Raw genomic sequence first — 115,343 nt, 5'->3', positions numbered from 1 at the left:
GCATTCGAGGCTGCGGGTGTCGATCAATAGCATGGTGTTGGTGTCGGCTAAACTCGACGCCATTTGATCCATGATGCCACAGTTCAAGCCGGCATACCGGATTTCGACTTGCTGTCCGATTTGAGCGAGGCGCACGTCGTCTAGGGGGAGGTTCAGCAGCGCGCGCAGTCCTCTGAGGGTTGCTATTTCTAAAGCGGCGCTGCTGGACAAACCGGCTCCGATCGGCACAGTCGAGGTAATGTAGAGGTTTATTGGCGGTATTTTGTATCCTTCTTTTTCTAAAAGTCTCAGGCAGCCACAGATATAACTGACGAATTTTTGCGGTATGGTATCGTCGTCTGAATAATTTATGAGTTCGTCATATTCTGCTGAATAAAAATGGTGTCGATCGTCACTGCTGAAGCCTATTTGTACTGTGGTGCGCTGGGGAATCGCAGTTGGAAGTACAAATCCATCGTTGTAGTCTGTGTGTTCGCCCAGCAGGTTTACTCTGCCGGGGGCGCTGGCTGTGGTTTTGGGTAATGTACCAAATACTCGTTGGAATTTCATTGTTGGGGAAATTGGTAATTGGTTCTTGGTTATTTGTTATTGGTTATTTGGAAAAACAGCTATCCGTGTATCCGTGCCTTCCCTGTTGTGCTGTTGGTAATGGGAAAGAAATAAATTTATTTTTTATCGTTTGTCCTTATTATAGTGCCCAAGTTTTGTGGTTAATTCAACCCCAGTTAACAAAAATAAACATGACCCTAGGTTAGGAAAAAATATAGAGCTGTGATAAAATGACAGCCTAAGATTTCTCCAAAAATTCAAAAAATGCGATCGACCAGACCCCGGAAACAGTTTGCTCAACATTGGCTCAAAAGCGAGAAAGCCTTAGATAAGATTGTGAAAGCGGCTTCTTTGGATCGCGATCGCGTCCTAGAAATTGGGCCGGGTACGGGGATTTTGACTCGGCGTTTGCTGCCTGCGGCTGAGTCTGTTGTTGCTGTGGAGATCGATCGAGATTTGTGTCTCAAGCTAGCCAAACAACTCGGCAAAACAGACAATTTTTTACTGCTGCAAGGCGACTTTTTGGAAATGGACTTAGAGGCGGAATTAACGGCTTTTCCCAAATTCCAAAATCCCAATAAAGTTGTTGCCAATATTCCTTATAATATCACCGGCCCGATTCTGCAAAAACTGCTGGGAACGATATCTGTTCCTGCGGCTAAACCCTTCGATGCGATCGTGCTGTTAGTGCAGAAAGAAGTGGCCCAAAGGCTTTACGCTAAACCGGGTTCGACAGCTTTTGGCGCGCTGTCGGTGCGGGTGCAGTATTTAGCAGAATGCGAGTTAATTTGCGATGTGCCGTCTAAAGACTTTTTTCCGCCACCAAAAGTCGATTCCGCCGTGGTGCGGCTGCTTCCCAGACAGATAGAAACTGCGGCGGTTAATCCGCGCTATTTGGAGACTTTAGTTAAGTTGGGATTTGGTAGCAAGCGCAAGATGCTGCGAAATAATTTGAAAGGGGCTGTGGATTTAGATAAACTCGTTCAATTGTTAGAAGAGTTACAGATAAATCCTCAATCTCGCGCTGAAGATTTAAGCGTGGAGCAATGGGTAAAGTTGAGTAATAATATTATGTGCGATGTTTGAAGTTCAGGATGGGGTTAGATACCCGAATTATTTAATAATTCGGCTATCGTGGTATTTGTTTAATAAGGAGTTTTCGGTGTGAATACTAAAAGTTTAATTTAGGTTTGATGGGGATTCTTAAAGGTTTCTTGCAGGCTAATCGGAATTTTAATAAGAAATTCTGCACCTTTCCTAGGTGCAGAAATACAGTGCAATTCGCCTTTATGTCTTACTGTGATAATTTGATAGCCAATCGATAAACCTAATCCCGTGCCTTTACCTACTGGTTTAGTGGTAAAAAATGGATTAAATAACTGGTTCATCACCGATTCTGTTATTTCTGGCCCGTTGTTGCTAATTCGGATTTCTACCACTTCAGTGTCTGAAAGTTTGGTAGAAATTTTAATCAAGCGGGGATTTGTTTCATTGCCTGCAATCGACTCGCTGTGGTTGTCCTCTTCTAAAGCATCAATAGCATTAGCGATGATATTCATAAACACTTGATTTAGCTGTCCCGGGTAGCACTCTATTTGGGGTAAATTGCCATATTCTTTGATAACTTGAATATTCGCCAAACCGGGCTTAGCATTCAATCTGCTTTGCAAAATCATCAGTGTGCTGTCAATTCCTTCGTGAACGTCGGCTAATTTCATTTCTGCTTCGTCATGGCGCGAAAAAATTCGCAGCGACTTGACAATACCGAGAATGCGCTCGGCCCCGTTTTTCATAGAAATTAATATTTTTGGTAGGTCATAGATAATAAAATCTAAATCTACCGACTGCAGTTTTTCTTTAAGTGTGGGTAGGGGATTCGGATATTGCTCTTGATAGATATTCACCAAATCTAGCAAACTATCGGCATACTCGCGAGCGTGAGTAACATTCGCGTAAATAAAGTTAATCGGATTGTTGATTTCATGAGCAACGCCAGCCACCAATTGCCCCAAAGACGACATTTTTTCGCTGTGAATTAGCTTTGATTGAGCCTGCTTCAATTCAGACAAGGCTTGTTCGAGCTGTTGAGTTTGAGACTTTAACTCTGCGGTGCGTTCTTCAACTCGAATTTCTAATTCTTCTTTAGCTTTTTTTAGTGCTGCTTCGGCTAATTGGCGATCGACAATTTCCGATGCTAGGAGTCGGTTTGCCAATTCTAACTGTTGAGTTTGAGACTTTAACTCTGCGGTGCGTTCCTCAACTCGAATTTCTAATTCTTCTTTGGCTTTTTTTAGTGCTGCTTCTGCTAATTGGCGCTCGACAATTTCAGCTTCTAGGAGTCGGTTGGCGGATTCTAACTGTGCGGGACTGGGAAGTGCTAGGGCTTGAGGGATTAAGTCTACCAAAAGTATGGCTGTAGCAAATGAAATAATGGCAGTAATTGCTTTCATTGTTCCTGAAAGCCAATAGGTAGGATGCCAAAGCGTCCAGACTTCAAATATGTGAGTGATGCCACAGGCGACGATAAAGCCTCCAAACATGGTAAAGATCCAGTCAAAGGGCAAATCTTCGCGTTTGGAAATAAAATAAATCAGTGTAATCGGGATAGAGAAATATGCTAGTGCAATGATCGAATCTGAGGCCAGGTGAAGCCAGACTAACGGGGTCTGCCAGAGATAGCAGTGACCGTGAGGAATAAATGACCCGGAACTAAAAAAAGTTTTCCACATTTCCTGCATAATATTTCCTTTGAGTTGTGAGAAAATGGACGGGGACTGGTGTCAATTAATTTCAACCAGGGGTTTCTTTCACCTGCGGCTTAATCACCTATGCGTTCATATTCTCTGTTAGCTTCAGCAAAAATCAATCTGTATTTGGAAATCATAGGCGATCGCCCCGACGGATATCACGAACTGGCGATGGTACTTCAAAGCATAGATTTAGCCGATCGAATTGACTTGCGCGCGATCGGTACGGACACGATTCGCGTGCGCTGCGATCACCCGCAAGTCCCTCCTGATAAGAATAACCTCGCTTACCGGGCGGCGGATTTGTTGGCGAAGCAATTCCCCGATGCTTTGGCGAAATACGGCGGAGTCGAGATTGCCATTCACAAGCAGATTCCAGTGGCGGCGGGGCTTGCCGGCGGTTCGGCCAATGCGGCTGCGGTTTTAGTTGGGATGGATTTGCTGTGGCAATTGGGACTTACTCAATCGGAGTTGCAAGAGTTGGGGGGAACTTTGGGTTCGGATGTGCCTTTTTGTATTGCGGGAGGTACCGCTTTGGCAACGGGTCGCGGGGATAAACTGTCGCCGCTGCCTGACTTGGCGGGCTTTTATCTGGTTTTGGCGAAGTACCGGAATCTAAGTATTTCTACGGCATGGGCGTATCAAACTTATCGCCAGCAGTTCAGTAGTTCCTATTGTGCAGCGGAAGATTTGGGGTGCCGCCGGGAACGGCTGCATTCGGGCCCGATGGTGGGGGCGATCGCCCAAAAAGATCGATCGAAAATTGGTCAATTGCTGCATAACGATTTAGAAAAAGTTGCTTTGCCCGTGTACCCGCAGGTGTTGCAGTTGCGGCAGGCTTTTGAGTCGGCGGGGGTTTTGGGAACGATGATGTCGGGTTCCGGGCCGAGTGTGTTTGCGCTGGCGGAGTCTCCAGAGCAGGCTCAGCAGGTTATGGAACGGGTTAAAATTGCGATCGCTTCTCCAGATTTGGATTTTTGGGTAGCAAAGTTTAGCAATACTGGAATTCAGATTTTTTCGGAGGGAAACGAGACGAAACCGCCGATTTCGAGGGTGTAACTTCAAGAGGGTGCGATCGCGATCGGCCGTTAAACCTGTCTAACAGCCGAGGGTCAAGATGAATCTAACTTTTCGCAGAGTCGATTGAGATCGAAGAACTGATAATATGTCATGCAACACCGATTTTAGTTTTGGTAAATTAACCAGAAATCTAAAATCTAAAATCTACAATCTACAATCGCCATGACTGATTTAACTAATCCAAATTCTACTTCTAAACCTCTGAGTTCGGTTGGAGATGCAACCTCTGCATCTTCCACGCCGCCGACGATTTTGCGGTGCGTGATGGGTTCGCTGATCGCGGGTGGCTTTGCGGCGGCTTTGTACGCGCTAACTTTGTCGATCGTCCAAACTTTTGCAAATTCCCCCATTCATTCTGACAATGTGACTGCGATTAATATTGGCGCGGCTGTGCGAACTTTAGTAATGGGAATTGTGGCTTTGGGTGCGGGTGTTTTTGCTTTTGCATCTTTGGGTTTGATGCTGCTGGCTGTGCAACTTGTCATTCAAAAGTTGCTAAAGAAACCTACAGCTTGAAGTCTACCAATTGCCAAAATTGGGCTGCACAAACTTTCATCCGCAAGGCAAAGACTGCATAGTAATATCGAAGCAATGGAATTATTTACGATCGGACACTCCAATCTAAGTATTGAAGCGTTTGTTTTGCTGCTGCAACAACACGAAATTACGGCGGTTGCGGACGTGCGATCGCATCCGTTTAGCCGCTATTTACCTCATTTTAATAAATCCGAAATTAAAGCTTCTCTGTCAAGTGTCGGCATTCAATATGTTTTTTTAGGCAAAGAGTTGGGCGCGAGACCAGAGGATTTAAGCTGTTACGATACTAGCGGTAAAGCTTTATACGATCGCATAGCAGCAACTCCTCTATTTTTCGCAGGAATTCAGCGCTTGCTAAAAGGCGCCGCCAATTATAAAATCAGTTTAATGTGTGCGGAAAAAGACCCGATTACTTGTCATCGCACTATTTTAGTTTGCCACAAGTTGAAAGATTTTAACTTGCAGATTAATCATATTCTGTCAGATGGCAATTTAGAAGCGCACCAGCATTTAGAAGAAAGACTTTTGAGCAAGTTTAACAAAGGCCAAAAAAATAATGAGCCAATTCAGCTAAGCTTGTTTGAGTTAGAGCCTCAAGTTAAACAGGAAATAGTTGATTTAGAAACCGCTTATTATCGTCACGGATTGGAAATCGCTTATGTCACAAAAGAAAGCAATTAATTTATTTACAATTGGTTTCACTCAAAAAAGTGCGGAGGAGTTTTTTGGGATTTTGATGAAAGCCGGAGTCCGCAGGGTAATCGATACACGGCTGAATAATGTATCACAGTTAGCAGGTTTTGCTAAGCGGAAAGATTTAGAATATTTTCTGCGAACCATTGGTAATATTGAGTATGTTCATGTGGTGGATTTAGCGCCGACTCAAGATATTTTGGATGACTATAAAAAGAAAAAGGGAGATTGGGGTGTTTATGAACAAAAGTTTTTGGAGTTGATGGGCGATCGACAAATTGAACACAAGGTTTCCTCGGATATTTTAGACGGCGGGTGTCTGCTTTGTAGCGAACCAAAACCTCATAATTGTCACCGCCGCTTAGTTGCTGAATATCTCAGCGAGAAGTGGAAAAATGTGACAATTAATCATCTTTGATTTAGGGAAAATATTAGATAATTGTGGGATGAATCTAAAATCTAAAATCTAAAATCTAAAATCGAATGACTCGGATAATTTGTCTCGCTAATTCCTGGAAACGCGGCGACAGGTGCATCGCCGGAATTAATGAACTTCAAGGTAAGTGGGTGCGTCCTGTTTCCGACTTACCAGATGGCCAAATTCCTAAAGAAATGCGGCAGATAAATAGACTTGAACCCGGGTTGTTAGATGTTCTAGAAATTCCTCTGGCAAAGACGGGCCCGGACTTTGGCTTCGAGTGTGAAAATCTTTCTGTTTTACCGGGAAAATGGCGGCAAGTTGGGAAAGTTCCGCCAGCATATTTGCTCAAATATTGCCAGAGTCAAGAATATATTTTACACAACGATTTGCGATATGTTACGGTGGAATATATGCAGTCTTTGCCAATGTGCGATCGCCTAACTTTGCAATTACTCAAAGCAGTAAGATTTACGGTAAAAAAGCTAAGTCAAAGATTTGAAGGTGGTAATAAATGGGAAGGATCTATTGTCACGCCGCATGGTCAAAGATTGACTGCAACCATTACCGATCCGGTGTTTATTAGAAAGTTAGAATTGGGGTATCGACCGCAAAAACCTTGTTTGGTAACAGTGAGTTTGAGTATGCCTTGGCGACCGGATGATTGGGAGGGAGATGACCCTTGTTGGAAGTTGATTGCCGGTGTGATAGAGTTGCCGGAAGGTCTGGTTCATGATGAAGTTTTGTTTTGACCAAAATGGGCGATCGCTTATTTATTTCTTTTTATTTACCGCAAAAACTCTGTTCGTGCTATAATTCTGCGGGACTATAGCAGAAAGGGGTGCTTTTTGATGAAAGCAGAATTTTATTTTGACTGTCACAAATATATTTGCAGTTTAGTTCAAGTAGATTTTGTCAAAGAATTAAAAATAAAAAATCATCAAGGTTTTGTTTTGGCTGTTAAGCAAGGACAAAAGATTGGACTATTGGGAAAAAGTCGCCATAATGCTAAACAAGTTGATGTATCTAAGCCGCATTTTTATAATGTAATTAAAGCGGCTATGAGCGCTTTGGAATTAGAAACTAAAAATGAGGTGATATTAGATAGAAATCGAACTCTTGCTGATGCCGAAGAAATGATTCAGCAACAAAACCGAGAAATTCGCGTTCTCAACGAACAGATTAGAATGCTTGGGACTAAGGTTGAGGAATTGTCAAGGGAAAACCAGCAGTTATCTATGCAGCTAGTAGAGAAGGAAATTAGAAAAACTGAAATTAGTGAAGAACTTGATAACTTTCATGCTACCGAGGAGGAAATTGAGCATCGGATTGGAGAAGTTGAAATTAATAAAGAAATCGCACAATTGCCAGTTCACCCTTCTCGGTTAGCCGTGGAGTTAATCGCAACTCAACAGAATTCACAGGAGATTGAGGGAGAAATCAGCATGGGCGAGATTGACATTGTTGATTTAGAAATTATAGAAGAAGTAGAAGAAAATCTAGAAAAAGTAGAAGTTCAAGGAGGCGAAATTGAAATTAAGCGACTGCCTAAAAGAGCTTCTAACAAAAGGATGAGAAAAAAATCTTAATGCTTTAGTTATATAGCAACCTCGCATCATTTGTGAATTTCTTACGGAGTCGCTGTGGGTTAGGGGAGGGTTGGGGTGGGGTAAAAATCTACGACTCCTGCAAGGATTTTTATATAACTCGTTTAACTATCTCGATCGCATTTTGGCCAAATTCCTCAACAGTTAAGCGAAAAAATCCCTGACAACTCGCCCGTTTTTCCCCCCGCAGCCTCACCCACAACAGAATTTTGACAATTATCCAGGGCGATCGCTAAAATTACAGGTACGATCGAACTATTGTCAGCAGCATTAAATCCTTCAGTAATTAGTCGTTTGCCAACAGTCACATAATTGTTGACAATATTGCACAATAGATAAAATTGTAAATATATAGCACCTGCGTTTTTTTTACCGCTTATGAATAGCAGATTCCTCGATCGCCTCCACCACCCCTCACGCCCCGTCATCGTCTTCGACGGCGCAATGGGAACCAACCTGCAAGTCCAAAACCTCACCGCAGAAGACTTTGGCGGCAAAGAATACGAAGGTTGCAACGAATATCTCGTCCACACGAAACCGGAAGCCGTCGCCAACGTGCACCGGGGATTCCTCGAAGCAGGGGCTGATGTCATCGAAACAGACACCTTTGGCGGCGCTTCCATCGTACTCGCCGAATACGATTTAGCAGACAAAGCATATTATCTCAACAAAACTGCCGCCGAACTCGCCAAGGGTATCGCCGCCGAATTTGACACGCCAGAAAAACCTCGATTTGTCGCAGGATCGATCGGGCCAGGCACCAAATTGCCAACATTAGGACACATTGATTTTGACACACTCACCACCGCTTTTACCGAACAAGCAGAAGGACTTTATGACGGCGGCGTTGACTTATTTATTGTCGAAACTTGTCAAGATGTGCTGCAAATTAAATCAGCATTAAATGCCATTGAAGAAGTATTTAAGAAAAAAGGTGCGCGAATTCCGTTAATGGTATCAGTCACAATGGAAGCCACCGGCACAATGTTAGTCGGTTCCGACATCAGCGCCGCCCTAGCCATTTTGCAGCCCTACCCGATCGACATTTTAGGCCTCAACTGCGCCACCGGGCCCGATCGCATGGCCGAACACGTCAAATACCTTTCCGAACATTCGCCCTTCGTCGTTTCCTGCGTTCCCAACGCCGGTTTACCCGAAAACATCGGCGGCCACGCGCACTACAAACTCACGCCAATAGAATTAAAAATGGCCTTGATGCGCTTTGTCGAAGACTTAGGCGTGCAAGTCATCGGTGGCTGCTGCGGCACCCGCTACGATCACATCCGCGAACTATCAGAAATTGGCAAAACTCTTACACCCAAAATCCGCGAAATTACTTGGGAACCTTCCGCCGCTTCAATTTATAGCGCCCAACCCTACGAACAAGATAATTCCTTCTTAATTGTCGGCGAAAGACTCAACGCCAGCGGTTCCAAAAAATGCCGAGATTTGCTAAACGCCGAAGACTGGGACGGTTTAGTCGCAATGGCCAGGGAACAAGTCCGAGAAGGCGCGCACATTCTCGATGTTAACGTTGATTATGTCGGTCGCGACGGCGTGCGAGACATGAAAGAATTAGTTTCCCGCGTGGTGACTAATGCAACTCTTCCTTTAATGCTGGATTCCACCGAATGGGAAAAGATGGAAGCCGGCTTAAAAGTTGCGGGCGGCAAATGTTTGCTGAATTCCACTAACTACGAAGACGGAGAACCGCGTTTTTATCAAGTTTTGGAGTTGGCGAAAAAATACGGCGCGGGCATAGTTATCGGTACAATTGACGAAGATGGAATGGCCAGAACCGCAGAGAAAAAATTTGCGATCGCCCAGCGCGCATATAACGCCGCCGTCGCCTACGGAATTCCCCCCGAGGAAATCTTTTTTGACACCCTAGCTTTGCCAATTTCTACCGGGATAGAAGAAGACAGAAAAAACGGCAAAGCTACTATCGAATCCATCCGCCGCATTCGCCAAGAATTGCCCGGTTGTCACGTAATTTTAGGAGTTTCTAACATTTCCTTCGGTTTGAATCCGGCGGCGCGGCAAGTCTTGAATTCCATGTTTTTGCACGAAGCGATGCAAGCCGGGATGGACTCGGCAATTGTCAGCGCTAATAAGATTTTGCCCCTCGCCAAAATCGACCCCAAACACCAAGAAATCTGCCGTAAACTGATTTACGATGAACGGGAGTTTGACGGCGAAATTTGCGTTTACGACCCCTTGGGCGACCTGACAACGGTGTTTGCGGGCAAAACTACCAAGCGCGATCGGACAGAAGACGCAAGCCTTCCGGTAGAAGAACGTCTCAAGCAGCACATCATCGACGGCGAACGCATTGGGCTAGATATCCAACTCGCCAAAGCATTAGAAACCTATCCGCCCCTCCACATTATCAATACCTTCTTGCTAGACGGGATGAAAGTAGTCGGAGAATTGTTCGGTTCGGGACAAATGCAACTGCCCTTTGTTTTGCAGTCAGCAGAAACCATGAAAGCGGCAGTTGCCTATTTAGAACCGCACATGGAAAAGTCCGAATCTGGGGACAATGCCAAAGGCACATTCATCATCGCTACTGTCAAAGGCGACGTTCACGACATTGGCAAAAACTTGGTTGATATTATCCTATCAAACAACGGCTACCGAGTAATTAACTTGGGTATTAAACAGTCGGTTGACAATATCATCGAAGCCTACGAGAAGCACAAAGCCGACTGTATAGCGATGAGTGGCTTGCTGGTAAAATCCACCGCGTTCATGAAAGAAAATCTGGAAGTATTTAACCAGAAAGGAATCACGGTTCCCGTGATTTTGGGCGGCGCAGCTTTGACTCCCAAGTTTGTACATGAAGACTGCCAAAATACTTACAAAGGTAAAGTTATTTACGGCAAAGATGCGTTTTCAGACTTGCACTTTATGGACAAACTAATGCCAGCAAAATCTGCTGGTAAATGGGAAGACTTGCAAGGATTTTTAGATGAAATTGAAAACGGCAATGGCGCGGTTAAAGAAGCTAAAGCGGCGCCAGAAACGTCTGTAGAAGATGCCAAGAAAGCAGACACTCCTGTGGTAATAGATACCAGGCGATCCGAAGCAGTTGCTGCAGATATCGATCGCCCGACTCCTCCTTTCTGGGGCACGAAACTGTTGCAGGCAGAAGAAATCCCCTTTGAGGAGATTTTCTGGCACTTAGATTTGCAAGCCTTAGTTGCCGGTCAGTGGCAGTTCCGCAAGCCGAAAGACCAATCGCGGGAAGAATACGATGCTTTCTTAGCTGAGAAAGTTTATCCTATCTTGGAAGAGTGGAAACACAAAATTATCACCGAAAATTTACTGCAGCCGCAAGCAATTTACGGGTATTTTCCCTGTCAAGCTGAAGGCAATTCTTTGTATTTGTACGACCCGGAAATTATGAAGGGCGGGCAAGATGTATCGATACCCGCTGTAACATTCACATTTCCCCGGCAAAAATCGGCGCGCAGGCTGTGCATTGCTGACTTCTTCGCCCCCAAAGAATCCGGTAAAATCGATGTATTTCCGATGCAAGTAGCGACAGTGGGAGAAATTGCTACAGAGTACGCGCAAAAGCTGTTTGCTAACAATCAATATACCGACTATCTCTACTTTCACGGGTTAGCGGTACAGACAGCGGAAGCAATAGCAGAATGGACTCACGCGCGAATTCGCCGGGAATTGGGATTTGGTAGCGAGGAACCGGACAACATTCGCGATATGCTGGCACAAAGATATCGCGGTTCGCGGTACAGTTTCGGCTATCCTGCTTGTCCGAATATGGCGGATCAGTACAAGCAACTGGAATTGTTAAAGTGCGATCGTATCAACCTCTATATGGATGAAAGCGAACAACTGTATCCCGAACAATCAACAACGGCAATTATCACCTATCACCCAGCCGCCAAATACTTCAGCGCTTAATTTATAGGGTGCGCCGGGTCGCGCAATTTTTTCTAGTAGGGTGCGCAGTGCGCACCGGTGGGCACTGCGCACCCTACATATAGAGCGCTTGCTATAGGTTTGTAGTGAGGAATTTAGTCCGAGCGAGTTTTATAAAGAGTAAAGTCCTCACTACAAACCAATTTTACGATATAGAATTAAACCAACAAAAAAGCACCTTAAAAAAAGTGCTTTTCTGAAGATGAACTTTCCGTGTCTGACGAAACTTTTATGAGTAATTCCGGGGAGTGCGCGCGCCGGCAGATGCTCCTACCATCGCAGCAACTAAACCCAATAGTGAGCCGAACAAGAACGACCAACCAGCTTTGGCAGCATTAGCAGCAATATTGCGAGTATCCTGAGCAGTTACGTTAGGCGCTTGGTTCGGCAAATCGACCCCGCTCTGCTGTGCTTGATTAATTGCTTCTCCCGCATTCGCAGCTATGACGCCAAAAGTACCGGCCACGCCATTTGCTAACAGCCAAGAGCCAATTGTTAAGGTCGTTGCCCACAAAATTGCTCCGTTTAAAAGTGCTGTGTTGCGGTTCATCGGGCCGCAAGCGCGAGCAGTTACCCAACCGCCAACTGCTAAGCTAATTAACAAACTGATAATTGACCAAATTCCGACGCCGGCACCCACGTCTCCTGAAATAGTGCGCGGAGCTCCTGAACCAGCAATGCTGCTCAACCCGATCGCAGCACCCAATGCACTTAACACCAGTTGTGTGCCGATCGCAATTACCAAACCAGAAAAAATCGGGCCCCAACGTACTCGATCGTGGTATTCCATCACTGAATTTACTACCACAGGTTCGGTACCCACGTTATCTACAGGTCTATTTACGTATGACATAGGTTTTTCTTTCCTCTTAGAGTTGCTTTAATTTTTAACAATCTTTCACCTAAGTATTGATTGTGGCTGAGATTGATAAAAACTATATCTGCCTGGGGAAATAACCAGTATCTATGTCTGAAGAAAGAAACGAAAAAGTCATCCGCCCCCAGCCACCCGCTATTAGCTAATGACTGATGACTGATGACTGATGACTATTTTATCCCGTTAGAAAAGTTCCCGGATGTATACAGGAAATGCGGACGTATACAGAAAATACAGCTTAACGCAATCTTACAGCCGTTCCAACGGCAGTAATCAGCAGCAAAGCCCCGCTCGAGTCTACATTAATCGTGCCGGTGTCCACTTCCACCCCGATTACGGCATTGGCGCCCAGGCGCTGGGCTCGTTTTTCCAGTTCCGCGAGGGCATCTCGCTGTCCTTTGAGAAACACTTCCTCGTAACTGCCGGTGCGCCCGCCGATGATGTCGCGAATGCCCGCGAAGAAATCTCGCAGGGCATTGGTGCCGTAGACAACCTCAGCAGTTACTATTCCCAGGTAAGATTGAATTTCTGCTCCTTGGATGATATCAGTTGTTGTTACAATCATCAGTTGGCCTCAGTCGCGAAAATTTTGAGTGGGTCTTGTTCTGTAGATTTACTACATCTCGCCGCTCAAAGATTCCTGGTAAACCCTAAGCTGTCAGCTTAACAAGGTGACAGCCACTCGCTCTTTCATTCCACACACTCTTTGAAACAAATGGCCGTGTACAAACAAAGTCTCTTGGTATTCAGTACGTTGCTAGTAGCAGGATTCGCTGTCGCAGCGCCGCTTCGGGCGCTCTCAGCAGAAACAGTCGTTCAAGTCAACCCTCAAAATGATTCAAATTTAGATGCTCTGCTGCGACAAGGGCGCGAGTTGGTAGATTTAGGAGACTACAGTAAGGCGATCGCCATTTATCAGGAAGCGGCACGTTTAGATACGGAAAATCCGCGCATTTTTTCTGGTATTGGCTATTTAGAAGCGCGTCAAGGCAACTATCAAGCCTCAGTAGAATTTTACCAACAAGCGATCGGTCTGGAACCCAACAATGCTGACTTCCAATACGCATTAGGATATGCTATGGCGAATTTACAAAACTATCCTGCAGCAGCCACAGCTTATCGCCGCGCCGCTCAGCTCGATCGCAAAAATGTCAATGCCCGGATCGGTCTGGGAGTGGTACTCTTTCAGCAAAAAGATTACAGCGGTTCTTTTAAAGCATACCAAGAGGCGATCGCCCTCGATCCGAAAAATTGGCAAGCTTATTCTTCAATGGGTTTAGTATTGATCCAGCAGGGAAGTTTTGCCAGTGCTGTCACCGTACTCCAAGAAGCAGCCGAACTCGCTCCCAAACAAGCAGGTGTCCAGTTAAAATTAGGCACTGCTTTGCTGCGTGCCGGCTATACTTCCGAAGGGCTAGCAGCTTTTGAAGAAGCTGCCAAATTGGAGCCCCGGAATCCAGAAGTGCAGCTAGAAATTGGCGAACTTCTCCAGGCTCAAAACGACTTCGACGGAGCGCTGGTAGCTTATCAGCGGGCTATTGCGGTGCGACCGAATTTAGTGGAAGCACACGCAGGAATCGGGAAAATTCAACTGGAAAAACAAGATTTTTTAGGAGCGATTACCACTTTTGGGCGAGTGATTAAGCTTGATCCAAACAGGGCCGAAGCTTATTACAATATGGGTACGGCACTCAAAGCGCGCGATCGCAAATCCGAAGCAATTGAAGCTTTTCAACAAGCCCTCAACACTTACCGCCAGCAAGGCAACAATGATGGTGCACAAAAAGCTGAGGCAGCATTGCGGGAACTGAAGTAATATTTCTCAATTTACTAATTGGTAATTGGCTATTGGCAATTGGCTATTAGCAATTGGTAATTTGCTAGCAGTTTTGAGTGTTGAGTAAGTAATTTTCGTAAGGCTTAACTCCTGACAATCGCAGCCTTGCGAGAAAAGAAGCAATCTCAAAACTGTTTCTATTCCCTATTCCCTATTCCCTATTCCCTCTTTCCTCTTCCTTCGTCTAGTTAATTTTTTAATTTGTCGCAGAGCAACGCGGCTAAATGCAGTATAATCTTGGCGCGATTCGAGAACGGCGATCGCTCTGTAAGTTTAAGAAGAAATAAGGGCGATCGCACAGTAGCATTTGGTAAAAGCTCCATCTTTTGTAAGATGTTAAAACAGCTTCCTGAATGGGAATCTATTTCTATTGATAGAGACTGCCAACTTGTTAACATTTGTAAAATAAGCAAAATATCCCATCCCCAGAGCTTCATCTATGCAAACGTATGACGTGATTATCATCGGCGCAGGTCACAACGGACTGGTATGTGCGTCTTATCTCCTCAAAGCTGGATATACCGTCCTTTTGTTAGAAAAACGTTCGGTTCCCGGCGGCGCGGCAACTACCGAAGCTGCGATTCCCGAATTGCCGGATTTTAAATTCAATATGTGCGCGATCGACCACGAATTTATCCATTTAGGCCCAGTTGTAGAAGAATTAGAACTGGAAAAACACGGTTTAGAATATCTTTTCTGCGATCCAGTTGCCTTTTGTCCGCATCCCGACGGCAAATATTTCTTAGCGCACAAATCTGTAGAAAAAACTTGTGCTGAAATTGCCCGCTACAACGAGCGCGATGCTAAAAAATATGCCGAATATACAGACTTTTGGCAGCGGGCTTTAGGTGCAATGGTTCCGATGTTTAATGCGCCACCAAAATCCATCATAGATATTCTGGGCAACTACGATATTGCCAAGATCAAAGATTTATTGTCAGTCATCGGTTCCCCCGACAAAACGCTGGACTTTATTCGCACGATGCTCACCAGCGCCGAAGACATTGTAAACGAGTGGTTTGACGAGGAATTTATCAAAGCACCACTGGCAAGATTCGCCTCAGAACTCGGCGCCCCTCCTTCCCAAAAAACCCTGGCTGTAGGCGCAATTATGCTGGCAATGAGGCACAATCCCGGCATGGCAAGACCTCGCGGGGGGACGGGTGCATTAGTGCAAGCGCTGCTTAATGTAGTGAAAAAATACTCGGGTGTGGTACTTACCGACCAGCACGTAGAGAAAATATTAGTTGATGATGGTCGCGCTGTGGGAGTTCGAGTTGCCGGCGGCACGGAATACCGCGCTACAAAAGGTGTCATTTCTAATATTGATGCTAAGCGCTTGTTTCTACATTTAATGGATGACAGCGATGTCGATGCTGCTGACCCTGATTTGCGGGAAAGATTGGAGCGCAAAATTGTTAATAATAACGAGACTATTCTCAAAATAGACTTAGCTCTCAATGAAATGCCCAAGTTTGAGCGCTGGAACCATCGGGACGAATTTTTAATCGGTTCTGTATTGATTGCAGACTCCGTGAGACACGTTGAAATCGCTCACAGCGACCCTTCTATCGGCCGAATCCCCGACTCCGACCCATCGATGTATGTAGTGTTTCCGACGGTACTAGACCCGTCAATGGCTCCCCCCGGACATCATACGGCTTGGATTGAATTTTTTGCTCCTTACATGATCGAAAATGCTGAAGGAACCGGCCAACACGGTACGGGTTGGACGGATGAGCTGAAAAACAAAGTTGCCGATCGCTGCATTGATAAATTAGCAGAATACGCCCCCAATATCAAAAATGCAATTATCGGCCGCCACGTGGAAAGTCCGGCGGAATTGGGAGAGCGTTTGGGCGCTTTGAAGGGAAATTATTATCACGTTGATATGACGCTGGATCAGATGATATTTTTCCGTCCTTTGCCGGAGTTGGCGAATTACAAAACGCCGATCGACGGTTTGTATCTCACGGGGGCGGGAACGCATCCGGGTGGCTCAATTTCGGGGATGCCGGGACGCAATACCGCTCGCGTTTTCATGCACTCGCAGCAGCCTTTCGCGCAGACTTTAGCAGATGCGGCTAATACTCTGAAAGCGAAGGGTAAGTCGGTATTTCGGAGTAATGAGAAGTAAGATTTTTAGCAACCGCAGATGAGGGCAGATTAACGCAGATGTGATTCATCTGCGTTTGTTTGTATTGATTTATCAGTGCGCAAGTGCGAGAATTTTTTCGGGTTGATTTCCTGTGAAGAGAAAACGATTTGCGATCGCCCTCAATACCCTTTCTAAATCTTGTGCATCTTTCGCTATCGGTGGCGACGGTTTGCGTTTCATCAAATATGTTTAAATATTTTGTCATCATAGAGCATATTCCATCGATAAAATTCTCAATATTAGAAGAACAAGTTAACGCTGAAGGCATTTTTGAACTTAGTATCGCAGCCAAACCTCTAATGACAGCAGAACAGGCAAGTCGCGGGTAGAAGTCGCTCCCCATCTGCGAATCGGGGCGATCGCCGCCGATCCCCCAGCATCTCGCATTCTCCTCAATTCATACTTTATGCGGATGAAAACGCTGGCCCCAAGTTGAGAAACTGAGAAGTGGCGTTACCCTTTTTTTAGCGATGGCAAACCGAGTTTTGATTGTCGGCGGGCGGGGACGAATTGGCAGCAGCGTTGCCGAAGACCTTGTTACCCACACCGACGCGGAAATTACTGTTACCGGACGCAACTCTGAAGCCTCTATTGGGCCGGGATTGCCGCCGGATAGGGTGCAGTATCAAACTTTAGATTTAGCAGACAGTGCAGCGCTGCGCCAAGCGGTTTCATCCTCTAATCTTGTCGTTCACTGTGCGGGGCCTTTTCACTACCGAGACGCTAGTGTACTGAAAACTTGCATAGAAGCAGGTGTTAATTATACTGATGTCAGCGACAGCCGCAGTTTTACTCGCAGGGCTTTAGAATTGCGCGAAACCGCTGAAAATGCTGGGATTACTGCTATTATTAATACGGGAATTTTCCCCGGTGTTTCTAACAGCATGGTGCGCCGAGATATGGAACAATTAGATGAAGCAGAACACATTCATTTGAGTTATGTTGTCGGAGGTTCGGGCGGTGCTGGCGTTACCGTCATGAGAACCACTTTTTTAGGTTTGCAAACTCCTTTTGAGGTTTGGGAAGATCGCAAGTGGCAGCAAGTACAACCCTACAGCGATCGCGAAACAATTGAATTTCCCGCACCCTATGGGAACACAGGAGTTTACTGGTTCGATATGCCGGAAGCAATCACTTTGCCCGAAACTTTCCCCGTCAAATCAGTTGTGACTAAATTCGGTACGTCTCCCGACCTTTACAATCACCTTACCTGGTTTGTTGCTAAGTATTGGCCGGCTAGCTGGCTCAAAAATAACTCCGTGATTGAATTTCTCTCCTACGTCAGTTATGGGATGACCAGTGTTACTAATAGTTTTAGTGGGGTAGGCGTGGCAGTGCGATCGCAAGTGACCGGTCTCAAAAACGGTCAACCCGCTAAAGTTTGCTCGACAGCAGTACACCCAAATGCTGCCACCGCTACTGGCATAGGTACTGGCAGTATCGCTCAATTAATGTTAGAAGGAAAACTGGAAAAACCGGGCGTTTGGTCGGTAGAACAAGCTCTTTCTACTGAGCTATTTGAACGAGCTATGCAGAACAGAAACCTAGACATAGAGCAGGTTGTTTTGTAGTTACTTAGGTTATTTATAGCACTTTAAAATGTTTGGCAATGGAATTTTTGCCCGAACTGCGAAGACGCGAAAGACGCGCCGCAAGAGAAGAGTCAGGGGCTTCGTAATTGATGGGAAAACCCCTAGATTGGGTTACTCGCAGGAATTGCGATCGCCCCTGATAGGAGATGAGTTCCGCTTGTATAACTAATCTATCTTTTGGTAGAAGTAATAATAACAAGCAGGCGCTTAAGATATGGGATGTCACGGGAAACATCCCTTTTGGCTCGCTCTAGATGCGGTAGCTGCGACAAAGATTGCGCTTGAACCAAGGTTGTCAATGTGCGATCGCAGTGAAGAAGCGACAAACACCATAATTTTTGCGGAAAAATACGAGGAGAAGTTGATATGAAGCGGGTTTTAAAATCTCTCGGAAAAACATTGAGCCAAAGCATTTTGCTGGTCTGTACCCTGGCTTTCATTGGTCTGCTAAGTCTAGCGGTAGTACCCAGTCAGGCTGCTTACGCAGGTCAAGACAGAACTCAGGCGCCGCCGGAAGCTAAAATGACTGACCCCGCAGAAAGTTTCGAGGATCTCAATCCCCAAGCAGCTTACGATGAAATAGTCAAAACTGCTCAAAATCCTGCAAAGGTCGAGAAAGTTTACGACGAAAGCTTAAAGGAGTACAAGGGAGAACACCCGCAAGAAGGCATAGTTCAAAAAGCTGAAGATTTGCTCGAAAAGGTCACAGGCAACTAATAAATCAAGAGATTTATATCTAACTCAAGTGGTTGGTAAGTACACAGATTCTGTGAGTACACAATTGATACGAGAGCAGAAGTCACTTGAACCTAATTATGTAGGGTGCGCAATGCGCACCTTACCGCGTTATAGCAGGGTGTTAATGCACTTTTGGGGTGGACAAAGGCTTGGTCATTCCACTTATTTTTAAGCTAGCAGATTCATCCTCAAGGCAGATGAATAGATATGAATTTAAAAGGTAAATTTAATCATAGTTACAGTTAGATAAAAGGAAAAAATATCATGAGCGATGACAAAAAAAAGGTACATGAACCTGATGCTAACCTCGACCCGATTTCCGGGGAAAAAGGCGCTCATCCAGTAGAAACCGGTATTGGCGCCGCGAGTGCGGGTGCTGCGGGTGCTGCGATCGGCGGTGCAGTTGGCGGGCCTGTAGGAGCAGTTGTCGGCGCTGTTGTGGGTGCGTTTGGCGGCGGTTTGGTGGGCAAAGGTGTGGGCGAGGCGATCGACCCCACGGTAGAAGATGCTTACTGGCAAAGCAACTACAGTTCCCGTCCTTACGCCGACACGAGCGTGACTTACGAAGATTATCAGCCTGCATACCGCACTGGTTATGAGGGATACAGCCGCTATGGCGCTACTGGTAAGAAATACCACGAGATCGAACCGGATTTGCAGCGCGACTACGAAACAAATCGCGGTAAGTCTAATGTGACTTGGGACAAAGCGAAGTACGCCACGCGCGACGCTTGGGATCGGGTGGAACGGGCTGTTCCTGGCGACAGTGACAAACACGGCCGCTAAGGGCTGACGCCAAGTATTTATCAGTCTTGGATGCACACAAACTCAAGCGTTCCGGTCATTTTTAGCCGGGTACCGGAATGGAGCGAAGTGTTCGATCAAAAAAAAAACCCGGCTGCAGCGCCTTGGACTGTTGTTGATAGATGGCACAGTTTTTAACGCGAGTTTAGCAAAGTTTTTGGGGATTTTCAGCCCCTCTCTACATCGGAGAGGGTATTTTTATGCTCCTTTGAAATCGCATTTTTCATCAGAATTTTTATTTTACAGGACTGTTCGCTGTGAGAACTCCCTAGAGACGTAGAGGTTTTGCTGTGCGGGACGATCGCACTCGTAATAAACGCTTTTTACCAAATCGGGATGCTTCGGTTTGAGATTAACATTTTTTTTTGACTATTAGCCTTAAAATTAAACTTATTCAGGACTGAGACATCGAGCACGATGGGCTTTCTTCAATCGCAGCCGGATCGTAAAGCGTCGGTGGCTTTAAGTCCGATAATTGTTAATCTAAATCCTCTCATTCAAAATTGGTATTACTTGTGGATGAAATCTTGGAAAGAGCTTGGACACTCAAGCAAAATTTAATTGATTTTGTGCTGGATGCTGAGGGAGAGTTGGCGGTAGCTTTGGAAGCTTATGCTGCCGCTCGATCGACCGGCGAGCGCTACGATATTGCTCAGCAAAATCAAGTGATTGACAGTTTTACCATCGAAGGTAAAGTCGGAGAGAAAACCCCGATCGACCTATTTGTCGAAAGTCAGCCGGATTTAACCGAGAGCGATCGTAGCTTGCTCGAAAGTTGGGAGCACAGAAGCTTCACTGGCTTATTTGAAATCACTCAACTTTCCCCGGACAGGTTTGAACTGATGAACTGGCTGACGGCTAAGCACTACGTTGTCAAGCCCAACAGTCCTAATTTTCTGGCAGAAATGTCTCGCTTTAAGTTAGGAGAAATCTTGCTGGCTCGGATTTCTCCCCTTACCGATGACTGGTGGATACTTTCGAGCTCTCCCATTATGAAGGGGAAATTGGGTAAGCCGAAGTTGGCGGTGGCGATCGGCAATTTCAAGCAAAATCACAACAAGAACCTGTACAGCGATGCCCCGGAATTGTTAGAGCAAGCTTGGCAGTCGGTAGAACACTACCATGAAGATTTTACCGAATTTTTTGGTAGTGAGGAAGTAACGCTATCGGGATATCACCTGAATAAACAGTTGGCTGAATTTCAGGAATTTATCACTAAAAAACGCCTAGCTGATATGGGCGTTGATGGCAGTAAATCTCTGGCGGATATCGTTGAAGATGCCGGAGTCGATCGAGAAGAAGTCAAAGCAGCGGCAATCGCGGCTGCAGGTGCCGATGCTAAAGCAGTTGAGGTAATGCTCGACAGCAATGCTAGTTCAAAAATGGTAATGCCGAAAGTCGAATTGCCCGATCGCTTCAAGAAAGCCGAACAGGTGACAGCGCTTTCTCATCCTCGCTGGGGACAAACCTTTTTGTCTACCTACGCTCAATTTACTGCACTGCTAGCAGCCGAAGACTTTTCAACTGTTCCCGGTTACGAAAAGCTGGTGCGTAACTATCTAGAAGATCCTGGAATTAATGTCTGGATTTGGCAGCGGTTAGCTAAAGTTAATCCAGCGAAATTAGAACAAATTTTGCAAATTGTATTGCAGCGGACTAATTTTCAGATCGATCGCGATTTAGATGCCCTGCTGCAAGAGTTTAAAAAACCCTTAGAACCCGAACTCCCGGAAATTGCCAGCGTTCCCTTGCACCTGCACAACTTATTTCAGGAAGCTTTAGGCGAAGTTAATAAGTCAAAGTCTAAACCGCAGGAGAAAAAGAAAAGCTCTAAAGGCTTTAAATCCTAAGCAACCGAGTTCGTGACAGAATCACAGCTAACTGTGAGTTTATTGCCCGGTAATCTAACTCAAATAGCTTTGCAGTCAGGACTTTAGTTTTTCTTCAGCGCGATCGAAAGAACTGAAGTCCTCACTACAAACACTTTTTTTTAATCTTCAACTTGTCGGACAGCCATGCGTTGCAGCGGCAGGCTGAGTATGCTAGAAGCAGTCAACAAGTAAGAAAGAACCGTAGTCAGCTTCAAACTGAGCAATAACCAGCTATCTTCTGGTAGGTGAAGTTTCAGCCCGAAAAAAGAGATGCAGTACACTATCCAGTAAGTAAAGCTCATCTTGATTAGGATTTCTTCGCTCAAAGTGCGATCGTCCGTTGGCGGCGAGTTGGGATTATCACCCAGCAGGACTAGACCCGCAATAGAAGCCACAAAAGAAACCATAACGAGATAGTCATGCCAGTTAAGCTCAACCATTTCTAAACTCCCGCTTTTATCCGAATTTTTGGAATCAGACATCAGTCTAAAGGATAAGTTTTCCCGGTCAAAGCAATAGTTACAAATTGAAACAGCCACAGTTACAAATCGCAATGAAAAGCAACCGCAACCGCCCGCAACAGGCTCGTTTAGTCAGCCGCCAAGGACAATTCCCCTTAAATATTGTCAAGCTGGGAGTACCTCGCCTGCATTTTGCCGACCTCTACCACAGGCTGCTAACTCTTTCTTGGCCGCGATTTTTCATGCTGATTTGTCTGTCGTATACAGTCGCGAATTCTTTATTTGCCTTAGCATACTTGGCGGGAGGAGATTGCATTGCTAACGCGCGGCCGGGCTCTTTCCAAGATGCCTTTTATTTCAGCGTGCAAACAATGGCGACGATCGGCTACGGTGCTATGTATCCGCGCACGGATTACGCTAATACTATAGTTGCGATCGAAGCGCTTTTTGGTTTGTGGGGAGTGGCGATGGTGACGGGACTGGCTTTTTCGAGATTTTCTCGACCAACAGCTAGAGTTATCTTCAGCCGGGTAGCTGCGATCGCTCCTTTCAACGGCGTTCCGACGCTGATGTACCGCACTGCAAATCAGCGTTTCAACCAAATTTTAGAAGCGCAGCAGCGAGCTACTTTGATCCGCAACGAGGTAACAGCGGAAGGAGAATTTATGCGGCGTTTTTACGATTTGCAATTAGTGCGAAGTCACTCTCCGGTTTTTGCCTTAACTTGGACGGTTATGCACGCAATTGAGGAGAGCAGTCCTTTGTACCAACTTACTGCCGAAGACTTGATGGAACAGCAAGCGGAAATTGTAATTACTTTAACAGGAATTGACGAAACAGTGTCGCAAACTATTCATGCGCGACATTCTTTTGTGGCCTCGGAAATTATGTGGAATATGCGGTTTGTAGATATTCTTTTGAAATCGGCGACGGGAGGGCGGGTGGTTGATTATACTCGGTTTCACGATGTGCAGCCTGTGGAATGAATGTTTGAATTCAGCCAGTGCTAGAATACCTGTATGGCAAAACGAGTTAATATTTATGAACTCAATAACTGCGAACATGACACTGAAAGAATTGCAACCACAACTCTTGGCTTTAACTCCCGAAGAGAAGGCTCAAGCTATAGAATTACTAGCCCAAAGTTTAAGAAAATTTTGGTCGGGGATTCAAAAGACTCCTGGCGTGTGCGGCGGCGATGCTTGCATCAGAGAAACGCGAATTCCTGTTTGGGTGCTGGTGAATGCTCGCCGTTTAGGTATTTCTGAAGCTGAACTCCTAGAAGACTATCCGACTCTGCGTGCCACAGATTTGGCGAATGCTTGGGCTTATACTGAGGCATATCCTGATGAGATTGAAACAGCAATTATAGAAAATGAGGAAGATTGAAAAGTGGCGCGTTTCTATGCAGATGAACAATTTCCGAAGCGGGTTGTGGAATTGTTGAGGGCTTTAGGTCACGATGTCCTTACCGTACAGGAAGCAGGAAATGCTAATCAAAAAATTCCTGATGAAGAAGTGTTAGCTTTTGCAGTCAGTATTGACCGCGCTATTTTAACGCTCAATCGCCGTCATTTTATCAGGCTGCATACATTACAACCAGACCATGCTGGTATCATTGTTTGTAAAGATGATTCAAATAGGGAACTGTTGGCTTTACGCATTAATGAAGCTGTTGCTAATCGAGAAACAGTGAGAAGTTTACTGATTCGAGTTAACCGTCCTTCGGAGTGAGTATAAGTGATAGAATACCTCGGGTATGGAATTCAAAAGACTCCCGCTGTCATGGGCGGTAAAGCCTGTATTCGTAAAACGCGGATTCCTGTTTGGCTGTTAATAAGTTATCGCCGTCAAGATGCCACCGATGCTCATATTTTAGAAGGTCATCCCGATCTTAGTGCAGCAGATTTAGTGAGTGCTTTTAGTTATGCGGAGGCATATCCTGATGAGATTGAAACAGCAATTCAAGAAAATGAGGAAGATTAAAAAGTTACAGGTTTCTCTTAAAATAAACAAAATACTCTTCGTACTATGCGAATAATTCATACTGCTGACTGGCATTTAGGGCGACGTTTTCGAGGAATCGATCGCACTTTTGAAATTGCGATCGCCCTCGAACAGATTTTGAAGCAAGCAAAAGCCTTGGATGTCGATGCTGTGCTCGTTGCCGGTGACATTTTCGACGTGCCCAACCCACCCGCTTACGCCGAACGCATTGCTTATAACTTTTTCTGCGAACTCCAAGCCGCAGGAATTCCCGCAATTGCGATCGCCGGCAATCACGATTCAGCATCCCGCATCGACAGCATCGCGCAATTGCTTTCTCTCGCCGGTGTTCGCGCTTTAGGCAAACCCAGGCGTTCCGCAGACGGCGGCACAATTACTCTTAATACAAAAAGCGGTAAACTTTGCGTGGGAGCGATGCCTTTTGCTTCCGAACAAAGACTGTTAGATGCTAATTCTCTCTGGCAGTCGGGCGATGCCGAGCGCCGAAAAGACTACCGCGAAATCGTAGCATATTTACTCGAAGATTTAAGCAGGGATTTTAGAGACAATACTGTCAATATTCTCATGGGACACATGAGCATTGACGGCGCTCGATTGGCAAAATCCGAAGTCGCTTATTACACGCGAGAAAAATACCTGCTTTCATCGCAAACTCTGCCGCCGGATGCTCAGTATGTTGCCCTCGGACACATCCACATTCACCAGCGGATTTCTGAGACTTCTCCCGCTTATTATTCTGGTTCTTTGATTCAGTTAGATTTTGGAGAAGCGGAACAGGAAAAAGGATTTTGCTTGATAGAAGTTGAGCCGGGAAGTCAGGCAAAGATGGAATTTAAGCCTGTAGCTTGCCACAAGCCGTTAAAAGTGCTTAAATGTCATAACGACAATCTCGATGAAACTTTACAAGCTCATCAGTATCATCCGGGTTTCTTGAAAGTAATTGTCGAACTGGACAGTCCGCAAATCGGACTTGCCGATCGAGTGCGCCAAATTTGTTCTCAAGCGCTGTTAATTGAACCGCGCTATCCAGATGCAGCGCTAGAAGCAACAGAAATAACTAATATCGATCCCAATAATTTCGATCCGGCAGCCGAGTTTTGCAACTATTATCAAAACCGATTGGGAACGACACCGAAACCGGCAGTATTGGAGGAATTTAAAAATTTGTACAAGAAGTTTAAGGAAACAGTTAACAATTAAATGGGTAAAAAGATACAATCCTAAATCCAAAATCTCAAATTTCAAATTGTTTTAAGACTGAAACCCACCCTCAATGTCGCTTGTAGTCGAGTCTAGATCCCCCTAAATCCCCCTGGTTGTTGGGGGACTTTGATAATACTCTTGTCCCCCCCTTTTTAAGGGGGGTTAGGGGGGATCGGGAAGACTGTAGACCTGAATATAACAATCTAAAACCCCAAATCCTAAAACTAAAATCAGTATGCGTCCACTCGAACTTATTCTCGAAGGATTTACCAGCTTCCACCGCGAACAGCGTTTAGATTTTTCTCAACTCGATTTGTTTGCAATTACTGGTGCTACAGGTGCAGGCAAATCTTCACTCCTAGATGCCATGACTTACGCTCTTTTTGGCACTACTACTCGCAGTGGCAAACAAGTCGGTGATTTGGCAAGTCAAGGCAGCGAAAATTTAAAAGTGCAGTTGCGTTTTGCTGTGGGTTCGGCACAGTATCGGGTGACGCGAAGGTGGCGTTTCCGTCCCAAATCTCCCGAAAATAAGGTGATTTTGGACAACTGGCAAAATGGTCAATGGGAAACTTTGGGGACGAGTATCGTTGCTGTTCAAAATACCATTGAACAGATTTTAGGAATGGATTTTGATACTTTTACGCGAGCAATTGTTCTGCCTCAAGGCAAGTTTGATGAGTTTATTAAAGGGGATACATCAAAACGCCGGGAAATTTTGCGGCAGCTAGCGGGATTTGAGATTTTTGAACAGATGCGGAAGGAAACCAATGAACTCGCAAAGTTGCTGAAACAGGAACGGGAAATGGTGGAAAGGCAGCTAGCGGATTTGAGTGCACCGACGGCTGAGGAGGTGGCTCAAAAACGATCGCAACTTGTGATTTTAGAGCAGCAGTTGCCCCAGTTCGATCGCGCTGTGATGAAAGCTCAGAAGGATCTAGATGAAGAGGAACAGCTATTTTCGCAAATCGCTCGCTGGCAAGAGTTACAACAACAACTGATCCAATTAAATGCTAATTCTGCTGAGGTTGCAATTTTAGCACAGCGTTTAGAAAGAGCGCAAGCTGCCAATCATTTACAGGGAGATTGGGCTTTAGTGCGATCGGCTCGCAGTCAGTATGAAACTGCCGAAAGTGCCTCGGTGGCAGCGCGAAAGCAGTTAATTAAAGCTCGCTCTGAGCTAGCAGTAGAGCAGCAGCAACTTGACGTGGCAAAAGCGAAAGAAGAGGTGCTAGCGCCACAAATTAAGGCTCGCGAAGATGCTCTAGCTGCTGCTAAAGTATATGAAGAACAGCGCGCTCAATTAGAAAAAGAAGTTGCGCTGGCCCAAAAAATTCAACAGGAAAAACTCCGCTTTTTTATGGTAGCAGATAAAGACTTGCAAGCTGCTAACACTAAAATTCAAGGTGCGGGTTTTCGAGTTACTCAAGCAGCGGCACAGCTCGAACAGTATGCGCCGGGAGGAAAGCGTTTAGAGCAATTGCAGCAAATTGCACCCTTATTGATGGAATTGCAGCTAATTACCAAGCAGCAAAAGACTCAGCAAGAACAGTTGGAGAAATCTATTGCAGAGAAGGAAAGCGCTCAACAAAATTATGTGCAGGTTGCAACTAATTTAGAAGCAGCCGAAATCCGACTAAAAGAGTGCGATCGCGAGTTAGAAGCGGCCCAAACTGCTAATGCGGAAGCGGCACGTTTAGAGAGTGTTGCTGCTGTCAGAATGTCGCTGAATTCTGGCGATACTTGCCCGGTGTGTGGGGGGGTGCATCCTGAGAGCGATCGGCTCCCTCCTTTGCCCGATTCTAATATTGTCGATGTCGCTGGTTTGCGGCGGAAATTGGCTGCTGCAAATCAGGTTTTTCAAGATGCTCAAAGGTTGGCTGCTGAGGGAAAAAGTGCAGTTTCATCCTGCCTGCAAAAAGAGTCGGAAATTGCTCAAATGTTGGAATTAACTGCGAATAAAGTTGCTCAATTGCAGCAGGAAATCACTCATGTGCTGGAAAATCCTCAGTGGGAAAGCTTGGGGTTGCAGCAGGAGTTGGCACTTCTTAAAGAGAGCGATCGCCAATACCGCCAAACTGAACAGCAATTCCAACTCGCATCATTGGAATATGATAATTTTCAACAAAAATTTAATTTTGCTGTGGCGACTCAAGCAGCTAAACAGCAGGAATATCAAGATGCGATCGCCGAATCAGACCGCCGCCAGCAGCAGTTGCAAAGTTGTGTCAATGCGCTTTATCAAATTACCGAATATCAACCTTATGCTAATTTAGCAAAAGTCTTAGAACAAGACAAGCAAGACTTGGCAAATCTGCTGAAAGTTGCCGAAAAATCCTATCAAACTGCTCAAAATAAGGTTATTCAAGCAGCAGAGAGAGAGCAACAAGCTGGAGAAGCTTTTGGACAAGCGCAGGCTCACAAACAGCAGTTAAACCTGGATTGGTCAGCAAAATTAACAGCGGCTGATTTCACAGAAGAGACATTTTTAGCAGCGGTGGCGACAGTTAAGGAACAATCAGAATGGGAAAATGCTATTCGCTCTCACCGCGAATCAAAAATTCAGTTAGAAACGCGGGCGAAAGATTTGAGCGAGGATCTCGCAGGCAGAACCACCGATGAGAATACTTTAGCACAAGTGCGATCGGCAAAACAAACAGCCCAAGAAAACCTCAAACAAGCCAACAACAACCGCGCCGAACTCTTAGCTTGGATTCAAGTAGCAGCCCAAAATCTCGAACAAGCCGAAAGACTGTCACAGCAAATCACAAATTTCACTGAACAAGAGCAAACTTATCACACCTTAACGCAGAATCTCAAATCCAACGAATTTCAGTCCTACATTTTAGAACATTTAGAAGCAGAATTAGTCGGCAGCGCCACCTTAATTTTGCAAGAATTAACCGAAAATCGCTACAAACTAAGAAACCAAGACGGCGAATACTGGGTAGCAGATAATTGGAACGGCGGCGAAGCTAGACGAGTGCGTACTCTTTCCGGTGGCGAAACCTTTGCCACTTCCTTATCAATGGCTTTAGCTTTGTCAGAAAAACTGTCTCAAGGAACTCACTTGGGGAGCTTATTTCTAGATGAAGGATTTGGTACTTTAGATACTGAAACTCTCGAAAGCGTTACTCAAATTTTAGAATCTTTGCGGCAGCGAGACAGGCTGATTGGAGTGATTACCCACGTTCGAGAATTGGGCGAAAGATTACCCGCACAAGTTAAAGTTTCTAAATCCCCCCAAGGTTCTACAATAGAAGTTGAGAGAGTTTAATTATAATATAATAAGACTTATGTAAAAAGTAGTTCGGCTCGCTATTTATAGCGCTCTCGGTGCGCCGTCCACATCCGACAAACTATATATGTAGGGTGTGTACTACGCACCTGTTAAGTAAGCTCTTTTTGGATCTAGTAAAACACTTTTTTAAATCATGTCAGCCAAAGATATCTTTCACAACACAGTACGTTCGGCTTTGGAGAAAGATGGATGGACAATTACTCACGATCCTCTGTTTCTAAAAGTAACTTCTCAAGTAAAAATGCAGATAGATTTGGGAGGAGAAAAATTACTTTCTGCCGAAAAGGGGCTGGAAAAAATAGCAGTAGAAGTAAAAAGTTTTGTGGGCTTGTCGGCGCTGTCAGAATTCCATATGGCTGTTGGTCAATTTCTTAATTATCGAGTAGCATTGGAAAAATTGGAATCAGAACGAGTGCTGTATTTGGCAGTGCCTACAGATATCTATCAAGATTTTTTTACAGACTCGTTTGTTCAAAATGTGTTAGAACGATATCAAATAAAGATGCTGGTTTTTCATGTGAAGGGACAGGAGATAACATTATGGAAAGATTAGATTATCGCCAGTTAGTTCAGAAAGTCATACATCAACACGCGAAAGAGCAGTCTGAGCAAGATTTAGAAACCACTGAAATTGTTTTCGATACGGAACACGATCGCTATTTATTGTTGTATGTGGGATGGCGGGATGAAGAACGAATTCATGGATGTCCGATTCATGTTGATATCAAAGATGGAAAGATTTGGATTCAGCGCGATTTTACGGAAGCAGGAATTGCCAATCAATTTCTAGAATTGGGAGTCCCTAAAACAGATATTGTGTTGGGATTTAGAGCGCCTTATGTACGGCAATTTACTGGATTTGCGATAGCGTAAATCCTTAAATAATCTCCCAAACAACCAAATCCCCACAACCGCGGCTTACCCAATGATTCGGAGGTCTAATCTGTAAGTTATGTCAATTTACTTAACGCCCCAAGAAACAAATATTATATGAAAAATCACCCGACTCGAATGCAATCGGTACAGTCGCCAATAATTCCCGTAGTTGGCGAACTGATCCGCCACAATCCGGGAACAATATCTTTAGGACAAGGCGTAGTTTACTACAATCCGCCACAAGAATCATTTGACCGAATTCCCGAATTCTTCGCAAATACCGACAATCATAAATACAAAGCCGTGGAAGGAATTCCACAATTACAAGATGCTATCGCAGCCAAACTTAAAACCGATAACGACATAGAAATTAACAGCAAAAACTGCATTGTTGTTACCGCCGGCAGCAATATGGGATTTACCAACGCCATTCTCGCTATCACTTCGGCGGGGGACGAAGTTATTATCCAATCACCTTATTACTTCAACCACGAAATGGCGGCAATTATGGCAAATTGCCGACCAGTGATAGTAGAAACTGACGCCACTTATCAACTTAATATCGATGCTCTAAAAAAAGCAATTACCGACAAAACGCGAGCCATAGTTACCATTTCCCCAAATAATCCCACTGGTGTTGTTTATCCTTCCGAAGCACTCCGGGAAGTTAACGAAATTTGTCGCCAGCACAACATCTATCACATCAGCGATGAAGCTTACGAATATTTTACTTATAACGGCGTCAAACACTGTTCGCCCGCCGCTTTTCCCGACAGCAGCGAACATACAATTTCTCTATTTAGCCTCTCCAAAGCCTACGGTTTTGCGAGTTGGCGGATCGGGTATATGGTAATCCCAGAACATTTGCTCGTTTCAGTGAGAAAAATTCAAGATACAATCTTAATTTGCCCGCCAGTAATTTCTCAGTATGCAGCCCTGGGAGCCTTGCAAGTTGGTAGAGGTTACTGCGATAATTATGTAAGGGCGATCGCATCTGTGCGGCAACTCGTATTAGACGAACTCAATACCATCCAAAACTTGTGTACAATTTCCCCAGCCTGCGGAGCATTCTACTTTTTCTTGAAAGTTGATACTGAAATCGATACAATGGAATTAGTAGAACAATTAATTCGTGAATATCACGTAGCAGTGCTTCCCGGTACAACCTTCGGCATGGATAGTGGCTGCTATTTGCGGGTTGCTTACGGTGCTTTGGAGAAAGCAACCGCAACCGCTGGTATTAGGAGATTGGTTAAAGGTTTGAAGACAATTTTAAACAAGTAAAATAGGAAAATTAAACATGGTTGCCACGAACTTAAAAGCAAATACAAATATCCAAGATACCTCCGCTGCAAAACTGGCAGACTTGCGCGACTTGATGGCAGATTATGAATTAGATTGCTATTACATCCCAGCGGTTGACGAACACTTAAATTTATCAGTTCCAGCAGCCAAGCAGCGACGAGCTTGGATGTGCGGTTTTACGGGTTCCGCCGGTGATTTGTTGGTTGGCAAAGATTCCGCTTGGTTGTTTGTGGATTCCCGCTATTACGAACAAGCCGAATTGCAAGTCGATACTGGAATTATTCAAATATCGAAACTCGGGTTAGAAGGAAATTTAACCTTAATTGAAACTTTAGAAAAACTGGCTGTAGAATCGGCAGAAAAATCAACTAAAATTCGCCTGGGTTTTGATCCGTTTACTGTAGCGACAGAGCAATATCAAAATTGGGTGAAAAAATTTGCAACTGCGGAGATTGAGCTCATACCAATCCGGGAGAATTTGACAGACAAAGTGCGATCGCAAACTCCTTGGCAAACAGCAGAGACTTTACCCGCGATTGATGCAGAGCCCATATTTAGCTTACCTGTATCCCTGACCGGAGAAACGGCCGCCGAAAAATTAGCCAGAGTCAGGGAAGCGATGCAAAAAGCCAACATCGATGTGCTTCCGATTACCAACCTCAATCAAATAGCGTGGCTGTTCAACCTCCGAGGCTCGGATATTCCCCACATTCCCATTTTCATATCCTATGCCATTGTCACCACAGATTCAGCATTTTTGTTTACAAATACCGAACGAATTTCACTAGAAATCAAGCAACAATTGCGGGCGGATGTAACTTTGCTTCCCTACGCAGACTATCCGCATACATTAGAAACTTGCGTAAATTGGCCACATAAAGTTCGGGTACTTTTAGACCCGAAACACAGCACAGCAGGCACGTACCAGTTAATCTTAAACCATCAAGAAGCGCAATTATACAACATCGAAATAGTTTTTGAGACGCATCCGGTAGAAGGGATGAAAGCTCGCAAAAATTTGGTTGAAATCGAGCAGATGAAATCAGCCAATTTCAAAGCAAGTCGAGCGAAAAGTTTGACTTTAAAATGGTTGACAGAACAACTAGAAAATGGTAATGTCTTGACCGAGTTTGATGTTAAAGAAAGCATTGAAAGATTTTACCAGGAAGAAACTGATTTTCAGACTTTAACTTTTAGAACGATCGCAGGTGCGGGAGCCAATAGCTCGATCGTACATTACGGAACCCCCAGCCCAGAAGTCACATTAAAACCCGGAGAATTGCTGCTGCTTGACTCAGGCGCGCAATATTTAGCAGGTACAACGGACGATACGAGAACAATAAGTATCGGAGAACCGACGGCGCTACAAATAGAACACTACACAACAGTCTTAATCGCGCACATCAACTGTGCAATGCAGCAATTCCCCAAAGGAACAACGGGAGCGCAATTAGATGCGATCGCCCGTGCGGTATTATGGCAAGAACAGCTAGACTACGGACATGGCACCGGGCACGGAGTAGGCGCGTTTTTAGCCGGTCACGAAGGGTCCAACGGCATCAGCAAATCTGTGCAGTATCCCCTAGAAGCCGGAATGGTAACTAGCATCGAACCGGGATATTACGAACCGGGATGGGGCGGAATTCGCATCGAAAATCTCTATGTTGTCAGGGAAATGCCCTCAAAAAACGGTACGGTTTGGTACGGATTTGAATCGCTGACGTATATTCCGTTTGAGCGCAAATTGATAAATGTCGATCGACTGTCAAAGACTCAACTAGCATGGTTGAATAATTATCACGCTTTGGTAGTCGAGAAACTCGAACCCGTACTTGATGCAGCAGCAATTGAATGGTTGAAAACAGCCTGCGCTGCGTTAGGTAAAATTGATGTTACTGTTAGCCAATAAGCCGATCGTACTCTGCGTGCGCGCCGATCCAAAACCACAAAATCCCCTGCTCAATCCCTATACCCAAAGCTCGGTAGTCTTGTCCGGCTCTGACTGACCAATACTTGCCGACTTTTTTGAAATGCAGCGATGGATGAGTTGGATCGGCTTTGAGTAATTCGTAACATCGATCGGCTGAAAGCTTGACGGTTTCAGGTAAAGCGTTGTAGCATTCCCAAAATCGGCGAGTCGTGTAGTGCATCAAATTTCCCGATAGCGCCCCGCCTCAAAATCTGCGATCGCCTCCTGGGCTAAATCTTCCAACTTACCGCCAGCAATATCTTGTTCTAACTGCTCGTCCCAACGCCGATAATCCAACTCAAAAAACCATTCCAAAAGTTGATGAAACTTATCTGGTGGTAAATCCAGGATAGCGGCTTCAATTTGCTCGATCGTCAACATAGAGCTTCTGACCTGTAGCTAGATTATATCTATCAAAATTATACTAATAAAGCTGGTGACAGGATTTGAACCTGCGACAGGCTGATTACAAATCAGCTACTCTACCAACTGAGTTACACCAGCAGTGAAACTTAATATAGCAAACTTATAGTCATTAGCGCAACCCCCCCGCCATTTTTTTTTCAAATTCGCTCAAAACCCCTCCCCGTAAGGGCAAAACCGAAATTGTCTGCCCACTGCCCACTGCCCACTGCCCATTAACTAATCGCACCGCCAAATCTTAATCGTCTGATCCGCACTGCCGCTGGCGAGCAAATTGCCCGAAGGTGCGATCGCCACCGAGTACACCGTACCCGAATGTCCCTTCAGACTGCTCAACAACTCCCCCGTCTGCAAATTCCAAATATTAATCGTATTATCATCGCAGCCACTAACCAAAGTCAAACCGTCCCCACTGATAGCAACCGAATCGCCCCGACTCACATAATTCTGCAAAATATGCAGCGCCTCATTCGTTCCTAAATTCGTTACACCCTTTCCCTTCGCATAATTAGTATTTAAAATCCGCAACAAACTGCCCGTGTGCAAATTCCGCAGCTTAATCGTATAATCATTGCTGACGCTAGCAAGAATCTGACCGTCTGGGGCGATCGCCACAGAATTCACCCCAACATTCAACCCCGAAAGAGTCCGCAGCAACTTGCCGCTTTCCACATCCCAAACCTTGCTCGTCGCATCCGAACTGCCACTCGCCAATATTTTACCGTCCGGGCTAAAAACCACCGCATTCACATTGTCAGAATGACCCCTCAAAGTCCGCAGCAACTCACCACTCCGCAAATTCCACAGCTTAATCGTATTATCAGCGCCGCCGCAGCTAGCAATTACCTGGCGCTTCGGGTTAATCGCCACCGAATTCACCTCCATAGAATGTCCCGGAAAAGTACACAGCAAATCGCCACTGTGTAAATTCCAAAACTTAATTGTTTCGTCCGAACTGCCGCTGACCAACATTTTTCCGTCATAGCTAATAGCAACTGAATTTACGCGATCGGAATGTCCCGTTAGAGTGCCAATTAATTCCGTGGTTTCTAAATTCCAAATCTTAATAGTTTTATCCCAACTACCGCTAGCCAAAATTTTGCCGTCAGGGCTAATCGCCAGAGAATTCACAAACGATGAATGTCCGGGCAGCGTAAATACACACCGCCATTTCTGATGTTTTAATTTGTGAGCTAATTCCTTCACCCGCTTAGATGCTGCCTCAGCTTCCTCTCTGCGTTTGAGTTCAGCCTCTTCCAAACGCTGGCGTTCCGCCCTAGCTTTCGCCTCTCGCAGCGCCAGCCGCCGCATCTCTCCCTTATAGACTATTCGCTGCTCCTCCTGAATTTCTTTAAGAGTTTCAATATACGGTTTTGCCCAATCTTTAGAAAACCATTCCTGAGCAAATTCCGCCTCTAATTTAAATAACTGAGGTTCGTGAGTAAAATCGATATTTAAATAATACAAATCAGCTAAAAAAGCCGCCAATAACTTGTGAATAGTCACAATTATTTGCCGAATAATCCGCAGACTCAGCTTTCTATCTTTTCCCTCTGCCTCCAACTGGTGATAAACCTCTTCCCAATTCCAAGGCTGCATCGCCACTAGAGAAACGCTCTGATTTATTACTCCCCAAAAACCAACATGAAAATTAACTTCATAATCGCTGATATCGCTGTACAGTATAGCTGTAGGTACCGGAGACAACACAGTCTGCAACCGCTCCACATCAATATCAGAAATCGCTTTTTTGAAATAGTCTCCGTAAAACTGAACCGGACACACATCTCCGTGCTGGGGGTAGTGCTGGTTCAAAAAAGCTCTTAACTTAGCCGGCAGCTCGATATTCAGATTGTGGCGAAACGAATCAGGGCAATCTTGGCTTATTTTGGCGGGAGCAACTAACAGCAGCAATCGGTGCTGCTGCTGCTGCAAAATCTGTTCAGTTTCCTGCCTGCTCAAATTAGAAAACCAGTTGTCCCTGTCCCAAATAGTTTGAATTTCGCTCAGCTTCACTCGAATTGCTTCTGATTGAAACTCTCGCATTAAGTCACGGCAAAGCCGGCTAATTGCCCGCTTATCTCTTACTTCTTGTGCCTTAATTCGATTAGCGCGTTCTTCCTTTACCCTTTCTTCTGCGCCGGCGAGGGCGATTAATTCTTGTTCTCTGGCCTGCTGCCGCTGCAAATATCTCATTTGTGCTTTAATCCAGCGAGGGTCTTTTTTGATTTGCTGGTTTAAAGTTGAAGAACCAGAGGGCTCAATTTCTGCATAGCGTTCGTTGACAGCGCTTGCTCCCAATCTTTCTCCCAATTCAGAGGCTACAGGCTTCAACAGTTCAATTAGGGTGTCTGAGACTGGGCGGGGTAAGGACATACCAGTTAAAACTTTTTCTTAGTTAAGGACGATCGCGCGAGTCAGACATATCCCCCTGGGGCGGGGACTCTTGGCAGGGCTATTAGATTGGGGCGATCGGCCGATGGTAGTCGTAAGGCGTATCGTGCAGGCGAATCGTGCAGCCGCGCCAGCTTAGCACCTTAACTTAATAATAATATTTATTTATACACTTTACATTTTACCCCGAATCTGACTCGAAAACACCGACGGAAAAGACTTCAGGATATGCGATCGACCCTGAGTTCCCCCAGTTTATTTTTTTTGTTGCCTTTTGACTCGCTCTTGTCTATAATCGTACTTCACAACCATAATTACGGTATTCCTACCTGATAACCGTACTTTTACTAGAGGAATAAATATAATGAGCCCGTGGCAACGCCTAACTCAACACCTTCAGTGGCCGCAACAGCCACCAGCCAGCACAAATCAATCATTTACGGCGCTCAAAAGATTTGTGTCGCTATTTTTAGTGGGAATAACTTTAAGTCTGGCCGTTGCATCCTGTGGCCAGGGAACCACCAACAACCCCGCTGCCACTCCAGGCGGTGCTACCCCAGCAGCCAACAAAGGCAACGTAGAATTAACCCTAGTATCCTTCGCCGTCACCAAAGCCGCCCATGAAGCGATAATTCCCAAATTTGTAGAACAGTGGCAAAAAGAAAAGGGTCAAACCGTCACCTTCAACCAAAGCTACGGCGGTTCCGGTTCCCAAACTCGGGCCGTAATTGACGGTTTAGAAGCAGACATCGTACACCTAGCCCTAGCCCTCGATACCGCAAAAATCGAAAAAGCTGGACTAATTCAACCTGGGTGGGAAAAAGAAGTTCCCAACGAAGGCATAGTCAGCAAATCGGTAGGGGCAATAGTTACCCGCGAAGGCAATCCCAAAAACATCAAAACCTGGGAAGATTTAAGCAAAGACGGAGTAAAAGTGATTACTGCCGATCCCAAAACATCAGGCGTTGCCCGCTGGAATTTCCTCGCACTTTGGGGCTCGGTTGTTAAAACCGGAGGAGACGAAACCAAAGCATTAGACTTTACTAGCAAAGTCTACAAAAACGTCCCGATTCTGACTAAAGATGCCCGCGAAGCCACTGATGTATTTTTCAAACAAGGGCAAGGCGACGCCTTAATTAACTACGAAAACGAGATTCTTCTGGCAGGTGAGAAAGGCGAAAAACCGACTTACAGTATTCCCGAAGTCAATGTTTCGATCGACAATCCGATTGCCATTGTCGATAAAAACGTTGATAAACACGGTACTCGCGAAGTCGCCGAAGCATTTGTCAAGTTTCTCTACACCCCAGAAGCTCAGCGAGAATTTGCCAAAGTAGGCTTCCGCCCAGTAGATGCGACAGTAGCCGCAGAACCAGAATTTGTCAAAAAATATGCCCCCATCAAAACCCTATTTACAGCTCAAGACTTAGGAGGTTGGGGAGATATTCAGCAGAAATTCTTCGATGACGGAGCTGTTTTTGACAAAATCCAAGGTTCAATTAGACAGTAAAAAAACAGAATGCCCAGATCCCCGACTTCCCCGAAGTTGTCTGGGATCAGATAGATTCACTATTCTTCCAAATCCAAAGTATTCACTTATGGCTGTATCATCTCCAACCAGCAACCCTCAATCTCCGATCGAAAATATCAAAAGGGCGATCGGCAAAATAACATTACCTTGGGGAATCACCCTAGGCTACCTCAGCTTAATGCTATTCCTCCCAGTTACAGCAATGCTGCTGAAAGCCAGCACAGCAAACCCCGCCGAATTTTGGGCAATTGCCACCACTCCCATCGCCCTTTCCGCCTACGATGTCACCTTCTTTACGGCATTAATTGCGGCATTAATTAACGGAGTATTCGGCACATTAATTGCCTGGGTTTTAGTCCGCTACGACTTTCCCTTAAAACGGATTGTCGATGCAATCGTCGATTTGCCTTTTGCACTGCCCACCTCCGTTGCCGGTTTAACTCTCGCCACAGTTTACAGCGATAACGGGTGGATTGGTTCGCTTTTTGCACCTTTGGGAATCAAGATATCCTTTACTCGCTTGGGCGTAGGTATAGCGATGATATTTATTTCCTTGCCATTTATAGTTAGAACCGTACAGCCAGTTTTAAACGAGATGGAAAAAGAAATCGAAGAAGCAGCTTGGTGCTTAGGTGCTTCTCAATTTGAAACCTTCTGGCGAGTAGTTTTGCCACCGCTATTTCCGTCTATTTTAACCGGAGTAGCACTCGGCTTTTCGCGAGCGGTGGGCGAGTACGGATCTACGGTAATTGTAGCTTCTAACATACCGTTCAAAGATTTAATCGCCCCGGTTTTAATTTTCCAACGGTTGGAACAGTACGACTATGCCGGAGCAACAGTTATCGGCACTGTCATGTTAGCTATTTCCCTGGCAATGCTGTTCGCCATTAATCTCTTACAAGCATGGAGAAGACGCTATGACGGCTAATATCAATTCACCCGCTGGTTACAAATTTCCGCCCGCAGGTTCTAGTCGGAGTCAGGAAAAAGCTTGGGTAAAACCCACTTTAATCGGAATTGCGATCGGCTATCTCGCTCTTGTCTTATTTATCCCTACTCTCAACGTTTTTTATCAAGCTTTCAGAAAGGGATTTGATCCATTTTTGTCTAACTTAACCTCGCCCGATTTTCTGCATGCAGCGCAACTCACCCTGGTGATTTCTCTGATAGTTGTGCCTATAAATACAGTCTTCGGTTTGTGTGCCGCCTGGGTAATTGGCCGCAACAAATTTCCGGGTCGCACGCTATTAATTAGCCTTTTAGACGTGCCTTTTGCCATCTCTCCCGTAGTTGCAGGTTTAATGATTGTACTGCTCTACGGTCGGCTGGGATGGTTCGGGCCGTGGCTAGATGCGGCCAATATCAAGGTTATTTTTGCCTTCCCTGGGATGGTGCTAGCTACTGCTTTTGTTACCTTGCCTTTTGTGGCGCGCGAAGTGATTCCTGTTTTGGAAGAAGTGGGGACAGATCAAGAAGAGGCGGCGAAAACTTTGGGAGCAAATGACTGGCAAATTTTCTGGAATGTCACGCTTCCCAGTATTCGCTGGGGATTGCTTTACGGAGTAATTTTGACCAATGCTAGAGCAATGGGAGAATTTGGAGCCGTCTCTGTGGTGTCGGGAAATATTGCTAAGAAAACGCAAACTTTGCCTTTGTTTGTAGAGGATGCTTACAAGCAGTATGCGACGCAAGCCGCATTTTCGGCGGCGGTAGTTCTCGGTCTTTTAGCAGTTGTTACCCTCGTGCTTAAGGAGATTTTAGAACGAAAAACTAAGATCAAAGAAGTTGAAGAATAATCACCATTCATGAGGCTTTAGGGTGCGAACTTGTTAGTCATTAGTATGGGCTGCGCTATCCACAATCTGGTTGGAAGCTCTAAAATTTCGCAGATCCGCACCCTACAAGATATGGCTGCAAAATGTAAACTGAAACAAACATTAGGAGGCTCAAATGTTAGCTCACAACACTAGCGAATCTCAATTTGAGGCGATCGACAATTTTCACAAAACCCAAGAATCAGATATTCCCAAATCTGATAGTGGTGACAGCAGACCCACTCAAACCCGCATTCGCATTCGTGTTCCTAAAGAATACCATCAGGAACCTGTAATCTCTAACCTGATTTCTGAATACGGTTTGACGGTAAATTTTAATGCTGCTTTATTGGGTGTCAAAACTTTAGATGACGGTTGGTTTGATTTGGAACTTAACGGTACAAGTAAACAGATTGAAACTGCTCTGATTTATCTCAATGATTTAGATGTGGAAATCTGGAGCAATTCCAATAATCCTGACGAAGAAACTTGGTAATTAGTGATTCTTGGACGCACTAAACTGGAAGAGGATTTAATATTCGGGAGTCCCACGCCTAATTTTCTTTCTTCGAGCAGGTTTATTGAGTCTAATTTTCTGTAGGAATGTTAGTCATGAGTTAGCCTATCTATTCCTGTAAAATAAGCGTTATCAAGGTTATAGTGAGGAATGCAAGCCTTCATAAAACTCACCGGACTGGCATTCCTTACTACCAACCAATTTGATTGCGGTTGTTCGTTATCGGAGCTTGCAGAAGACGATCGCACATACAGATCCTTCAGCAGCCAACAACTACCCAATAATATCAGCTTACAGCTAATAACCGTGACTGATGACTCTTGATTAACAAATATCGATAGTCATCGGTTAATTATTTGATTGACAATTTTTATAAAATCTGGTATTTTATCCATCTCTCAGTAAATCAGAAAACAGCGCGCAAGTCTTCTCCAACATTGTTGTAACAGCCGGAACAATATTCCCCTTTAAAACTTCTAAACAATCAAACTAACTCAGTTAGGACAGGGGAGCATAAAAAAAGGTTTTTGTCAATATTCAATTTAGGTGAAAGTTAGGGGCGATCCTCTTCAAGGGCTTCGCCAACGACTCTCATCCGCAGCGGCAAAAGATCGATCGCTGCTGCGGTTGGTTTGTGATATGAATTTGATGTGTGCGTGTACCAGGAGAATTTGAAAGTGGAACTCTATAAAGAACGGAAACACCAGATAGTTTTTGCAGATTCACAAGTTAAAGATTGCGAAAGTTTAACAGAAACGGTCAATCCCGATACAGAAGTTGTTATTCTGAAAGCCGATCGCGACGGCATCGAGCAAATCGCCGAAACACTTAAACTGCGGCAAAACATTGCAGCCGTCCACATTTTGTCTCACGGCGCAGCAGCCAGCTTGCAACTGGGAGCAACAGAACTAAATCTCAGCAACATTGAAACCTACCGCAATTATTTAGAAACATGGTTTGCTTTGCCAACAACTGAGGCAAACTCTAACTCTCCAATTACAGCTAAAGCCGAAATTCTACTTTACGGTTGCAACGTCGCCACCACAGAAGCAGGTGTGGCTTTCGTCCAAAGGCTGAGCCAGCTCACGGGAGCAAATATTGCCGCTTCCGACAACTTGACCGGCAGTGCAACACTGGGTGGAGACTGGGTGCTGGAAGTGACTACGGGCAAAATAGAGACGGCTTTGGCATTTTCGGCTGAGGCGAGGGAAGCTTACAGCGCAGTTTTAGTCGCCACATTTGACGAACTGCGAGATGCGATAACTCTGGCTAACGCTTTGCCGAATGCAGACACGATTGCCATCACCGGCAACATCACCTTAGCCACCGGACAGGTTCTGCCCAGAATTTCCACCCCCATCACGTTTACCGGCGGCGGTTTCACCCTAAATTTCGGTAATAACCGGGGCTTTTTTGTAGACAGCGCGACTGCGCCAGTCAGCTTTTCCAACTTGACATTGACCGGTGCTCGAGCGCAAGGCGGTGCAGGTACGGGCGGCGGCGGCGGTGCAGCCGGCATGGGCGGCGCACTATTTATCAACAGCGGCGATGTCACAGTTAATAGCGTTACCTTCAATGGCAACAGCGCTACGGGCGGCGCTGGCAGCGCCCCCGTCGCTCTCGCCGCCGGAGGCCCTGGCGGCAACACCGACTTTGCAAGCCTGTTTCCCTTCGTTTCCGCAGGCGGCCCCGGTCAAGCAGGCCTCACCGGGTTGCAAAGCATCGGCCAGGCAGGTGGAACCGGCGGTACGGGCGGCAGTGGTGGCGCTGGCAGTGGCGGAGTGCCAGGAACCGGTCTTAACGGCGGAGTCGGCGGCGCGGGCGGTACGGGCGGCGCTGGTACCGGCGGGACTAACGGCGGAGCCGGCGGCGCGGGCGGCGCGGGCGGCCTCGGTGGCGGCCTCGGTGGCGGTGGCGGTGGCGGTGGCGCTGGCGGCTCCGGCGGCCCGCCAGGTTCGGGCACTGCAGGCGCTGGGGGCGCTGGGGGCGTTGGTGGCGCTGCCGGATTCGGCGGCGGTGGCGGCGCTGGCGGCGCTGGCGGTACCGGCAGTACCGCAGGTGCGACCGGCGGTGGCGGTGTCGGTGGCTTCGGTGCAGGTAGCGGCAGCGGTGCAGCAGAAGTACTGAGCACGACCCTCGGAGGTTTTACCCCAGGTGGCACTGGTAGCCCAGTCAGTGGCGGCGGCGGTGCTGGTTTGGGAGGCGCAATTTTTGTAAATGCTGGCAGTTTGACCCTGAACAACAGCACTTTGTTCAACAACACAGCAATAGGCGGCGATCCGGTCGGCCTGACCCCTACAGGCGGTGCTAGACCGGGCCTTGGGGCGGGTGGCGCGATTTTTGTCAACTTGGCCGCTAGTGCAACTCTCACTAACAACACCATTACGGCCAACAGTGCTGGTAACGATCCTGCTCTTGCTTACGGGGGGGGAATTGCTACTAACGGCGGTACTGTGAATCTCAGAAATTCGATCGTCGCAGGCAATACTGGTGGCGTCCGTCCCGACGTGTTCGGGACATCCTTCGCTGCCACCAGCACGAACAATTTGATCGGGGAGGTTGGCGATCCGAACAGTGGTAATCTCACCAATTTACCTGCCACCCAGGAACTGACCGTTCCTCTAGCAAATGTCATCGCCCCTACCCCAGGATTGAACCAGGCTACAGGCGTTCCCCTGACTTATGCTTTGGCTGACAGCACTGCCACCGTCACTAATCCGGCGATCGATACTGGGGATGCCACGGCTGTGGCTGCTGCTGGCGCGACGGACCAGCGGGGCGCTGGCTTTCCCCGGACGATCGGCACTGCTGTTGATATCGGTGCTTATGAATACGGCCCGATCGTCACAGGGGTTAAATTCAACGACTTTAACGGGGATAGCCTGCAAGGTGCCGCGGCGACTGAACCAGGTCTTCCGGGCTGGGTGATTTCTGTAGGCACGAAGAGCGCTACTACCGCAGCCGACGGCACTTACATCCTCCGCGACGTAAAAACCGATACTCCGATTACAGAAGCGCCCCCCGCTGGAACGCCTGCGACTGCTTGGGTGCAGACTGTCGGCCCGACTCCGGCAAATACGGGTATTGTTAATGTCACCGGTGCCAACTTCGGCAACTTCCAACGGACATCGATCGCAGGCAAAACCTACACCGATCTCGCGGGCAACGGCTTCACTCCCGACGACACCGTATTAAACGGCATCACCGTTAACTTATACAAAGACACCAACGCCAACGGCACACTAGAAGTCGGCACAGATACAGTTGTCGGCACTGCACAAACCACTGCGGGAGCTGGAGATTACACATTCTCGGAGATAGGCCCCGGCAATTACCTGATACAAGCCACTGCCCCAGCTAACTCCAGCATTTCTTTCCCCGCTGCCGCAATTCTCGTTAGTGCCCAAAGCGGTACTCCCGTCACCGATCAAAACTTCGGCGTTTTCCAAAACATCACCGTTAGCGGCACCAAATTCACCGACCTCACAGGCAACGGCTTCTCTGCTGACGACACCCCCCTCAACGGCACTACCATTCGCTTGTTCAAGGATACTAACGATAACAGCACTTTAGATAGCGGTGATGCGGAAATCGCCTCTCAAGTTACCGGAACAGCCCCAGCGGCTGCTGGCACTTATACCTTTCCCAACGTCGGCTCCGGTAGGCACTTTGTGAGAGAAGACGTACCGACTGGTTTCTCACAAACCGCCGGCCCGACTTTTTATCCAATTAACCCGGTCAGCGGCACAAACCTTACGGCTCGAGACTTCGGCAACTTCCAACTAGGAAAAATCAGCGGGATCAAATTTAACGATCTCAACAAAAATGGCATCCAAGATGCGCCAGCAGAACCACCGCTAGGAGGCTGGACAATCTACCTGGATGCCAACAATAACGGCACATTCGATGCTGATGAAGAAAGCGAAATCACGGATGCTACGGGTCAGTATGAGATCGACGACCTTACAGCCGGCACTTATACAGTGCGGGAAGTGCCACAAACAGGCTGGACGCAAACTGTGCCCCCCATCGATGCAGCTACGCCTACTCTTTCCGGGGCGTTTACGATCGCCGTCACTAGCGGTACCGATTCTCAAAACAACAACTTCGGCAACTTCAGGCCCAATAGCATCAGCGGTCTGAAGTTCAATGACCTCAACAACAACCGGGTACAAGATACTGGGGAACTAGGGCTTGCCAACTGGCAATTCTTCCTCGATACCAACGATAACGGCACTCTCGACACCGGGGAAGCGAACACCCTCACCGATGCCGCCGGTAACTACCAATTCCTCGATTTGTCAGCAGGAACCTACAAGGTGCGGGAAGTGTTGCAACCTACTTGGACGCAAACTACCCCCGACCCGGATGACATCACTGTCACCAGCGGTCAAGACATCACTAATATCAACTTCGGCAACTTCCAGTCGAGCACAATCAGCGGTCAAAAATTCAATGACCTCAACAGCAACGGCGTTAAGGATGCCGGAGAATTGGGGCTAGGTAACTGGCAAATATTCCTCGACAGTATCAATCCCGATGGCATCTTTCAGCAGGGCGAACCTACTACTATCACTGATGCAGCGGGCAACTACACTCTCCGAGATATACCCGCAGGTACTTACCAGGTAAGGGAAGTCCAGCAAAACGGCTGGACGCAGACGACCCCCAACCCCGCCCCCGTTACGGTTAATCCCTCCGATAACATCACGGGCATTGACTTCGGCAACTTCCTGCCCCAACCCGGGGCGATCCGAGGTCTGAAGTTCCAAGACACCAACAACAATGGCACTCAGGATGCTGGAGAACCCGGTTTAGCCAATTTCCAAATTCAGTTAACCAATGTCGTAGCTGGAACTGCTCCTGCGCCTGTTACTACTACCACAGACGACAGTGGCAACTACCTGTTCGCGAACCTAACGCCGGGAACCTACCGTGTCCGGGAAGTCAACCAAACTGGGTTTACCCAAAGCACACCCGAACCCGCCGATATCAACCTAACTTCGGGCGCTATTGTCACTGGCATCAACTTCGGGAACTTCCCAGCGCCGACGCCGACGCCGACTCCGCCGACACCACCGACACCACCGACGCCGCCGCTGCCACCTGTACCGACGCCGACTCCTGCTGCACCGACGCCGACGCCTGCACCTGCACCGACGCCGACGCCTGCACCTGCACCGACGCCGACGCCTGCACCTGCACCGACGCCGACGCCTGCACCTGTACCGACGCCGACGCCTGCACCTGTACCGACGCCGACTCCTGCACCTGTACCAACAGATTTGGTTTGCCCTGAGAACTTCCCCAGGATCGCTACTCCCAATGAGCCAGGCACTTCTTCAGCAGGTAATGTGATCAATGGCCCTAACGGCGACGATACGATCGTGGGTAGTGCCGGCAGTGACTCTATCTTCGGATTGGGCGGCAACGATTTGATCTTTGGTCGAGGGGGCGGTGACTACATTAATGGCAATACGGCCAACGATACTGTCTACGGAGGCATCGATAGCGATACTCTCTTCGGTGGCAAAGGCTTTGACCTCGTTTTTGGCGATCGCGGTAACGATACGATTTATGGCAATCGTGGCAACGACTCTCTTTCTGGCGACGAAGGCAATGACTTATTGTACGGGGGCAAAGCCGATGACGTAATTTTGGGAGGCGCTGGCGAAGATGTGCTATTTGGCGATCAAGGCAATGACACTCTCTGCGGCGATGACGGTAACAATACCTTAATTGGCGGCAGCGGTGATGATTTGCTATTTGGTGGTACTGGCGATAACTTGCTATTTGGCGGCCTGGGCAGCGATACCCTCGTCGGCGGCAGTGGCAGCAATGGCTTTGTCTTGTCAGCGAGCGGAGGAATTGACACGATTTTCAACTTCACCGCAGGAGTTGATTCGATCGGGTTGGTGGGAGGCTTGGACTTCAATCAACTGTCATTGACCGAAACTAATGGCTCGACGGCGATCGGGCTTGCCAACAGCGACCAGATTTTGGCTGTAGTGACGGGCGTACAGCCGAGCCAGTTATCGGCTCAGAGTTTTAGCTTGCTGGTTTAGTCCACTGGGAACAGTAGGGTGCGCACTGCGCACCTTACTCTTGCCTGGACAATCGGGAGCAAGGGAACCATATTCGTTCCCTTCTTTGGTCAAATTTGTTCGAGATATTTTAGCAAGTCGGCCATTTCTTGCGGACTCGGTTGAAACTGCGGCATGGGTGGGGTTTGCCCGCTGGTGACTTGCCGGATCAGATCGAATTCGGATTTGCGCTCGGACACTCCGTGCAAGTTGGGCCCGACTTGACTGTCTGAAACGGATATGTGACAACCCGCACAGTTCATTTGAAAGATGGCAGAACCCTGAAACGGGTTGCCCGTGAGGGATAGTACGCTTTTGACGTAAGGATCGGCGACTTGAAACTGACGAATTGCCAGCGTCGCCAAGATGATGGCAAGCAACACCGCTAGCGCAAATATGGCAAGTCGCTCGATCGGGTTTTTAATTTCATTCCTGGCAAGTTGGTTATTCAAAGGAGTTCAATTAAAAATAGTATCTACAAGAAAATTTATTTCTCATAACATAGCTTAATCGTTCGCAGCGGGGAGAGCAAGATCTAATACTCCCGGAAGGGCGTTTTTTGGAAAATTCATCTGTGTAAGTGCTGGTAATATTAAAAATAGGTTGTTAAATCTTAACGTTAAGGAGATCTCATGGTAGAACCGCTGCTTTCAGGTATTGTTCTGGGTCTAATCTTTGTTACTCTGTCGGGGCTGTTTTTTGCTGCTTATCAGCAGTACAAGCGCGGCGATCAGTTGGGTATCAATAAGTAAAAGGCTTGTAGGGGCGGTGCCTTGAGTGCCCGCCCTGCCTTGAGTGCTCCCCGACTCATCCGTGTATCCGTGTCCAAATCCGTGTTGTGCTGTTCGCCTTTGTTCGTTAAAGATATCGATCGAGAATAGCAGCAGTTTCCAGGCCGGTTTTTTCCCAGCTAAATTGTTTTGCTCTGGCTAAACCGAGCTCCCGCAAGTGCGATCGAACTTTGGCATCGACTGCAACCTCTTGCATAGCAGAGGCAATTTCCTCGACGCTGTAGGGATTGACTAACCAGGCGCCGTCCCCCGCCACTTCTGGCATTGAAGACAGGTTAGAGGTGATGACAGGAGTGCCACAGGCCATTGCTTCGAGCACGGGGAGGCCGAATCCTTCCCAAAGGCTGGGAAAAACCAGCGCAATCGCTTGGTTGATGACTTTGGGCAAGTCGGCTGCGGGGAGGTAATCTAGGAATTTTACTCGATCGACCAATCCCAATTCTTGAACCTGCGCCTTCAACAGCGGCGTATAGCGTTTGTCTTCCGAACCTGCTATCCACAATTCGTACTCGGAATTCTGCTGCAAAGCAGCAAACGCTGCTACCACTCGCTGCACATTTTTATATGGATTGTGGCGGCCGATATAAAGAAAATAATTGCTTGTTGGTAAGTCTAAAAAACGGAAAAAACTGGTATCGTATCCGGGAAAAATTGGCGTAATTAAATTAGTAGGAATATTGCAAAAATTAGCGATATCTTTGGCAGTTGATTCAGAGTCGCAAATGACGTGTTCAGCCTGTCGCAGCACTTGGGGAATGTAGTAGCGGTGGTAAGGTGTCAGAGGATCGAAGCGGCGGGGAAATCGCAGCGCTATTAAGTCATGCACTGTAATTATATAGCGGCAACCTGCAAATAAAGGAGCTTCTGGAATTGGGGAAAATAACAGGTTAGATTTTAGCTGCTTGTAAATTTTGGGAAGTTGAGTTTGTGTCCACAGCAATCGGTTGATGTGTCCTTTGCTTCCTTGTTCTGGTGTTAGATTGGCGGGGATTGGGTAGCAGTTGTTATTGGGAAATTTTTCTGCTGTTAGTAATGTGGGAGTGAGGGATTTTAGGTGGGGAAATAGGTTTTTGGCGTAGATGGCTAAACCGGTTGGTTTGGAAATTAGGAAGGAGAGGTTGATTAGTAAGTTAGATTGGGGATTGGGCATGGGATAATATGTAGATTGCGGTTTTTTGGTGGGAGTTTTTTTAACCGCAGAGGGCGCAGAGGACGCAGAGAGGAGAAAGGAAGAGAGGGAAGATTTAAAGGTATTGCTGTAATATGTTGGCGGTTGCTTTTCCGGTTTTGTTCCAGCTAAATTGAGATGATCTGGCTAAACTAGCAGTTTTTAAGTTCGATCGCACTTTTGAATCTGTGGCTAGTGTTTGCATGGCTTCGGCTATTTCTGGGACGCTGTAAGGATTGACTAATAATGCGGCTTCTCCGGCTACTTCTGGCATCGATGACAGGTTGGATGTGATGACGGGTGTGCCGCAAGCCATTGCTTCTAAAATTGGTAAGCCGAATCCTTCCCAAAGTGTAGGGAAAACTAGGGCGATCGCCTGATTCATCAGTACGGGCAATTGAGAATAGGGAACGTAACCGAGAAACTTTACCAAAGATTGTAAACCTAATTGTTCAACTTGTGCTGTCAACAGCGGCGTGTAGGCATTGGGAGGCCCTGCTAGCCACAATTCGTAATTTGCGCGATCGGGCAAACTCGCAAATGCAGCAATTAATCTTTCCAAGTTTTTGTAAGGATCGTGTCTGCCGGTATAAAGAAAATAATTTTTGGCTGGCAAGTCGAGATATCTAAAATTAATATTATCGCAAGCTAGGGGAATGGCGGTCATCTTTTTAGGCAGAATTTGGAAAAAGTTAGCAACATCTGTCGCCGTTGATTGAGAATCACAAATAATGTGCTCTGCTTGCCGCAACACCTGCGGAATGTAGTAGCGAAAATAAGCTGTTAAACGAGAAAACCGTCGTGGAAATCGCAAAGGAATTAAATCGTGAACTGTGACGATGTAGCGGCAGCCGGAATACAAAGGTGCTTCGGGAATAGGGGAAAATATCAGGGTGGAATGCAAGTTTTGGTAAATTTTTGGTAACTCAAACTGAGTCCACAGCAGCCTGTTAATTTGTCCTTTCGGGCCGCGATTTGGTGTCAGAGTTTCGGGAATTTGATAGCAAGTATAATTTTCAATTTGCTGGGAAGCGAGTAATGTTGGTTCTAGCTGTTGCAGTTGCGGGAAAAGATTAGCGGCGTAAGTCCCGATTCCCGTTGGTTCGGGTGTTAAGAAGGACAAATTGATTAACAGTGAATTAGACATGATTTTAGATATCCGGCGACTGGAAGTCGCAACTACACATACAAAGTCCGCCTGCGCGGACTGAAGAAAACGGTAATAAAATCGACTTTGATATTAGTCCTATCCAAGAGGACTTTAGCTTTTGGCTAGGGGTTTTAAGCCCTGGTGGACTATTTAATTCGCCTTTAAGTTCGATCGAGCATTTGAGCTATATCGGCAGGATTTGGCAGCCGAATTGTAGCATATTCTTGGTGAATAATCTCAAAAAAACTCTTGACTTTTGCCTCGAAACGTGCCAGCCTAAAGTTCTGACTGCGTTGCTGTGCACCAGCTTGAAGTTCTGCTAGCAAATCGGGACTAACAATTAGTTGATGTGAATGCTGGCACAGTTCCTCAACGGTATTGAACAAAAAGCCCGATCGCCCATGTTCGACAATTTCTGGTTGGCCGCCGCCGTTGAAAACAATCGGAGCACAACTATTTTGCATTGCTTCGACAGTCGCCATCCCGAAATGTTCAAATCTTTGAGGATTGACTTCACCCAAACCGCAGGCGTGCCAAAATATACTCGCTCTAGCATAAAGCGATTTTACCTGATCAAAGTCAGCATTGACTTTTAGCTCGATCGCCCTTGAATCTTGCTTCAATAAATTCTGAACCGTCTTTAAATAAGGATTTTTCGGAATGCTACTTCCGGCTAAAATTAGCCGCCATCCTTGAAATTCTTCGGGATAATCTCTTAGCAAACTGCGGAAAGCTGTAATTAGTTCAATTTGCTTTTTTGTTCCCCCAGCTTCAAATTGTCCCACAGCCAAAATTACTTTTTCTTTCGGCACTTTAACTGTTGCCATTTCCACGGGCGGATAAAGCAGAAAAGTGGGCTTTAAGTTCCAGCGTTTCTCCAACCACTTGACGGTAAATTGACTGTTGGCAATAATGAAAGTGTAGTCATCGACAGCAAAGTGACGGTTGCGGAAGGTATTGGGAAAGTGGCAGAAAAATATTGAAATTGGCGAGAGTGGCTTGACTTTTTCCAGTTGGTTCGCGTTGATGAAAATATCGTAGTTTTTGCTTTCTATGGCAATTTCATCAAAGGGATTTTCCATATCTTCCACAATGATGCTGGAATCGATGCACTGCATTCCGCGTTTCTCGTAAAACGCCAAGGGAATAATTTTAATTTTGCATCCTGAAAGGTTGAGTCCGTACCACGATTCTAAGTCGGAAATAGCAACTGCTTTGTTGGCGATAAAAGTAATCTCAAATTCATTTTGTAGCAGCGAGGCGAGGGTAGCGACGTACTTTTGACCGCCCCCGATAAAATGCAGTCCGTGATCGTAAATGGCGATCGACATTTTGCGATCGCCCCGAACCACCTGTAAGCGAGACAAAATACGATCGATCTTCATCCGACTGTAAATCACCGCCAACTTTTCCGACAACTGTGGGATTACAGTTTGGATAATTTCTGGTTTCTGATAATCTATAAGTTTTTTAATCGCTACAAATAAACTCTCGAACAGCAAATCGTACTGCTTATGGGTAAAAAAATCAGAAGTATGAATTGAAGAAACTAATTGCAAAGGTTCGTGTTTCGCCAAATACAAAAACCGATTTCGATTGCAGAAATACTCGGTGAGTTTGCTTCCTTTACTCGATCCCCGATACTCGTGATGGGCGATAGCTGCGGGAGTATAAAGCATTTTCCAACCGCGTTTGTGGCAGCGTTTGGCAAACTCTACATCCTCAAAATACATGACAAAGTCTTCATCTATTGGCCCGACATCTTCCAGACATTCTCTCCTAAAAAGCACCGCCGCCCAACAAAGCCCTTCGACTTCTCCTTCTGTATCGTACTGTCCCGCATCTTTCTCGCCAAAGCCGACATCTCGCCAATAAAAATTAGGTAATTGCTGAATACCTGCGCTGTTAATTCGCCCGTCTTTAAACAACAATTTGCCGCTAATCGCACCTACTTTTTTATTAGTTTCTAGCCGTTTTACAAGAATCTCTAACCAGTGACTGTCGAGGGTAGCATCGTTATTGAGAAACCCGATATATTGCCCTTTTGCTTCGCTGATGCCGAGGTTGAGGGCTTTTGCAAAGTTGTTGGCAGAGTTGACAAAAATCCGAACTTTTGGAAATAGTTCGCGCAGGGAATTAACGGAATCGTCTTTAGAACAATTATCAATTACAATTAAGTCAAGTTGCGATTCGGGATACGCAAGTTTTTGTAGAGATTTTAAGCAATCTTTCGTGTGGCGCAGACCGTTATAGTTGACTATAATTAACGAGCATATGGGCAGTGCAGTCATTCGATTTTAGATTTTAGATTTTAGATTTTAGATTTTAAATTGAGTAATTGAAAGATTGAAGAATTTTCGCTTTTCGATTTGGGATTTGGGATTTTAGATTGAGGAATTGAAGAATTTTAGATTTTTGATTGAAGCATTGAAGCATTGCTCTCGCGAATAAATCTGTGACCTTGTGACCAAATTATTGTGGGTCATCTTTGATGCTTTATTGTTGTCGATCGAGCAATTGAGCGGTAATCTTCTCTAAAATAGCAGTATGTTGCTGCTGCACTGCTTTAATTTGCTCTATTTCCGACTGAAAAGCTGCGATCGCCTTTTGTTGAGTCTCAAGCTGTGCTGTAACTTCGGGAGATGCGCTGCTGAAGTCGGATTGAATTTTTTTCTCTAGAGTTTGCTGATTTTCTTGCAATTTTTGCAATTGAATGCTCAGTGTTTGAACTACGCGGGTATTAGCGAAATTGTAAATAACTTGGCGTTCGAGTACGGGTCTGAGCAATTTTCGGACTATTTTCCTAACTGCAATTACTGCGGAACCAAGCCGCCTTTGGTAAGAGGTAATGGGGATGTTATAAATGTCGAAACCCGCCTTTAAAAGGGCGATATCTTCGTCATCTTCATCTCTGGCGATCGCACTATTTTCTGTTCCCAAAATAGGTTGCTCAGCAATACCAATTCGCGGCTCCAAAGTTTGTCGCAATTTATGTATTATCTGTTGAGTTGGTATTTCTTCGGACTGCAAACTTTCCTCTCCTTTAGATAACTTACTAGGGCTTATTATGGAACAGGCATCTTTCCTGTTTCAATCATTGTAACTAATTGTGAACAGGCAGCTTTGCTGTGTGAATAATTGTAATTAATTGTGGAACAGGCATCTTGCCTGTTCCACGGCGGGCAGGATGCCCCACCCTACTCCCCAAGAAAATTTATCTCTTGTTAAATCAGGATTATTGCTTCCGATATTGGCAATATCTCAATTTAAGCTAACTCAATTTGACTGTCATCACCAATCAGAAACCGCAGAGCTTTTGGACGAGCCGGCGCATTGGTTAGTTGAGCTCGCTGCCCGATCACGCTGTCAACAATTCGTTGGTGAATGCCAAGTATTTTCGCCCCTTGCAATATTACACTGTGTTCGATATCAGCATCAATCATCGTCACGAGATCGGCAATACTGCTGTAAGGCCCGATAAAGCAATTTTCAATGCGGCAATTTTCCCCAATTACCACCGGCCCGCGAATTGTAGAATTAATGACCTCCGTTCCTCCCCCTATTTGCACTCGCCCGATAATTTGACTTTTGGCGTCTACTTTTAATTCAGTTGAAGCTACGATACGGCTATCTAAAATGATTTGGTTTGCACTCAGCAAATCGTCTTTTTTCCCCGTATCCAGCCACCAACCCTCTAAATTGCAGGCTTCTACGTGCTTTTCCTGATTGATAAGCTGTTGAATAGCGTCTGTAATTTCCAGTTCGCCACGGGCAGAGGGTTGAATTTGATCGATCGCCTCGTGAATAGTAGGAGCAAAAAAGTAAATTCCCACCAGTGCTAAATTCGATGGCGGAACTTGTGGTTTTTCTACTAACTCCAAAACTCTTCCTTTTTCATCAACTGTTGCCACACCGAAAGCTGAGGGATTGGGAACGGGACGCAGCAAAATCAGAGCGTCTAGTTTCTGCTTGTTAAAACTCTCTAAAAACGGATCTAACTGATTCTGAATTAAGTTATCTCCTAAATACATAATAAACGGAGAATCGCCCAAAAATGGTCGGGCAACTTTTACCGCATGAGCGAGTCCCGCCGGCTTTTCTTGCAAGATATAAGTAATTTTGGCACCGAAGCGAGATCCATCTCCTGTTTTCGTCTTCACCTCTTCTCCGGTTTCGGGACTAATAATAATCCCAATATCCGTAATCCCAGCCGCCACAATTCCTTCAATTCCGTACCACAGTATCGGCTTATTTGCTACAGGAACCAACTGCTTAGCACCCGTATAGGTGAGGGGACGCAAGCGTGTTCCTTTGCCGCCAGAGAGGATGAGTGCTTTCATTGTGAACTCTGAGTTATCCTTTAGGGTTTGCGGTGCTGGCTTGAGTTGCCTGCACTTGTTCGCTCTTGTTGATTTTAAAGCACCGCTACCCCGCTGGCAATAGTTGTCGTGTCTTATGATACAAATGATTTATGCCGATCGAGCTTTTATAGTCCTGGACGCATAGAGTGTCAGAAACCAGGTTTTTTGCCGAAGAAAGCACCTAAAATATGAGGTTTTTTGTCAATAAACGCGGTTTCTAAAGGTTGCGAGTGCGCCAGTTCAGATTTAATTGCGTACCGTTTTAATAGCGGCCGTATCGGGCGATAAATTGACTACCACTATTGTTTTGATTTGTCAACCAAGCCCACATCTGATCCCCCAGAGAAAAATGCCACCATTCGTTAGGATGTTGCTGAAAACCCGCAGCTATCATCGCATTTTTTAAGATTTGCCTGCGACGGTGATATTGCTGTTCTGGTTTGCGAGCTCTATTACCAAAATAATCTGGATAAGAACGTTCTGATATTTCATCAATCCGAGAACCCATATTAATTTGCCGATTATTTTCATCCGCTAAAGTTATATCTAAAGCAGCACCTGTACTGTGAGGGGGAGGCGTCGCGCGATCGAGGCTCGGTACTGCCCAAAATTGATATACGTGTTCTATAATCACTTGGCGTTTGTCTTCTGAAACTGGAAATTTGCAGCCTTGAGCTAAAGCAATTTGATTAAAAGTATAATCCACCATAAATTGCTGGACTTCCACCGGCCGATAAGCGTCAAATATCAGAATTTTCCACTTGGGATGATTTTGTTGTAACTGGGTTTGAGCGGCGATTAAACTATCTACCACTCCTTGCCGCAAATAGTAAGGCGAATCTGCTTTGCTGTTGTCATAGGGAGCCCCCAACTTTTGATAAGGGTGTGGAATTTCAAAGGCAAAATGTTCGGGTGGAATAGGGACTAAAGGTTCGCCACATTCGTCGATTGCTATTTGCTGATATGCTTTCATCTCAAGGTGTTACCCTACTTTATAATTACTGATAAACTACAATACAAAGTATGTGCTTTTCACTTGAGTCAGCCGCGCTGCAAATAGCAAAGCAGCTAGAATATCCTCATGTTTTGACACTCACTCGGCCTGAAGGCGCGAGGATTCTTAAGATGTTTCCAACTTAATATCCCTGTTTCCAGGGTTCCCAAACTCCTCACGTTTGCTCAATCGAGCGTGAGGATATCTTTTGGGCGTTTAGGCGCTAACGCCAGGTTTCGCGGAGTCCCCGCGTACCAAATTCAAAGCTCGAGCGCGAATAGTTTTTGCTGCACCGATATCGGCGTGTTCGTGGTATCCGCATGAGCGTGCAGATGAACTTTTCGCCGTCTCGATTAGACTTATCGATATGACCGCAGTTTCGGCATTCTTCGCTGGAGTGTTTGGGATTAATTTTAATTGCGACCTTTCCTTGCTTTGCAGCCAGATACTCGATCTTCAAAATTAATTCGCCCCAACTGGCATCAGAAATAGAACGGTTTAGCCCCTTCTTTCTTGATTGCCCATTTTTCAGGAATCTACCTGTTTTTTCGTCAATCTTTACTCTACACCGACGCATCATGCCGGAAATATTCAAGTCTTCCAGGGCAATCGCGTCAACGCGACGGGAAACTATTTTATTAGCAACTTTCCATTGGTAAGCTTGGCGTTTATCGCTAATTTTATGATGTAAAAGCCCTAGTTTTTTAGCCGCTTTCTTGCGGTTATTGCTCCCTTTTGCTTTTCTAGTAACCCGCCTCTGCCTGATTTTTAAAGTGCGTTTAGTTTTTTTGGTGGTTGAGAACTTGGGATTTTCAATTTGAGATCCATCTGAGAGATGGACTAATTTCGTAATTCCCATATCGCAGCCAATGACTTTAATGACACCCTTAAGAGGTTTTGTCGTGTAATCAGGGATAGACTTATCCTCGATACGGATAGATACATACCAGCCATTTTCGCGCCTCCTCACCGCACAAGCTTTAATGGTAAAACTACCAAAAATTGGGCGCGATTTATGAAAACGCATCCAACCCAACTTTGGCAAGTAAATTTTATTACCCTGTATTTTTACCCCCATCACAAAAGTGAAAGAAGTAAAGTTACTGCGGTTTTTAAATTTAGGAAAACCACGCCCCTCAAAGAAATTTTTGTAGGCAGTGTCTAACCGTTTGACGTTCTGCTGTAGAACTGTTGAATCTATCCCTGCAAACCAGGGTCTAGCTGCTTTCAGTTCGGGCAAAGCGGTGATTTGAATGTCACCTGGGTTGCGTCGAGGGTTTTTGACTTTCCCATCTTTATCTGTTTTGCTTGTTTTCCAAGGCTCTCCGGTTGCACCGTTTTTACTGACACAACTGGTCAAGGGGCAGGCTTCACTTTTTGTCCTAATGTCGCAATAGTTACCTTGAATGAACTGTTGACTATATTGAGTGATTCTGTCACTGAGACACCAGTTGAAATGGCTTCGTAACATATCGACCCAATTGGACATTTTTAAAGTCTGTGTTTGATTTGGGCGCAACTTGTATACATAGTTTGTTAACAAGTTTAACTCCTCCTTTTTGAGCTACTGTTAGTATATTGTAGGACAACGTTCTATCTGATGTTGTCACATATCTTTATGGAAAAGATTCAATGTTTTTACTTCTGCTAACAAAGCCGTCCTATAAGGACGGGGTTTTAGACCCAATTTCTGTGATAAATCGTCATAGTCATCTATAATTTCTTTAGAATTCATACCATAACTGAGTAATTCAAGAATCGACTCTACTAGATATCGGAGACCCCGCCTAAAGGGTTTTCCGTGACCGATATTTGGAGCGATTGTGATGCGCTGCAAAAGTTAGTTTTCCATATTTTAGGAGCAAATATTAAATATATCCTAACCTAAAGAGCGTAGCTTTCGATCAGTTTGTAGTAAGGACTTTAGTGCTTTCAATTTCCACCTAAAGTCCTAAAGTCCTTACTGCCAAAAAATCCTAACTTTGGCGGTAAGCAACTACCGCATAAAACGGATCGCCGCTTGGTATTCGTAGCATTTGCATAAAACTCGGCAAGTTAGGCTTGCGAACAATTACTTCCGGCTTGCTAAATCCGGGTATATTCGCTCCTTTGACAGAATCAAAGTAACCCTTGACTAATTCTACCCGATCGCCCTCCGAACCTTCCCGCCAAGCCGCGATCGCCTTTTGATAAAACATCCGGTTGGAAAAACTCATAATTGCTACGCCCCCCGGCTTCAAAATCCGGTGAATCTCGGCAAAAACCGCATCCGGGTGCTGCAAATACTGTACCGAAACGCAGTTGACAACCGCGTCAAATTCTGCATCCGGCAGTGGCAATTTGGGATTTGCGTTCAAATTCTGCACAAAATAATGATTCAGCCTGCGATTTTTTGCCAACTCCTCTTCATTCATGCCGTGCCCTTCGACATGGGCAAATTGCATCTCGTCGGGCAAGTGAGAAACCCAACTGCTCATCATATCAAAAATCCGAGTATTCGGTTTCAGCCGTTCCCGATATAAATCGGTGAGTTGCTGAATGAATCCATCGTCTACATGAGTCACAAATCGGGGAGCGGAATAGAACAAATTGTCGTCGGTGTCGTCTAACTTGGTGCGTTGGTCGGGTGGAAGCAACATAAATTCTGATTGCAAACTAGATTTACTCTTTCTAGTTTAAGAACAATAAGAATTGTTAACATATCCGGCAGAGGGCGGATTCCCGGTTTTAGCGTAGCAGTCGATCGCCAAAAAAACTGCTGGCATCCTTTGGGCTAACCGCTTTTCCCTGGCTGGTGCTGCTTGTGGCAACAAGACGGTTTGCCGACTTCCAGCATTGGCGACAAACTGCAACAGGTAGGCGGGACGCTGAAAGGCGCGATCGCATGAAAGAAAGAGGCCTACGGACAAATCGGCCACAAATCCGTTGAAGTCTGGCAGCGGGTGCCGCCGGGAACTGCGTTAATGGCGATCGTCAGTAACGATTTGTGGGTAGTTCCTAACTTCAAAGAAAAGCAATTGGCAAACATGAAACCAGCCGAAAAAGTAGGAATCAACTTAGATGCTTTTGGCGGTCGCAAGTTTGAGGGTCGTCTCGATAGTTTCTCCCCTGCTTCTGGCGCTCAATTCTCCTTATTGCCTCCCGATAATAATGCTACGGGCAATTTCAACAAAGTTGTGCAGCAAATTCCGGTAAAAGTTGTGTTTGATGCCGAAAGCATTAAAGGCTATGAATCGCGGATTGCACCGCGGATGTCTGCCACAGTAAATGTTGAACTGAAATAAGGGAAAAACACGGATGTTGACACGGATACACGGATGAACTTAGAAGTCGGGCATTTGATTTGTGTCGGTTAAGGGCGACTAACAGGAGAAATCCCTGACTTTTTAGAACAGTTTGAGAAGTTTGATCTGTGGGGGATTGGATTTGTTTCGGTTAAGCGCGATCGCGCTTGCAATATCATCTTAGAAAGTTAGGGATATGGTAGTGAAAACAAAACCTAAATCTCGTCCACCAGCTCAAACACGGGTTGTTGCTTTGTGATGAGTGGCGATCGATTCAAATCGGAAAAATTTTATTGCCAAAAAAACAACTATATGGTATACTAGAAGATTGTGAATATTAATCAAAAGTAAAGTAACAAGCCGGGAGAAATCAAAATGACACAGCAAACCCTGCACGGAACCAGCCGCAAAAGAAAAAGAACATCCGGTTTTCGCGCCAGAATGCGTACCGCAACCGGTCGATTGGTAATCAAAGCTCGCCGCAGCAAAGGTCGCCACCGCCTCGCAGTCTAGCACTGCATCAAGGTAGAGAGGCCTCAACGATCGCCCTACGCCATGTTGCCCGAGACAAACCGACTTAAGCACCGAAAAGACTTCAGCGCCGTATACCGCAAGGGAATGCGCCGTAACTCGGCCCATTTCAGCTTAAGAGCTCTGCGTAAACCAAAAAGCGCCGAATTAAGCAAACCGACAGCCGAAAAATCCTTGCAGCCCACTCGCACAGGCATTTCCATCAGCCTGAAAGTCAGCAAACGCGCTGTAGTCCGCAACCGGATTAAGCGTCAGATTCGGGCAGCTTTACGACAGCTATTGCCCCGATTAAAATTCGGGTGGGATTTAGTAATTGTCGTGCGTCCGATCGCACAAGAGTGCAATTATGCAGAAATTCTGCAAGAATTAGAGCAGTTGTTGGTAGAAGCCGAGGTACTAGATGGGAATTCGAGAGGAAGTATATTATGAAGGCGGCCCCGCGCCGGGAGACTTGATCCTCAATTTACTCCTGGGGCTGACTGTGGTGGGAATCCCCCTAGCAGTAGGAGCAATTGTCCGGGCTCTGTGGCTGCGGTATCGGATCACGAGTCGCCGAGTGTCCGTAACTAGCGGCTGGATGGGGGGCGATCAAACAGACGTTATCTACTCAGATATAGTCAAAATCGTCACAGTACCTCGCGGTTTCGGGACTTACGGAGACATGGTGCTCACCATGAAAAATGGCAGCCGCTTGGAACTCAGAGCTATGCCGAAATTTCGAGCAATGTATGACTACATTAACGAAAAACTGCCCATAGCAGCTCAAAAAGCAAACGCGACCCAAGCTAAATAACCGCACCGCTTTCACCCTGATTAGAGGCCCAATTCAGTGCGAGTATTGGCAAACTCATTACAACAAACCCGCAGACTGGGCGGTCGATCGACGGGCCATGTCCTAAGATAGAGACAAAACCCTAAAAATTGAGGCGGCTCGCCTTCAGCGGGTAAAAATAGTTCTCAACAGCAAACATAGAGCACCTAAATTAACTCAAAGCGAATGGATTTCGGTATCTCGTTTCTCTCCAACAACCTCATGCTCCCGATCCTAGATTTTTTCTACGGGATCGTGCCAAGCTACGGTTTAGCGATCGTAGCTCTGACGCTTGTGATTCGCTTTGCTCTTTATCCTCTCAATGCAGGCTCTCTTCGCAATATGCGGCGCATGAAAGTAGCGCAGCCATTGATGAAAGAGCGAGTAGATCAAATTCAAAAACTCTATAAAGACAATCCTGCCAAACAGCAGGAGGAAATGAGCAAAGTATACAAAGAATTTGGTAATCCTCTAGCAGGATGCTTCCCGTTGGTGCTGCAAATGCCAGTGCTGTTTGCACTGTTTGCAACGCTCCGGGGTTCGCCGTTTTCTGACATAAATTACAGCGTCAATGTTCAAGTTTTGCCGAAAGAACAAATCGAAAATGTTCAACCGCAAGCTTTTGCTACACCGCCACAAAATATTTACGTCACAGGTACTTTTCATGCTCCTGTTGTGGGCGTAATTCCAGGCGGCGACAAACTCGCAGTCGGCGACACAACCAAAATTAATTTTCAAACCCCAGAGGGCAAACCTCTCAAAGTTTTAGCTGCAGAAAATAAGAGCGAAATCGAGTTTGAACCCGGCTGGAAAGTCATCAAAGGCGAAGAAATCGTCAAGGTAGATGAACAGGGCAACATCACGGCATTAGCGCCCGGTGAAGCCACAGTTCAAGGCACAATCCCCGGATTGGCTGCTAACAAAGGATTCCTGTTTATTGAAGCTCTAGGTCGCGTGGGCGCGATCGACTCAGACGGTACAATCCACTGGGATATTTTGGTAATGATCCTGGGCTTCGGCATCAGTTTGTACATCAACCAAACTCTTTCAGGACAAGCACAAGGGCCAAACGACAACCCCCAGCAGGCTACAGTCAACAAACTGACGCCAGTCATATTTTCAGGGATGTTTTTGTTCTTCCCGCTGCCCGCCGGCGTGTTGATGTATATGCTGATTGCTAACATCTTCCAAACAGTTCAATCGTTTATTTTGTCGCGAGAACCGCTGCCCGAAAACTTGCAAAAAATAGTAGACGAAGCAGAGGCGAAAACCAAAAAAGATCAGGGATTAGATGCCCTTCCCTTTGAGCCAAAGCGTGCCAAGAAAAAGGCTTGATTTTAACAACAATGAAAGACTCTCAAATGCAGCGCGGACAGGCATGGTTAGAAGAATTGCTACAACTGTCCGCAATTCCTTCAAAAGTGGTATGCGAACAACAAAAAGATTGCTATTGGATGACCATAGATGAAAGCAATCTGACTCGAGAACAAGTTGCAATCTTAGTCGGGCCAAACGGTAATGTAATAGATGCCATTCAATACCTATGTAACACGGTTCAGAATATAGGTCAGGAAGTAGAGGAGTCCATTCCTTATACAGTTGAACTAAATGGCTATCGCATCCGCCGCCAAGAGGAATTGCGATCGATGGCAGAGTACGCAGCAGATCAAGCCCGATCGACAGGAGTTGAAGTTGAAATAAAATCGCTGTCTTCGGCAGAACGCCGTCAAGTCCACAGCTTTTTGAGCGAATGTGAGGATATAGAAACTTACAGTCAAGGACAAGAACCCGATCGCCGTTTGGTAGTGCGGCTGCGCTGACGCTAAAGAAGGAAGAAGGAAGTTCGGCAACGAGCAATGTACGGGATGTAACGGATGTAACGGATGTCAGTCCGAAGTTCGTCGGAAGAAGGAAGAAGGAAGAAGTTAAAAAATTAACTATTCCTTTTGACCTTTGAATTCAAGAAGTAGGAAGGCAAAAGATTATGGAGACAATTTATATCCCTCATCTACTCACAAAAACAGAGCGGAAAGAGGTCATTGATTTTGAAGAATTTATCCCCGATTTAGAAACTCTTACTCCGGTGCGAGGACGACTGCAAGTGGCTCACCAAGGAAATTATCTTGAGGTGAAGGCGAAAGCAGAAACAATAGTTACTCTTACCTGCCACAGATGCTTGAAACAATACAATCATCGTTTGGCACTCAACTCATCGGAACTAATCTGGCTCGAAGAAACAGCAAATCAAACAGATTCAAGTTCAGCAGAAATAGAAGTTGCTTTAGAAGATTTGGTGGAAAATTTGTCCCCAGGTGGCTATTTCTCTCCGGGCGATTGGGTGTACGAGCAAATGTGTTTGGAACTGCCGCACAAACAGATATGCGATACTGAATGTCCGGGAATTTCTTTAACTGATGATGCAAATACAGAAAGCTCAGAAACAATCTCAGACAGTCGCTGGGCGTCTCTGGAAGCACTTAAACGGCAATTGCCTTAGTCAGTTGAATAATAACTAATGACTATTTTTAGCGACGAGTTTGAACTACTGCTGCGATCGCGCTACCCCCTAATTTACATTCCCACACGGGAAGAAGAGCGCGTAGAAGCGGCGATCGCCCAATCCGCCAAAAAACAGGGTTCTCGCGCTGTCTACATCTGGGATTTTGTTGACGGCTACCAAGGTAATCCCAACGATACCGGTTTTGGCAAGCGCAACCCCCTCCAAGCTTTAGAATTTCTCGAAAAGTTACCTGCCTCCGCCCCGGCAATCTTTATTTTGCGAGACTTTCAGCGGTTTTTGGAAGATGTCTCGATTTCCCGCAAGCTGCGGAATTTGGCGAGACTCCTCAAATCTGTACCCAAAAATATTGTCATCGTATCTCCTATAATTTCGATCCCAGAAGACCTCAGCGAAGTGATGACTGTTTTGGAGTTTCCCCTGCCTGCGGCGGCGGAAATCAAAATTGAGGTGGAAAGGCTGTTAGGGGCTACCGGACACGCCATTGAAGGGCGTTTGCTGGACGAAATGGTGCGCTCCTGTCAAGGATTGTCGATCGAACGAATCCGCAGAGTTTTGGCAAAGGCGATCGCCACCAGAGGCGAACTCCATCCCGACGACGCGGAACTGATTTTAGAAGAAAAGCGCCAAACAATTCGCCAAACTCAAATTCTGGATTTTTACCCAGCCCGGGAAAATATCTCCGATATCGGCGGTTTGGACAATCTCAAAGAATGGCTGCTGCGGCGCGGCGGTGCTTTTACCGAACGAGCCCGCCAATACGGTTTGCCCCATCCCAGAGGTTTGTTGTTAGTAGGAATTCAAGGAACCGGAAAATCCTTAACAGCAAAGGCGATCGCCCACCACTGGCATTTGCCTTTGCTGCGGTTGGATGTCGGGCGCTTGTTTGCCGGATTAGTCGGGGAATCAGAATCCCGCACCAGGCAAATGATTCAGCTAGCGGAAGCTTTGGCCCCCTGCGTGCTGTGGATTGACGAGATTGACAAAGCTTTTGCGGGATTAGACGGTAAAGGAGATTCCGGGACAACCAGCCGGGTGTTCGGGACTTTTATTACTTGGTTGGCCGAAAAAACTTCGCCGGTGTTTGTGGTAGCAACAGCCAACAACATCCAGTCTTTGCCACCAGAAATGCTGAGAAAAGGCAGGTTTGACGAAATATTTTTTGTGGGTTTGCCCAGCCAAGAGGAACGGCGGGCGATTTTTGAGGTACATTTGTTGCGGTTGCGATCGCACAGCATCAAAAATTACGATGTAGAGCGCTTGGCTTATGAAACTCCCGATTTTTCAGGGGCCGAAATCGAGCAAACTTTGATTGAAGCCATGCACATTGGGTTTAGCCAAAATCGAGACTTTACGACAGATGATATTTTAGAATCAGCTAGTCAGATGGTGCCCTTAGCCAGAACGGCTCAGGAACAAATCCAGTTTCTCCAAGATTGGGCCGCTGCTGGAAAAGCTCGCCTTGCTTCTAGATACGGCAGTTTGAGCCGCCGGATTCAGGGGTAAGCTTTTGAAGTCAGTAGTCAGTAGTTAGTAACCAGTTGTCAGTTGGCAGTTACCCGATTTTACTCAACATTCAACATTCAACACTCAACATTCAACCTTCTCCCCTCTCTCCTTCTGCCTCCTGCCTTCTGCCTGACATCCGTTACATCCGTTACACAATCCGTTGCCGAACTTCCTTCATTTGCGGTTTTATGAACAGTGTATATAGCGTTTTCAAATTTTTAGTGGGTTTTTTGCTAGCGATCGTCCTGATGGCAGGTGCTAGCGTGGCTGCTGCACTTTACTTTGCCGCTAAGCTAACTACTATCCCCGAAAAACCTGTTTTTTCCAACGACAAAACACCAGCTCAGGTTGCGGCCGCTGCGCCGAAGTCAACAGCCCAGGCTAGCCCGGTTTCTACATCTAGCGATGCCCCGTCTCCCAAACCGCTGGAACCGGGAGCTTACCGCGCCATGGTGACTCAGCCGATCGGCTTAATTCTCCGGGATACTGGTAGCCGAGACTCGAATCGCATAGGCGGTGTTGGTTACAAGGAAAGAGTCGTAGTTTTGGAAGAGTCGCCCGACAAAGAGTGGCAGCGAATTCGGATTGAGGATGACAATCGCGAAGGTTGGGTCAAAGGCGGCAATACTGAAAGAATTGAGGGCGAATAGGACTTAGACAAAAAATATACTCCTCTGATTGTGAAGGCAGCGAAGCAAGCGTCGTGTGCAGGTTGTTTACCAACCCCGGTTTTTTTCCTGTCTCTGATTCCCAATATCTACATACCTATTTATAACAAAAAGTCAAGTTAAATTTATTTAAGATATTTGAGATTGCAGTTTGATGCGCTGAGACTGCGGGTGCGAGATCCCCTGCAAAATCCTGAATTTGAGATAAAAGACCAGCAGACAAAAGGTTTCAAGAGCTAAAACTCCACAGAAAAACTCAAAAATACATCATCCTAACTTAGGTTATTCAGGAGAGTATGTTAAGAAAATTAGCAAAATTTTAAGGTTAGTTGCAAAACCCAGGCTGTTGTCACCGCCGCAGAGACAAGAGTGGTAGCTTGGATTACAAGATGTAAGTTTTCAGCTTAACAGCTACCAACAATAAAAAATATGTACGACAAACGTCCCGATCGAGATTTGGCGACTGCTGCTGTTACTGCGGCTTTGGGAGCTGGGGTCGTTACCTCTTTTGCGGTGAGCAGAGGTCAAAACCCGCTAGTAGCCATCGCAATTACTATTTTTGCAGCGGGAGTAGCTGTAATTTGCGATCGGTTCGGCTTAATTTAAGCGAGCGTCGATTTTTTAATACAAAGTCAACTTATCAAAAAATCCCCGCCCTATTTGCAACTAGCAAAAGTGGGGATTTTTAGTGGCTAGTTTTTTGGTTAATCAGTGGTACTTTCCCAGACGCACTCGCCACATGAAGAAGCCACGTTTCTTAAGAAAAAACCTGGGATTTCAGGCTCTTTACCCGACAACAAATTAAGGTGATGACAACCGGTGCGCAAGTCTTGTGGTAATTTCTGCAGCAGGCAGATAAAATATTAGCCAGCACTACCGCAGAACTTATTCTCTTTGGGCATTAAAGACTAAGACTATGCCTGCAAACTTTTTTGCTGAGTCTCGCGCCTGTAGAAGCAGCGATGCTATCTTGGTTATTACCTGTAATTATTTTTGACGATAATTTTTTAGAAAAACGGGTGCTTCGCGCTTTCCAAGTAAAACTTAGCGTTGGTAGAATCCAACCCAAGCGTACCCAAAATCATTTTTGGCCTTGCTCAAACAACCCATCGACAATTTCACACTAAAAAATTATGGAATCTCTTGCTTACCTCGAACTTGCTCTTGTCTGCGAAGCACCCGCCGAGTCTAAAATGGGTGAGCGACTGAAGTGGAAACATCTATCGAGTCAGACTTATGTCGGTTTGCTGTCTCTGGCTTTGATGCTGTCGGTTTTGAGTGCAGCCGGTTCGGCTTTTGCTCAAATAGATCCGGTTTATCCGAATGTGCGAGCGGTTCAAGACAGATTGCGGGAGCTCGGCTATTTTCCCAGATCTTCGACAGGTCAACTTGGCCCGGTTACTCAACAAGCTCTGAGTAACTTTCAGCGAGACTATCAACTGTCGCGGACTGGCAGGCCCGATCGAGCTACTGTGATAGCACTCAACAGTTTGGCCGGGGACGATCAACCTTTTAATACTATTTATACAAATTATCGGGAGCTGCGTTTTGGAGACGCGGGTGCAGGTGTTTCTGCTCTCCAGCGCAGGTTGAAGCAGCTAGGCTACTTCAGCGCGCATCCTACAGGGAGTTTTCGCGAAGTTACTCTCCATGCGGTTAGATACTTCCAGCGAATTAATCGACTGCGGGTGACGGGAGTTGCCGATAGGCAAACTTTAGCTTTGCTGTTTGGTTCCACCCGGCCGATTCCCCCCGTTACGCTTCCAGGGAATATTTCAGGAAATGGCGGTTGCAAGGGGCTGCGGTTCGGGGACAGAGGGGCGACGGTAGACTTGATCCAGCGACAATTAAAAGCTTTGGGCTATTTTGAAGGTGGCGTTGACGGTAAGTTTCGGGAACGCACTCTCTACGCTGTGACTCGTTTTCAGCAAGATTACAATCTGGTTTCTGACGGCTGCGCTGACACTGCTACTTTGACTGCTATAGATGCCCAAATGAGGCAAGCTGAAATTACCTCATGGACTGAGGAAGACGACCAACAGAGTAATGCCGGAGATTTTCTGGAGTTGGGCGACAGAGGCCGACAAGTAGAATTTGTCCAGCGGCGGCTGCAAGAATTGGGTTATTACAGGAGCCAGATCCACGGTTGGTTCGATCGACCAACTCAAGCAGCTTTGATCCGCTTTCAGCAAGATTGCGGGATGTTCGGGACTGGGAGGGTGGATCGCAGCACTCGATCGGCTTTGTGGCAAGGCAGCAGGCAGGCAGCAGCGCCTGTGCCGCAAATCGCCACTGGTCTGCGACGGAGCGATACTGGGCCGGCTGTCCGACAACTTCAGTCTTCGCTCAGAAGTTTGGGCAAAAACCCCGGCCCGGTGAACGGAGTATTTGGAGCCGAGACCGAGTTTGCGGTGCTGTCGTTTCAGCAGGAACGCAATTTGTCACCGGCGACGGGTATTGCCACTCCGGCGACTTTGGCGGAGCTCCAAAACGGATTAGCTGGGCGGTTAGCTGTTCCTGCTGTTCCAATTAGCAGCAGTTTCAACTCTCGATCGAGCATTCAGCAATTACAAAGGCGGCTGCAAGACCTTGGCTTTTACACAGGCTCGATCAGCGGAGTTTTCGATGGTTCGACGAGAGACGCCCTCGATCGAGCTCAGCGCAGTTACGGGGTCAGCAGCGACGATTTGTTGAGCCAAACTTTTTAGCCCCAGCCTTGCGGACGCTACATCAAAGAAATCGGGTTTCTGGTGTCCCACTCCTTCCTGAAATGATGTATTTTTCTTAAGAAACCCGGTTTCTGCGTAACTGCGATCGCACTTGGGCTACCGATTTTTGTTAAAACTTGTAACAAGCAGTACTTGAAATGCGAAAATAGTGTATTCTCACTCGATTGAATCCGGGGCGCTGCTGCCGTTTTGGGCGATCGACCTCGGACAAGACCAATTGCTGGAAACCAAAGACGGCCATCCCATCCGCAAAGCTTCGTGGCACACCGTATGAATGGTTAGCTGGCAGTCTAGCAGGTGCAACCCAGACTTTTCAGCTTGCTTCATACCAATTTTCAAAATCGAATCGTTGTTAAATTCGATCGTTCTGTTGCACTGAACGCAGACTAGGTGGTGGTGGTGATGCGGGTAAGGCTGGTTTATTTCATAGTGTTTGTGACCTTCTGCTAGTTCGAGTTCGCGGAGGAGGCTCATCCTTGCCATTAACTTTAAAGTTCGGTAAATGGTGGACAAGCTAATGTTTTCGCCGCGATTTTTTAACAAAGTGTACAAATCCTCCGCACTCAGGTGATTGCCTTTGGGGAGGTTCTGAAAAACGTGCAAGATGGTTTCCCGTTGGGGAGTCATCCGCCAGCCTTTGTCATTGAGTTCGGATTTGAATGAAGACGCGGTGTAAAGTGCCATAGTGACCCTCTCAAGAAAGTCTGCCTATTGACAATAATACACAACGATCGAGATATTTTGCAAATATCCCAGCTTATTGAAAAAAGATTGAGGAAAAAATTTGGTTTTTGATATTTTTTGACTTTTAACAAGCTTTATGACTGAAAGCATCCAGGATACAAGCCACCGGATTCATCCGTCCAGAAAAAAAAACCTGTATCCGATGAAACTTGCCCCCAAAATTTATGCGTGGGGTCAATGCTTCAATTCTTTAATCTAAAATCTAAAATCTAAAATCTAAAATCGATTGACTTGCTGCAGAGGACAGAGAAGTTGTTTAGAAGTAAATATTGTTACTTCTGCCGAATGCCTCATGCCTTCTGCACAAGTGCCAAATGCCTTGCTCCCTGATTAATCGCGCTGACTGACCGGCCAAATTTAAGTCAGAGACTCCAGATAGTCGCGGACGCGGTTGCGACGCTTGGGTTGGCGGAGTTTTTGCAAAGCTTTGGCTTCAATTTGGCGGACTCGCTCGCGGGACAAGTCGAGGGCGCGACCGATTTCTGCCAGCGAATAGGGGTGTCCGTCACCCAAACCAAAGCGCATCAGAATTACATCTCGCTCGCGGCTGGTCAAATCTGCCAGCAGTTGCTGCAAGTCGCGGTGCAGAGCTTCTCGCATCAGCATTTCTTCTGGGGAGATGCTGTCGGTTTCGAGCAAGTCGCCCAACTCTGTATCTTTTTCGTTGCCCACTTTAGTTTCCAAAGAAACAGAACGGGGGACTCGCAGCAAAACTTCTCGGACTTGGGGCGCCGTCATGTCCAACTCGACAGCGATGTCTTCGATCGTAGCTGTCCGACCTTTTTCTTGAGAAATTTTGCGCTGGGCTTTTTTGATTTTGTTAAGTTTTTCGGTAATGTGGACGGGGAGGCGAATGGTGCGGCTTTGAGTGGCGATAGCCCGCGTAATTCCCTGCCGAATCCACCAGTAGGCATAGGTGCTAAACCGATAGCCCCGCGTCGGGTCAAACTTTTCTACAGCTCGCTCCAGTCCGAGAGTACCTTCTTGTATTAAGTCGAGCAATTCTAAACCGCGATTTTGATATTTTTTCGCCACCGAAACCACCAGGCGCAGATTCGCCTTAATCATGTGGTCTTTCGCTTCGACGCCTTCGGCTTGAACTCTTTCGATCGCCTCGACTGTCATTTCGGCTAACTCTGCCCACTGGCGCTTGCCTTCGGACATAATTCGCTTGAGTTCTGGCACGTCATCGACGCCGGCAGTTAATGCCCAGCGTTCCAGGGAAGGTTTATGTCCCAACTGTGCGGCTAACCGATCGCGCACTTCAATTAAATGCACGAAGCGCCCAATTAGCCCTTCTTCCTGGGAGGCGACGGTGTTGCGTAATTCCAGCAATTTGATATAGCGCTGAACTTTTTGAGCTTCGGAGACTTCTTCGTCTCTACCCAAGAGACGAACCCGACCTATTTCTTGGAGGTACAGGCGCACTAAATCTGTAGTGCGACGGCTGGCATTTTTTTGCAATTTGGCTGCTGGGTCTGCATCTTCTGTCTCTGCTGGGTCTTGGTCTAGCAGTTCGTCTCCAGCTTCTTCAGCATCTTCATCCAACACATCACCTTGCAAGGGATTGACTTGCAGTTGTTCGTCGAATTCAGCTTCAGCGTAAAAAGAGGTGGCTGGCATAGTGATTTTCTCAGTTGCTCCGGGTGAAAAGATGCTACGCTTAGCGGTTATTTATAATTAAGATGCCCATTTGGTTAAGACGAAGCATCACCGCTTTGTGTTTCTTTAGTAACTTTTCTGACTTTTCTGCTGTTGTTCGATAGAACTTTTGCTGCCCCACTTGTTTTACCAAGATTCTGGAAAACGCTAAGAACTTTCTGATGTAACAGGTTGAAGGCCCGAAAAGTATGTTGTACTTCTTTGTTTATGTAGCTAGTATAGATAGTGACTGGCTAGAAACAAGTGACGTTAGTCAGAAGTTAAGTTAATCTTCATCACCGATAACCTGGTTCCCGATCACTTCGGAAAATTAGCCATTTTTTTAATAAAACTTTATATAACTCGGCGCTGTTGATTAAATACGCAGCAGTAAGCGCGGAAGTTTAATCCATTATAGAATATGGGTTTCAGAGTTGCTAGAGTCCCCTGTACCGAGTTATTGGCTGACGCAAAAACCGGGTTTCTCGATGTCTTTTGCGTAAGTCATGAGTTTGAGGGGACGATCGACCGATAATTGTTTTGCTATTGGCTGCTGCTTCGGGCTTAACATCAGGCCGAGCACACCAGCATCAGAAACGGGGTCTTTTGCACCATGCCTGCACAGAAAGCCCAGGTTTTTCGTTGCTGTGGACTCGATATGGTCTTAAAGTCCTGGACGAATGGGTGCGTCGAAACCGGGTTTTTTAACCAAAATACTTGATTAAAGCTCTAAATCTCTGTTAAAAAATCCGGTTTCTTGGTGGCCGAATGGCTAAATCCTATTTTACTGAGAATGGTGCGATCGGGCGCGAGTCAACTCAAATTAAAGTTGCTAGCGTGGGTAAAGTTTCATCAGTTCCCTCACCTGTTCGGCGTGATAGGAACTGCGAGTTAAGGGAGAAGCGACAACTTGCAAGAATCCCAAAGATTCGCCAAACTTTCTCCAAGCATCAAACTGTTCTGGAGGGACAAAGTTTTCTACGTTTAAGTGCTTTTGAGTCGGTTGCAGGTACTGTCCAACTGTTAAAATATCGCAGCCGACAGCCCGTAAGTCCTGCATCGCCTCCCGAATTTCGGCGTCTGTTTCCCCCAGTCCCACCATGATGCCGGATTTGGTGTAAACCCCAGGTGCGAGTTCGCGGCTTCGCTGCAATAGTTCCAAGGTGCGATCGTACTTTCCTTGCGGCCGCACCTTGCGGTAAAGTCGCTTTACGGTTTCGGTATTGTGGTTGAGTACCTCTGGCCGGGCTGCTAGAATGATTTCTAAAGCTTGCCAGTTGCCGCACAAATCGGGAATCAAAACTTCTATAGTTGTATCGGGCATCGTCGATCGCACTGCTTGAATGCACTCGACAAACTGAGACGCGCCCCCATCCGGCAAATCGTCCCGGTTGACCGACGTAATCACGACGTGGTTGAGTTTGAGCCGCTGCACCGCTTGCGCCAATCTTTGGGGTTCCGTAGGATCTAATGGTTGGGGCTTTTTCTCAAAATCGATGTCGCAGTAAGGACAGGCGCGGGTACAAGCCGGGCCCATAATCAAAAATGTGGCAGTACCTGCGTTGAAGCATTCGCCGATGTTCGGACACGACGCCTCCTCGCAAACCGTATTCAGGGATAAATCCCGCAAAATTTCTTTGACGTTGCCGACGCGCTCCCACTGGGGGGCTTTAACTCGCAACCACTGGGGTTTAACTGTCACGTCTGTCTCCGCCTGAGTAGTGTTTTACAAATCATTATATACGAGCTTGCTAAATTTTAACTTGAATGTGATAAGCTTAAAATATAGTGACTAATTTCGGGATGTAGCGCAGCTTGGTAGCGCACCTCGTTCGGGACGAGGGGGTCGCAGGTTCAAATCCTGTCATCCCGATTATCAAATTAAATTGGATATTCCGCAGCAACTGAGTTTGTTTTGGGCGATCGTCCGGGTGTGTATATTTGTGGTACGCATAAATTAGTCGATCGGGCGATTCCCTACCGGATAGCTGCGCTTGACGGGCGTGTTAATTCCCCTTTGCTAAAAAATCAACTGTAGCCACTGTTTTGGCAGAGGGAATTAGAGAATAAGGCGTAAAGAATCACAGCAGCAGTAGAGATTAGCCAACAAGTCTTCGCCTTCTTCCTCTGTGATGATGTGGGACTGTGTTTAATCACACGTACTTGCTCAATGCTGAGAACTTTGACCAAGGTTTAAAACCGGAGGCAAGTATAAATACTGCAATAATAGTTAAATACAAGTTTATTAAGATTTACATCTTGAGATAGATGAATTAATAGCTGAGTGAGCTTATAATAAGACCTAATTGTTATGGTGTCTAAAATTGACCCAAAAACCGGAGGATATTCCAATGCAAATAAGTGGCAAAGCCTTCGGCTCCTGCTCTCGCTGCGAAACATTACCCGCCAAAATAGAGGGCAGGGGAGGTCTATACCTATGGTTTCCAGTATCGCACACGCTGACCAAGGTTATTTCTGCACTAACCAAGGCTGAACTTGAATTCCGGCTGTTAGAAGAGAGCAAGTGTTTGTACATTATGCTTGAGGGAATAGCAAAACAAAAGTTTAACGCCCTAGCATCATCGGTGCTGACAGCTCAAGAGTTGAAAGAGACAAAAGTTTTGTGGATGTGCGAAGTTGAACAGCCACAACTTAGCGATTTTTATCGCAGCACTTCCTTAGACTCTTTTATTAATTTGAGTAACTCTGATTGGCTGTTAGATTTATTGTCCGAAGAACGCATTACTACACATTTTCAGCCTATTGTTTATACCTCAGATACTTCTAAAATTTTTGCCCAGGAAGCGCTGCTCCGAGGAATTGACCAGCAAGGAAACTTAATTTATCCGGGTCGGATTTTTGCCCAAGCAGAATCCGCAGGCCTAATTTTTCAACTAGATGTTTTAGCCCGGACTCGCGCTATCCGCGAAGCCCATGTTTACGATATCAAAGAACTACTTTTTATTAATTTTTCTCCCACTTCAGTTTACGATCCCGCTACGTGCCTGCGAAGAACAGTACAGGCTATTGATGAAGCGGGAATTCCTCACAGCAATATTGTTTTTGAAGTAGCGGAATCTCAGCACCCTCCTGATATCGATCACTTGATTAAGATTCTGAGGTTTTACCGAGAAGCGGGATTTTTAATTGCCCTGGACGATTTTGGCAGCGGTTCTTCTAATTTAAATTTGATGCACCAACTGCGTCCAGATTTTATTAAGTTGGATATGCAATTGATTCGCAACGTCGCTCAAGATTATTATAAGGCACTAATTACGGAAAAGATGTTAGAAATTGCCAATCAATTAGAAATTAAAACTGTTGCCGAAGGTGTGGAAACTTTGGAGGAGTTAGAGTGGGTGCGGGAACGGGGAGCAACTTTTGTTCAAGGTTATTTGATTGCTAAGCCGACTTCTCCGCCGATCGCAGTTACGAGCTATATTGGTGCTGAACCACTACCTATTTCTGCTTAAAGGGTTTTCAGTTGCGATTTGGCGCTAAATTTGGTCGTTCGCAGGCAGAGCCTCCGGATATTCATTACCAGGCAGAGCCTGGTAACGAGAATAACTAGCATTTTAAACGCTCAAATTGCGCCGCAGAAAGCTTTCTAAGGACTCCATTCTCATGCCGTAAATTGATTCCAAGCTTTGCACTTCTTCGGGAGTGCAGAAATACTCGTTACCCAGCAATACGCGCAAAGTTCCTAAGTCTTTTTGAGCTTGAGGATTCAATAAACCCAACGCATTTCTCAAACCGTCAAACACAACCAGTGGCGGGTTGATTACCATCGGTTCGCGATTGAATAAGCGTCCAAAAATGCGGGGAATGTCGTCTCTTGTCAGCACATCCGGGCCACCGACTCGCAGAATTTGGTTGCGGGCGCCTTCGACTGTTGGGGAGTCTGCGGCAATATGAGCTAAGTCGTCGGTACTGACAACAGAGGTGCGGTTTTTGCCGTCGCCAATCAGCAGGTAAAGTCCGGTTTCTCGAAATCTTTCTGCTAGGGGTAACAAGCTGGAAGCAAAACCGGCAGGCCGCAAGATTGTATAATTCAAGCCGCTATTTTGCAGGTATTTTTCTACTTCTCGCTTGGCTTTGAATACTGCGGAATCTTCGTATCCTCGATCGACTCCCAGTACAGAAATAAAGACAAAGTGCTGCACTCCGGCTTCTTTGGCGCAGTCGATCAATTCTATGTTAGCGCGGTAGTGTACTGCTTGAACGTCGCCGCCGGTGCCGTGGCTGCTGATGATGTATTGCACTCCTTGGCAGGCTTTTTTAATATCTTTGTCTTGTTTCAAGTCGCCGATAAAAATCTCGGCGCCTCGGTTATCTAGTTCTGAGTAGCGAGATGCGAGGCGAACGAATGCGCGGACAGGCTTCTCTTGCTGTCGGATTTCTCGTACAATTCGGCGGCCTAGTGCGCCTGTTGCTCCGGTTACTAAGAACATGATTTTTAGTTGTTGGTTGTTATTAACAAAGGAAGTTCGGCAACGGATTTTGTAACGGATTTAACGGATTCCAGAAGCAATTTTCTGCAAGGGCTTTTAGAAACCCGGTTTCTTAAATTTATGGTTGAGCGACCTAAGATTTAGGGTAGAAACCGGGTTTCTTTTGCCTTCGTTTTATTTATAACTCATAAGTCAAATTTCGACAATTACGGGGGCGTGGTCGCTGGGTTTGATTAATTTTCTGGGAGCAATATCTATTGTACAGTTTTTTGCTTGTTCGTACAGGGGAGGGCTGAGATAATGGTGGTCGATTCTCCAGCCGTTGTTGCGGGGAAATGCGGCGGCCCGGTAGTCCCACCAGCTATAATGACCGCCTTCTGATGTGAATTTCCGAAAGGGGTCGTTTAATCCTAATTCTATGATTTCTGTTAGTGCGAGGCGCTCGGCTACTGATAGGCCGACGGAGTTAGCATTGGCTTTGGGATTGTGGATATCTCGATCGTCCGGGACGATGTTGAAGTCGCCGCAAATGCACAATTTAGGGGATTTGTCTAGTGCGATTTTGAGGTATTCTTGCAGCAGTTTGAGCCACTTTAGTTTGTACTCATATTTCTCGCTGCCAACTTCGGAACCGTTGGGAACGTATACGCAAATAATGCAAATATCGTCTATAACCCCGGCTATTAGGCGTTTTTGTTCGTCAAAAATACCTGTGGTTTCGTGGCAGAGAAGGGGGGCAAATCCGGTGCTGATTTCCGACATGGGCGATCGGCTGAGAATGGCGACGCCGTTGTAGGATTTTTGACCGGAAATGTAGCAGTTGTAGCCGAGGTTGATGAAGGGTTCTAGGGGGAAGTCTTTGTCTGTTACTTTGGTTTCTTGGAGGCAGAGAACGTCTGGGGAGTTTGTTTGCAACCAGCTAGTAACGTGTTCTAGGCGGGTGCGGATTGAGTTGACGTTCCAAGTGGCGATTTTCATTTTTTGTTGGTTATATACTCTCTGATTACTGGCGCGATCGTAAAGTGCGATCGCCCATTTTGTTGTAGTGTTTCAACTAATGACCGTCGTCCTAAAGATTGCATGACATTTAATAGTTCTGCCCGTGATAATTGCAGGTTTTCTGGTATTTTTGAGATGTCGGCTGGTTCGGGGGTACTTGCTAGCCAACCCATAGCCTGTTGTTCGGATGCGGTTAGGCGATCGCACTGCTGGTGCAGGAGTGATTCTAAGTCACCTAAGAATAGGGTATCATAGGAGAGGAATTCCGAAACGCTACCGCCGAATAAGTCTTGAATCAATGTGGCAACTATATTTAACCATAAGGGATTGCCTCGGTAAAGGTCGATTAGTTCTGACCATTTCTCCGGTTCTCCTAAACCTTTTTCTCTGAATATTTCTTGTGCTTCGGCGCCTAAACCTTTGAGTTGCAGAGATTTGCAGGGGCGGTTTTCGCCTTCTAAGGTGGCTATTTCTCTGGGTTTTTCCCAACTCAGGAGGATTAAGCAACTGTTGTGGGATGATTCTGTTAGTTGTTTAAAGAATGCGCCGTAATTTTCATATCCTGGTTGGTAATTTCCTGCGAGTTGTTGGCTGCTGAAGATTGTTTGCACATCATCGAGGATGATCAGACAGCGGTGCGATCGTAAATATTCTAGTAGGGGCAATCCCCCCGTGGTTGCCCTTTCTTCGGGATAGGGGGCGGGCACGGGCACACCGCCCCTACAGAATTTAATTAAGTCGGTTTGAAGTGACGCCAGGGGTGGCGCGTTGTGGAGACTTCGCCAGATGATGCGATCGAATTCGTGTTGAATTTGTGGGATTAGTTGGAGAGTCAGGGCGGTTTTGCCAATACCGGATAAGCCTAAAATGGCGATGAGGCGGGTGCGGTTTTCCAAAATCCACTGTTTGAGGGTGGTGAGTTCGGATGTGCGGTTATAGAATAGGTTGGGTTCTGGTGCGTCGCCTAAGTCTAAATGTACTTTAGGTTCGGAATTGCTTGTTTTTTCGTTAAATTTATCCTTGTCTTGCGGTTCAGGTTGTGAGACTTCTGGGGAGTGCACATTTTCAGCCGAGATGTTGCCAATATGGATGCAGCCATTCCCGACGAGTGAGACAATATTAGAAGCTTGTAAATTTTCCAGTTTAGCTCTAAAATTGGCTTTACATAATTGCTCATCATCTAATGCACTTGAGATAATTTTCCACAATTTGAAGCCAACTTCTTTAACATATTTTTCTGAACGGTGGTGTTCCTGTGCAATTTCTTTATATTTTTGATTGTTCCAAGCGCCGCGCAGTATAGCTTTTTGCAGACTATCTAAGTGTTTTCCTGTAGTAGTTAAAGCTAGATGGTCTGTAAATTTTAAGGCTTCTTCAACGTCCATCAGTCACGCATATGCAAGGGGTTGATTTGATTGTAACCCAACTAAATATGACTTTTTTAGTAGCAACCAACTAAATGTGACTTTTTATGACTTAGTTGGGATGGAAAAAACTACTAAATATGACTTTATATGGCTTGAAAAATTTTGGCAATTAGGAAATAATTTATACTTAAAGCAGAAAATGTTAGGCTCAGCGCTAGTTGTATCTACCTGTTATGACACAACCGAATATTCTGGAACTCGCGAAACAGGGAGACGCAAAGGCGATCGCGCTTCTGCTGAACCGTCAGCTACAAGCCAAGGGTATCACCGCCGCAGCTTCCCTTAAGGATGGTTGTTTACAGGTGATGCTGGAAGCGGCAGAAGCGCCTAGTCAGCAAGTCTTGGCCCCGTGGGTGAGTAAGTCGATCGCTGGTTTGGGGGCTGCATCGATTGAGAAAGTGAAGGTTTACGGGCGACAGACGGGCGCGAAGGTGCCGGCGTGGAGTCAAGAGTTTGAAGTGGCGGGGCAAAAGTTGCCTGTTACGGATGTTACAGAGGTGCGGGCAAGTTCTAGTGAAAATACGGAGTCAAGTCAGCTTAGTTTGAAGGAACGGGCTAAGCTTGGCGATGTGGAGGCGATCGCATCTCTGTTAAATCTGCCGTTGCAAAATAAGGGGATTAGTGCGACTGCGAGTTTGCAAGATGGTTGTTTACAGGTGATGCTGGAGGGCGATCGGGTTCCCGATGAGGAAGCGGCTGTTAGGATTGTCCGCAGGGAGTTGACGAATTTGAAGGCGGGGGCGATCGCATCTGTGAAGGTTTACGGGCAGCAGGCGGGTGAGGATTTTCCAGCTTGGAATCGAGAATTTGAGATAGCGCAAGTACAATTGACATCAAGCCCAGCGAAATTAAGCGTGAATAATCAAGCTTCAGGTTTTAAAGTGACGATTCCAGACAAAAATACGCAAAAACAACTAGCTCAGTCAGCTTTAAACTTTCTCCAAACAACATTGTTTAGTCAGCCAATAATCAGTAAACTGTATGAACAAAGTTTAGTTTTTATCACAGACAATAATTATTTGATAAAAAAGAAACAAACTCTGACAATCGCTATTCTATTGATAGCGCTAGGAATAGTTACTGGGATATATTTCAATAAAGATGCGAAGTTTAAAAGTGAAGTATATGCTTCCTTTGATAGCTACCCGAAAAAATCCCAACAAGAAGGTTACAAAAAAATGTTTGAAGCCTATACCTTCGAGAGAGCCAAAAAATATGGTCTAGAGTATTGCAGTGACTTATCAAAAGGTATTAGTAAAGAAACATTATTCCGTGCCTACAACGATAGACAACTGAATAGACATATGAACTCTATACAAAACGGAACTATGAGTGAGCGAGAAAATCTAGATTTATTTGTGGTAGAACTAGAGATACAAGGAGCGGCTACAAAAGTATATTGTCCTCAGTTCCAGAATGTAATGGATAAAGTTCCTCTCCAAGAACGTTTAGATAGTACAGATAAATAAACCAAGAACAAGCTAAAAATAATTCAGTAAACGACTTTTGCAGTGGCAACCAAATAAATGTGATTTTTTATGACCTAGTTGGGATATAAACAACCTACTAAATATGACTTTCTATGGCTTGACAAGATTTTTTATTTAGGTAATAATCTATACTATACTTAATACTACTCATAAAACAGCTATGACTGACATTCCTCTAAGTGCAAGTCTGAACACAGATCACTCTAACGCAAGCATTATTGATCTTGAATTGAGTCATAAATTATCATTTAGCCATATTAAAGCAGCAGCTCACTTTGCAAAGTTAAGTTATGAAATAGAAGAGAAGTATGATGACAGCAAAGATTCATCCGAGGTGTTTGATGAACATAGATCCTATGTAATAGGCTCCATAATTACTACAGTCTCCTATCTTGAGGCTACAATCAACGAATTGTTTACGGATGTAGCAGATGGCGTTTATTCAAATGGTTTAGATCATAATGTCATAGCATTGATGACTAGAATGTGGAAACTTGAAATTAAGCCACCAAATACGACCAAAGGCGCCAAAACTTATAGTCCATTAGATGATCTTAAACCTTCTGTACTACAAAAGTTTCAAATTGCTCTTACTTTAGCGGGCAAAGATCTGTTCGATACCGGAAAAGCTCCCTACCAAGATGTTGATTATCTAATTCTACTTCGCAACGCTCTCATCCATTATAAGCCTGAGTGGATTGGAACTGGAGAAAAGTATAAAGATACCTTGAATGAGAAACTCAGGAAAAAGCTAGAAAGTAGAATCCAAACAATTAACCCAATGACACGAGAAGGAAGCCTTTTCTTCCCGCACCAGTGTCTGGGATATGGTTGTGCTAAGTGGGCTGTGGAATCTTCTGTAAACTTCTCTAATGAGTTCTTTTCTAAAATAGGCTTACCTTCTAACCTAGATCAAAATTACCAATTAACTTTGCAATTACCAAATATTAAATAAGTTAATATGTCTGACCTAATCTCAAAAACCACCGAGCACCTAAACTACCCATTCCTATTAGTCACGCACATGGTATGTGCGGATCAGCAGATTCATAGTGAAGAGTCGAAAGCACTACGCGAACTAGCAACGCATATCGGCGCTTCTCAACGCACTCTCGCTGAGATGGAAAAAATTCTGGCTCAAGACGAAAACCAGCTTTCTGTAGAGGATTTAGCTCGGAAAGTGTCGCCCGGTGAGCAAAGTGAGGCCATGTCGCAAATGTTGGCGATCGCCTATGTTGACGGTTTCTGTTCAGCATTAGAACGCCAGATGGCGGAACAAGTAGCACGGATTTGGAACTGGCCCACAGGAGAAGTACAGCGACAGTTGGCAGAAGCAGGAGCCTTCACTGATACCCGATTTATAGGCGAACACAACCAACAACAGAAAGTCTCTTTCGGTGCGCGTTTCCTTACAGGGGCTGATTCTCTCCTTTCACGGGCATTGGTAGATAATGTAGCAAAGCTCACTGGGAGTGAGCAAACAGTTGAGCAACTGCGACGAGAAATCCTGTTAACGGGGCCAGAATATGATGAGGCGATTCGTCTGTGTGCAGTCATCGCTGAGGAAGATTACAAATTTGCAAAATTGGAACTTCAAAGAGCTCTATCAGCCCTTGCTAATTTGGAAAAAAATATTCAAGTGGCTATCGAAGACATCAAATATAAAACAGGTGGTAAAGGTCAAGCTACCACTGCTAAGGAAGTCGCCAAGCAACTTGAGGATACTAGAAATGCTCTAAGTGCCGACATTATTAAAGAAATTGAGAATGTACGGGAGTCACTTCGTGCCAAGGAACGCGCTCTCAATCATTTCAGCATCACATTTATGGGCAGGACTAAGGCAGGAAAAAGCACTCTTCACGCCATCGTTACTGATGATGGATGGGATGCGATCGGTGTAGGAAAGCAGCGCACAACTCGGTTTAATCGGGTGTACGAGTGGAAGAATATTCGTATCATTGATACCCCTGGGATTGGTGCTCCGGGTGGCCAAAGTGACGAAGAAATTGCTAAAAGTATTATCGACGAGTCAGATGTGATTTGTTATGTGGTGACAAATGACAGTATCCAAGAGAGTGAGTTTCGTTTCTTGCAGTTATTAAAAGAAAAAGCAAAGCCATTAATTATTCTACTGAATGTCAAGAAGAACTTACGCGATTCTCGATGGCTGGAGCATTTCTTAAAGAACCCCAATAAAGTGTTTGATATGGAGGGTCAAAGTGGGCTAGGTGGACACATTGAACGTATCCGTCGCTACGCCCAAGAGCATTATGCTAATGACTACTTCAAGATTGTTCCTGTGATGTTGCTGGCGGCGCAGCTTTCCCGCGAGCCCGAACACGAAAAGAAGAAAGAGGAGCTTTTTAAGGCAAGTCGGATGCAGGATTTTCTTGATTTAATTCGTGTATCTCTGGTTAATCATGGCGTAATTCGGCGCTCTCAAACTCTGCTTGGTTCTACCGTAGGTGCAATTGATCATCCTAATAAATGGGTGAATCAACAAGCTTTAGTCTATGAAAAATTGACAGGAACTCTGAAAAATAAGCGCGAGGGAATCCAAAAGGACATCCAAAAAGCAGCTAAGGATGCTAAAGACTCTTTACGGCAACAAATCGAGAGGATTTTTCAAGATGCTATAGAAGCTGTTCCATCTTTTGCAGAAGATCATTGGAACTGTAACGAAGTTGCCATGAAGCTGGGATGGGAAACAAAGTTAAAAGCACTTCGATTTGAGAAACGCTTAAAGATAGCTTATGAAGATACTAGCAAAAAATTCAATAAGGAAGTTCAGGAAGTTCTGGAGGAAATAGGAAATGAATTACAGCTAATATCTGAGCTTGGTAGTAGCGATTTCAACTTTCCTGAGCAGGATTCAAACAATTTTCGAGATTTTGTGCGAATTGGTGGAGGCATTCTAGGGATAGCAGGAACTATTATAGCATTATTCGTAGCCGCTCCTGTTGGGATTTTTATAGGGATAGGAACTACTGTTGTTAGCATGATGACAGGACTTTTTAAATCCAAAGATGAAAAGCGACGCGAGGCTGTTATAAATATCTCAACTTCATTAAAAAGTCAGCTCAACACTCAGAGGCAAAAGACTCTACAGCAGGCTCACAGGGAATTTGGTAAGTATTCTGATTCCGTAACCACGAACATCAACATCTATTTTGAAGAATTGATTGCAGGGCTAGAAGCGATCGCGACTCAGCTTGAAAAAGCAAAAAACAAGTTATCATGGACAGCAAATTATCTAAATCGTGCTTATGCAAAGCGAATCATTGACTGGTCTACTGAACAACAGGAAACTCTAACAGATAAGTGCATCAACCAAACCATTGCTAGAGTCGAAAGAGATTTCGGACGTAGCATGAAGATTGTCACAAAATCTAAAGTTCAACGACTAAAAAAATCCCTAGAGGATATTAAACACATCCTTCAAGAGGATATTTCATTTAGCAATCTCGAATCTTCCCAAAAAAAACTAAACTACCATGACTCAGAACAACCCGAAATTTAAAGCTGCTGATGTTGCTGGATATTTCACGAAAACGCTAGTAAATTTTGACAACTTACTAGCTCAGGGAAACACACCCGAACTAACAGCTATCCGTAAAAAACTGGGCGATGAATTAAAAGAGTATCGAGATCAGGGGATTCTAGGAGTAGCTTTTGTGGGGCAGTATAGTGCAGGGAAATCAACCATCATTTCTGCCATGACAGGGCGGCGCGATATCCGCATTGATGCTGATATTGCTACTGATAAAACTACCAATTATGACTGGAACAATATCAAGTTAATTGATACGCCTGGACTTTTTACAGACCGCCAAGATCACGATGAAACTACTTATGAAGCGATCAACAAATCTGACTTGCTAGTTTTTTGCCTCACCTATATGCTCTTTGACTCATTGACAGCAGAGAATTTCAAGAAGTTAGCCTATGAAAAAGGCTATCGCTGGAAAATGATGCTGGTTATCAATAAAATGTCTGATGAAGCAGGAGAAGAAGAGCAAAAGATTGCTAACTACCGCCAAAGTCTTGCCGATGCACTGAAGCCTTACAGTCTCGATGAATTTCCGATTTGCTTTATCGATGCCAAAGATTATTGTGAAGGCATTGATGCTAACGATGATTTTCTGACGGAAATCAGCCGATTTCCAACTTTTATTGATGCGCTCAATCAGTTTATAGAGCGTCGTGGCTCCCTTGCTCGTTTTGATACACCAGTCCGAATTGCCCTTAGCTGTGTTGATGATGCTCAGTTGAGCTTTACTCGCAACTCTAGCGAAGATTCTACTTTTTTTGAAGTGCTAACACGGTTATCTCGCACCGTGCGTAAAGAGCGCGATCGCCTGCGAACCAAGGTTAAAAATATAGCCCTAGAGATGGCTTCAGGAGTTGCTAGCGAAGGTAACACTCTTGCCGCAGCAGTAGGTAGCGATCCGAACTTTGAAAGGCTTAATAAACAAACTGAACTCAACGTGCAGAAGCACTATGAGAAAGCAGAAACCAAACTGCAAGAAGCTGTTAATGTAGCAGTTGAGGATATCCAGCAGGAAGTTGAAAAAGTTCTAGAAGGTGATCTAGTCAAGAGTTTTGTTGCTTGCCTAGATAAAAATCAAAATATATCAGCCCAAAATCCTGGTTCTGGTATGGATGTGGAGCGACTTAAAGACCAAGTTAACTGGTTTAAAAAAATTGGTGAGACGGCCGGAGTGGAGCTGACTAATTTGGCAACGAGGGGTTTTGCACAGACCGCGGGACAAGGCTTTCTACGTTCTAGAGATGTAGTAGGAAGCGGTCTACATCAAGGTGTTGTGGCTGTGGGAAAATTTGTCGGCTTTAAGTTTAAGCCTTGGCAGGCGGTTGGTATGGCCAAAAACATCGGCAATGCTGCTAAATTCCTTGGGCCTGCTCTAGCAATTGTTTCGGTAGGAGTAGATATTTTACAAATGCAACAGGAACATGAGCGAGAAAGGCAAATGTCTGATGTCCGTCGTGATATTACCAGTCAGTTTCAACCAATAGCAAAAGATTTGGAAAATCAACTTGAAATACAGCTATTTGAATTTGAGCAACAGGTTTACGGAGAGATTGAGAAGAAAATTGCAGCCGCTCGTCAGGAGGGAGAGGAAGCGATTTCTGCTTCAAATACCTGGGTAAAACAACTGGCAGACATCCGTAAGGATTTTGACGTGATTATCCAGTACATCACGAAGGCAACAGTTAATCCGAATACTTGAAGCTGAAAAAGCCCGATCGCCCTTACATCCCAACTTGTCCAAAAGCGCGATCGCCCCTCGCCAGTGTTTTTCAAAAAAGCCACGAAAATCCCAAGCCTTCGTGCCGTTTCGGTTGAGAATACACTATTTTAGACAGACCTAATCCATTCTTTTTTAAACCTTCTGACTCAAGTGCAACTCACCCACAATCGGTAATTCAAATACATTACTCTCTCGCAACCGCTTTGAGAAAAACATAACTTCCAGATTTTCAATTTCCTCCGTGTCAGGATTGAGACGAGCCACAATTCCATATTCTAGTTCTTGCGATTCTTGCTCTGCATAAGGCGAACATTTATTGACGTACAAAATATCCCCAATAGCATCGTATTTAAAAGTTAGTTTTTCTGCCATATTATCTCTCCTTGGGTAACATTTTTTGTTAAGTAAGCTGTCACGATCCAATAGCGCTCTCTGGGATCTGTATCATTCACCACAGCTACTACAACATACCTACCCTTGCGACCCTTACCATACTGCTGTGAAAATAGAAGAGTATTGCCGAAACGTAAATCACATCGAACCTCATCTGGGTCAGCTAGAGTTTTAGCAATTCTTTCCTGATAAGATGGTAGCAAATCGGGATGTGTATCGACAATATGTAGTTCTCGCTCTTCAGTGAGTTCAACCTCGCTATTGAGATATGGACAGAAAAATTGTGTTGTCACATTCCTCCATTCTTGCCAGTCCTAGTTACCTAACTTTTAGATTACCATAATTACCTGACAAGTTTAGCGCTCGCCCTTACATCCCAATTTGTCAAAAAGCGCGATCGCCCCTCACTTAGATTATTTAGAGAAAAAACGGCCCGAATAATATTTTTTCATCGATTCTTGAGAAATAATGGCATGACAAGATTCGTCTCTCGGCAAATCCCCTCTCGCTTCCAGCCAAGGCATTTCACTGCAAATCATTCGTTCCAAAGTTTCATCATCATACTCAAAATATGCCTCCGCAACTTCTTCGAGAAATTGCCCAACTTTTTGGGGAAGTTTTGGTTGTTCGATTTTCTCTGTAATTGGTTCCCAACTAAATTGGCGTTGATACTTTTCTAATAAATCAGGAATAACCGGCCCGTGAATCCCTGCTTGAAAATCTGCATCAAATAGTGGCTTGCCGTAAACTCCTAAATACCAAGCTTGAGCGTAATACACGAGTTTGTGTAGCTTGTAGACGTTGATTGCTACATCAGTTTGCGCGGCTAACCAAATGAAAGCATTTGCAATATCTCGATCGCTCAGTTTTTCTGAATTAGTTGGAACCGCAACAACTTTCATTTTGCCTTCGGCTATCTGTTCCAATAGTTCATAAACTGACAAGTTAAATTCTCCGGCAATTTGCTCAACTCTTTGCCATACCGGAGAACTTACAGTTATTTGAGCTTCAGGAGAACTTACAGTTATTTGAGCTTCATTTGTTATTGAGTTAGCTTGAGTCATGGCAGTCCTTAAAGCTGACTTAAATAATTGTAGCAAACAGTGCGGAATAATGACCTAATAGCGATCGCCCTTACATCCCAAATTGTCAAAAAGCACGCGCGGCGCAGCTATCCCGTAGGGAATCGCCCCTACATGAATTATTCAAAGTAACTGCGACACACTCAGCCGCCCTTCTACGGATTCATACTCATCTAGCTCATTAAATTTTTTATCTCTTTTTTTTGCCTAACACTAATTGATCAGATGAAGACCATGCAGTGACTATATGTAGCACTTTTTGCTGGTCATTTCGGTCATAAGATAGTTTCATTGTTTTGCCATCAATGGCAATCACGTTTAGTTATAATTCCCCGACTATCGCATTTACCCAACTCAAAAAACATTCTTGAAAATGCTGCGGTTCAATTCAGGCAAATAAGGAGACTAAACCTGTCATGAGATGGTATACAATTCGGTAATTCTAGAAAGCTTTTTAACCATTCATATTTGGCCCTGCCATAGGCTTCTATTGCCACCCATCCGTCGGCACCGCTGATGATAGCTAGAATCGCACTCGATCTAATATCTTTGAGCAAATGTTCTTTACTTCTTTCTATTTGTGGGCCGTTCAAAGTGGCAAAATATTTTAAAAAAATGGCAGTTGAAATATTCAATGGAGACAATAAATTTATTGGTTTTTGTTGGGAAGTTACAGTTTTACTAAAACCTCTTGCCATTGATAACACTCATGAACTAGAATAAACTACACAAAAAAATAGTCACATATAACTGTAGCATATTTGGGGTTAAAGTTAAGATACGTTTACCCTGAATCTAAAATCTAAAATCTAAAATCGTATGACTGATTATAAAGGCGATCGACCAACTAGCAATTTAGCAGCTCTTCACCAACAAATCAATTGGCTTCAGCAACAGCCAGACGGCATCATATTTCAACAAAACTCCGGCGACAACTGCATCGCCGTAAAAAAAATAAACTCAGTGCTACTACTGCTTTTAGCAGACAGAGAAACCTTAATCACAAATGTAGCTCAATCAATCCTAGACCTCAACAATCCACTAAATTTAATCTTTCCCTATTCCCGATCCGTGTTGCTAGCATTAGTCTGGAAAACTCACCCAAAAAAAATCTATGTAATCGGATTTGGTGGCGGCACCCTCCCCAGATTTTTTCACCACTATTTCTCTAACGCGATAGTCCAATGTACAGATATTGACCAAAAAATAGTCGCAGTAGCTCAAAATTTTTTTGGCATTCAATTCGACGACAGACTCAAAGTAGTCATTCAAGACGGGCGCGAATATCTAGCCCAACAAGATTCCACAGTAAAAAACGATATAATTATCGTGGATGCTGGTTTTGGCAGCGGCTATATGCCCTATAAATTGGTGACACAAGAATTTTACCAACTGTGCAAAACTCGCTTGTCAAGCGCAGGTACTCTAGTTGCCCACCTGTTCCACAAAGAAGAGTTTAATGCGGCAGCGGTGAAAACAATTCAAACTGTGTTCGCACAAGTTTATATATGCAATTTAGAAACCGGCAACAGCGTTGTCATTGCGACTAATGCTCCCGATTTAGCTAAAAATGAAATTTTCTTGAAAGCCGAACTTATTCAAGATTTCCACAATTTAGGATTTTCCTTAATAGAAATGTCGCTGCAGCTAAAAAAAGTAGCCCAATTGCCGGAATGGGTGAAAATTTGGGAAACACTGCCAATTTTTACAGATGCTGAAATACCCGCCGGATATTTGGACTGATAAATATACACAATTAGCGCTGTTAACGGAATCCGACAAAAAACTCTAATTGTAGGGTGCTTATCGGGGTACCATCGCGCCGTAGGGTGTTTATGAGCCCAGCATCCCTATGTCTGTAGCAAATCCCCATCAGTCAAAAGTTGATACTAGAAAACATCAGTCTAAAAAATACTTGACAGTGAAAATCTAGCGGTGTAGTATAGAAGTAGTGCATACAATGAAAAACATGAGACTAAAAAGTTGGGAGTCTCCTCGCAGCGAGGGTAGAAACTCCAAAGGTAAAGGCGGCTCAGCCAGAGCTCGGCAACTCAAAAAGCAACAGCAAACTCTGCGAAAACAGTTAAAAGCTCAACACGATCGACAAAACCACCAACAAAACCACCAAGGGAAGGAAACCGATAATTCCTTCCCTTTTTTTGTATCTTTCTGCCGCTCAATCCCGCTGAATGTTCGGACAAATCGTGCTAGTAATGCTCGCCTGCGAGGGTTCCTCTTGCCAGCAGTTGAGAATGCCTTGCAACTCCCCCTTCAAAGTTTCTAAGGCCGCAATTTGCACAGAAATTTCCTCTACCTTAGCCGTTAGATGCTGCTTCGCTTCAGAGCAAGGCAACTCTCCCCGATCGCGAACTTGTAAAATATCCTTAATCTCCTGAAGGCTCAAACCCAGAGTCTGAGAGCGTTTAATAAACGCCAACCTGTTAAATACCGTTTCGCCAAACAAGCGATAACCCGCAGGCGATCGCTTTACCGCAGGAGACAGCAAGCCCATCTCCTCATAGTAACGAACAGTTTTCACCGACAAACCACTACAGGCAGCTACAGAGCCAATTTTGTAAAGTTTCTCGGCAACAGAAATATTCATAAACCAAGCATCCAAGATCGAAAGACTTTCTTGCCCTATCTTTTAGTGCCTCAGATTCAGGGAGTCGATCGGCACCTCGCCCAGTCACCATTGCCGCGTAATCTTAATAAGGAGGATTTTTTTTAGACACATTAAGCACGGGCAACTGAGGTCTAGAAGACTGAGGAGGAAGATAGTATTCGGGAGCAGGTGCGGTTTGTTCGGCTCCAGAGCGGTAAAATTGCCACCAGCGGAGAGCCATCGCCACCCCAGCAGTACCCAGCCCAAAAGCCAATAAAGAGCCACTCGCACCCATGCTGCCGATGGCTGCATCGACAACGCCCACTGTCACAACAAAGCTGGTAATTGGTTCTCTACGGTAAGCTGACCTCAAAAGTCGCGTCCACGAAGCATTCATTTGGTTTTACTCTTTCTATATTTATTTACAAGCTCTAAAACTTAGAGTTGGCGGAACGATCAGGATTTCTAGCTCAAAGACTAGCTTCACCTAAATTCATCTTCTCGCCTGTGGGGAATTGTACGGGAGCGAGGCAAAATTGCCAAGCTAGTCAAATCAAAATTCCACCCCATATATACCTCCAAAAGCCAGCTATTGCATTCGGGAACAGAACTCTCTCGACAGAGAAGTCGCTGGGCTTGTTTCTAATTAATATTTTAATCAATTCCCGAAATTGTCGCGGTCAGCAGAAGTCACACCCGCGGCCGTTCGAGTCAAGACAAAGTGTAAGGCTGACCGCGCCATTGCTAAAATTAGTTGAGACCTAACCAGGACAGCAAGCCCTGGCCTGTGACATACTCGATAATTAAAGTTAGAGAAAAACCGATCATCGCGGCTCGACCGTTAAGGCGTTCTGCGTAGCTGTTGAAGCCAAACTTTGGCTGTTCCAGTTTGGGAGTGACGGTGGGTTGTAGTTGTGTCATTGCTTTGGGTACCTGGCGATCGACGCTATTCAAATGTGAAATTCAATGTTAGTTACAAATCTTAAACATTGCTACTTCTATTATAAAGAGGGTTAACCGCCGTCAACCGTCCCCGAAGAGAAAAAAGTGCTGCCAACTAATGCCAATTAATTATACCCGCTCAAAATATGACTAATCAGTTAGATAACGATAAGCTTCCTATCGCCGCACAGCGAGTGGCCTTTGCCCTTCGTACAACAGGCTGGGTTTGCTTCTGGGTACAGATAGTGCTAGGGGTGGTAGCGGCGATCATTTTGCTCTTTGCCATCCCCTTCGCGCTCCCCAGGGCTAGCGCCGCTGCCGGTTCAACCAGTGCCGGCACCGGCGGCGGCGTATTTTTTGCCATTTGCGGGCTAGCCGTACTCGCTTACAGCGTATATCGCTCTTTCCGCTTCACCCGTTTGTCGAGACAACTGCGATCGCCCGGTAACGCAGTCCGCCCCAAAAAAGCAGACACCATCAAAGAGGTGCGGCTGGCACTGATGAGCAACTTGTCAGGAATGGTGCTGACGCTGATCGGCGCAGAAGCCATCAGCGGCACTCTCTTAGCCAAATCTCTAGCTCAGCCGCAAGCCTTGTTCGGTGCCGCAGTCGATGTGGGCCGATTTATTCAGCCCCTAGATATATTTGTGGTACTCGCCAATACTCACGCCACTGTTGCCCACTTTGTCGGGATTTTCGGATCTCTTTGGTTGCTCGATCGCATCCACAAACAATAGTCCTGGGGAATTGGGCATGGGGCATGGGCATTCCCTGGGAATTGGCCCGCGCAGGGCATGGGCATGAGTGAGAATTGGTTATTAGTTATTGGTTATTAGTTATTGGTTATTTGTGAGGGCCTACTAATGCCCTGGGAAGGCCGATGCCCGATGCCCGATGCCCGATGCCCGATGCCCGATGCCCGATGCCCCACTCTCCCCCAACCGACATCCGGAATCACTGCCAACCTGTCGAAGAACGTACTCAGATACCTTCTACCAAGACAATATGAATATCATGGCACTGAAACCCGAGGCTTATTTTGGGGTGACAGATCACCCAACTATTGAAATTTCTCAAGAAAGTTTTCGTTCTGTCCTAGGTCAAATAGAAGCTGAACTCGTCTGTAGCGACACCTATAGCCACGCTCTAGCTAGCTTGCAAACAATGTTGGGCGAAGCAGCTTCCGCTGCCGAAATTTTAATTAGAGCAGTTAGCAGAGAAGCCGTCAAGCTCGCATTCGATCGATTCCCCAAACAAAACAAAATTGAACCGCAAGTACCCCAAGAGAGTTTTACTGCTGTAAGTCCCGCCATTGAAACGGTGACAGAAATTCAAGAATTGGAGCCACCAGTAGCTGTTCCTGTCTTCTATTGGCGCAGCGCTAGTGTGGAAGCGCCGCCCCACACCGAGTCCGAAACAGAAAATTCCGATCGAGACACTGACACTTCTGAAGACAGCAAACAAGCGCCCCAAGACGAAATTAAAGTCGAGTCGGCTGCACCTGCGACTGTCACTGTCCCCGGAAAATCCTTCCCAGGGTTCGGTTTTCCCAAGAAGCCAAAAAAACTCACCAAGGAAGAAGAAGCAGCAATAGCAGTTCAACAGCGAGAAGAGTGCCTGCGGGAGTTGGGTGGAGAATTGCGTAAGGGACGGCAAATTCGCTCCCTATCCCTCCAACAACTCCACAGTCAAACTCTCGTGCCGCTGCACCACATCGAATCGATCGAAAATGGGGAAATTGACAAACTGCCTCAAGATATTTACGTTAGAGGTTTTATCCGCAGACTCGGCGACGCCTTGGGACTAGACGGTAGCGCTATGGCGAATGCTTTGCCCAAACCCGCTCCGACTCCAATTCCCAGTATGTCTGTGTCTGTTTCCGACTCCGAGTCAGGCGAAGGCTTTCAAATGCGTCCGGTGCATTTGTACATCGGCTACACCGCTTTGATGGCTGGGGCTGTCGGGGGTTTGGGTTGGCTGTCGCAGCAACCCGTGGTGCCAGGAGCACAGGCAGTACCTCCAACGCAGGTGACACCGCCCGCCTCAGTTGCACCGGCTCAGAAGACCCCAGAAAAAGCACCTCAACCGGGCTTGAAGAAGTCTAACACCGGGGGAATGATTATGGGGGCTGACATGGCGCCGCCGGAGGTGATTTTTGGTTAGTGTGTGTCGGGCGATCGATCGTCCGACCACTCTCTTGGTGCAGGTGAATTCGGAAACCTGGTTTCCGAATTCACCTACATACGGATACTTGCTTGAAGAAATAAGTCCAGCAGAGCAATTACGGTTGAGATTGTAGTTCAATCCCCCACCTTGATCCATCTGTAGAGTCAAATCTAAAATCTAAAATCTAAAATCTAAAATCTAAAATCGCCAGCCTGTGTACCCAAAGTGATTTTTCAACTGCATCAGGAAACCCGATATGTGCGATAAACTATCTATTTGACCACTCCTCAAAGAGGTTTCAGATAAGATGAGTTCCCCAGCCACCGCTGCTTTCTCCGATCTCGATCCCCTATCGACTCACTCGCCAACAGCCACGAGTTTGGCGGCACCAGACAGTGCTTTGGTAACGGTGGCTCCACTGCCACAAAAATCTTGGACGATAGAAGATAGTGAGAAACTCTACCGAATTCAAGGTTGGGGCGAACCGTATTTTTCGATCAATGCAGCCGGTCACGTTACAGTGTCTCCCAAGGGCGATCGCGGCGGTTCCCTTGACTTGTGCGAACTGGTAGACTCTCTCAAACAGCGAAATTTGGCTTTGCCCCTGCTGATTCGATTTTCTGATATTTTGGAAGACCGGATCGAGCGATTAAATTCTTGTTTTGCCAGAGCGATCGCTCGGTACAATTACAAAAATGTCTATCGCGGTGTCTTTCCAGTAAAATGCAACCAGCACCGACAATTAATTGAAGATTTGGTGCGTTTCGGTCAACCCCATCACTTCGGGCTCGAAGCCGGCTCTAAACCGGAATTAATGATAGCTTTGGCCACCTTAAAAAACCCAGGCGCTTTGTTAATTTGTAACGGTTACAAAGACCGCGAATACATCGAAACTGCTATTTTGGCGCAGCGGCTAGGGCAAACTTCCGTAATTGTGCTGGAGCAAATAGAGGAAGTTGAGCTCGCAATCGCCGCGAGCAAAGCATTGGGCATTAAACCGATTTTGGGAGTGCGAGCAAAACTCACTACCAAAGGCGTTGGCCGCTGGGGAGGTTCCACGGGCGATCGGGCAAAATTTGGCTTGACAATTCCTGAAATTATCCGTGCAGTCGGCGAACTAGAAAAAGCTGGAATGCTCGATTGTTTGCAGTTACTACACTTCCACATCGGCTCTCAAATTTCCTCAATTAGTGTTATCAAAGACGCCATTCGAGAAGCCAGCCACATTTATGTAGAATTAGCTAAATTGGGAGCTAATATGAACTATTTGGATGTAGGCGGCGGACTCGGCGTTGACTACGACGGCTCTAAAACCAACTTTCATGCTTCCAAAAACTACAATATGCAAAACTACGCTAACGACGTAGTAGCGGGAGTGAAAGATGCCTGCGACGAGCGCAAAATCCCGGTTCCAATTATCATTAGCGAAAGCGGGCGGGCGATCGCTTCTCACCAATCAGTGTTAGTTTTTGACGTACTCGGTACTAGCGATGTCCCCAGAGAAGTACCCGAACCAGTAGACGAAAACGCCCACCAAATTCCGCGCAATCTCTACGAAATTTACCAATCTATCAGTCCCGAAAATTACCAAGAAGTTTATCACGATGCTATCCAATTCAAGGAAGAAGCAGTCAGTTTATTTAACTTAGGTTATTTGGGAATTGCCGAACGGGCGAAAACCGAACAGTTGTACTGGGCTTGCTGCGATAAAATACAGGCGATCGCGCGGCAAAAAGACTACGTGTCGGACGATTTGGAAGACTTAGAAAAGGTGATGGCGTCCATTTATTACATCAACTTATCTGTTTTCCAGTCAGTACCGGACAGTTGGGCAATTAACCAATTATTCCCAATTATGCCAATTAACCGACTCGAAGAAGAACCAACTCAACGCGGTATTTTAGCCGATATTACCTGCGACAGCGACGGCAAAATCGACCAATTCATCGATTTGCGAGATGTGAAGTCGGTTTTGGAACTGCATACTCTCAAAGCTGGAGAACCTTACTATTTGGCGCTATTTTTGGGAGGTGCTTATCAAGAAATTATGGGCAACCTTCACAACTTATTCGGCGATGCAAATGCAGTTCACATTCAGCTAACACCTTCTGGCTATCATATCGAACACGTTGTGAAAGGAGACACTATGAAAGAAGTTCTCAGCTACGTACAGTACGATTCAGAAAATTTGGTTGAAAGCATCCGCCGTCAGACAGAAGCAGCTTTGCAGCAAAATAAAATTACTCTTTCCGAGGCCCAACTTTTGCTGCAAAATTACGAGCGGAGTCTGAGCCAATATACTTATCTTCAGTCTTAAAATGTAGGGTGCGCACTGCGCACCTTACTTTGAAAAACTCGCAATTAGCAATTAGCAATTATTCAGGATTGCCGAAGTCTTAAAATGTAGGGTGCGCACTGCGCACCTTACTTTGAAAAACTCGCAATTAGCAATTAGCAATTATTCAGGATTGCCGAGAATTTCTGCGATCGCCCGCCGCTCTTCTCCGTGTTGAGTCGGTAAAACTTGGCGAGCGTCAGTAATCAGCCAATCGAGAGCCGCCGCTTGCAAATCGATCGCAGCCCCGGTTTTATCAACGCAGTAGCGCCCGAAGACCAGTTTGTCAACCAACCGCACCTCCGGCCCCAAACGGGAATACTCAAAAATCACGCTGTTTTCCACAGTGGCGCCACTGCAAAGCCAACAATTTGGGCCAATCATTGTCGGCCCGACAATTTTTGCTCCATCCTCAATGATCGTCATCCCGCCAATGTAAACAGGCCCAGTAATATCAACCTTATCCCAGTTGACAGCTACATTCAAACCAGCGTAAATGCCGGGGCGCACTTCAATTCCCGGAATCGAAACATTTTTAACTTGTCCCAGGAGCACGCTCTGAATTGCTCGCCAATAGTCAGGAACTTTGCCGATATCCACCCACTCAAAGTCCATGCTAATCCCGTAAAAAGGCGCGCCTTCTGCTACTAGCTTGGGAAATAACTCCGAACCGATATCGTATTCCTGACCCGAAGGGATGTATTTGAATATTTCCGGTTCAAAAATATAAATACCAGTGTTAATGTCGGTACTCAGAGCTTCTTCTACAGAAGGTTTTTCTTGGAAATCTTTAATTTTGCCAGACTCGTCTGTTACCACCACTCCGTAACTCGGAACCTCCTCGCGGGGAACCGATTTCATAACAATAGTAGCGATCGCCCCTTTTTCCCGGTGCCACTTCACAGCAGCAGTCAAGTCCAAGTCAATCAAAGCGTCGCCGCACAGCACTACAAAAGTATCGTCAAAAAACGGCGAGAAGTCCTGAATTCGTTTCATGCCACCAGCCGAACCGACAGCCTCTCCAATCATTTCTCCGTCCTCTATTCGCCCTTCAAAAGAATAGCCAATTTGTACCCCAAACTTTTGACCGTCACGAAAGTAGTTTTCAATCACGTCGGCCAGGTGGGACACATTGACCATAATCTGGTCAAATCCGTGCTGGCGGAGCAATTCAACCAAAAACTCCATCACTGGCTTTTGCAGGATGGGAATCATCGGTTTGGGTATTGTCTGAGTAATAGGACGGACGCGAGTGCCTTTACCGGCCGCCAGAATCATCGCTTTCATTATTAACTTCCTCAACCCTCTGTTAACTGATATCAACTGAACAATTAGATGCTAGCGGTTGCGATCGCATCGATCGCAGCAAAATCCTGACCCCGCCCAAAAACGGGTACAAGTTTCCGACGCGAGCGTCCGGGTCGATTTCAAAATTTTAGACGCTAGTTCAAGCTCTCAGATTCAATGCAAAAGTAAATCTAAAATCTAAAATCTAAAATCTAAAATCTAAAATCGACTGACCTATTTATAGGCGACATCGTACCAGGCTATCAATGACTCTTCCCTATTGGCTTGATTTAAGAAACCAGGAATCGGGAATCAGCAAAAACTTCGCACTCCCGCTGTCCGCATTCGAGACTCAGCAGCAGAATGGCCACGAGCGAGATTCTGCCTAGAATCTTAACCGACGCAGTGGCCAAGTTATTAGTTTCGCCGGATAACCTAATACCCTGCAAGCTCAAAGCGCGCGGATTTTGAGGTCTTGATAAAATTCCTCTTGAAGCAACTCTACTTTAGACTGAGCCGATAGTAGCAACAACGCCCAAAAAATACCCACCCGGTCATGATTTGGCAAGTGAACTTCGCCAGTCGATACCGGGTGTTCTGGGTTGACAGAGGAGTGCAACTCCTTATGATGCCAAAGTTCCAGCAGTTGTTCCAAGTCGAGCCAACCCTCGTCAATTTCCGAGCCACGTTCTGCCAGAAACCGATCCAGCTCGCTAGCAGTTTCCACCAAATTTTCTTGGTGAGCTAGCTCAAAGATAGCCTGGGCTGCTTGCGATCGCATTTTTGAGGTAGGGCGACGGCGGGGGGTAACTGTCTGCTCCATTGCTGCTTTCATTAGCTGCAACTGCTCAATCAGTTCCGGGAGAGTCACCGGGCGTTTTTGCGGTAGTTGAGCTACACCGCGACGGCGCAATTGCCGCTCTAAATGCTGCGGCAAGTGTCGCCCGCCTGAGTGCTCTGCGTCTTCTACTGCAGGCTCGTCGGCCGAGTCGGGATTCGCGGGGGGTTCTGAGAGGACGATACTTTCTGCTTTGAGCAACACCAGCATTGAAGCGTACAAAAACGCTTGGCCGGAGTGGGACAAATCGGAGAAATCCTTACTCTGATCTGCATCGCAGGCGTTCGTAAGCTTGCTCAGACATCGATCGAACACTTCAATTACCTTAACGTCCCAAGGATCAATTTCTCCCCGTTCGGCTAGGTCAATTAAAATTGCGATTCCCTCGGAAATCGTTTCTAAGCCATCTTGGTTTCGGGAAACGGCCATGCGATTTTAGATTTTAGATTTTAGATTTTAGATTTTGCCTCTGAGAAAACGAGAGAGCATATCAAGTTAATTGGCGGTCATTTCAGCAGTTGTGCCCTCAATGGCTGCTATTTCTAAACTTATCGGTTCTGCACTTTCTAACAAAGGTTGTTTGCCTTCTACTTCGGCTTTATAGCGTTCAAGATTTTGTTCTAATTCCTGAATCCGCTGCTCTTTTTCGCGAACTTGGCGGAGTTGTTGGCGCGAGGCGAGGGTTCGCTGCATTCTCGACCACAGACTGAACAGCCACGCTAGTGTTGCCCCTAATCCGGTCGCTACAATTAGTTCTATGCACAGCGGAGCTTTAACTTGGACGCCTTCGATCACTTGAATCGCGACTGGCTGTGTATTTTCGATGCTGAATAATACTAGAGCCAAGCAAATCAGAAAGATGAAGAAGAAATTTAGCGATCGCATTTTCTCTGTTCCTAATTCTTAATTCAGGTAAATCAAATTATTTACTATTTGTCAACTGTTTTTTGACATATATTCTCAGTTTTTTTTGATAACATCAAATCGGGTCAATTAACAATAATATCCGGGGAGGGGCGGGTTTATTGGAGTTCTGAGAGTTGAGTGAAAATATTGGTTAACCCGCCCCTCTAGGGCATATCCTCTTTAGGTTTGACCGATGTTTTGCGATTTCTTGCCGATTCCCAGCGCTGGCAATATTTGATATTTCAAAGAAATGCCCGCAGCTACAAATAAGGCAATAATCAGCGCCCCAATTCCTACGGGACTGGGAATCCAGAATATCGCCTCCAAATAGTTAACTTCTCCGGGTTTGAGCTTCCAAACTAACTGTTTTCCTTGCTGATAGCTTTCGGGAACCAGCGCACCGGCGACAGTTTCAATACTTTCGGCGCCCCAAGGCGTGTTCAAGCTAAAGTCTAGCTCCAAAAGTCCCCCCGGACTCAGCAACAGACTGCCGTTAGAAGAAAGCAGAGAAAGAGAGCGCAAATCCAATTCCAAACTCAACCGATTTCGCAGCACCAATAACAAATTATTCTGCTTGACACTAAGGTGAGATTCAAACTTCGGCAAATCTGTTTCTAGCGAACTTGCGGCCTGATATTTTGTCGTTGGTGCGATCGGATTGTAAAATTGGTTAAACTTGTCTTGCAACTCGGCTCCATTATTGAAAGGAATCCTCACTAGAACTTCTGTGGGGGAAAGCCGTTTAGTTTTTCCGTCCAGCAACCTCACCCGGCGTTCTACGCTTTTCAACCATTCTGCAACAGTTTCGCTGCTGAAGCTCGTCAACCTTTCCCCTAGTTTAATGTGCTGCACGATTTCGCCGCGAGTTTGACTTTCAAAGTTAACCCCGACATCGTACTGAACGCATCCAGTCACTAGAGTTAAAAGGCAAAAAACCAAAGGTAAAAGAAAGAAAAAATTCTTTTTCTTCTTCCCAGTTCCATCCTTGACATTTTGCTCTTTCATTATAAATTTTTCCCTGTTTTTACCTATTTGCATGAATTAGCAAAGCGTTGAATTGCCGACACTGTTTCTATGTTTGTTTTGCACGTCGGGACTTTTAACTGGTTCCTAAGCTCTGCCTGGGAACCCATGTCTAGAGGCTTTGCCTCGCAAGCTTTCATCCAAATTCGAGGCAGAGCCTCATGATATGTATTACCAGGCAGAGCCTGGTAACGAGTAAATTAACCGCACTGAACTTATTGCCTGGAAGCTACACCCAACTGTTGAAACAGCATACTCGGCAAATATGCCGCACCGCCTACCCATTCGGCTTCGCTGCTCAAATCTGCCAAATTTTTAAAGGCTTCAAAAATGCTGCCTGCCACCATTGTATTCTTGACGCGACCCACAATTTTGCCTTTTTCTACTTTATAGCCTAAGTCCAAATTGACAGAAAATTCGCCAGCTAACTGATTGGACTGACCGGCACCTAAAACCTGCTCTACTATTAGACCTTCGTCCATGCTAGCAATCAAGTCTTGAGTGGCGGTATTTCCTGGGGAAATGCAAAAGTTAGTCAAATCAGGGCCTGGGCGAGACAATCCGCCACGAAAACCGTTGCCGGTTGATTGTACACCGGCGCGAGCGGCCCACCTGCGATCCCAATAAAATCCGGTGACAGTACCTTTGTCTATCAAGACTTTGCGGGTGGTGGGTGTACCTTCGTCGTCAAAGGGACAAGCAGAAGGGCCTAAAGTGGGGTCTTCAAAAAAGGTAAAGCGTTCGTCAAATAAGGTTTCGCCGATTTTGTCGGCTAGGGGAGAGGCTTTTTGAACTACTGCTTGACCTGAAAGGATGGTATCAAAGAGGCCGCCGAGGGTGCTAGCGGCGGCTCTGGGGGTAAATAATACTGGGTAGGAACCGCTGGTGATGGTGGCTGAATGTTCGGCGAGGCGGTATTTTTCGAGGAGTGATTGGAGGATGCTGTTGGTGTCGAGGGGACGATCGCGCGCTACGTCGTAACTGTATGCTTGCATAAAGTCTTCTCCTTTTACCAAATTTCCCGCGATCGAGCCACTGACTATTTGGCTGCTTCTTTCGGCATACAGGTCTTGCGTGGTGGCAATTTTCACGCGGCCACTGCGGACGTGGAAGCCGACATCTACCATAATATCGGGATTGTAGGCGTGAACTTGCTCGATCAGGTTTTTGCCGTTTTCGACTAATTCTTGAGTTGTGGGCGGAGTGTAGGTGGTTTCCGGGCCTTTTAGGTGGAAGCTGGAGGCGAGTTCAAATTCTGCGGGGTCGCCGATTTCGGCTGTTTGAATCGCTGCATCTACTAAATCGTCTATGCGCGTTAAGTCTGTCGAACTAGCAAAACCGATTTTGCCGTGCGAAATCAGCCGGAGTGCTACGCCTTGCAGTGCTTTGGTTTGCAGGGATTTGAGGCGATTGTTTTCAAATTCGATGGGGGTGTCTTGACTCGACAGGTAGTATACTTCAGCGGCATCCGCGCGTTGAGATGCCAATTTTAATATCTGTTCTATGGTTGAATCGCTCACAATAATCGCCTTTTTGGTTTGGTCTTTTTTTTATTTTAGCGATTTAGGGTGTGGCCAGAAACCGGGTTTTTTCCCAGAATATCGATACACCACCGAAAAGCTGCGAAAAACCCGGTTTCTTTAGTCGAAGTGCATCCATCAATCCCCAGCCATCTGCTGAACCATAGCAATAATTTCTCTCACTGTCTCCGCGTCGGGCGATCGCAAATGCTGTAAAATCTCCAAAGATTGCTGTAAATAATTAAACTTAGAAACCGGGTTTTTTCGTGAATCTGCCGGCTACAGCGAAGTATTTCCCTAAAAACCCGGTTTCTCGACACCCGCGCCTAAAACTGAAGAGCATTCCTCTATAATTGTAATTCACACTGTTTAAAAACATAGTTAACTGCTGCAAACAGTCGCTCTAAGTCCTGAATTGTATAGAATAATTTATTTTGAGTAAACATTTCTAATTTAAGCTTACCAAACTGCCACATTGCGCCATTAGAAACAATACCAAATATCGTTTGTTCGGGTTCATTGTTAAGTCGCTGCACGGCGATCATTTCTACCAAACACTGCCCCCATCCTTCATCAAATGCGCTCTCTTTCTTGGCTTCAACTAATATGAAATAGGGCTTGTCAAAAACTACTGTGCCGAGGGGTGAGCGCTTCGCCAATATATAATCTGGAATTCCTGACAGATTCTCATTATAGACTAAGGTTTGGTGACTCCAGAGGAGAAAATTACTTCGATAATTTTTCCAAACTTCTTTTAATACAGGATAAATGATATTTTCACAAATGGCGATTTCCGAGTTGTCAAATACTCCGTCATTGAAAATCAATTCTAATTCATTCCGAAAAACTTCGCTGACTGCAAATTCTGTTTCGACAATGAAATTATCCCGTAGGTAATTAATTTGGAATTCTTTGGCGACCGCGCTGATACTTTTATAATTGCTAAAAGGCATTGGTTCTATCCAGAAAAGCCTGTATTGAACAGGCAAGATGCCTGTTCCACAATAATTATTGGAAATGTGTATTGGTCATCTGCTTAATAACTAAGAAATAATCCGCCTAAAATTAGCCCGATCGCAATTAACGCCACCCAGATAAACCTATTATCTTTCGTATTAACCTGACTCAAATCTACAGGCTCTGGTACGGCGGGCTTGGGTTTAGCGTACTTGATATCTGCGTTCGGATTGGCTTGAAAACTGATTGATTGATTTTCATCTAAAGCTGCCAAATCGGGGATTTTCACCATCCATTCAGGAGGGATAGTGAGTTTGGGAGCTTCGAGAATGAACAGCAAGCGCTTTGCTTGCTGGCGGGTTTCTTGGCGGGGATGGCGGGTGAGCGCGCGGCAAAGCTCGATCGCCCTTTCTGTATTGCCAGAGGCTTCGTAGGCTGTCACTAGCCACATCTGCACCTCGCCGCCCAACCGGGAATTTCGATCGACTAAACCGGTAGCTGTTTCTAAACTCTGCACAGCTTGAGCATACCGGCCACTCTCAAAAGCTACTTGCCCAGCTTGGTACTCAGTTTGAACAATTTCTAACTTTTCTGAAGTCACGAGCACCCACCCAATTCACAAATATTAATTCCCAAATTCCCCAAACGCTAGAATTCGCTGTTGTGTTGCGACATACCCGCCTCGTTGTCCCGTTTGGAACCCAGCAAGTCTAAATGGTCTACCTTTATTACCGGCTTCGAGCGATTTGAACCCGTATTGCGGTCTTGCCAGCGATCGAACTTCAAAGATCCTGTTACGCCAATTAGAGAGCCTTTGCGAACGTAGTCAGCCGCAATCTGCGCTGTTTTGCCCCAGATTTCCAGATTGAACCAGTCTGGTTGATCGCTGTTCTTGGTTCTGCGATTCACTGCCAGCGTCAAACTACACTTAACTGTACCCGACTCAAAATACTTAACGTCCGGGTCGCCGCCGACGCGGCCTACTAAAGTCACAACATTAAGACTCATAAACTTTTTGGGGAATGTGGTCGATCGGTGATGTAGTTAAACAGTCAACACGCGCATTAGCCTCCAAACTGAACTTGGAACAACGCTTGTGAGGCTTCATCCTGATTGTACACCCAGTTAGGAGAACATATTGATGGTGGATGATTGGCAAGTCTGCGCTCAACCTGAGCTCGACAATGTACATTTCTGACTAGACTCAGGATGAAAAACGTAATAGAATCCACCTCGGTTACACTTTTGTAACAACATTATTGCACACAATAGTATTTTAGTTTTTAGGGGGGGTACAAATCAGTGGGTCTTCTCAACAATCGATTTTCGTTATCTAGAGATATGGGTATCGACCTCGGTACTGCTAACACGCTCGTTTATGTATCGGGCAAAGGTATTGTTCTGCAGGAACCTTCTGTAGTGGCGATCGACCAAGATTTAAAAATACCGCTGGCTGTTGGAGAAGAAGCAAAAAAAATGCTCGGCCGCACGCCAGGGAATGTCATAGCACTGCGCCCGCTTCGCGACGGGGTAATTGCAGACTTCGATACGGCAGAACTGATGCTTAAGACTTTTATCCGCAGAGTTCACGAAGGCCGAAGCTTAGTTTCGCCGCGGATAATTATTGGCATCCCCAGCGGTGTCACCGGAGTCGAGAGGCGTGCTGTCATTGAGGCGGCGACTCAGGCCGGTGCTAGAGAAGTACGGTTAATTGATGAACCCATCGCTGCGGCGATCGGGGCTGGACTGCCTGTTGCTGAGGCGACTGGCAATATGATTATAGATATCGGCGGAGGTACGACGGAAGTTGCGGTTTTGAGTTTGCAAGGTACGGTGATCAGTGAGTCTGTGCGGGTAGCCGGCGACGAACTCAATGAGGCGATCGTCCAATACATGAAAAAAGTTCACAATTTGGTCATCGGCGAACGCACTGCTGAAGAAATTAAGATTCAGGTTGGTTCTGCATATCCAACTCCAGAGGATGACGATGTAATGATGGAAGTGCGGGGCTTGCACTTACTGTCGGGTCTGCCGCGAACTGTTACTATCAAAGGCCCAGAAATTCGCGAAAGTATGTCGGAACCGCTTTCAGTAATTGTGGAAGCTGTCAAGCGTACTTTGGAACGCACCCCCCCGGAATTAGCAGCAGATATTATTGACAGGGGAATTATGCTGGCTGGTGGTGGCGCGCTGATGAAAGGTTTAGATACTCTGATCAGTCACGAAACAGGAATTGTCACTCACGTGGCAGCCGATCCGCTGTGCTGCGTGGTTTTGGGAACTGGTAGGGTATTGGAAAACAAACAGTTGGAACGGGTTTTCAGCGGGCAGTCGTCGCGTAATATGTAGTTAAAAAATTTGGGATTGTGGATTTAGAAATACGGCTGCAATCTCAAATCTAAAATCCTGACTTAACAATTTTAGATTAGTGAAATTATGCTAAAAAATACATTCCGAAAGTGGTGGGATCTGCGACTGCAAATTGCTCTTTTAGGTTTAGCTGTAACTGCAGCTTGGGGAGTTCGACAAACACAAGGTGCGGCAGTATTTGAAGTTTACAACTGGGTTACTCGTCCGTTTCACGCCAACGGCTCAGGACAAGAGGAACTCATCTCGGCGCGCACTCAAGAATTGCAAGCGCAGCTATTAGAATCAGAGACACAAAATCAGAAGCTAAAAGAGCTTTTAGGTTACGTTTCTGCTAAGAAACCTAAAGGGATTGTAGCTCCTATTGTTGGTCGCAGCGCCGACCACTGGTGGCAGCAAGTAACCTTGGGGCGCGGCAGTAACGATGGCATTAAAACAGATTTTACTGTGATGAGTCCCGGCGGTTTAGTAGGCAGAGTAGTCAGCGTTACTCCTAATACTAGCTTGGTGCTGTTAGTCAGCGACGCTACGAGTCAATTGGGTGTGGGAATTACCCGCAGTCGTAACATGGGTTTTATGCGCGGGAAAGGCGGAAATCAGGCTGTGATGGAGTTTTTTGAGAATGTTCCCAATGTCAAGCCTGGGGATGTGGTTTCAACTTCTTCTTACAGTCAGTTGTTCCCTCCTGGTTTGCCGGTGGGAAAAGTGGTTTCGGTGGATATGAATAAAACTCCGGCTCCAGAAGCTGTTGTTGAGTTCTCTGCACCGATGAGTGCTCTGGAATGGGCGGTGGTTTACCCCCATTCTAAGCAAGTCGAACCAAAGGATTCGTTGAGTCAATCCTCTGCACCATCTGAGGGAGCACAGCAACAATGAAAGCTTTATCTCGGATGTCTTCGCCGCGATCGCGCCAATTTCTCAACTTCGCAGTTACATTTCTATCTGTGATGCTGTGCATACTGATATTGCCCACTCGGATGCCGGGAATGGAATTGTTGGGAATTGGGCCGAACTGGCTGTTAATTTGGTTGGTAGCTTGGAGTATTAAGCGGAAACGTACAGTTTGGGGAGCTGCTAGCATGGGCTTGGTTTTGGGGTTTCTTCAAGATGCGATGACGGCTCCTCATCCCTCCCATGCTGTAAGTCTAGTTGTTGTAGGAGTCTTAACAGTTGTTTTGCAGAAAACTTGGTCGATTCCGGTAGATATTGTTGAGAGAGATCCGATCCCGATCGCGTTAATTGTATTTGGGATGGCGGTGGTAGCGGAAACGGTGATGGGGCTGCAATTTTTTTCTATGGGCGATCGGGCTTTACTGGAAATTTGGAGCTATCACCAGCGAGTGGCTTTGTGTTCTGCTATTCTTAGCAGTCTGTGGGCTCCGGTGATATATTTTCCCCTCAATCGCTTGTGGGAAATGACCAGGACTTTAGAAAAGTCTTAGTCAGTCATTAGTCATTAGTAATTAGTCAACAGTTAACTGTTAACTAATTACTGTTAACTGTAGTCATTCTACTATTACTTGTTGGGCCGAACCTAATAAGTGATGAACGGCAATAATCAAGTCGCTGAGAATGAAATTAGGCTGGTGCTTTTGCAGTTGATAGCGGCTGCGAATTCCGCAGGTAACGGCAATTGTAGGTATTCCCAAGGCTTTTCCTGCGAGGATGTCTGCTTCTGTATCTCCGATCATCCAAGCCGAACCCAGCGATGACTCAAATTCTTCTGCCACTTGGGCCAACAATTCAGTTTTTAAGGCTGTATAGTTGTGATAGGCGGCATCCGCCATCTGAGTTCCGCGAATGCTGGTAAACAGTCTGGCTAAACCGTAATTTTGTAACAGTTGAACGGCTTGATTTCTCGGCCGCAGGGTGACTAAAATCAGTCGCACGCCGCGGGAGTGCAGAAGTCCGATCGCCCATTGCACTCCCGGCTGGATGCGATCTAAGTGCAACAAGTCTGGTTGATTGACAAGCTGACTGACGCATCCGAGAAAAACGTGAATTTCTTCTCCCGACAAGCCGGAACTTTTGGCGATTTCAGCATCGGGCACTCGGTTTTGTTTCATTTGCCAAAACTGCTGTTTGCTGAGGATTTGGAGGTTGAGGTTGATTCCCCTAGCAAGATAAGCTGCTTGAGTATCGGCCAATCCCTGTTGATAGGTGGCATAGTAGCGATCGGACACATCGACTATGGGCCCGTCTAAATCGCAAAATACCGTCATCCGGGGGGATGAGTCAGTCTGTGATGGTAGTTTGTACTGAAGGTTTTCGGAGTCTTGGGCGACAGCAGTTAACATAAAACGTTAAGTAAATAAGTAAATCAAGGGAGCTATACATTTCTTGACTGTAGCAAAAAATGTATAAGTTATAATACATAAATTTTAATGTTGTCATTAAAAAAACCTATTAAAATTTTGAGGATGGGGTTCAATAAAGGCGATCGAGCAAGCCTGCGGGTCGATAAAATTCAGGGAAAAAGTGATTTTTGTGGCTGTTAATATGTGCTTTAGCCATTAAAGTTTAGAATTGAGTTTTTAGTCTTTTGTAATTTACCCATGCTCAAACAAAGCGATTTTGTTAGGAATTCGGACACTAATCGAGTAGAGGTGCTGTCCGAAGCACTGCCTTACATTCAACACTTTGCCGGTCGCACCATAGTGGTCAAATATGGCGGTGCGGCGATGAAAGATAGCAATCTCAAAGACAAGGTGGTTCGAGATATTGTGCTGCTAGCTTGCGTGGGAATGCGTCCGGTTGTGGTTCACGGCGGCGGCCCGGAAATTAATATCTGGCTGGAAAAACTGGGAATTGAGCCGCAATTCAAGGATGGTTTGAGAGTGACTGATGCGGCGACAATGGAAGTTGTAGAAATGGTTTTGGTGGGGAAAGTAAATAAGGAAATTGTTTCCTTAATCAACCAAGCTGGCGGCAAAGCAGTGGGATTGTGTGGCAAGGATGCCAATCTGATTCAAGCTCGTCCAGATGGCCGCGAGGGAATTGGGTTTGTGGGTGAAGTCAGCGGCGTGAAAATCCAGATTTTGGAGTCTTTGGTGAACAGCGGTTATATTCCGGTGGTGTCGAGCGTGGCAGCGGATGAAAAAGGTCAATCTTACAACATTAATGCTGACACGGTGGCTGGGGAAATTGCGGCTGGTTTGGGAGCGGAAAAGTTGATTTTGATGACAGATACTGCGGGAATTTTGGAGGATTATCACAAGCCAGAGAGTCTGATTGCTAAGTTAGATATTCAGGAAGCGAGACAGTTGGTTGAGTCGGGAGTTGTGTCTGGGGGAATGATTCCGAAGGTTAATTGTTGTGTGCGGAGTTTGGCTCAGGGTGTGAATGGTGCTCACATTATTGACGGTCGAATTCCTCATGCTTTGCTGCAAGAAATATTTACGGATGCGGGGATTGGGTCTATGATTGTGGCTTCTGAGTTTAGCAGCGCGAACTTAAGGCCTAAGTAAGGCGTAAATCCTAGCGTGGGGAGGGCGGGTGCGTGAAATGGGTAAACTCGCTGCGATCGCGTATATCCTAACTAAACCTGCCCTTACAAACCTTAAGAGGCTACTTCGGGGAAATGACTTCAACTAATTCTAACCGTTGTTAGATTTCAGCTTTTGTTAAACTATGATCGAACACTTTAGAGTTTTGGATTCGGTTGCGATTCTCAAGCCTATTTCAAATACGCGATTAGCGCTAGTGGAACCAGAATACGCATCTATTTCTAGTTTACCAGTTGGACTTGTGGGAACTATTGTTGAAGTGTATGATACGGGAAAGGAATCTCAGTATTTAGTGGAATTTGCTGATAGTCAAGGGAGTGAATATGCTATGGCTATGTTGAAAGCCGATGAAATTTTAGTTCTGCAATATGAACTTGCATTTGCTTAGTTATGTGAGGAGAATCGAAGTTCGATAAGGGCGATCGCACTTTCGGAAGAAAAGGGCGATCGTACTTTCGGAAAAAGAACAATTGCGCTAAACTCAAGACATTATGAAACTGCTTTGAGGTATTGCGTGACAGGCTTCAAATCAATGTCATCGTTGGAAGTCAGTATTTTGAATAAATGACGCGGGATGCCGGCTGCAATCAAAACTTCCAAATCGCGATCGAGCTTTGACCAGTCCTCGTAGATGCCGACACTGAAAGTAGCATCGCACTTTGGGACAATAAGAGCGATCGTACTTTCTCTAACTTTACTTAACTGGCTTCCAACTATTGAGAGATTCCCGAATCGAACTTAATTGACTGAGGTACTCAATAAGCTTTGCTTTTTGATACTCAAGACGAGCCAAAATTTCCGGCGCTTCTGCTTCTTTCGTTTCCCGTTCCTTCAAAACGCGATCGAAGTCATTTTGAAACCTTTTGATGTAATCATTGATTTGCTTTTCGGCACTTCTAAAATCAGCAGAAATTTGTTTATCAATAACTCGCTCTAGAAGTTGTCGGTTTCTAGATATCTGCTCATCTATTTTCCGATTTACTGACTCTAATGTCTGTCGTAAATCCACATCAAAAAAATTCCGACTTTCCGTAACATCAACATCAGCATAATAGACTTCATCAGAGTTACAGCAACGACTTTTTCTACTTTTTTCTTCCCTTCTATTTCCTACAACCACTGCTAATTGTACATCTTTAATCCGTGCATCAATTCCGGGAAAATCAAAGCTAGGAAACTGAATCGGGTTGATGTTCAGTTTCACTTCTAAAGCATCACCAAGATAATTAGATAATTCATCTGATATTTGTTGGATATCTTCCTGAATTCTTCTTGCCAACTCTTCGCGAATCTTTGTCCCATCTCGAACTAATTCATCCTGAGTATCTATCCACCAATTCTGAATATGTGGCGCGCAAAAATTATTAATTGTTTTAACAATCTTTTCAGCTTCAGCCTTAGTTTTACACCGGATAATGTACGGGTCTAATTTTTCACTTTTAACAGCCTGTTCATATTCAGAACTATTGAAAGTGTCAGGCACAGATTCACTCAGCTTATCCCACAAAGATACAGTTAAATTGAATGCTTGGCCTAAGCCCTTACCAAAACCAGGGACAAATCCTAATAGTGCTTCTCCAATTTCTCCCACCATTTGTCCTAAGCCACTATTGTCAGATTTCGGCGCTGGTAATTTACGAGTCAGTTGAGTTTTTTTTGGCTTTGGAGATTTGGCTGAACCAGACTCGGCAATTTTATCTATCTCACTAGCTATCTTATCTTTAGCTCCATCGGCAAATCCATTAATACCTTGACTAAATCCTTGAATTAGTATTTGCTTTTGTACATCCACGGCTGTTTTTACTAATTCAACTCGGCTCCTCGCATTTTCTGAGCGTTTCCTGTACTCTTCTACTTTTTGTTTGAGGGATTCAATCCCCATTTCCCAACCTTTAATTTCTGTATTCAGAGTATCCTCAATCGCCTTAGCAGCTTTATCAAGTTCTGCCACAACCTCACTCAATAGATTCCAGCCTGAATTTTGCGTAATCCTTTGAATGACTGTTTCTTGAATGCTCGGAATACCGCTATCTTGCAAAGCTCTTGGTGCAATCTCTTCAGGTAAAGGAATTACTCTCCTACCTTTTTCATCTCTCTCAGCATATTTGGCACTAAAGAAATCCTCAAAATCTTTTATCTCCTTTTCAGTTGCTTTTCCTTGCTGAATCAGTTTCGCTAGAAGCCCTTGTCGAGAACTAGCAGGGTAAATAACTGGATTGCAAAAGCCAAAGCCAACTAACTCTCGCTCTAAATCTTTAATGACATCAGCAATTTCTTTGTCTCTCTCTGTTTTTTGGTCAACTTTATTCAAAATAAAGTAAATTTTTCCCGTATTCTCAGCTATAAAATCTTTACGATTTTCAACAACATCCTTAAACAAATCAGCAACTGCATTATCTTTGTAGGAAGCGTAGTTTAAAATAAACAGAATTGCATTGCAGGTTCGCAGTGCTTCTAATGCTGTCTGCTTCAGTTCATTTATGTTGAAGTTTGCCGACTCCCACTCATTAGGGCCGGGAGTATCAACTAGGGTAAAGCCTGTGAGAGAAGATAATTGGCTAATTGCTTCAATCGGATGCTCTATCTCAAAGCGTGTAGTGTTATCAGGATTGCCTTTTTCTCGGATTTCACGGGTACGCAGCAGGAATTTTTGCTGAATTTCGCCAGCGTCACCCTCAACAAGAATGACGGGTTTTCTTTCTCCTTCTCGATACTCTAAAAGTTTAGGAGTTTCGCCCGGTTTAATGTGTCGGACATCTGTACGGCAGATGGTACAGGCGGCCGTTTCACTCGCCAGCACATCAGCACCGATGACTGAATTCAAAAAGGTGCTTTTGCCAGCTTTCATTGCTGCTATGACGGCTACTTGATACTTCTGATCTTGCAAAGCCTTTAAAGCTTTGTTAATTTCATCTTCAATGCTTTGTAGCCCTTGACTTTCATCTCCCTGAATGTGGAGTCCGTCACGGAATTCTTTGAGATATTGTAATAGGAAAGTGCCTGTACTGTCAATGCTGGTGTATGCTGCTTGAAATTCTTGAGAAGACATAAATTAATAATGCTGAATAAAAAAAATGACACAAAGATAATTGCCTGACCATTTCAGTCGGTTTTAACCGACTTTAGTTATTAGCCAGGGACTTAAGTCCCTGGCGTGAGTCAAGCTTTAATCAGAAAAAGCCTTGCTGATCCCGTAAAATGCCAAACCTGCCAACGCACCTACGGCTACACCAACGGGCCCAGCAGCAGCACCAATACCCGCACCTCCCCCAACGGCACCCACTGCCGTCAAGCCTGTAGCAGCTACCACACCAGCACCCACAGCACCACCCGCAGCAGCGGAACCTGCAGCTTTCGCTATTTCATCACCTTTAGCCATTGAAATACCTCTGTGTAAGGAACAAAAACTAACTGTTTGACTAACGAAAGTTAATTAAACAGGCAAAATTGGAAAGATCGCGATCGCACTTTCCCGTTTTTCTAAGTATTTGCACTTAGATAATGAGTCGGTAATTTAATACTAGACTACCTATTGTTAGCAAACAACTAACAAACGCTAGCAATTTCGGTTATGCTATTGTTAGCCACATCTCACCACACCCGACAATGGCATCAAAAGAAGACTTATTTGCCGAAGCCGCCAAACACTGGGATTTAGAAAGGCTGTACCAAGCTTTTGCAGAAGCTAAACGGCAAATCTCTCCTCGATCGCGCCGAGGACTAACAGAAACAGAAAAACTCTACCTCCGAGGATTGCTTTCCGGTTGCAGTCCCGCCGAAATCGCCCGCCAACTGTTTCAGAGTTCCAAAAGTGCAGAGGTTTATTTATGTAAAACTTTATACCAATATGTTAAAAAACTCGCAGATGTACCTAACGAACCTGTAGGAAATTGGCGCAATATTTGCGATCGGCTACAGGAAGCAGGATTTAAAACTCAGTCTTCTGCTGAATTTAAAGTAAATAATTCTGTACCTACAGAAGCATTAGTAAAAATAGTTAATATAGGTTTTAAAGAAAGTACAGTATCAATTGATATTAACATTCGACTAGAATTCCCCTCAACTTCAGAAGCTCCGAAAACAGAAGATTTGGATAAAAACGGTTAGATGGGCGATCGCACTTGGGGACAGAAAGGTATCTCGCCCCTCCACTGAGAGGCAAAAATGTTAATAATCTTATAGCTGATAATTTGAGAAGGAACTTTTTGATAAAATATCAAAATTAAAACGACCTCACCCGCTTCGATTTTACCTAAAACAATCAAATTAGTCAAATTTATGCCTCGATTAAGTATCAGATCGAACAACAAAGCTCTGGGCTTTGTGCTGGGTTTATTAATTTTTGTCATTTTCATTCCCGGATGTTGGGCTTTAACAACTAATATTGCTCCCACAGCAGCACGCCAAGTAGATAACAAAGTAGCTGTGCAGGCAGATGTAAAAAATACATCAAATTCTCGATCTTCTTTAGGAGTTGGGCTTAGTGGTATTGCTGACTACTCAACACAATTACCCTTTTTAGATGCTTTCAAATCTTCTAGAAGATGGATAACTCAATGCGTCAGCGGACAACCAAACTGTAAAGGTGAATGGGATACAGAGGAGTATAATCTTTTAAATCTTGATGAAAGTGGGTGGGTGAAGTCTCTCCCCTCGCCCGAAGATGCTCCTAAATATACTAGGGTAAGTACCCTATTACTTAGGGAAATCCCCAATCGCTATCCTTCAGGGCAATATATTGTTACTTATGAAGGTGAAGGTGCGATCGAATATAAATTTGATGCCAAAAAAGATGAGGCTGCGTCGAAACCCGGAAGGGATATCATTAATGTGGATGCCACACAAGGCGGAGGAATAATGATTACAATTACTGCTACCGATCCCAAGAAAACAGGGAACTATATCCGCAATATTAAAGTTGTTCGCTCCCAAGATGAACAGCTTTATCAAAGTGGCGAAATATTTAATCCGCTGTTTATAGACAAGATTAAAAAATTTAGAGTCTTGCGTTTTATGGACTGGATGGGGACAAATGGTTCTGAACAAAAAGAATGGTCAAACCGACCTAAACCAGAGAGTGTATCCTATTCTTACCGAGGAAATGTTCCCATAGAAGTTATGGTGGATTTATCTAACAAAGTCCAAGAAGAACCCTGGTTTAATATGCCGCATCAGGCTACGGATGAATATATGACTAACTTTGCTAAAATGGTAAAAGATAGTTTAGATCCAAAGCTGAAAGTTTATGTAGAGTATTCTAATGAGGTTTGGAATTGGTCATTTCCACAGTCGCATTATGCTTTGAAACAAGGTAAAGCTAAGTGGGGAGATAAAGGCGATGCTTTTATGCAATGGCATGGAATGCGTAGTGCTCAAATGTGCGATATCTGGAAAGGCGTCTTTGGGGAGCAAAAGAATCGAGTTGTTTGCGTGTTAGGAACTCAAAGAGCTTGGAGAGAGTTAGGAAATTATGCTTTAGATTGTCCCTATTGGGTAGCTGAGGGCAATAAACCTTGTTATCAACACGGCATAGATGCCTATGCTATAGCGGGATATTTTAGCGGCAACTTGGGCGGGAAAGAAAGTGCCAGCAAAGTAGAATCTTGGTTGAATGACGCAGATGGCGGATTTGGCAAAGCTTTTAAGCAATTAAGAGAGGGCGGGTTACTTCCTGGCTTCAAAGATAGTTTGCCCGATGTTGATAATGACTTTAGGTATTACTTAGATGTGGCTCAAAAAAAAGGTCTCAAGTTATTTGTTTACGAGGGCGGTCAACATATTGTAGGTAGTGAAGGAGTTGAGAATAACGAAAAACTGACCAAGTTTTTTATGGAATTAAATAGGCGTCCAGAAATGTATGATATGTACACCCAATTACTGAATAGTTGGAAACAAGCTGGAGGCAGTCTTTTTATGCACTTTGTGGATGTGGGTTCATTTAGTAAGTGGGGAAGCTGGGGGGCTTTGGAGTATGTGGAACAAAAGGGTTCGCCTAAGTATGATGCTTTGATGGATTTTCTTGATAAGAATCCTTGCTGGTGGGATGGGTGTGCTGTGGAGGGATGATGAGGAATTGGGTGCAATCAAGAATCGTTCGATCGCACTTCCTCAAAATCTTCCGCATCCCCCGGCAAACCTGAACCCTCGCTACTCCTCAACCGTGGCGATTCCCCATTACTCGTACCGGCACCGTAAACCCCAGAATACCTATCCTCCAAACTCGAATCCCTCAGCGAAAGCGCACTTCTTTGACTCGGCGACAATCTCTCTGTTGACCGGCGATTTGTCCCAGAAATCGACGGCTTGCGAGTTAAAGTTTTCCAAGCAGCCTTAATCCCAGTCACCACGCTGCGAGTAGTTACCTGCACGTTTTGCGCCTGCTTTTTGGCGCTACCAATACTTCGATCGACCTGTTTGACAACCTCGCCCGCACTTTGCACTCCCTCGCTGACATCATCCGTCAACTCGCTAATTTCCAGCCCCGTCAACCGAATCGCCTCCAAAGTGGGCGGAAATTCGCGAGAAAGCGTGTCAGCGAGCTTTTCCACGCTGCGGGCAGCCCGTGCCAGCGCTTGCACCGCAGGTATTAAAGTCACTAAAACAGCAGTCAGGCTAACTGCCACTAGCAAAATCGAAAGTCCTAGCCAAAATATGGGATCACTCACTGGAATCTGGGATTGGGGGTTGAGAATTTCATGCCATTTAGCGGATGGGAGGGCGCGACGGGGGACTCACTTCAGCTTCAGCTTCCGACAGGGTTTGGCGTTCCCGCTGAGTCGCTTCCAAACCTGCCGCGATCGCTTCTTTGAGTCTAATCAAAGTTTCGTCCCAATTTCGGATGGCAGTTTCAGAAAGTCGATCTGCCTGCAACTGCACGCTAGTCGATAAATCTTCCGCCAACTCCGGCAAAGCATCGGCTGATTTTTTCAATATCTGCCGCGTCTCCTTGCCCGGTCGCGGTGCTATAAGCAAGCCAGTCACGGCCCCGATCGCAGAACCCACAAGCAAACCGCCAATAAATAATCCTGAACGTTTAGTTGACATTTTTATAACTTCTCTCCATACACCAATTTTAGGCACGTTTGCCCGATCGCAGCCGTTTACAAAGGTAGAAATATTGTTGAAAATCCTACGGAGTCAGCACGGGCGGCAATTTTAGGATAGCTTACCTCAAACGTCGATCGCGCCTGGACCAAAGCATCCGTCCCAAACCCAGCAATCCCAAAAGTTGCTGAACCTGTTGCAGTTGCAATTCCAGTTGTTGATAGCGCCGTCGCAGTTGGCGGGTACCTTGCTGCCTTTTACCAAGGAAATCCGGCGACATACTGAGGACATTGCTGCTACAGCGTTCGATTGCTGCGATCCGAATTTCCAAACGTGCGATCGTCCGCCTAATTTTCCACACTTTCGCAGCGATATAAAAACAGACAAGAGATATCATTAAATTGATAATTACCACACCAGCCAGCATTATTTTACCTGCTTTCAACTAATCCCTTTGACCATCTCAATAACCTTTCAGTCGTCTTCAGACGACTGAAGCTTTGAGGCAGGGGTTTAAACCCCTGCCGGACTGCGGGACTATTGCAACAGCCCCAAAATACCCCTTGTAAAAGTTTTAAGCCTGAGACATAGCAGGCAAACAAACCTTAGTACCGCCCAAACCGCAATAACCATTCGGGTTTTTAGCAAGATACTGCTGATGATAGCTTTCTGCGTAATAAAACTCAGGAGCATCAATAATTTCAGTCGTAATCTTGCCGTAACCTGCCGCAGTCAAAGCCTGCTGGTAAGCATCTCGCGAAGCTTCAGCTAACTGCATTTGGGTAGCTGAATACGTGTAAATTCCCGATCGGTATTGAGTACCAGAATCATTGCCCTGACGCATTCCTTGAGTAGGATTGTGACTTTCCCAAAAAACTTTTAGCAGCGTTTCGTAACTAATTACTTTGGGATCGAACACAACCAGAACTACTTCATTATGTCCCGTCATCCCGCTGCAAACTTCGTTGTAACTAGGATTCGGAGTAATCCCGGCCGCGTAGCCAACAGCCGTCGAAAAAACTCCATTTTGTTGCCAAAATTTGCGTTCTGCTCCCCAAAAACAGCCCAGGCCAAACAAGGCAGTCTCCATGCCGTTTGGAAAGGGAGGTTTGAGCGGATTGCCGTTAACAAAGTGAGTTGCCGGTACCGACATCGACTCTGCCCGCCCCGGCAAGGCCTCTTGGGGAGAGGGCAGGCTCGACTTTTTGCCAAATCCAAATAGCACCATAAGTTTGTGAGGGGATCTCTGATAAACGTCTTTACCTTACTTAATAATATCAGATGTATACTGAAAGTAGTGGCCCTCTTAAAGGTAGAAGGTAAAAACCAGAAGGCCGATTTTTTTTACGGAAGGTTTTTGGTGATACTGCTCACTGCCAACGCAGTTTTAAATCACATTAGGTAGTGCTCTATGTCACCAAAATACACCTAAAATATCACCTATTGTTGAGTTGTAAATCACGCGGATTTTAGGAAAAATAGCCGATTATTAAAGGTATGGTGTTGTAGTAGTTATTCAATACCATTTATTGGGAGTGTGTAGAAATGGGCGCTAAACCTTGCAGTCAACCTTTAAAATCTAATCCGTTTATTACTTATCGCGACCCAATTACAGGCAAGTGGATTGTGGTAAATCAGACTTTGCCCAAAGCAGCAGAACAAGCACAGCTAGCAACAGCTTGAGTTTTCCTATTGATTTTTGACATAAAAATTAACCATTCTTTCAACCTTCAGGACTTACGCAAAAAGTTATTGGACGCGCTACTTATATTCGTAAGGTGCTTACGTTGCACATACCTAAGCACCTTACTTTGAAACATTTCTCATCTCTTTTTGCAGTTCCAAATACCGATAGAGATATTCCGAAACTATCCCGTGCAAAAACAAGTCGCGTGCCGTATTAAACGGACTGTTTGGGCCTAGCGGATGGCGATTGAGAATTACATGATTCCAGTCGCTATTTCCGGTAATCTTGCTGACGTAAGCCAAATCCTTGCTAACTCCCGCAACAAATAAGCTTGGGGAGCATCTCAATGAAAGCAGCCAAGCCCAAAATTGGAGTTAGGAGTCAGGAGTCAGGAGCCAGGAGAAAAGAGGAATAAGGAAGGAGCCAGAAGAAGTGTTTTTACAAATATGAGATGCTCCCTAAGCTTGCGGAGAGTTGGAGTTTTCCGGTTTAACGCTTTCGAGAGGCGAAGCTTCGGGAACATCAAGAAAATTAGAAATTTGAGAACTCATAGGCTTATGGGTATTTTCCGCAGCAGTTAACCTCATGTATGCTGTTGTAAAACGGGCGCTTTCTGGCACGAAACAAAATATTTTCTGTCCCGGCTGCAACGTGCCATAATTAAACAATTCCTCTAACATTAAATAAATCGCGGCACAGCCTGTATTTCCCCGACTTGTATAAGTTAGTAAACCATTTTTATTCAGGAATCATGCAGCCAGCTTGTTCCAGAAGTTCTACAATTTGCCCCCGGAAAAAGTGAGACGAATAGTGACCCAGCAGCCAGTCGATTGCCTGCGGACAAACTCTCCCGGCTTTAATGAACCGCAGCCAACCTTCAACACCTAATTTCCTTACATTGTCCAGCAATCGAATATTTTGCCGCAAGTCAAAAGCTCCCGCTGTGGCTGCATCGAGATAGGAGGAATAATCCAACCAGCTTTTAGTTGATGTTTCGTTTGCTCATCCTGAATACATACAAACAGGATAAGCATTGGCGTGAGAAACGAGTTCAATCCATTCTATTTTTAAGAGGATTTCTGTCGTGTTAGGAGGGTTTTGGAGCAAGAAGGCTCCGGCACTTTTGGAGAGCATCCAGCGCACTAATTCTGTATCGAAAGGCAGGGTTTTTCACGCTTGCACTGAAGTCTCTGCTTCTAATTTGGTGTTTTTGAACAGGCGCGAGGGAAATTCGGAAGCGACGGCAATGGCGGTTTTTTTTTTGGAGTTCGATTTGAGAGGCGGCGTAATTTAAAGCACTAACTCCGACACAGCAAACTCCTTGAGTTGACACTATTTCTAGGGGAGATAATTCGGAAAGTTCCCCGTGTACTGTGCTGGCAAATCCCGGTACTAATAAGTCTGGTAAAGTGGTAGCGCAGGCCAATAAGTCGATCGCCCCTGGTTCCAAATTTGACTGAAAAATCGCATCACGCACGGCAAACGCTGCCATTTGGCTGTTATAATATACTGTTTGCTGCTAAAGTTGCTAATTTACTCTGGTTCGTTCGTTTGTTAAATCAAGCCAGAAAATATCTAAAATTGATGGTGCTTTGTGAAGCAGTGAACTTGCAAGGAGAAACCAGCTATCTTGTAGAGTCGCCGGAAATCAGGCAAGTTGAGCAACAGCGGCAACAAGTAACCTGAAGCGGGGTGAAGTTTTATGTAATTGAGCCAATATGTAACTAGAGTTCCTTCGCAGCTTCCCGACTGAAATGGATATTGCAAAACTAGATACTTGGTATTCTCCTTCTCAACGCCGCACGGCTGTTTCGCTGTTGATGAAACGAGTAGGCGTAACTCGCACGAGGGCTGAATGCTTTATCAGGCTTTGGGTTTACTTATCGGTGAAACAGCTTCAGGAAAGCCAGCCCCGTCTCAAACCACCGCTGGCGAAACTGGAAGTGCCAGCAACAGAAGTGCAGTGCACTCACCGGGAAGCCGCCGAACTATTTTACTGCGATTCCGATCGCGGGAGCGATCGCGCCGCCGGAATGATGTTAGATAAATTAGCAGCACTCGGATTAATCGCAAAACACTTTGATGGTAACGCTACGGCAATTCAAATTCAACCTGTTTCAGAAATTTTAGATACCGCCGAACCTCAAAAGCCTGTACAACTCCAATTAGATAATTTTGACCCCCGGTGCGACGCGATTCCCGTTGCCAATTTATTAGCCACCAATTACAACTGGATGAACCGAAACACTAACGCCGTTCCCCACAAAATTGCTAAAATACTCCGGATTTTTGCCAGTCAATACTCAAAGGGAATGCGAGTTTTGCGCCGCTCCGATAATCTCAATCCAGTCGGCTTTTACTTACTTTATCCCACAGATAGCGAATCTGAAGTAAATTTTTTTAATGCTCCTAGTAAAGGGCTTCATTTAAGTTCTATTTCCGATATCGATCCTTTCAAGATGGCGCTACCAGGAGATATAAATTGCCAGTCAGTATTTGTCCGCAGTTGGATGATCGATCCGCAGTATTTGTCAGAATACCGCATTGCTTTTCTCGAAGACGCACAAAAAGTTTTAGGCGAAATGCAAACAGATTTTCCCAATCTTTGCGACTTGTACACCCTGATGATTCACCCCATGTACGAAAAACAGTCGCTGGCTTTGGGATTTCAGAAGACTAGCAGTGATAGTCAATTATCTGTTTACTGGATGTATCTAGCATTGGATAGATTTTTGGCGTTGGATATCAAGAAAGCGTTGCTCAAACTGTAGGGTGCGCACTGCGCACCTTACCTGGATATCAAGAAAGC

The 115,343-nt window shown here is 45.5% G+C and carries 110 protein-coding genes, 2 tRNA genes and 3 pseudogenes (1 of these 115 cut by a window edge); 60 read left to right on the top strand and 55 right to left on the bottom strand.

Annotation, left to right across the window (positions count from 1 at the left end; translation table 11 throughout):
• On the bottom strand, window positions 1-549 hold the 5' portion of the coding sequence (gene galK, locus QUB77_RS04150; protein WP_333170134.1) for a galactokinase. It extends 531 nt beyond the left edge of the window; the window shows 549 of its 1,080 coding nt (coding positions 1-549); its start codon is at window positions 547-549; the stop codon falls past the left edge of the window.
• A 264-nt stretch (window positions 550-813) separates the two neighbouring features.
• On the opposite strand from galK, the gene rsmA reads away from it, so the two are divergent.
• Complete coding sequence (gene rsmA / locus QUB77_RS04145) at window positions 814-1,635, top strand: 16S rRNA (adenine(1518)-N(6)/adenine(1519)-N(6))-dimethyltransferase RsmA (RefSeq protein ID WP_333170135.1); 822 nt, start codon at window positions 814-816, stop codon at window positions 1,633-1,635.
• A 98-nt stretch (window positions 1,636-1,733) separates the two neighbouring features.
• Here rsmA and QUB77_RS04140 read toward each other — a convergent pair whose 3' ends face one another.
• Window positions 1,734-3,287: an ATP-binding protein gene (locus QUB77_RS04140; protein WP_333170136.1), complete on the bottom strand. Its 1,554-nt coding sequence runs from the start codon at window positions 3,285-3,287 to the stop codon at window positions 1,734-1,736.
• A 90-nt stretch (window positions 3,288-3,377) separates the two neighbouring features.
• On the opposite strand from QUB77_RS04140, the gene ispE reads away from it, so the two are divergent.
• The 6 genes from ispE to QUB77_RS04110 all read left to right on the top strand — a co-directional run bounded on the left by ispE (window position 3,378) and on the right by QUB77_RS04110 (window position 7,613).
• Window positions 3,378-4,355: a 4-(cytidine 5'-diphospho)-2-C-methyl-D-erythritol kinase gene (gene ispE / locus QUB77_RS04135; RefSeq protein WP_333170137.1), complete on the top strand. Its 978-nt coding sequence runs from the start codon at window positions 3,378-3,380 to the stop codon at window positions 4,353-4,355.
• A gap of 183 nt (window positions 4,356-4,538) precedes the next feature.
• On the top strand, window positions 4,539-4,892 hold the full coding sequence (locus QUB77_RS04130; RefSeq protein ID WP_333170138.1) for a DUF3082 domain-containing protein: 354 nt from the start codon (window positions 4,539-4,541) through the stop codon (window positions 4,890-4,892).
• Between the two features lie 75 nt (window positions 4,893-4,967).
• Entirely contained in the window at window positions 4,968-5,594 is a 627-nt protein-coding gene (locus QUB77_RS04125) for a DUF488 domain-containing protein (protein WP_333170139.1), read from the top strand.
• Window positions 5,572-6,024 (top strand): DUF488 domain-containing protein, encoded by a 453-nt coding sequence (locus tag QUB77_RS04120; protein WP_333170140.1) that lies wholly within the window; start codon window positions 5,572-5,574, stop codon window positions 6,022-6,024. Before QUB77_RS04125 ends, QUB77_RS04120 begins: the two co-directional genes overlap by 23 nt.
• 65 nt (window positions 6,025-6,089) lie before the next feature.
• Window positions 6,090-6,776: a dual OB domain-containing protein gene (locus QUB77_RS04115; protein WP_333170141.1), complete on the top strand. Its 687-nt coding sequence runs from the start codon at window positions 6,090-6,092 to the stop codon at window positions 6,774-6,776.
• A gap of 99 nt (window positions 6,777-6,875) precedes the next feature.
• Window positions 6,876-7,613, top strand: coding sequence for a hypothetical protein (locus QUB77_RS04110; protein WP_333170142.1), 738 nt, complete (start codon window positions 6,876-6,878; stop codon window positions 7,611-7,613).
• 155 nt (window positions 7,614-7,768) lie between these two features.
• On the opposite strand, the gene QUB77_RS04105 is transcribed toward QUB77_RS04110, so the two are convergent.
• Complete coding sequence (locus tag QUB77_RS04105; RefSeq protein ID WP_333170143.1) at window positions 7,769-7,939, bottom strand: hypothetical protein; 171 nt, start codon at window positions 7,937-7,939, stop codon at window positions 7,769-7,771.
• Between the two features lie 70 nt (window positions 7,940-8,009).
• Between QUB77_RS04105 and metH the strand changes: the two genes are divergently transcribed.
• Entirely contained in the window at window positions 8,010-11,561 is a 3,552-nt protein-coding gene (gene metH, locus QUB77_RS04100) for a methionine synthase (protein WP_333170144.1), read from the top strand.
• 247 nt (window positions 11,562-11,808) lie between these two features.
• Here metH and QUB77_RS04095 read toward each other — a convergent pair whose 3' ends face one another.
• Both QUB77_RS04095 and QUB77_RS04090 read right to left on the bottom strand, forming a co-directional pair.
• Complete coding sequence (locus QUB77_RS04095; protein ID WP_333170145.1) at window positions 11,809-12,432, bottom strand: hypothetical protein; 624 nt, start codon at window positions 12,430-12,432, stop codon at window positions 11,809-11,811.
• A 262-nt stretch (window positions 12,433-12,694) separates the two neighbouring features.
• Window positions 12,695-13,021, bottom strand: coding sequence for a YbjQ family protein (locus tag QUB77_RS04090; protein WP_172184303.1), 327 nt, complete (start codon window positions 13,019-13,021; stop codon window positions 12,695-12,697).
• Window positions 13,022-13,171: 150 nt separating this feature from the next.
• On the opposite strand from QUB77_RS04090, the gene QUB77_RS04085 reads away from it, so the two are divergent.
• From QUB77_RS04085 to QUB77_RS04060, 6 genes are all read left to right on the top strand, one after another.
• Window positions 13,172-14,272 (top strand): tetratricopeptide repeat protein, encoded by a 1,101-nt coding sequence (locus QUB77_RS04085; protein ID WP_333170146.1) that lies wholly within the window; start codon window positions 13,172-13,174, stop codon window positions 14,270-14,272.
• Window positions 14,273-14,732: 460 nt separating this feature from the next.
• A complete protein-coding gene (gene crtO, locus QUB77_RS04080) occupies window positions 14,733-16,430 on the top strand; it encodes a beta-carotene ketolase CrtO (RefSeq protein ID WP_333170147.1) in 1,698 nt (565 codons plus the stop codon).
• A 491-nt stretch (window positions 16,431-16,921) separates the two neighbouring features.
• A complete protein-coding gene (locus QUB77_RS04075; protein ID WP_333170148.1) occupies window positions 16,922-18,022 on the top strand; it encodes a saccharopine dehydrogenase NADP-binding domain-containing protein in 1,101 nt (366 codons plus the stop codon).
• A 387-nt stretch (window positions 18,023-18,409) separates the two neighbouring features.
• Window positions 18,410-18,760, top strand: a complete 351-nt coding sequence (locus QUB77_RS04070; protein WP_333170149.1) for a hypothetical protein — start codon at window positions 18,410-18,412, stop codon at window positions 18,758-18,760.
• Window positions 18,761-19,045: 285 nt separating this feature from the next.
• Window positions 19,046-19,567, top strand: a complete 522-nt coding sequence (locus QUB77_RS04065; RefSeq protein WP_333170150.1) for a hypothetical protein — start codon at window positions 19,046-19,048, stop codon at window positions 19,565-19,567.
• A gap of 533 nt (window positions 19,568-20,100) precedes the next feature.
• Window positions 20,101-21,435 (top strand): hypothetical protein, encoded by a 1,335-nt coding sequence (locus QUB77_RS04060; RefSeq protein WP_333170151.1) that lies wholly within the window; start codon window positions 20,101-20,103, stop codon window positions 21,433-21,435.
• A gap of 140 nt (window positions 21,436-21,575) precedes the next feature.
• On the opposite strand, the gene QUB77_RS04055 is transcribed toward QUB77_RS04060, so the two are convergent.
• Entirely contained in the window at window positions 21,576-21,938 is a 363-nt protein-coding gene (locus QUB77_RS04055) for a hypothetical protein (protein WP_333170152.1), read from the bottom strand.
• Between the two features lie 71 nt (window positions 21,939-22,009).
• Here QUB77_RS04055 and QUB77_RS04050 point away from each other — a divergent pair, with 71 nt between their 5' ends.
• The 10 genes from QUB77_RS04050 (at window position 22,010) to QUB77_RS04005 (ending at window position 32,518) form a co-directional block, all read left to right on the top strand.
• Complete coding sequence (locus tag QUB77_RS04050; protein ID WP_333170153.1) at window positions 22,010-22,903, top strand: ion channel; 894 nt, start codon at window positions 22,010-22,012, stop codon at window positions 22,901-22,903.
• 76 nt (window positions 22,904-22,979) lie between these two features.
• Window positions 22,980-23,306: a DUF433 domain-containing protein gene (locus QUB77_RS04045; protein ID WP_333170260.1), complete on the top strand. Its 327-nt coding sequence runs from the start codon at window positions 22,980-22,982 to the stop codon at window positions 23,304-23,306.
• 3 nt (window positions 23,307-23,309) lie between these two features.
• Window positions 23,310-23,651, top strand: a complete 342-nt coding sequence (locus tag QUB77_RS04040; protein ID WP_333170154.1) for a DUF5615 family PIN-like protein — start codon at window positions 23,310-23,312, stop codon at window positions 23,649-23,651.
• A gap of 6 nt (window positions 23,652-23,657) precedes the next feature.
• Complete coding sequence (locus QUB77_RS04035) at window positions 23,658-23,903, top strand: DUF433 domain-containing protein (protein ID WP_445251713.1); 246 nt, start codon at window positions 23,658-23,660, stop codon at window positions 23,901-23,903.
• 45 nt (window positions 23,904-23,948) lie between these two features.
• Window positions 23,949-25,124: an exonuclease SbcCD subunit D gene (locus QUB77_RS04030; protein WP_333170155.1), complete on the top strand. Its 1,176-nt coding sequence runs from the start codon at window positions 23,949-23,951 to the stop codon at window positions 25,122-25,124.
• A 238-nt stretch (window positions 25,125-25,362) separates the two neighbouring features.
• Window positions 25,363-28,404 carry an SMC family ATPase gene (locus QUB77_RS04025; protein WP_333170156.1) on the top strand — a complete coding sequence of 1,014 codons (3,042 nt, stop codon included), beginning with the start codon at window positions 25,363-25,365 and terminating at the stop codon, window positions 28,402-28,404.
• Window positions 28,405-28,561: 157 nt separating this feature from the next.
• Complete coding sequence (locus QUB77_RS04020; RefSeq protein WP_333170157.1) at window positions 28,562-28,981, top strand: XisH family protein; 420 nt, start codon at window positions 28,562-28,564, stop codon at window positions 28,979-28,981.
• Entirely contained in the window at window positions 28,969-29,301 is a 333-nt protein-coding gene (locus QUB77_RS04015; RefSeq protein WP_333170158.1) for a XisI protein, read from the top strand. The genes QUB77_RS04020 and QUB77_RS04015 overlap by 13 nt, the downstream gene beginning before the upstream one ends.
• A 117-nt stretch (window positions 29,302-29,418) precedes the next feature.
• Complete coding sequence (locus tag QUB77_RS04010; RefSeq protein WP_333170159.1) at window positions 29,419-30,588, top strand: pyridoxal phosphate-dependent aminotransferase; 1,170 nt, start codon at window positions 29,419-29,421, stop codon at window positions 30,586-30,588.
• A gap of 16 nt (window positions 30,589-30,604) precedes the next feature.
• Window positions 30,605-32,518, top strand: coding sequence for an aminopeptidase P family protein (locus QUB77_RS04005; protein WP_333170160.1), 1,914 nt, complete (start codon window positions 30,605-30,607; stop codon window positions 32,516-32,518).
• On the opposite strand, the gene QUB77_RS04000 is transcribed toward QUB77_RS04005, so the two are convergent.
• The 4 genes from QUB77_RS04000 to QUB77_RS03985 form a co-directional block, all read right to left on the bottom strand.
• The gene (locus tag QUB77_RS04000; protein ID WP_333103119.1) at window positions 32,508-32,759 is read right to left on the bottom strand and encodes a hypothetical protein; all 252 of its coding nucleotides are present in this window, start codon (window positions 32,757-32,759) and stop codon (window positions 32,508-32,510) included. The two genes, QUB77_RS04005 and QUB77_RS04000, sit on opposite strands and share 11 nt — an antisense overlap.
• Window positions 32,759-32,959 (bottom strand): hypothetical protein, encoded by a 201-nt coding sequence (locus QUB77_RS03995; RefSeq protein WP_333103120.1) that lies wholly within the window; start codon window positions 32,957-32,959, stop codon window positions 32,759-32,761. The genes QUB77_RS04000 and QUB77_RS03995 overlap by 1 nt, the downstream gene beginning before the upstream one ends.
• Before the next feature lie 50 nt (window positions 32,960-33,009).
• Window positions 33,010-33,082, bottom strand: a tRNA-Thr gene (locus QUB77_RS03990).
• Window positions 33,083-33,220: 138 nt separating this feature from the next.
• Window positions 33,221-35,377 carry a WD40 domain-containing protein gene (locus QUB77_RS03985; protein WP_333170161.1) on the bottom strand — a complete coding sequence of 719 codons (2,157 nt, stop codon included), beginning with the start codon at window positions 35,375-35,377 and terminating at the stop codon, window positions 33,221-33,223.
• A 382-nt stretch (window positions 35,378-35,759) separates the two neighbouring features.
• On the opposite strand from QUB77_RS03985, the gene QUB77_RS03980 reads away from it, so the two are divergent.
• The 5 genes from QUB77_RS03980 to QUB77_RS03960 all read left to right on the top strand — a co-directional run bounded on the left by QUB77_RS03980 (window position 35,760) and on the right by QUB77_RS03960 (window position 45,322).
• On the top strand, window positions 35,760-36,905 hold the full coding sequence (locus QUB77_RS03980) for a sulfate ABC transporter substrate-binding protein (protein ID WP_333170162.1): 1,146 nt from the start codon (window positions 35,760-35,762) through the stop codon (window positions 36,903-36,905).
• 88 nt (window positions 36,906-36,993) lie between these two features.
• Window positions 36,994-37,854 carry a sulfate ABC transporter permease subunit CysT gene (gene cysT / locus QUB77_RS03975; RefSeq protein WP_333170163.1) on the top strand — a complete coding sequence of 287 codons (861 nt, stop codon included), beginning with the start codon at window positions 36,994-36,996 and terminating at the stop codon, window positions 37,852-37,854.
• Window positions 37,844-38,722, top strand: a complete 879-nt coding sequence (gene cysW, locus QUB77_RS03970) for a sulfate ABC transporter permease subunit CysW (protein WP_333170164.1) — start codon at window positions 37,844-37,846, stop codon at window positions 38,720-38,722. The genes cysT and cysW overlap by 11 nt, the downstream gene beginning before the upstream one ends.
• A gap of 154 nt (window positions 38,723-38,876) precedes the next feature.
• Window positions 38,877-39,236: an NIL domain-containing protein gene (locus QUB77_RS03965; protein WP_333170165.1), complete on the top strand. Its 360-nt coding sequence runs from the start codon at window positions 38,877-38,879 to the stop codon at window positions 39,234-39,236.
• A 698-nt stretch (window positions 39,237-39,934) separates the two neighbouring features.
• Window positions 39,935-45,322, top strand: a complete 5,388-nt coding sequence (locus QUB77_RS03960; protein ID WP_333170166.1) for a DUF4347 domain-containing protein — start codon at window positions 39,935-39,937, stop codon at window positions 45,320-45,322.
• A gap of 89 nt (window positions 45,323-45,411) precedes the next feature.
• On the opposite strand, the gene QUB77_RS03955 is transcribed toward QUB77_RS03960, so the two are convergent.
• Complete coding sequence (locus QUB77_RS03955) at window positions 45,412-45,792, bottom strand: c-type cytochrome (RefSeq protein ID WP_333170167.1); 381 nt, start codon at window positions 45,790-45,792, stop codon at window positions 45,412-45,414.
• Between the two features lie 180 nt (window positions 45,793-45,972).
• On the opposite strand from QUB77_RS03955, the gene petG reads away from it, so the two are divergent.
• Window positions 45,973-46,092: a cytochrome b6-f complex subunit V gene (gene petG, locus QUB77_RS03950; protein ID WP_015174208.1), complete on the top strand. Its 120-nt coding sequence runs from the start codon at window positions 45,973-45,975 to the stop codon at window positions 46,090-46,092.
• A 106-nt stretch (window positions 46,093-46,198) separates the two neighbouring features.
• On the opposite strand, the gene QUB77_RS03945 is transcribed toward petG, so the two are convergent.
• From QUB77_RS03945 to QUB77_RS03900, 10 genes are all read right to left on the bottom strand, one after another.
• Window positions 46,199-47,281 carry a glycosyltransferase family 1 protein gene (locus QUB77_RS03945; RefSeq protein ID WP_333170168.1) on the bottom strand — a complete coding sequence of 361 codons (1,083 nt, stop codon included), beginning with the start codon at window positions 47,279-47,281 and terminating at the stop codon, window positions 46,199-46,201.
• A 94-nt stretch (window positions 47,282-47,375) separates the two neighbouring features.
• A complete protein-coding gene (locus QUB77_RS03940) occupies window positions 47,376-48,446 on the bottom strand; it encodes a glycosyltransferase family 1 protein (RefSeq protein WP_333170169.1) in 1,071 nt (356 codons plus the stop codon).
• A gap of 164 nt (window positions 48,447-48,610) precedes the next feature.
• On the bottom strand, window positions 48,611-50,740 hold the full coding sequence (locus tag QUB77_RS03935) for a glycosyltransferase (RefSeq protein ID WP_333170170.1): 2,130 nt from the start codon (window positions 50,738-50,740) through the stop codon (window positions 48,611-48,613).
• Between the two features lie 205 nt (window positions 50,741-50,945).
• Entirely contained in the window at window positions 50,946-51,479 is a 534-nt protein-coding gene (locus tag QUB77_RS03930; protein ID WP_333170171.1) for a hypothetical protein, read from the bottom strand.
• 236 nt (window positions 51,480-51,715) lie between these two features.
• The gene (locus QUB77_RS03925) at window positions 51,716-52,789 is read right to left on the bottom strand and encodes a glucose-1-phosphate thymidylyltransferase (RefSeq protein ID WP_333170172.1); all 1,074 of its coding nucleotides are present in this window, start codon (window positions 52,787-52,789) and stop codon (window positions 51,716-51,718) included.
• A 283-nt stretch (window positions 52,790-53,072) separates the two neighbouring features.
• The gene (locus QUB77_RS03920; RefSeq protein WP_333170173.1) at window positions 53,073-53,783 is read right to left on the bottom strand and encodes a M15 family metallopeptidase; all 711 of its coding nucleotides are present in this window, start codon (window positions 53,781-53,783) and stop codon (window positions 53,073-53,075) included.
• 244 nt (window positions 53,784-54,027) lie between these two features.
• The gene (locus QUB77_RS03915; protein WP_333170174.1) at window positions 54,028-55,347 is read right to left on the bottom strand and encodes a transposase; all 1,320 of its coding nucleotides are present in this window, start codon (window positions 55,345-55,347) and stop codon (window positions 54,028-54,030) included.
• A gap of 63 nt (window positions 55,348-55,410) precedes the next feature.
• Complete coding sequence (locus QUB77_RS03910; protein ID WP_333170175.1) at window positions 55,411-55,641, bottom strand: DUF433 domain-containing protein; 231 nt, start codon at window positions 55,639-55,641, stop codon at window positions 55,411-55,413.
• Window positions 55,642-55,780: 139 nt separating this feature from the next.
• On the bottom strand, window positions 55,781-56,443 hold the full coding sequence (locus QUB77_RS03905; RefSeq protein WP_333170176.1) for a class I SAM-dependent methyltransferase: 663 nt from the start codon (window positions 56,441-56,443) through the stop codon (window positions 55,781-55,783).
• Between the two features lie 36 nt (window positions 56,444-56,479).
• A complete protein-coding gene (locus tag QUB77_RS03900) occupies window positions 56,480-56,713 on the bottom strand; it encodes a hypothetical protein (protein WP_333170177.1) in 234 nt (77 codons plus the stop codon).
• Between the two features lie 33 nt (window positions 56,714-56,746).
• Between QUB77_RS03900 and QUB77_RS03895 the strand changes: the two genes are divergently transcribed.
• From QUB77_RS03895 to QUB77_RS03845, 11 genes are all read left to right on the top strand, one after another.
• Window positions 56,747-57,088, top strand: a complete 342-nt coding sequence (locus tag QUB77_RS03895; protein WP_333170178.1) for an HlyD family secretion protein — start codon at window positions 56,747-56,749, stop codon at window positions 57,086-57,088.
• A gap of 375 nt (window positions 57,089-57,463) precedes the next feature.
• Complete coding sequence (gene rpmH / locus QUB77_RS03890) at window positions 57,464-57,601, top strand: 50S ribosomal protein L34 (RefSeq protein ID WP_006632320.1); 138 nt, start codon at window positions 57,464-57,466, stop codon at window positions 57,599-57,601.
• Between the two features lie 42 nt (window positions 57,602-57,643).
• The gene (gene rnpA, locus QUB77_RS03885; protein WP_333170179.1) at window positions 57,644-58,048 is read left to right on the top strand and encodes a ribonuclease P protein component; all 405 of its coding nucleotides are present in this window, start codon (window positions 57,644-57,646) and stop codon (window positions 58,046-58,048) included.
• A complete protein-coding gene (locus QUB77_RS03880) occupies window positions 58,020-58,412 on the top strand; it encodes a PH domain-containing protein (protein WP_333170180.1) in 393 nt (130 codons plus the stop codon). Before rnpA ends, QUB77_RS03880 begins: the two co-directional genes overlap by 29 nt.
• Before the next feature lie 204 nt (window positions 58,413-58,616).
• Window positions 58,617-59,765, top strand: a complete 1,149-nt coding sequence (gene yidC, locus QUB77_RS03875) for a membrane protein insertase YidC (protein WP_333170181.1) — start codon at window positions 58,617-58,619, stop codon at window positions 59,763-59,765.
• An 11-nt stretch (window positions 59,766-59,776) separates the two neighbouring features.
• Window positions 59,777-60,250, top strand: coding sequence for a R3H domain-containing nucleic acid-binding protein (locus QUB77_RS03870; RefSeq protein WP_333067524.1), 474 nt, complete (start codon window positions 59,777-59,779; stop codon window positions 60,248-60,250).
• A gap of 164 nt (window positions 60,251-60,414) precedes the next feature.
• Window positions 60,415-60,927, top strand: a complete 513-nt coding sequence (locus QUB77_RS03865; protein WP_333170182.1) for a YceD family protein — start codon at window positions 60,415-60,417, stop codon at window positions 60,925-60,927.
• A gap of 18 nt (window positions 60,928-60,945) precedes the next feature.
• Window positions 60,946-62,454: an AAA family ATPase gene (locus tag QUB77_RS03860; protein WP_333170183.1), complete on the top strand. Its 1,509-nt coding sequence runs from the start codon at window positions 60,946-60,948 to the stop codon at window positions 62,452-62,454.
• A gap of 191 nt (window positions 62,455-62,645) precedes the next feature.
• The gene (locus QUB77_RS03855; RefSeq protein WP_333170184.1) at window positions 62,646-63,107 is read left to right on the top strand and encodes an SH3 domain-containing protein; all 462 of its coding nucleotides are present in this window, start codon (window positions 62,646-62,648) and stop codon (window positions 63,105-63,107) included.
• A gap of 447 nt (window positions 63,108-63,554) precedes the next feature.
• Window positions 63,555-63,731, top strand: coding sequence for a hypothetical protein (locus QUB77_RS03850; protein ID WP_242724391.1), 177 nt, complete (start codon window positions 63,555-63,557; stop codon window positions 63,729-63,731).
• Window positions 63,732-64,258: 527 nt separating this feature from the next.
• Window positions 64,259-65,833, top strand: a complete 1,575-nt coding sequence (locus QUB77_RS03845) for a peptidoglycan-binding protein (RefSeq protein WP_333170185.1) — start codon at window positions 64,259-64,261, stop codon at window positions 65,831-65,833.
• Between the two features lie 177 nt (window positions 65,834-66,010).
• Here QUB77_RS03845 and QUB77_RS03840 read toward each other — a convergent pair whose 3' ends face one another.
• The 3 genes and pseudogenes from QUB77_RS03840 to lipA all read right to left on the bottom strand — a co-directional run.
• Window positions 66,011-66,538, bottom strand: a complete 528-nt coding sequence (locus tag QUB77_RS03840) for a transcriptional repressor (RefSeq protein ID WP_006632310.1) — start codon at window positions 66,536-66,538, stop codon at window positions 66,011-66,013.
• 417 nt (window positions 66,539-66,955) lie between these two features.
• Entirely contained in the window at window positions 66,956-68,221 is a 1,266-nt protein-coding gene (sigC, locus tag QUB77_RS03835; protein WP_333170186.1) for an RNA polymerase sigma factor SigC, read from the bottom strand.
• A gap of 850 nt (window positions 68,222-69,071) precedes the next feature.
• A pseudogene (gene lipA / locus QUB77_RS03830) lies at window positions 69,072-69,947 on the bottom strand (lipoyl synthase); the annotation flags it as partial.
• A 91-nt stretch (window positions 69,948-70,038) separates the two neighbouring features.
• Between lipA and QUB77_RS03825 the strand changes: the two are divergent.
• Together QUB77_RS03825 and QUB77_RS03820 are read left to right on the top strand one after the other, a co-directional pair.
• A tRNA-Pro gene (locus QUB77_RS03825) sits at window positions 70,039-70,112 on the top strand.
• A gap of 478 nt (window positions 70,113-70,590) precedes the next feature.
• Entirely contained in the window at window positions 70,591-71,712 is a 1,122-nt protein-coding gene (locus QUB77_RS03820; protein ID WP_333170187.1) for an EAL domain-containing protein, read from the top strand.
• A gap of 102 nt (window positions 71,713-71,814) precedes the next feature.
• On the opposite strand, the gene QUB77_RS03815 is transcribed toward QUB77_RS03820, so the two are convergent.
• From QUB77_RS03815 to QUB77_RS03805, 3 genes are all read right to left on the bottom strand, one after another.
• On the bottom strand, window positions 71,815-72,690 hold the full coding sequence (locus QUB77_RS03815) for an SDR family oxidoreductase (RefSeq protein ID WP_333170188.1): 876 nt from the start codon (window positions 72,688-72,690) through the stop codon (window positions 71,815-71,817).
• Window positions 72,691-72,882: 192 nt separating this feature from the next.
• Window positions 72,883-73,668: an exodeoxyribonuclease III gene (gene xth, locus QUB77_RS03810; protein ID WP_333170189.1), complete on the bottom strand. Its 786-nt coding sequence runs from the start codon at window positions 73,666-73,668 to the stop codon at window positions 72,883-72,885.
• Window positions 73,665-75,074 (bottom strand): NB-ARC domain-containing protein, encoded by a 1,410-nt coding sequence (locus QUB77_RS03805; protein ID WP_333170190.1) that lies wholly within the window; start codon window positions 75,072-75,074, stop codon window positions 73,665-73,667. Before QUB77_RS03805 ends, xth begins: the two co-directional genes overlap by 4 nt.
• Before the next feature lie 215 nt (window positions 75,075-75,289).
• On the opposite strand from QUB77_RS03805, the gene QUB77_RS03800 reads away from it, so the two are divergent.
• The 4 genes from QUB77_RS03800 (at window position 75,290) to QUB77_RS03785 (ending at window position 81,855) form a co-directional block, all read left to right on the top strand.
• Window positions 75,290-76,585: a hypothetical protein gene (locus QUB77_RS03800; RefSeq protein ID WP_333170191.1), complete on the top strand. Its 1,296-nt coding sequence runs from the start codon at window positions 75,290-75,292 to the stop codon at window positions 76,583-76,585.
• Window positions 76,586-76,766: 181 nt separating this feature from the next.
• Window positions 76,767-77,561, top strand: a complete 795-nt coding sequence (locus QUB77_RS03795) for a hypothetical protein (protein WP_333170192.1) — start codon at window positions 76,767-76,769, stop codon at window positions 77,559-77,561.
• Window positions 77,562-77,567: 6 nt separating this feature from the next.
• On the top strand, window positions 77,568-80,126 hold the full coding sequence (locus tag QUB77_RS03790) for a GTPase (protein ID WP_333170193.1): 2,559 nt from the start codon (window positions 77,568-77,570) through the stop codon (window positions 80,124-80,126).
• Window positions 80,101-81,855 (top strand): GTPase, encoded by a 1,755-nt coding sequence (locus tag QUB77_RS03785; RefSeq protein WP_333170194.1) that lies wholly within the window; start codon window positions 80,101-80,103, stop codon window positions 81,853-81,855. The genes QUB77_RS03790 and QUB77_RS03785 overlap by 26 nt, the downstream gene beginning before the upstream one ends.
• A 153-nt stretch (window positions 81,856-82,008) precedes the next feature.
• On the opposite strand, the gene QUB77_RS03780 is transcribed toward QUB77_RS03785, so the two are convergent.
• The 5 genes and pseudogenes from QUB77_RS03780 to QUB77_RS31655 form a co-directional block, all read right to left on the bottom strand.
• Window positions 82,009-82,248 (bottom strand): DUF2283 domain-containing protein, encoded by a 240-nt coding sequence (locus tag QUB77_RS03780; protein WP_332981686.1) that lies wholly within the window; start codon window positions 82,246-82,248, stop codon window positions 82,009-82,011.
• The gene (locus QUB77_RS03775; protein WP_333170195.1) at window positions 82,233-82,562 is read right to left on the bottom strand and encodes a hypothetical protein; all 330 of its coding nucleotides are present in this window, start codon (window positions 82,560-82,562) and stop codon (window positions 82,233-82,235) included. The genes QUB77_RS03780 and QUB77_RS03775 overlap by 16 nt, the downstream gene beginning before the upstream one ends.
• A gap of 120 nt (window positions 82,563-82,682) precedes the next feature.
• Window positions 82,683-83,333 (bottom strand): type II toxin-antitoxin system antitoxin SocA domain-containing protein, encoded by a 651-nt coding sequence (locus tag QUB77_RS03770; protein ID WP_333170196.1) that lies wholly within the window; start codon window positions 83,331-83,333, stop codon window positions 82,683-82,685.
• A 214-nt stretch (window positions 83,334-83,547) separates the two neighbouring features.
• A pseudogene (locus QUB77_RS31660) lies at window positions 83,548-83,664 on the bottom strand (ISAs1 family transposase); the annotation flags it as partial.
• A gap of 93 nt (window positions 83,665-83,757) precedes the next feature.
• A pseudogene (locus QUB77_RS31655) lies at window positions 83,758-83,929 on the bottom strand (transposase family protein); the annotation flags it as partial.
• A 241-nt stretch (window positions 83,930-84,170) separates the two neighbouring features.
• Here QUB77_RS31655 and QUB77_RS03760 point away from each other — a divergent pair.
• Window positions 84,171-85,094 (top strand): fused MFS/spermidine synthase, encoded by a 924-nt coding sequence (locus tag QUB77_RS03760; protein WP_333170198.1) that lies wholly within the window; start codon window positions 84,171-84,173, stop codon window positions 85,092-85,094.
• A 433-nt stretch (window positions 85,095-85,527) separates the two neighbouring features.
• Here QUB77_RS03760 and QUB77_RS03755 read toward each other — a convergent pair whose 3' ends face one another.
• The 3 genes from QUB77_RS03755 to QUB77_RS03745 all read right to left on the bottom strand — a co-directional run bounded on the left by QUB77_RS03755 (window position 85,528) and on the right by QUB77_RS03745 (window position 86,877).
• Window positions 85,528-85,956 (bottom strand): heavy metal-responsive transcriptional regulator, encoded by a 429-nt coding sequence (locus QUB77_RS03755; protein WP_333170199.1) that lies wholly within the window; start codon window positions 85,954-85,956, stop codon window positions 85,528-85,530.
• A gap of 103 nt (window positions 85,957-86,059) precedes the next feature.
• On the bottom strand, window positions 86,060-86,353 hold the full coding sequence (locus tag QUB77_RS03750; protein WP_333170200.1) for a hypothetical protein: 294 nt from the start codon (window positions 86,351-86,353) through the stop codon (window positions 86,060-86,062).
• 353 nt (window positions 86,354-86,706) lie between these two features.
• On the bottom strand, window positions 86,707-86,877 hold the full coding sequence (locus QUB77_RS03745) for a hypothetical protein (RefSeq protein ID WP_172186391.1): 171 nt from the start codon (window positions 86,875-86,877) through the stop codon (window positions 86,707-86,709).
• A 167-nt stretch (window positions 86,878-87,044) separates the two neighbouring features.
• Between QUB77_RS03745 and QUB77_RS03740 the strand changes: the two genes are divergently transcribed.
• From QUB77_RS03740 to speA, 3 genes are all read left to right on the top strand, one after another.
• Window positions 87,045-87,635, top strand: coding sequence for a DUF3611 family protein (locus QUB77_RS03740; RefSeq protein ID WP_333170201.1), 591 nt, complete (start codon window positions 87,045-87,047; stop codon window positions 87,633-87,635).
• A gap of 277 nt (window positions 87,636-87,912) precedes the next feature.
• On the top strand, window positions 87,913-89,061 hold the full coding sequence (locus QUB77_RS03735; RefSeq protein WP_333170202.1) for a helix-turn-helix domain-containing protein: 1,149 nt from the start codon (window positions 87,913-87,915) through the stop codon (window positions 89,059-89,061).
• Window positions 89,062-89,371: 310 nt separating this feature from the next.
• A complete protein-coding gene (gene speA / locus QUB77_RS03730; protein ID WP_333170203.1) occupies window positions 89,372-91,381 on the top strand; it encodes a biosynthetic arginine decarboxylase in 2,010 nt (669 codons plus the stop codon).
• Window positions 91,382-91,522: 141 nt separating this feature from the next.
• On the opposite strand, the gene QUB77_RS03725 is transcribed toward speA, so the two are convergent.
• From QUB77_RS03725 to QUB77_RS03690, 8 genes are all read right to left on the bottom strand, one after another.
• The gene (locus tag QUB77_RS03725) at window positions 91,523-92,686 is read right to left on the bottom strand and encodes an NDP-sugar synthase (protein WP_333295847.1); all 1,164 of its coding nucleotides are present in this window, start codon (window positions 92,684-92,686) and stop codon (window positions 91,523-91,525) included.
• Between the two features lie 451 nt (window positions 92,687-93,137).
• A complete protein-coding gene (locus QUB77_RS03720) occupies window positions 93,138-93,953 on the bottom strand; it encodes a segregation/condensation protein A (protein ID WP_333170205.1) in 816 nt (271 codons plus the stop codon).
• Window positions 93,954-94,019: 66 nt separating this feature from the next.
• On the bottom strand, window positions 94,020-94,409 hold the full coding sequence (locus QUB77_RS03715; protein ID WP_333170206.1) for a LapA family protein: 390 nt from the start codon (window positions 94,407-94,409) through the stop codon (window positions 94,020-94,022).
• Between the two features lie 201 nt (window positions 94,410-94,610).
• Entirely contained in the window at window positions 94,611-95,435 is an 825-nt protein-coding gene (locus tag QUB77_RS03710) for a DUF3153 domain-containing protein (protein WP_333170207.1), read from the bottom strand.
• Window positions 95,436-95,668: 233 nt separating this feature from the next.
• Window positions 95,669-96,973 (bottom strand): metallopeptidase TldD-related protein, encoded by a 1,305-nt coding sequence (locus QUB77_RS03705; RefSeq protein WP_333170208.1) that lies wholly within the window; start codon window positions 96,971-96,973, stop codon window positions 95,669-95,671.
• Between the two features lie 347 nt (window positions 96,974-97,320).
• Window positions 97,321-97,926 (bottom strand): hypothetical protein, encoded by a 606-nt coding sequence (locus tag QUB77_RS03700; protein ID WP_333170209.1) that lies wholly within the window; start codon window positions 97,924-97,926, stop codon window positions 97,321-97,323.
• Between the two features lie 83 nt (window positions 97,927-98,009).
• Window positions 98,010-98,531, bottom strand: coding sequence for a tetratricopeptide repeat protein (locus QUB77_RS03695; RefSeq protein ID WP_333170261.1), 522 nt, complete (start codon window positions 98,529-98,531; stop codon window positions 98,010-98,012).
• Window positions 98,532-98,578: 47 nt separating this feature from the next.
• Window positions 98,579-98,938 (bottom strand): single-stranded DNA-binding protein, encoded by a 360-nt coding sequence (locus QUB77_RS03690; protein ID WP_333170210.1) that lies wholly within the window; start codon window positions 98,936-98,938, stop codon window positions 98,579-98,581.
• Between the two features lie 333 nt (window positions 98,939-99,271).
• Here QUB77_RS03690 and QUB77_RS03685 point away from each other — a divergent pair, with 333 nt between their 5' ends.
• The 3 genes from QUB77_RS03685 to mreD all read left to right on the top strand — a co-directional run bounded on the left by QUB77_RS03685 (window position 99,272) and on the right by mreD (window position 101,739).
• Entirely contained in the window at window positions 99,272-100,279 is a 1,008-nt protein-coding gene (locus tag QUB77_RS03685) for a rod shape-determining protein (protein WP_006632285.1), read from the top strand.
• Window positions 100,280-100,366: 87 nt separating this feature from the next.
• Window positions 100,367-101,173, top strand: coding sequence for a rod shape-determining protein MreC (gene mreC / locus QUB77_RS03680; protein WP_333170211.1), 807 nt, complete (start codon window positions 100,367-100,369; stop codon window positions 101,171-101,173).
• Window positions 101,170-101,739, top strand: coding sequence for a rod shape-determining protein MreD (gene mreD, locus QUB77_RS03675; RefSeq protein WP_333170212.1), 570 nt, complete (start codon window positions 101,170-101,172; stop codon window positions 101,737-101,739). The genes mreC and mreD overlap by 4 nt, the downstream gene beginning before the upstream one ends.
• A gap of 63 nt (window positions 101,740-101,802) precedes the next feature.
• On the opposite strand, the gene QUB77_RS03670 is transcribed toward mreD, so the two are convergent.
• Entirely contained in the window at window positions 101,803-102,594 is a 792-nt protein-coding gene (locus QUB77_RS03670; RefSeq protein WP_333170213.1) for an HAD family hydrolase, read from the bottom strand.
• Window positions 102,595-102,852: 258 nt separating this feature from the next.
• Here QUB77_RS03670 and argB point away from each other — a divergent pair, with 258 nt between their 5' ends.
• Window positions 102,853-103,764: an acetylglutamate kinase gene (gene argB / locus QUB77_RS03665; RefSeq protein ID WP_190663671.1), complete on the top strand. Its 912-nt coding sequence runs from the start codon at window positions 102,853-102,855 to the stop codon at window positions 103,762-103,764.
• Window positions 103,765-103,927: 163 nt separating this feature from the next.
• Window positions 103,928-104,191, top strand: a complete 264-nt coding sequence (locus tag QUB77_RS03660; protein WP_333170214.1) for a DUF4926 domain-containing protein — start codon at window positions 103,928-103,930, stop codon at window positions 104,189-104,191.
• Window positions 104,192-104,497: 306 nt separating this feature from the next.
• Here QUB77_RS03660 and QUB77_RS03655 read toward each other — a convergent pair whose 3' ends face one another.
• Window positions 104,498-106,852, bottom strand: coding sequence for a dynamin family protein (locus tag QUB77_RS03655; protein ID WP_333170215.1), 2,355 nt, complete (start codon window positions 106,850-106,852; stop codon window positions 104,498-104,500).
• A gap of 117 nt (window positions 106,853-106,969) precedes the next feature.
• A complete protein-coding gene (locus QUB77_RS03650; protein WP_190738034.1) occupies window positions 106,970-107,182 on the bottom strand; it encodes a hypothetical protein in 213 nt (70 codons plus the stop codon).
• Window positions 107,183-107,409: 227 nt separating this feature from the next.
• Between QUB77_RS03650 and QUB77_RS03645 the strand changes: the two genes are divergently transcribed.
• The gene (locus QUB77_RS03645; protein ID WP_333170216.1) at window positions 107,410-107,910 is read left to right on the top strand and encodes a DNA-binding response regulator; all 501 of its coding nucleotides are present in this window, start codon (window positions 107,410-107,412) and stop codon (window positions 107,908-107,910) included.
• On the opposite strand, the gene QUB77_RS03640 is transcribed toward QUB77_RS03645, so the two are convergent.
• A complete protein-coding gene (locus tag QUB77_RS03640) occupies window positions 107,907-108,077 on the bottom strand; it encodes a hypothetical protein (protein ID WP_333170217.1) in 171 nt (56 codons plus the stop codon). The genes QUB77_RS03645 and QUB77_RS03640 overlap by 4 nt on opposite strands.
• Window positions 108,078-108,081: 4 nt before the next feature.
• On the opposite strand from QUB77_RS03640, the gene QUB77_RS03635 reads away from it, so the two are divergent.
• A complete protein-coding gene (locus QUB77_RS03635; RefSeq protein ID WP_333170218.1) occupies window positions 108,082-109,869 on the top strand; it encodes a cellulose-binding protein in 1,788 nt (595 codons plus the stop codon).
• 17 nt (window positions 109,870-109,886) lie between these two features.
• Here QUB77_RS03635 and QUB77_RS03630 read toward each other — a convergent pair whose 3' ends face one another.
• From QUB77_RS03630 to msrA, 4 genes are all read right to left on the bottom strand, one after another.
• Window positions 109,887-110,468: a DUF948 domain-containing protein gene (locus QUB77_RS03630; RefSeq protein ID WP_333170219.1), complete on the bottom strand. Its 582-nt coding sequence runs from the start codon at window positions 110,466-110,468 to the stop codon at window positions 109,887-109,889.
• A 37-nt stretch (window positions 110,469-110,505) separates the two neighbouring features.
• A complete protein-coding gene (locus QUB77_RS03625; RefSeq protein WP_006632275.1) occupies window positions 110,506-110,847 on the bottom strand; it encodes a YtxH domain-containing protein in 342 nt (113 codons plus the stop codon).
• A gap of 121 nt (window positions 110,848-110,968) precedes the next feature.
• Window positions 110,969-111,292 (bottom strand): hypothetical protein, encoded by a 324-nt coding sequence (locus QUB77_RS03620; protein ID WP_333170220.1) that lies wholly within the window; start codon window positions 111,290-111,292, stop codon window positions 110,969-110,971.
• Between the two features lie 129 nt (window positions 111,293-111,421).
• Complete coding sequence (msrA, locus tag QUB77_RS03615; RefSeq protein ID WP_333170221.1) at window positions 111,422-112,075, bottom strand: peptide-methionine (S)-S-oxide reductase MsrA; 654 nt, start codon at window positions 112,073-112,075, stop codon at window positions 111,422-111,424.
• 317 nt (window positions 112,076-112,392) lie between these two features.
• Here msrA and QUB77_RS03610 point away from each other — a divergent pair, with 317 nt between their 5' ends.
• Entirely contained in the window at window positions 112,393-112,530 is a 138-nt protein-coding gene (locus QUB77_RS03610; RefSeq protein WP_333170222.1) for a hypothetical protein, read from the top strand.
• A 123-nt stretch (window positions 112,531-112,653) separates the two neighbouring features.
• Here QUB77_RS03610 and QUB77_RS03605 read toward each other — a convergent pair whose 3' ends face one another.
• The 4 genes from QUB77_RS03605 to QUB77_RS03590 all read right to left on the bottom strand — a co-directional run bounded on the left by QUB77_RS03605 (window position 112,654) and on the right by QUB77_RS03590 (window position 114,026).
• On the bottom strand, window positions 112,654-112,881 hold the full coding sequence (locus QUB77_RS03605; RefSeq protein ID WP_333295844.1) for a DUF6999 family protein: 228 nt from the start codon (window positions 112,879-112,881) through the stop codon (window positions 112,654-112,656).
• A gap of 111 nt (window positions 112,882-112,992) precedes the next feature.
• Window positions 112,993-113,214: a hypothetical protein gene (locus QUB77_RS03600; protein WP_333170223.1), complete on the bottom strand. Its 222-nt coding sequence runs from the start codon at window positions 113,212-113,214 to the stop codon at window positions 112,993-112,995.
• A 58-nt stretch (window positions 113,215-113,272) separates the two neighbouring features.
• Window positions 113,273-113,509, bottom strand: coding sequence for a hypothetical protein (locus QUB77_RS03595; protein WP_333170224.1), 237 nt, complete (start codon window positions 113,507-113,509; stop codon window positions 113,273-113,275).
• Between the two features lie 112 nt (window positions 113,510-113,621).
• Window positions 113,622-114,026, bottom strand: a complete 405-nt coding sequence (locus QUB77_RS03590) for a hypothetical protein (protein ID WP_333170225.1) — start codon at window positions 114,024-114,026, stop codon at window positions 113,622-113,624.
• A 262-nt stretch (window positions 114,027-114,288) separates the two neighbouring features.
• On the opposite strand from QUB77_RS03590, the gene QUB77_RS03585 reads away from it, so the two are divergent.
• The gene (locus QUB77_RS03585) at window positions 114,289-115,305 is read left to right on the top strand and encodes a hypothetical protein (protein ID WP_333170226.1); all 1,017 of its coding nucleotides are present in this window, start codon (window positions 114,289-114,291) and stop codon (window positions 115,303-115,305) included.
• Window positions 115,306-115,343 lie beyond the last annotated feature (38 nt).

The organism is Microcoleus sp. AT9b-C3, from assembly GCF_036705485.1.
Taxonomy (GTDB): Bacteria; Cyanobacteriota; Cyanobacteriia; order Cyanobacteriales; family Microcoleaceae; genus Microcoleus.
The sequence above is the reverse complement of the archived record's forward strand: the minus strand, read 5'-3'. Positions and strand labels throughout refer to the sequence as shown.

Coding starts and splice junctions, on each gene's coding strand:
- QUB77_RS03785 (WP_333170194.1), top strand. CDS start 80,101: ATGACTCAGAACAACCCGAAATTTAAAGCTGCTGATGTTGCTGGATAT.
- QUB77_RS03685 (WP_006632285.1), top strand. CDS start 99,272: ATGGGTATCGACCTCGGTACTGCTAACACGCTCGTTTATGTATCGGGC.
- QUB77_RS03995 (WP_333103120.1), bottom strand. CDS start 32,959: ATGTTGACGATCGAGCAAATTGAAGCCGCTATCCTGGATTTACCACCA.
- QUB77_RS03770 (WP_333170196.1), bottom strand. CDS start 83,333: ATGACTCAAGCTAACTCAATAACAAATGAAGCTCAAATAACTGTAAGT.
- QUB77_RS03965 (WP_333170165.1), top strand. CDS start 38,877: ATGTTAGCTCACAACACTAGCGAATCTCAATTTGAGGCGATCGACAAT.
- QUB77_RS04130 (WP_333170138.1), top strand. CDS start 4,539: ATGACTGATTTAACTAATCCAAATTCTACTTCTAAACCTCTGAGTTCG.
- metH (WP_333170144.1), top strand. CDS start 8,010: ATGAATAGCAGATTCCTCGATCGCCTCCACCACCCCTCACGCCCCGTC.
- QUB77_RS03985 (WP_333170161.1), bottom strand. CDS start 35,377: ATGTCCTTACCCCGCCCAGTCTCAGACACCCTAATTGAACTGTTGAAG.
- QUB77_RS03755 (WP_333170199.1), bottom strand. CDS start 85,956: ATGAATATTTCTGTTGCCGAGAAACTTTACAAAATTGGCTCTGTAGCT.
- QUB77_RS04120 (WP_333170140.1), top strand. CDS start 5,572: ATGTCACAAAAGAAAGCAATTAATTTATTTACAATTGGTTTCACTCAA.
- QUB77_RS04125 (WP_333170139.1), top strand. CDS start 4,968: ATGGAATTATTTACGATCGGACACTCCAATCTAAGTATTGAAGCGTTT.
- QUB77_RS03740 (WP_333170201.1), top strand. CDS start 87,045: ATGACTAATCAGTTAGATAACGATAAGCTTCCTATCGCCGCACAGCGA.
- QUB77_RS03635 (WP_333170218.1), top strand. CDS start 108,082: ATGCCTCGATTAAGTATCAGATCGAACAACAAAGCTCTGGGCTTTGTG.
- QUB77_RS03655 (WP_333170215.1), bottom strand. CDS start 106,852: ATGTCTTCTCAAGAATTTCAAGCAGCATACACCAGCATTGACAGTACA.
- QUB77_RS03780 (WP_332981686.1), bottom strand. CDS start 82,248: ATGGCAGAAAAACTAACTTTTAAATACGATGCTATTGGGGATATTTTG.
- QUB77_RS03725 (WP_333295847.1), bottom strand. CDS start 92,686: ATGAAAGCGATGATTCTGGCGGCCGGTAAAGGCACTCGCGTCCGTCCT.
- xth (WP_333170189.1), bottom strand. CDS start 73,668: ATGAAAATCGCCACTTGGAACGTCAACTCAATCCGCACCCGCCTAGAA.
- QUB77_RS03720 (WP_333170205.1), bottom strand. CDS start 93,953: ATGGCCGTTTCCCGAAACCAAGATGGCTTAGAAACGATTTCCGAGGGA.
- QUB77_RS03850 (WP_242724391.1), top strand. CDS start 63,555: ATGTACGACAAACGTCCCGATCGAGATTTGGCGACTGCTGCTGTTACT.
- QUB77_RS03645 (WP_333170216.1), top strand. CDS start 107,410: ATGGCATCAAAAGAAGACTTATTTGCCGAAGCCGCCAAACACTGGGAT.
- QUB77_RS03600 (WP_333170223.1), bottom strand. CDS start 113,214: ATGTTAGAGGAATTGTTTAATTATGGCACGTTGCAGCCGGGACAGAAA.
- QUB77_RS04045 (WP_333170260.1), top strand. CDS start 22,980: ATGACACTGAAAGAATTGCAACCACAACTCTTGGCTTTAACTCCCGAA.
- QUB77_RS03715 (WP_333170206.1), bottom strand. CDS start 94,409: ATGCGATCGCTAAATTTCTTCTTCATCTTTCTGATTTGCTTGGCTCTA.
- QUB77_RS04065 (WP_333170150.1), top strand. CDS start 19,046: ATGAGCGATGACAAAAAAAAGGTACATGAACCTGATGCTAACCTCGAC.
- QUB77_RS03905 (WP_333170176.1), bottom strand. CDS start 56,443: ATGTTGCTTCCACCCGACCAACGCACCAAGTTAGACGACACCGACGAC.
- QUB77_RS03800 (WP_333170191.1), top strand. CDS start 75,290: ATGACACAACCGAATATTCTGGAACTCGCGAAACAGGGAGACGCAAAG.
- QUB77_RS03790 (WP_333170193.1), top strand. CDS start 77,568: ATGTCTGACCTAATCTCAAAAACCACCGAGCACCTAAACTACCCATTC.
- QUB77_RS03925 (WP_333170172.1), bottom strand. CDS start 52,789: ATGAAAGCACTCATCCTCTCTGGCGGCAAAGGAACACGCTTGCGTCCC.
- QUB77_RS04055 (WP_333170152.1), bottom strand. CDS start 21,938: ATGTCTGATTCCAAAAATTCGGATAAAAGCGGGAGTTTAGAAATGGTT.
- QUB77_RS03760 (WP_333170198.1), top strand. CDS start 84,171: ATGACTGATTATAAAGGCGATCGACCAACTAGCAATTTAGCAGCTCTT.
- msrA (WP_333170221.1), bottom strand. CDS start 112,075: ATGGTGCTATTTGGATTTGGCAAAAAGTCGAGCCTGCCCTCTCCCCAA.
- QUB77_RS03935 (WP_333170170.1), bottom strand. CDS start 50,740: ATGACTGCACTGCCCATATGCTCGTTAATTATAGTCAACTATAACGGT.
- QUB77_RS04070 (WP_333170149.1), top strand. CDS start 18,410: ATGAAGCGGGTTTTAAAATCTCTCGGAAAAACATTGAGCCAAAGCATT.
- cysW (WP_333170164.1), top strand. CDS start 37,844: ATGACGGCTAATATCAATTCACCCGCTGGTTACAAATTTCCGCCCGCA.
- rnpA (WP_333170179.1), top strand. CDS start 57,644: ATGTTGCCCGAGACAAACCGACTTAAGCACCGAAAAGACTTCAGCGCC.
- QUB77_RS04025 (WP_333170156.1), top strand. CDS start 25,363: ATGCGTCCACTCGAACTTATTCTCGAAGGATTTACCAGCTTCCACCGC.
- QUB77_RS04115 (WP_333170141.1), top strand. CDS start 6,090: ATGACTCGGATAATTTGTCTCGCTAATTCCTGGAAACGCGGCGACAGG.
- QUB77_RS03870 (WP_333067524.1), top strand. CDS start 59,777: ATGAAAGACTCTCAAATGCAGCGCGGACAGGCATGGTTAGAAGAATTG.
- QUB77_RS03840 (WP_006632310.1), bottom strand. CDS start 66,538: ATGGCACTTTACACCGCGTCTTCATTCAAATCCGAACTCAATGACAAA.
- crtO (WP_333170147.1), top strand. CDS start 14,733: ATGCAAACGTATGACGTGATTATCATCGGCGCAGGTCACAACGGACTG.
- QUB77_RS04030 (WP_333170155.1), top strand. CDS start 23,949: ATGCGAATAATTCATACTGCTGACTGGCATTTAGGGCGACGTTTTCGA.
- QUB77_RS04005 (WP_333170160.1), top strand. CDS start 30,605: ATGGTTGCCACGAACTTAAAAGCAAATACAAATATCCAAGATACCTCC.
- argB (WP_190663671.1), top strand. CDS start 102,853: ATGCTCAAACAAAGCGATTTTGTTAGGAATTCGGACACTAATCGAGTA.
- QUB77_RS03670 (WP_333170213.1), bottom strand. CDS start 102,594: ATGTTAACTGCTGTCGCCCAAGACTCCGAAAACCTTCAGTACAAACTA.
- QUB77_RS04015 (WP_333170158.1), top strand. CDS start 28,969: ATGGAAAGATTAGATTATCGCCAGTTAGTTCAGAAAGTCATACATCAA.
- QUB77_RS03945 (WP_333170168.1), bottom strand. CDS start 47,281: ATGCCCAATCCCCAATCTAACTTACTAATCAACCTCTCCTTCCTAATT.
- QUB77_RS03590 (WP_333170225.1), bottom strand. CDS start 114,026: ATGGCAGCGTTTGCCGTGCGTGATGCGATTTTTCAGTCAAATTTGGAA.
- rsmA (WP_333170135.1), top strand. CDS start 814: ATGCGATCGACCAGACCCCGGAAACAGTTTGCTCAACATTGGCTCAAA.
- QUB77_RS03625 (WP_006632275.1), bottom strand. CDS start 110,847: ATGTCAACTAAACGTTCAGGATTATTTATTGGCGGTTTGCTTGTGGGT.
- speA (WP_333170203.1), top strand. CDS start 89,372: ATGAGTTCCCCAGCCACCGCTGCTTTCTCCGATCTCGATCCCCTATCG.
- QUB77_RS03750 (WP_333170200.1), bottom strand. CDS start 86,353: ATGAATGCTTCGTGGACGCGACTTTTGAGGTCAGCTTACCGTAGAGAA.
- QUB77_RS03820 (WP_333170187.1), top strand. CDS start 70,591: ATGCAAATAAGTGGCAAAGCCTTCGGCTCCTGCTCTCGCTGCGAAACA.
- cysT (WP_333170163.1), top strand. CDS start 36,994: ATGGCTGTATCATCTCCAACCAGCAACCCTCAATCTCCGATCGAAAAT.
- QUB77_RS03690 (WP_333170210.1), bottom strand. CDS start 98,938: ATGAGTCTTAATGTTGTGACTTTAGTAGGCCGCGTCGGCGGCGACCCG.
- QUB77_RS03940 (WP_333170169.1), bottom strand. CDS start 48,446: ATGTCTAATTCACTGTTAATCAATTTGTCCTTCTTAACACCCGAACCA.
- QUB77_RS03610 (WP_333170222.1), top strand. CDS start 112,393: ATGGGCGCTAAACCTTGCAGTCAACCTTTAAAATCTAATCCGTTTATT.
- QUB77_RS03980 (WP_333170162.1), top strand. CDS start 35,760: ATGAGCCCGTGGCAACGCCTAACTCAACACCTTCAGTGGCCGCAACAG.
- QUB77_RS03650 (WP_190738034.1), bottom strand. CDS start 107,182: ATGGCTAAAGGTGATGAAATAGCGAAAGCTGCAGGTTCCGCTGCTGCG.
- QUB77_RS03735 (WP_333170202.1), top strand. CDS start 87,913: ATGGCACTGAAACCCGAGGCTTATTTTGGGGTGACAGATCACCCAACT.
- QUB77_RS03745 (WP_172186391.1), bottom strand. CDS start 86,877: ATGACACAACTACAACCCACCGTCACTCCCAAACTGGAACAGCCAAAG.
- QUB77_RS03865 (WP_333170182.1), top strand. CDS start 60,415: ATGGAGACAATTTATATCCCTCATCTACTCACAAAAACAGAGCGGAAA.
- QUB77_RS04020 (WP_333170157.1), top strand. CDS start 28,562: ATGTCAGCCAAAGATATCTTTCACAACACAGTACGTTCGGCTTTGGAG.
- QUB77_RS03880 (WP_333170180.1), top strand. CDS start 58,020: ATGGGAATTCGAGAGGAAGTATATTATGAAGGCGGCCCCGCGCCGGGA.
- QUB77_RS03795 (WP_333170192.1), top strand. CDS start 76,767: ATGACTGACATTCCTCTAAGTGCAAGTCTGAACACAGATCACTCTAAC.
- QUB77_RS04140 (WP_333170136.1), bottom strand. CDS start 3,287: ATGCAGGAAATGTGGAAAACTTTTTTTAGTTCCGGGTCATTTATTCCT.
- QUB77_RS04110 (WP_333170142.1), top strand. CDS start 6,876: ATGAAAGCAGAATTTTATTTTGACTGTCACAAATATATTTGCAGTTTA.
- QUB77_RS04085 (WP_333170146.1), top strand. CDS start 13,172: ATGGCCGTGTACAAACAAAGTCTCTTGGTATTCAGTACGTTGCTAGTA.
- QUB77_RS03660 (WP_333170214.1), top strand. CDS start 103,928: ATGATCGAACACTTTAGAGTTTTGGATTCGGTTGCGATTCTCAAGCCT.
- QUB77_RS03920 (WP_333170173.1), bottom strand. CDS start 53,783: ATGAAAGCATATCAGCAAATAGCAATCGACGAATGTGGCGAACCTTTA.
- QUB77_RS03805 (WP_333170190.1), bottom strand. CDS start 75,074: ATGGACGTTGAAGAAGCCTTAAAATTTACAGACCATCTAGCTTTAACT.
- QUB77_RS03855 (WP_333170184.1), top strand. CDS start 62,646: ATGAACAGTGTATATAGCGTTTTCAAATTTTTAGTGGGTTTTTTGCTA.
- QUB77_RS04000 (WP_333103119.1), bottom strand. CDS start 32,759: ATGCACTACACGACTCGCCGATTTTGGGAATGCTACAACGCTTTACCT.
- sigC (WP_333170186.1), bottom strand. CDS start 68,221: ATGCCAGCCACCTCTTTTTACGCTGAAGCTGAATTCGACGAACAACTG.
- QUB77_RS03585 (WP_333170226.1), top strand. CDS start 114,289: ATGGATATTGCAAAACTAGATACTTGGTATTCTCCTTCTCAACGCCGC.
- QUB77_RS03700 (WP_333170209.1), bottom strand. CDS start 97,926: ATGCCTTTTAGCAATTATAAAAGTATCAGCGCGGTCGCCAAAGAATTC.
- QUB77_RS04075 (WP_333170148.1), top strand. CDS start 16,922: ATGGCAAACCGAGTTTTGATTGTCGGCGGGCGGGGACGAATTGGCAGC.
- yidC (WP_333170181.1), top strand. CDS start 58,617: ATGGATTTCGGTATCTCGTTTCTCTCCAACAACCTCATGCTCCCGATC.
- ispE (WP_333170137.1), top strand. CDS start 3,378: ATGCGTTCATATTCTCTGTTAGCTTCAGCAAAAATCAATCTGTATTTG.
- QUB77_RS03815 (WP_333170188.1), bottom strand. CDS start 72,690: ATGTTCTTAGTAACCGGAGCAACAGGCGCACTAGGCCGCCGAATTGTA.
- QUB77_RS04090 (WP_172184303.1), bottom strand. CDS start 13,021: ATGATTGTAACAACAACTGATATCATCCAAGGAGCAGAAATTCAATCT.
- QUB77_RS04050 (WP_333170153.1), top strand. CDS start 22,010: ATGAAAAGCAACCGCAACCGCCCGCAACAGGCTCGTTTAGTCAGCCGC.
- mreD (WP_333170212.1), top strand. CDS start 101,170: ATGAAAGCTTTATCTCGGATGTCTTCGCCGCGATCGCGCCAATTTCTC.
- QUB77_RS04095 (WP_333170145.1), bottom strand. CDS start 12,432: ATGTCATACGTAAATAGACCTGTAGATAACGTGGGTACCGAACCTGTG.
- petG (WP_015174208.1), top strand. CDS start 45,973: ATGGTAGAACCGCTGCTTTCAGGTATTGTTCTGGGTCTAATCTTTGTT.
- QUB77_RS04010 (WP_333170159.1), top strand. CDS start 29,419: ATGAAAAATCACCCGACTCGAATGCAATCGGTACAGTCGCCAATAATT.
- QUB77_RS03845 (WP_333170185.1), top strand. CDS start 64,259: ATGGAATCTCTTGCTTACCTCGAACTTGCTCTTGTCTGCGAAGCACCC.
- mreC (WP_333170211.1), top strand. CDS start 100,367: ATGCTAAAAAATACATTCCGAAAGTGGTGGGATCTGCGACTGCAAATT.
- QUB77_RS03860 (WP_333170183.1), top strand. CDS start 60,946: ATGACTATTTTTAGCGACGAGTTTGAACTACTGCTGCGATCGCGCTAC.
- QUB77_RS03710 (WP_333170207.1), bottom strand. CDS start 95,435: ATGAAAGAGCAAAATGTCAAGGATGGAACTGGGAAGAAGAAAAAGAAT.
- rpmH (WP_006632320.1), top strand. CDS start 57,464: ATGACACAGCAAACCCTGCACGGAACCAGCCGCAAAAGAAAAAGAACA.